Source organism: Arthrobacter rhizosphaerae (assembly GCF_023062595.1).
GTDB classification, from domain to species: Bacteria; Actinomycetota; Actinomycetes; order Actinomycetales; family Micrococcaceae; genus Arthrobacter; species Arthrobacter rhizosphaerae.
This window is the reverse complement of sequence record NZ_JALLAN010000001.1, coordinates 1-113,192: the sequence shown is the minus strand read 5'-3', so window position 1 is coordinate 113,192 and position 113,192 is coordinate 1. Positions and strand designations below refer to the sequence as shown.

At 62.3% G+C, this 113,192-nt stretch carries 111 protein-coding genes and 2 pseudogenes (1 of these 113 running past the window's edge); 50 read left to right on the top strand and 63 right to left on the bottom strand.

Annotated elements, in window-relative coordinates; genetic code table 11:
• The 3 genes in view from MU551_RS00560 to pyrR are tightly spaced (each overlapping or abutting the next) and all read right to left on the bottom strand, a layout consistent with a single transcriptional unit that may run on beyond the window.
• Window positions 1-208 carry the start of a dihydroorotase gene (locus tag MU551_RS00560; RefSeq protein WP_247040191.1) on the bottom strand. It extends 1,154 nt beyond the left edge of the window, so the window shows 208 of its 1,362 coding nt (coding positions 1-208); the start codon lies at window positions 206-208; its stop codon lies beyond the left edge, outside the window.
• Window positions 208-1,206 (bottom strand): aspartate carbamoyltransferase catalytic subunit, encoded by a 999-nt coding sequence (locus MU551_RS00555; RefSeq protein ID WP_247040190.1) that lies wholly within the window; start codon window positions 1,204-1,206, stop codon window positions 208-210. The genes MU551_RS00560 and MU551_RS00555 overlap by 1 nt, the downstream gene beginning before the upstream one ends.
• A complete protein-coding gene (gene pyrR, locus MU551_RS00550) occupies window positions 1,203-1,787 on the bottom strand; it encodes a bifunctional pyr operon transcriptional regulator/uracil phosphoribosyltransferase PyrR (protein ID WP_247040189.1) in 585 nt (194 codons plus the stop codon). The genes MU551_RS00555 and pyrR overlap by 4 nt, the downstream gene beginning before the upstream one ends.
• Before the next feature lie 210 nt (window positions 1,788-1,997).
• Here pyrR and MU551_RS00545 point away from each other — a divergent pair, with 210 nt between their 5' ends.
• On the top strand, window positions 1,998-3,263 hold the full coding sequence (locus MU551_RS00545; protein ID WP_247040188.1) for a PrsW family intramembrane metalloprotease: 1,266 nt from the start codon (window positions 1,998-2,000) through the stop codon (window positions 3,261-3,263).
• Window positions 3,264-3,296: 33 nt separating this feature from the next.
• On the opposite strand, the gene MU551_RS00540 is transcribed toward MU551_RS00545, so the two are convergent.
• Window positions 3,297-3,728, bottom strand: a complete 432-nt coding sequence (locus MU551_RS00540) for a protein-tyrosine phosphatase family protein (RefSeq protein ID WP_247040187.1) — start codon at window positions 3,726-3,728, stop codon at window positions 3,297-3,299.
• Between the two features lie 126 nt (window positions 3,729-3,854).
• Between MU551_RS00540 and MU551_RS00535 the strand changes: the two genes are divergently transcribed.
• On the top strand, window positions 3,855-4,445 hold the full coding sequence (locus MU551_RS00535) for an SDR family oxidoreductase (RefSeq protein WP_247040186.1): 591 nt from the start codon (window positions 3,855-3,857) through the stop codon (window positions 4,443-4,445).
• A gap of 295 nt (window positions 4,446-4,740) precedes the next feature.
• Here the strand turns inward: MU551_RS00535 and nusB are convergent, their stop codons facing one another.
• The 14 genes from nusB to MU551_RS00465 all read right to left on the bottom strand — a co-directional run bounded on the left by nusB (window position 4,741) and on the right by MU551_RS00465 (window position 18,408).
• The gene (nusB, locus tag MU551_RS00530) at window positions 4,741-5,151 is read right to left on the bottom strand and encodes a transcription antitermination factor NusB (protein WP_247040185.1); all 411 of its coding nucleotides are present in this window, start codon (window positions 5,149-5,151) and stop codon (window positions 4,741-4,743) included.
• Window positions 5,151-5,714 carry an elongation factor P gene (gene efp / locus MU551_RS00525; RefSeq protein WP_247040184.1) on the bottom strand — a complete coding sequence of 188 codons (564 nt, stop codon included), beginning with the start codon at window positions 5,712-5,714 and terminating at the stop codon, window positions 5,151-5,153. Before efp ends, nusB begins: the two co-directional genes overlap by 1 nt.
• A 145-nt stretch (window positions 5,715-5,859) precedes the next feature.
• A complete protein-coding gene (locus tag MU551_RS00520; RefSeq protein WP_247040183.1) occupies window positions 5,860-6,378 on the bottom strand; it encodes a tetratricopeptide repeat protein in 519 nt (172 codons plus the stop codon).
• Entirely contained in the window at window positions 6,378-7,469 is a 1,092-nt protein-coding gene (gene aroB, locus MU551_RS00515; protein WP_247040182.1) for a 3-dehydroquinate synthase, read from the bottom strand. The genes MU551_RS00520 and aroB overlap by 1 nt, the downstream gene beginning before the upstream one ends.
• Complete coding sequence (locus MU551_RS00510; protein ID WP_247040574.1) at window positions 7,466-8,035, bottom strand: shikimate kinase; 570 nt, start codon at window positions 8,033-8,035, stop codon at window positions 7,466-7,468. Before MU551_RS00510 ends, aroB begins: the two co-directional genes overlap by 4 nt.
• A 59-nt stretch (window positions 8,036-8,094) precedes the next feature.
• A complete protein-coding gene (aroC, locus tag MU551_RS00505) occupies window positions 8,095-9,294 on the bottom strand; it encodes a chorismate synthase (RefSeq protein WP_247040181.1) in 1,200 nt (399 codons plus the stop codon).
• A gap of 26 nt (window positions 9,295-9,320) precedes the next feature.
• Entirely contained in the window at window positions 9,321-10,181 is an 861-nt protein-coding gene (locus MU551_RS00500) for a shikimate dehydrogenase (RefSeq protein ID WP_247040180.1), read from the bottom strand.
• Window positions 10,178-11,938: an endolytic transglycosylase MltG gene (gene mltG / locus MU551_RS00495; protein WP_247040179.1), complete on the bottom strand. Its 1,761-nt coding sequence runs from the start codon at window positions 11,936-11,938 to the stop codon at window positions 10,178-10,180. The genes MU551_RS00500 and mltG overlap by 4 nt, the downstream gene beginning before the upstream one ends.
• Window positions 11,935-12,534 carry a Holliday junction resolvase RuvX gene (gene ruvX / locus MU551_RS00490; RefSeq protein ID WP_247040178.1) on the bottom strand — a complete coding sequence of 200 codons (600 nt, stop codon included), beginning with the start codon at window positions 12,532-12,534 and terminating at the stop codon, window positions 11,935-11,937. Before ruvX ends, mltG begins: the two co-directional genes overlap by 4 nt.
• Before the next feature lie 9 nt (window positions 12,535-12,543).
• Window positions 12,544-15,222 (bottom strand): alanine--tRNA ligase, encoded by a 2,679-nt coding sequence (gene alaS, locus MU551_RS00485; protein WP_247040177.1) that lies wholly within the window; start codon window positions 15,220-15,222, stop codon window positions 12,544-12,546.
• 133 nt (window positions 15,223-15,355) lie between these two features.
• Window positions 15,356-15,586 (bottom strand): DUF6167 family protein, encoded by a 231-nt coding sequence (locus MU551_RS00480; RefSeq protein ID WP_247040176.1) that lies wholly within the window; start codon window positions 15,584-15,586, stop codon window positions 15,356-15,358.
• A gap of 20 nt (window positions 15,587-15,606) precedes the next feature.
• Window positions 15,607-15,981 (bottom strand): DUF948 domain-containing protein, encoded by a 375-nt coding sequence (locus MU551_RS00475; protein WP_247040175.1) that lies wholly within the window; start codon window positions 15,979-15,981, stop codon window positions 15,607-15,609.
• 195 nt (window positions 15,982-16,176) lie between these two features.
• A complete protein-coding gene (gene rpsD, locus MU551_RS00470) occupies window positions 16,177-16,803 on the bottom strand; it encodes a 30S ribosomal protein S4 (protein ID WP_247040174.1) in 627 nt (208 codons plus the stop codon).
• A gap of 186 nt (window positions 16,804-16,989) precedes the next feature.
• The gene (locus tag MU551_RS00465) at window positions 16,990-18,408 is read right to left on the bottom strand and encodes a replication-associated recombination protein A (RefSeq protein ID WP_247040173.1); all 1,419 of its coding nucleotides are present in this window, start codon (window positions 18,406-18,408) and stop codon (window positions 16,990-16,992) included.
• 85 nt (window positions 18,409-18,493) lie between these two features.
• On the opposite strand from MU551_RS00465, the gene MU551_RS00460 reads away from it, so the two are divergent.
• Window positions 18,494-19,171: an acVLRF1 family peptidyl-tRNA hydrolase gene (locus MU551_RS00460; RefSeq protein WP_247040172.1), complete on the top strand. Its 678-nt coding sequence runs from the start codon at window positions 18,494-18,496 to the stop codon at window positions 19,169-19,171.
• Between the two features lie 38 nt (window positions 19,172-19,209).
• On the opposite strand, the gene MU551_RS00455 is transcribed toward MU551_RS00460, so the two are convergent.
• A complete protein-coding gene (locus MU551_RS00455) occupies window positions 19,210-20,013 on the bottom strand; it encodes a GNAT family N-acetyltransferase (protein WP_247040171.1) in 804 nt (267 codons plus the stop codon).
• Between the two features lie 98 nt (window positions 20,014-20,111).
• Window positions 20,112-21,890, bottom strand: coding sequence for an aspartate--tRNA ligase (gene aspS / locus MU551_RS00450; RefSeq protein WP_247040170.1), 1,779 nt, complete (start codon window positions 21,888-21,890; stop codon window positions 20,112-20,114).
• Between the two features lie 110 nt (window positions 21,891-22,000).
• Between aspS and MU551_RS00445 the strand changes: the two genes are divergently transcribed.
• Complete coding sequence (locus MU551_RS00445) at window positions 22,001-23,272, top strand: APC family permease (RefSeq protein ID WP_247040573.1); 1,272 nt, start codon at window positions 22,001-22,003, stop codon at window positions 23,270-23,272.
• A 10-nt stretch (window positions 23,273-23,282) separates the two neighbouring features.
• Here the strand turns inward: MU551_RS00445 and hisS are convergent, their stop codons facing one another.
• Complete coding sequence (hisS, locus tag MU551_RS00440; protein WP_247040169.1) at window positions 23,283-24,629, bottom strand: histidine--tRNA ligase; 1,347 nt, start codon at window positions 24,627-24,629, stop codon at window positions 23,283-23,285.
• A 246-nt stretch (window positions 24,630-24,875) separates the two neighbouring features.
• On the opposite strand from hisS, the gene MU551_RS00435 reads away from it, so the two are divergent.
• Both MU551_RS00435 and MU551_RS00430 read left to right on the top strand, forming a co-directional pair.
• Window positions 24,876-25,676 carry a peptidylprolyl isomerase gene (locus MU551_RS00435; RefSeq protein WP_247040168.1) on the top strand — a complete coding sequence of 267 codons (801 nt, stop codon included), beginning with the start codon at window positions 24,876-24,878 and terminating at the stop codon, window positions 25,674-25,676.
• Between the two features lie 67 nt (window positions 25,677-25,743).
• A complete protein-coding gene (locus tag MU551_RS00430) occupies window positions 25,744-27,546 on the top strand; it encodes a DUF349 domain-containing protein (protein WP_247040167.1) in 1,803 nt (600 codons plus the stop codon).
• Window positions 27,547-27,623: 77 nt separating this feature from the next.
• Here MU551_RS00430 and MU551_RS00425 read toward each other — a convergent pair whose 3' ends face one another.
• The gene (locus MU551_RS00425; protein WP_247040166.1) at window positions 27,624-28,115 is read right to left on the bottom strand and encodes an NUDIX domain-containing protein; all 492 of its coding nucleotides are present in this window, start codon (window positions 28,113-28,115) and stop codon (window positions 27,624-27,626) included.
• A gap of 11 nt (window positions 28,116-28,126) precedes the next feature.
• Here MU551_RS00425 and MU551_RS23735 point away from each other — a divergent pair.
• A pseudogene (locus tag MU551_RS23735) lies at window positions 28,127-28,717 on the top strand (hypothetical protein); the annotation flags it as partial.
• Window positions 28,718-28,909: 192 nt separating this feature from the next.
• On the opposite strand, the gene MU551_RS00415 reads toward MU551_RS23735, so the two are convergent.
• The 9 genes from MU551_RS00415 to pdxT all read right to left on the bottom strand — a co-directional run bounded on the left by MU551_RS00415 (window position 28,910) and on the right by pdxT (window position 38,826).
• A complete protein-coding gene (locus MU551_RS00415; protein ID WP_247040165.1) occupies window positions 28,910-31,303 on the bottom strand; it encodes a RelA/SpoT family protein in 2,394 nt (797 codons plus the stop codon).
• 131 nt (window positions 31,304-31,434) lie between these two features.
• The gene (gene secF, locus MU551_RS00410) at window positions 31,435-32,463 is read right to left on the bottom strand and encodes a protein translocase subunit SecF (RefSeq protein WP_247040164.1); all 1,029 of its coding nucleotides are present in this window, start codon (window positions 32,461-32,463) and stop codon (window positions 31,435-31,437) included.
• Entirely contained in the window at window positions 32,464-34,221 is a 1,758-nt protein-coding gene (secD, locus tag MU551_RS00405) for a protein translocase subunit SecD (protein WP_247040163.1), read from the bottom strand.
• Between the two features lie 118 nt (window positions 34,222-34,339).
• Complete coding sequence (gene yajC / locus MU551_RS00400) at window positions 34,340-34,735, bottom strand: preprotein translocase subunit YajC (RefSeq protein ID WP_247040572.1); 396 nt, start codon at window positions 34,733-34,735, stop codon at window positions 34,340-34,342.
• Between the two features lie 184 nt (window positions 34,736-34,919).
• Entirely contained in the window at window positions 34,920-36,008 is a 1,089-nt protein-coding gene (ruvB, locus tag MU551_RS00395) for a Holliday junction branch migration DNA helicase RuvB (RefSeq protein ID WP_247040162.1), read from the bottom strand.
• Entirely contained in the window at window positions 36,001-36,645 is a 645-nt protein-coding gene (gene ruvA, locus MU551_RS00390) for a Holliday junction branch migration protein RuvA (protein WP_247040161.1), read from the bottom strand. The genes ruvB and ruvA overlap by 8 nt, the downstream gene beginning before the upstream one ends.
• A gap of 78 nt (window positions 36,646-36,723) precedes the next feature.
• A complete protein-coding gene (ruvC, locus tag MU551_RS00385) occupies window positions 36,724-37,299 on the bottom strand; it encodes a crossover junction endodeoxyribonuclease RuvC (protein ID WP_247040160.1) in 576 nt (191 codons plus the stop codon).
• 9 nt (window positions 37,300-37,308) lie between these two features.
• Entirely contained in the window at window positions 37,309-38,064 is a 756-nt protein-coding gene (locus MU551_RS00380; RefSeq protein ID WP_247040159.1) for a YebC/PmpR family DNA-binding transcriptional regulator, read from the bottom strand.
• A 3-nt stretch (window positions 38,065-38,067) separates the two neighbouring features.
• Window positions 38,068-38,826, bottom strand: a complete 759-nt coding sequence (pdxT, locus tag MU551_RS00375; protein ID WP_247040158.1) for a pyridoxal 5'-phosphate synthase glutaminase subunit PdxT — start codon at window positions 38,824-38,826, stop codon at window positions 38,068-38,070.
• 91 nt (window positions 38,827-38,917) lie between these two features.
• Here pdxT and MU551_RS00370 point away from each other — a divergent pair, with 91 nt between their 5' ends.
• Window positions 38,918-40,222 (top strand): Mur ligase family protein, encoded by a 1,305-nt coding sequence (locus MU551_RS00370; protein WP_247040157.1) that lies wholly within the window; start codon window positions 38,918-38,920, stop codon window positions 40,220-40,222.
• Window positions 40,219-40,959 (top strand): type 1 glutamine amidotransferase, encoded by a 741-nt coding sequence (locus MU551_RS00365; protein WP_281506795.1) that lies wholly within the window; start codon window positions 40,219-40,221, stop codon window positions 40,957-40,959. The genes MU551_RS00370 and MU551_RS00365 overlap by 4 nt, the downstream gene beginning before the upstream one ends.
• A gap of 16 nt (window positions 40,960-40,975) precedes the next feature.
• On the opposite strand, the gene MU551_RS00360 is transcribed toward MU551_RS00365, so the two are convergent.
• Window positions 40,976-41,974 (bottom strand): CapA family protein, encoded by a 999-nt coding sequence (locus MU551_RS00360; protein ID WP_247040156.1) that lies wholly within the window; start codon window positions 41,972-41,974, stop codon window positions 40,976-40,978.
• Window positions 41,975-41,981: 7 nt separating this feature from the next.
• Between MU551_RS00360 and MU551_RS23425 the strand changes: the two genes are divergently transcribed.
• Both MU551_RS23425 and MU551_RS00350 read left to right on the top strand, forming a co-directional pair.
• Window positions 41,982-42,269 (top strand): hypothetical protein, encoded by a 288-nt coding sequence (locus MU551_RS23425; RefSeq protein WP_247040155.1) that lies wholly within the window; start codon window positions 41,982-41,984, stop codon window positions 42,267-42,269.
• A gap of 12 nt (window positions 42,270-42,281) precedes the next feature.
• Window positions 42,282-44,294 (top strand): M3 family metallopeptidase, encoded by a 2,013-nt coding sequence (locus MU551_RS00350; RefSeq protein ID WP_247040154.1) that lies wholly within the window; start codon window positions 42,282-42,284, stop codon window positions 44,292-44,294.
• Window positions 44,295-44,358: 64 nt separating this feature from the next.
• Here MU551_RS00350 and pdxS read toward each other — a convergent pair whose 3' ends face one another.
• The 6 genes from pdxS to MU551_RS00320 all read right to left on the bottom strand — a co-directional run bounded on the left by pdxS (window position 44,359) and on the right by MU551_RS00320 (window position 52,699).
• Window positions 44,359-45,285, bottom strand: coding sequence for a pyridoxal 5'-phosphate synthase lyase subunit PdxS (pdxS, locus tag MU551_RS00345; RefSeq protein WP_308198279.1), 927 nt, complete (start codon window positions 45,283-45,285; stop codon window positions 44,359-44,361).
• 198 nt (window positions 45,286-45,483) lie between these two features.
• The gene (gene pgsA / locus MU551_RS00340) at window positions 45,484-46,119 is read right to left on the bottom strand and encodes a phosphatidylinositol phosphate synthase (RefSeq protein ID WP_247040153.1); all 636 of its coding nucleotides are present in this window, start codon (window positions 46,117-46,119) and stop codon (window positions 45,484-45,486) included.
• Complete coding sequence (locus tag MU551_RS00335; RefSeq protein WP_247040152.1) at window positions 46,112-46,702, bottom strand: HIT family protein; 591 nt, start codon at window positions 46,700-46,702, stop codon at window positions 46,112-46,114. Before MU551_RS00335 ends, pgsA begins: the two co-directional genes overlap by 8 nt.
• A gap of 21 nt (window positions 46,703-46,723) precedes the next feature.
• Entirely contained in the window at window positions 46,724-48,733 is a 2,010-nt protein-coding gene (gene thrS, locus MU551_RS00330) for a threonine--tRNA ligase (RefSeq protein ID WP_247040151.1), read from the bottom strand.
• Between the two features lie 103 nt (window positions 48,734-48,836).
• On the bottom strand, window positions 48,837-52,358 hold the full coding sequence (locus MU551_RS00325; protein ID WP_247040150.1) for a DNA polymerase III subunit alpha: 3,522 nt from the start codon (window positions 52,356-52,358) through the stop codon (window positions 48,837-48,839).
• The gene (locus tag MU551_RS00320; RefSeq protein ID WP_247040149.1) at window positions 52,355-52,699 is read right to left on the bottom strand and encodes a DUF6504 family protein; all 345 of its coding nucleotides are present in this window, start codon (window positions 52,697-52,699) and stop codon (window positions 52,355-52,357) included. Before MU551_RS00320 ends, MU551_RS00325 begins: the two co-directional genes overlap by 4 nt.
• A gap of 133 nt (window positions 52,700-52,832) precedes the next feature.
• Between MU551_RS00320 and MU551_RS00315 the strand changes: the two genes are divergently transcribed.
• Window positions 52,833-53,219 carry a hypothetical protein gene (locus MU551_RS00315; protein ID WP_247040148.1) on the top strand — a complete coding sequence of 129 codons (387 nt, stop codon included), beginning with the start codon at window positions 52,833-52,835 and terminating at the stop codon, window positions 53,217-53,219.
• A gap of 7 nt (window positions 53,220-53,226) precedes the next feature.
• Here the strand turns inward: MU551_RS00315 and MU551_RS00310 are convergent, their stop codons facing one another.
• On the bottom strand, window positions 53,227-53,547 hold the full coding sequence (locus tag MU551_RS00310) for a chorismate mutase (RefSeq protein WP_247040147.1): 321 nt from the start codon (window positions 53,545-53,547) through the stop codon (window positions 53,227-53,229).
• A 143-nt stretch (window positions 53,548-53,690) separates the two neighbouring features.
• Here MU551_RS00310 and MU551_RS00305 point away from each other — a divergent pair, with 143 nt between their 5' ends.
• The gene (locus MU551_RS00305; RefSeq protein ID WP_247040146.1) at window positions 53,691-53,831 is read left to right on the top strand and encodes a hypothetical protein; all 141 of its coding nucleotides are present in this window, start codon (window positions 53,691-53,693) and stop codon (window positions 53,829-53,831) included.
• 145 nt (window positions 53,832-53,976) lie between these two features.
• Here the strand turns inward: MU551_RS00305 and MU551_RS00300 are convergent, their stop codons facing one another.
• Window positions 53,977-54,993, bottom strand: coding sequence for a LacI family DNA-binding transcriptional regulator (locus tag MU551_RS00300; RefSeq protein ID WP_308198278.1), 1,017 nt, complete (start codon window positions 54,991-54,993; stop codon window positions 53,977-53,979).
• Between the two features lie 232 nt (window positions 54,994-55,225).
• On the opposite strand from MU551_RS00300, the gene MU551_RS00295 reads away from it, so the two are divergent.
• The 5 genes from MU551_RS00295 (at window position 55,226) to MU551_RS00275 (ending at window position 61,803) form a co-directional block, all read left to right on the top strand.
• Window positions 55,226-56,581, top strand: a complete 1,356-nt coding sequence (locus MU551_RS00295; protein ID WP_247040144.1) for an extracellular solute-binding protein — start codon at window positions 55,226-55,228, stop codon at window positions 56,579-56,581.
• 78 nt (window positions 56,582-56,659) lie between these two features.
• Window positions 56,660-57,631, top strand: coding sequence for a carbohydrate ABC transporter permease (locus tag MU551_RS00290; RefSeq protein WP_247040143.1), 972 nt, complete (start codon window positions 56,660-56,662; stop codon window positions 57,629-57,631).
• The gene (locus MU551_RS00285; protein ID WP_247040142.1) at window positions 57,631-58,515 is read left to right on the top strand and encodes a carbohydrate ABC transporter permease; all 885 of its coding nucleotides are present in this window, start codon (window positions 57,631-57,633) and stop codon (window positions 58,513-58,515) included. The genes MU551_RS00290 and MU551_RS00285 overlap by 1 nt, the downstream gene beginning before the upstream one ends.
• 52 nt (window positions 58,516-58,567) lie before the next feature.
• A complete protein-coding gene (locus tag MU551_RS00280; protein ID WP_247040141.1) occupies window positions 58,568-59,533 on the top strand; it encodes a glycoside hydrolase family protein in 966 nt (321 codons plus the stop codon).
• 8 nt (window positions 59,534-59,541) lie between these two features.
• Entirely contained in the window at window positions 59,542-61,803 is a 2,262-nt protein-coding gene (locus MU551_RS00275; RefSeq protein ID WP_247040140.1) for an alpha-galactosidase, read from the top strand.
• Here the strand turns inward: MU551_RS00275 and MU551_RS00270 are convergent.
• Window positions 61,766-62,101, bottom strand: coding sequence for a hypothetical protein (locus tag MU551_RS00270; protein ID WP_247040139.1), 336 nt, complete (start codon window positions 62,099-62,101; stop codon window positions 61,766-61,768). The two genes, MU551_RS00275 and MU551_RS00270, sit on opposite strands and share 38 nt — an antisense overlap.
• 310 nt (window positions 62,102-62,411) lie before the next feature.
• Here MU551_RS00270 and MU551_RS00265 point away from each other — a divergent pair, with 310 nt between their 5' ends.
• A complete protein-coding gene (locus tag MU551_RS00265) occupies window positions 62,412-62,987 on the top strand; it encodes a TOPRIM nucleotidyl transferase/hydrolase domain-containing protein (protein ID WP_247040138.1) in 576 nt (191 codons plus the stop codon).
• On the opposite strand, the gene MU551_RS00260 is transcribed toward MU551_RS00265, so the two are convergent.
• Entirely contained in the window at window positions 62,984-63,463 is a 480-nt protein-coding gene (locus tag MU551_RS00260; RefSeq protein ID WP_247040137.1) for a hypothetical protein, read from the bottom strand. The genes MU551_RS00265 and MU551_RS00260 overlap by 4 nt on opposite strands.
• Before the next feature lie 94 nt (window positions 63,464-63,557).
• On the opposite strand from MU551_RS00260, the gene MU551_RS00255 reads away from it, so the two are divergent.
• The 4 genes from MU551_RS00255 (at window position 63,558) to MU551_RS00240 (ending at window position 66,981) form a co-directional block, all read left to right on the top strand.
• A complete protein-coding gene (locus MU551_RS00255; protein WP_247040136.1) occupies window positions 63,558-64,514 on the top strand; it encodes a phosphotransferase in 957 nt (318 codons plus the stop codon).
• A 30-nt stretch (window positions 64,515-64,544) separates the two neighbouring features.
• A complete protein-coding gene (locus MU551_RS00250; RefSeq protein ID WP_247040135.1) occupies window positions 64,545-64,925 on the top strand; it encodes a VOC family protein in 381 nt (126 codons plus the stop codon).
• Window positions 64,926-65,065: 140 nt separating this feature from the next.
• Window positions 65,066-65,938, top strand: coding sequence for a hypothetical protein (locus tag MU551_RS00245; protein ID WP_247040134.1), 873 nt, complete (start codon window positions 65,066-65,068; stop codon window positions 65,936-65,938).
• 17 nt (window positions 65,939-65,955) lie between these two features.
• Entirely contained in the window at window positions 65,956-66,981 is a 1,026-nt protein-coding gene (locus tag MU551_RS00240; protein ID WP_247040133.1) for an NAD-dependent epimerase/dehydratase family protein, read from the top strand.
• On the opposite strand, the gene MU551_RS00235 is transcribed toward MU551_RS00240, so the two are convergent.
• Window positions 66,971-68,134, bottom strand: a complete 1,164-nt coding sequence (locus MU551_RS00235; protein WP_308198277.1) for a LacI family DNA-binding transcriptional regulator — start codon at window positions 68,132-68,134, stop codon at window positions 66,971-66,973. The two genes, MU551_RS00240 and MU551_RS00235, sit on opposite strands and share 11 nt — an antisense overlap.
• A 108-nt stretch (window positions 68,135-68,242) precedes the next feature.
• Between MU551_RS00235 and MU551_RS00230 the strand changes: the two genes are divergently transcribed.
• From MU551_RS00230 to MU551_RS00220, 3 genes are all read left to right on the top strand, one after another.
• On the top strand, window positions 68,243-69,169 hold the full coding sequence (locus tag MU551_RS00230) for a carbohydrate ABC transporter permease (protein WP_372489761.1): 927 nt from the start codon (window positions 68,243-68,245) through the stop codon (window positions 69,167-69,169).
• A gap of 2 nt (window positions 69,170-69,171) precedes the next feature.
• On the top strand, window positions 69,172-70,113 hold the full coding sequence (locus tag MU551_RS00225) for a carbohydrate ABC transporter permease (RefSeq protein ID WP_247040132.1): 942 nt from the start codon (window positions 69,172-69,174) through the stop codon (window positions 70,111-70,113).
• 102 nt (window positions 70,114-70,215) lie between these two features.
• On the top strand, window positions 70,216-71,556 hold the full coding sequence (locus tag MU551_RS00220) for an ABC transporter substrate-binding protein (protein ID WP_247040131.1): 1,341 nt from the start codon (window positions 70,216-70,218) through the stop codon (window positions 71,554-71,556).
• Between the two features lie 43 nt (window positions 71,557-71,599).
• On the opposite strand, the gene MU551_RS00215 is transcribed toward MU551_RS00220, so the two are convergent.
• The 3 genes from MU551_RS00215 to MU551_RS00205 all read right to left on the bottom strand — a co-directional run bounded on the left by MU551_RS00215 (window position 71,600) and on the right by MU551_RS00205 (window position 74,774).
• Window positions 71,600-73,411, bottom strand: coding sequence for a glycoside hydrolase family 15 protein (locus MU551_RS00215; RefSeq protein WP_247040130.1), 1,812 nt, complete (start codon window positions 73,409-73,411; stop codon window positions 71,600-71,602).
• Window positions 73,408-73,905: a hypothetical protein gene (locus MU551_RS00210; RefSeq protein WP_247040129.1), complete on the bottom strand. Its 498-nt coding sequence runs from the start codon at window positions 73,903-73,905 to the stop codon at window positions 73,408-73,410. Before MU551_RS00210 ends, MU551_RS00215 begins: the two co-directional genes overlap by 4 nt.
• Window positions 73,906-73,985: 80 nt before the next feature.
• Window positions 73,986-74,774 carry an SOS response-associated peptidase gene (locus tag MU551_RS00205; RefSeq protein ID WP_247040567.1) on the bottom strand — a complete coding sequence of 263 codons (789 nt, stop codon included), beginning with the start codon at window positions 74,772-74,774 and terminating at the stop codon, window positions 73,986-73,988.
• Window positions 74,775-74,909: 135 nt separating this feature from the next.
• Here MU551_RS00205 and MU551_RS00200 point away from each other — a divergent pair, with 135 nt between their 5' ends.
• Window positions 74,910-75,179, top strand: coding sequence for a mycoredoxin (locus tag MU551_RS00200; protein ID WP_247040128.1), 270 nt, complete (start codon window positions 74,910-74,912; stop codon window positions 75,177-75,179).
• A 32-nt stretch (window positions 75,180-75,211) separates the two neighbouring features.
• Here MU551_RS00200 and MU551_RS00195 read toward each other — a convergent pair whose 3' ends face one another.
• Both MU551_RS00195 and MU551_RS00190 read right to left on the bottom strand, forming a co-directional pair.
• The gene (locus MU551_RS00195; protein ID WP_247040127.1) at window positions 75,212-75,955 is read right to left on the bottom strand and encodes a lipoate--protein ligase family protein; all 744 of its coding nucleotides are present in this window, start codon (window positions 75,953-75,955) and stop codon (window positions 75,212-75,214) included.
• Window positions 75,952-76,758: a thioesterase family protein gene (locus tag MU551_RS00190; RefSeq protein ID WP_247040126.1), complete on the bottom strand. Its 807-nt coding sequence runs from the start codon at window positions 76,756-76,758 to the stop codon at window positions 75,952-75,954. The genes MU551_RS00195 and MU551_RS00190 overlap by 4 nt, the downstream gene beginning before the upstream one ends.
• A 224-nt stretch (window positions 76,759-76,982) precedes the next feature.
• Between MU551_RS00190 and MU551_RS00185 the strand changes: the two genes are divergently transcribed.
• Window positions 76,983-77,687 carry an endonuclease/exonuclease/phosphatase family protein gene (locus MU551_RS00185; protein ID WP_247040566.1) on the top strand — a complete coding sequence of 235 codons (705 nt, stop codon included), beginning with the start codon at window positions 76,983-76,985 and terminating at the stop codon, window positions 77,685-77,687.
• Window positions 77,688-77,705: 18 nt separating this feature from the next.
• Here MU551_RS00185 and MU551_RS00180 read toward each other — a convergent pair whose 3' ends face one another.
• On the bottom strand, window positions 77,706-78,215 hold the full coding sequence (locus MU551_RS00180; protein ID WP_247040125.1) for an NUDIX domain-containing protein: 510 nt from the start codon (window positions 78,213-78,215) through the stop codon (window positions 77,706-77,708).
• Window positions 78,212-78,409 (bottom strand): DUF1918 domain-containing protein, encoded by a 198-nt coding sequence (locus tag MU551_RS00175; protein WP_247040124.1) that lies wholly within the window; start codon window positions 78,407-78,409, stop codon window positions 78,212-78,214. The genes MU551_RS00180 and MU551_RS00175 overlap by 4 nt, the downstream gene beginning before the upstream one ends.
• Before the next feature lie 92 nt (window positions 78,410-78,501).
• Between MU551_RS00175 and MU551_RS00170 the strand changes: the two genes are divergently transcribed.
• Complete coding sequence (locus MU551_RS00170) at window positions 78,502-79,008, top strand: metallophosphoesterase family protein (RefSeq protein ID WP_247040565.1); 507 nt, start codon at window positions 78,502-78,504, stop codon at window positions 79,006-79,008.
• A gap of 41 nt (window positions 79,009-79,049) precedes the next feature.
• Window positions 79,050-79,523, top strand: a complete 474-nt coding sequence (locus MU551_RS00165) for an SRPBCC family protein (protein ID WP_247040123.1) — start codon at window positions 79,050-79,052, stop codon at window positions 79,521-79,523.
• Here the strand turns inward: MU551_RS00165 and MU551_RS00160 are convergent.
• From MU551_RS00160 to MU551_RS00145, 4 genes are all read right to left on the bottom strand, one after another.
• The gene (locus MU551_RS00160; protein WP_308198276.1) at window positions 79,520-80,728 is read right to left on the bottom strand and encodes a type II toxin-antitoxin system HipA family toxin; all 1,209 of its coding nucleotides are present in this window, start codon (window positions 80,726-80,728) and stop codon (window positions 79,520-79,522) included. The two genes, MU551_RS00165 and MU551_RS00160, sit on opposite strands and share 4 nt — an antisense overlap.
• Window positions 80,725-80,922 carry a helix-turn-helix transcriptional regulator gene (locus MU551_RS00155; RefSeq protein ID WP_247040122.1) on the bottom strand — a complete coding sequence of 66 codons (198 nt, stop codon included), beginning with the start codon at window positions 80,920-80,922 and terminating at the stop codon, window positions 80,725-80,727. The genes MU551_RS00160 and MU551_RS00155 overlap by 4 nt, the downstream gene beginning before the upstream one ends.
• A gap of 180 nt (window positions 80,923-81,102) precedes the next feature.
• On the bottom strand, window positions 81,103-81,327 hold the full coding sequence (locus tag MU551_RS00150) for a hypothetical protein (RefSeq protein ID WP_247040121.1): 225 nt from the start codon (window positions 81,325-81,327) through the stop codon (window positions 81,103-81,105).
• An 88-nt stretch (window positions 81,328-81,415) separates the two neighbouring features.
• Window positions 81,416-82,069, bottom strand: a complete 654-nt coding sequence (locus tag MU551_RS00145) for a DNA alkylation repair protein (protein ID WP_247040120.1) — start codon at window positions 82,067-82,069, stop codon at window positions 81,416-81,418.
• Window positions 82,070-82,114: 45 nt separating this feature from the next.
• On the opposite strand from MU551_RS00145, the gene MU551_RS00140 reads away from it, so the two are divergent.
• Complete coding sequence (locus MU551_RS00140; protein ID WP_247040119.1) at window positions 82,115-83,011, top strand: ribonuclease Z; 897 nt, start codon at window positions 82,115-82,117, stop codon at window positions 83,009-83,011.
• 14 nt (window positions 83,012-83,025) lie between these two features.
• Here MU551_RS00140 and MU551_RS00135 read toward each other — a convergent pair whose 3' ends face one another.
• Entirely contained in the window at window positions 83,026-83,424 is a 399-nt protein-coding gene (locus tag MU551_RS00135; protein ID WP_247040118.1) for a GNAT family N-acetyltransferase, read from the bottom strand.
• A 142-nt stretch (window positions 83,425-83,566) separates the two neighbouring features.
• On the opposite strand from MU551_RS00135, the gene MU551_RS00130 reads away from it, so the two are divergent.
• Window positions 83,567-84,835, top strand: coding sequence for an MFS transporter (locus MU551_RS00130; protein WP_247040117.1), 1,269 nt, complete (start codon window positions 83,567-83,569; stop codon window positions 84,833-84,835).
• Window positions 84,836-84,865: 30 nt separating this feature from the next.
• On the opposite strand, the gene MU551_RS00125 is transcribed toward MU551_RS00130, so the two are convergent.
• Together MU551_RS00125 and MU551_RS00120 are read right to left on the bottom strand one after the other, a co-directional pair.
• The gene (locus tag MU551_RS00125; RefSeq protein ID WP_247040116.1) at window positions 84,866-86,329 is read right to left on the bottom strand and encodes a protein adenylyltransferase SelO; all 1,464 of its coding nucleotides are present in this window, start codon (window positions 86,327-86,329) and stop codon (window positions 84,866-84,868) included.
• A 9-nt stretch (window positions 86,330-86,338) separates the two neighbouring features.
• Window positions 86,339-87,109: an MBL fold metallo-hydrolase gene (locus tag MU551_RS00120; protein ID WP_247040115.1), complete on the bottom strand. Its 771-nt coding sequence runs from the start codon at window positions 87,107-87,109 to the stop codon at window positions 86,339-86,341.
• An 88-nt stretch (window positions 87,110-87,197) separates the two neighbouring features.
• On the opposite strand from MU551_RS00120, the pseudogene MU551_RS23560 reads away from it, so the two are divergent.
• The 4 genes and pseudogenes from MU551_RS23560 to MU551_RS00105 form a co-directional block, all read left to right on the top strand.
• Window positions 87,198-87,965: pseudogene (locus MU551_RS23560) on the top strand (DUF222 domain-containing protein); the annotation flags it as partial.
• A 182-nt stretch (window positions 87,966-88,147) separates the two neighbouring features.
• On the top strand, window positions 88,148-88,723 hold the full coding sequence (locus MU551_RS23555) for an HNH endonuclease (RefSeq protein ID WP_372489774.1): 576 nt from the start codon (window positions 88,148-88,150) through the stop codon (window positions 88,721-88,723).
• 144 nt (window positions 88,724-88,867) lie between these two features.
• Window positions 88,868-90,250: an ABC transporter permease gene (locus MU551_RS00110; protein WP_247040114.1), complete on the top strand. Its 1,383-nt coding sequence runs from the start codon at window positions 88,868-88,870 to the stop codon at window positions 90,248-90,250.
• A 2-nt stretch (window positions 90,251-90,252) separates the two neighbouring features.
• Window positions 90,253-90,996: an ABC transporter ATP-binding protein gene (locus MU551_RS00105; RefSeq protein ID WP_247040113.1), complete on the top strand. Its 744-nt coding sequence runs from the start codon at window positions 90,253-90,255 to the stop codon at window positions 90,994-90,996.
• A 105-nt stretch (window positions 90,997-91,101) separates the two neighbouring features.
• Here MU551_RS00105 and MU551_RS00100 read toward each other — a convergent pair whose 3' ends face one another.
• The 3 genes from MU551_RS00100 to MU551_RS00090 are packed head-to-tail and all read right to left on the bottom strand — an operon-like array spanning window position 91,102 to window position 94,214.
• Entirely contained in the window at window positions 91,102-92,283 is a 1,182-nt protein-coding gene (locus MU551_RS00100) for an ABC transporter permease (protein ID WP_247040112.1), read from the bottom strand.
• Window positions 92,280-92,987, bottom strand: coding sequence for an ABC transporter ATP-binding protein (locus MU551_RS00095; protein ID WP_247040111.1), 708 nt, complete (start codon window positions 92,985-92,987; stop codon window positions 92,280-92,282). The genes MU551_RS00100 and MU551_RS00095 overlap by 4 nt, the downstream gene beginning before the upstream one ends.
• A gap of 3 nt (window positions 92,988-92,990) precedes the next feature.
• The gene (locus MU551_RS00090; RefSeq protein WP_247040110.1) at window positions 92,991-94,214 is read right to left on the bottom strand and encodes an efflux RND transporter periplasmic adaptor subunit; all 1,224 of its coding nucleotides are present in this window, start codon (window positions 94,212-94,214) and stop codon (window positions 92,991-92,993) included.
• Window positions 94,215-94,353: 139 nt separating this feature from the next.
• Between MU551_RS00090 and MU551_RS00085 the strand changes: the two genes are divergently transcribed.
• The 6 genes from MU551_RS00085 (at window position 94,354) to MU551_RS00060 (ending at window position 100,639) form a co-directional block, all read left to right on the top strand.
• Complete coding sequence (locus MU551_RS00085) at window positions 94,354-95,424, top strand: Gfo/Idh/MocA family protein (protein WP_247040109.1); 1,071 nt, start codon at window positions 94,354-94,356, stop codon at window positions 95,422-95,424.
• A gap of 213 nt (window positions 95,425-95,637) precedes the next feature.
• On the top strand, window positions 95,638-96,558 hold the full coding sequence (locus MU551_RS00080; RefSeq protein ID WP_247040108.1) for a hypothetical protein: 921 nt from the start codon (window positions 95,638-95,640) through the stop codon (window positions 96,556-96,558).
• 86 nt (window positions 96,559-96,644) lie between these two features.
• Window positions 96,645-97,961, top strand: a complete 1,317-nt coding sequence (locus tag MU551_RS00075) for a hypothetical protein (RefSeq protein ID WP_247040107.1) — start codon at window positions 96,645-96,647, stop codon at window positions 97,959-97,961.
• A gap of 248 nt (window positions 97,962-98,209) precedes the next feature.
• Entirely contained in the window at window positions 98,210-99,421 is a 1,212-nt protein-coding gene (locus MU551_RS00070) for a serine/threonine-protein kinase (RefSeq protein ID WP_247040106.1), read from the top strand.
• Window positions 99,418-99,879 carry a mucin-associated surface protein gene (locus tag MU551_RS00065; RefSeq protein ID WP_247040105.1) on the top strand — a complete coding sequence of 154 codons (462 nt, stop codon included), beginning with the start codon at window positions 99,418-99,420 and terminating at the stop codon, window positions 99,877-99,879. The genes MU551_RS00070 and MU551_RS00065 overlap by 4 nt, the downstream gene beginning before the upstream one ends.
• A 148-nt stretch (window positions 99,880-100,027) precedes the next feature.
• The gene (locus MU551_RS00060; protein ID WP_247040104.1) at window positions 100,028-100,639 is read left to right on the top strand and encodes an SRPBCC family protein; all 612 of its coding nucleotides are present in this window, start codon (window positions 100,028-100,030) and stop codon (window positions 100,637-100,639) included.
• Window positions 100,640-100,712: 73 nt separating this feature from the next.
• Here the strand turns inward: MU551_RS00060 and MU551_RS00055 are convergent, their stop codons facing one another.
• Both MU551_RS00055 and MU551_RS00050 read right to left on the bottom strand, forming a co-directional pair.
• Entirely contained in the window at window positions 100,713-102,932 is a 2,220-nt protein-coding gene (locus MU551_RS00055; RefSeq protein WP_247040103.1) for an NADP-dependent isocitrate dehydrogenase, read from the bottom strand.
• A gap of 150 nt (window positions 102,933-103,082) precedes the next feature.
• A complete protein-coding gene (locus tag MU551_RS00050) occupies window positions 103,083-103,553 on the bottom strand; it encodes a MarR family winged helix-turn-helix transcriptional regulator (RefSeq protein ID WP_247040102.1) in 471 nt (156 codons plus the stop codon).
• Between the two features lie 160 nt (window positions 103,554-103,713).
• Between MU551_RS00050 and MU551_RS00045 the strand changes: the two genes are divergently transcribed.
• The 7 genes from MU551_RS00045 to MU551_RS00015 all read left to right on the top strand — a co-directional run bounded on the left by MU551_RS00045 (window position 103,714) and on the right by MU551_RS00015 (window position 109,863).
• Window positions 103,714-104,718, top strand: a complete 1,005-nt coding sequence (locus MU551_RS00045) for an ABC transporter substrate-binding protein (RefSeq protein ID WP_247040101.1) — start codon at window positions 103,714-103,716, stop codon at window positions 104,716-104,718.
• Window positions 104,715-105,533: an ABC transporter permease gene (locus tag MU551_RS00040; RefSeq protein WP_372489760.1), complete on the top strand. Its 819-nt coding sequence runs from the start codon at window positions 104,715-104,717 to the stop codon at window positions 105,531-105,533. Before MU551_RS00045 ends, MU551_RS00040 begins: the two co-directional genes overlap by 4 nt.
• Complete coding sequence (locus tag MU551_RS00035) at window positions 105,530-106,303, top strand: ABC transporter permease (protein WP_247040099.1); 774 nt, start codon at window positions 105,530-105,532, stop codon at window positions 106,301-106,303. The genes MU551_RS00040 and MU551_RS00035 overlap by 4 nt, the downstream gene beginning before the upstream one ends.
• Complete coding sequence (locus tag MU551_RS00030; RefSeq protein ID WP_247040098.1) at window positions 106,293-107,126, top strand: ABC transporter ATP-binding protein; 834 nt, start codon at window positions 106,293-106,295, stop codon at window positions 107,124-107,126. Before MU551_RS00035 ends, MU551_RS00030 begins: the two co-directional genes overlap by 11 nt.
• Window positions 107,127-107,184: 58 nt before the next feature.
• The gene (locus MU551_RS00025; protein ID WP_247040097.1) at window positions 107,185-108,546 is read left to right on the top strand and encodes an alpha/beta fold hydrolase; all 1,362 of its coding nucleotides are present in this window, start codon (window positions 107,185-107,187) and stop codon (window positions 108,544-108,546) included.
• A 146-nt stretch (window positions 108,547-108,692) separates the two neighbouring features.
• Window positions 108,693-109,670 carry a trypsin-like serine peptidase gene (locus MU551_RS00020; RefSeq protein ID WP_247040096.1) on the top strand — a complete coding sequence of 326 codons (978 nt, stop codon included), beginning with the start codon at window positions 108,693-108,695 and terminating at the stop codon, window positions 109,668-109,670.
• Entirely contained in the window at window positions 109,651-109,863 is a 213-nt protein-coding gene (locus tag MU551_RS00015; protein WP_247040095.1) for a hypothetical protein, read from the top strand. Before MU551_RS00020 ends, MU551_RS00015 begins: the two co-directional genes overlap by 20 nt.
• A gap of 94 nt (window positions 109,864-109,957) precedes the next feature.
• Here the strand turns inward: MU551_RS00015 and purH are convergent, their stop codons facing one another.
• Window positions 109,958-111,628, bottom strand: coding sequence for a bifunctional phosphoribosylaminoimidazolecarboxamide formyltransferase/IMP cyclohydrolase (purH, locus tag MU551_RS00010; RefSeq protein ID WP_247040094.1), 1,671 nt, complete (start codon window positions 111,626-111,628; stop codon window positions 109,958-109,960).
• A gap of 165 nt (window positions 111,629-111,793) precedes the next feature.
• Here purH and MU551_RS00005 point away from each other — a divergent pair, with 165 nt between their 5' ends.
• A complete protein-coding gene (locus MU551_RS00005; RefSeq protein WP_247040093.1) occupies window positions 111,794-113,146 on the top strand; it encodes an MFS transporter in 1,353 nt (450 codons plus the stop codon).
• The last annotated feature ends 46 nt before the right edge of the window (window positions 113,147-113,192 follow it).

Sequence of the window (113,192 nt, the reverse complement as noted above, 5' to 3'; positions counted from 1 at the left end):
CCTCGCGGCCCGGTTCCCGCAGGTGCGTGTGAACATCCACCATGCCCGGCAGTGCCACCAGGCCATCGCCCTCAATGACAGTGGCGCCATCTGCGTTGATGTTGACACCCCGGTCCACGATGAAGCCGTCCCGGATGAGGAGGTCTTCCTTGGCACCATCGAGAATTGCGGCACCCCGGATGAGATATGCGCCGTTGTTGCTGACCATCAGTTGCTCTCCTTGCTCAAATTGGCGGCTGGTTCGCGGGTTTCCCCGGAGAGCAGCAAGTACAGGGCAGCCATCCGGACGGACACACCGTTGCGCACCTGTGAAAGTACGGTGGAACGGTGCGAATCGGCAGCGGCTGCGGAAATTTCGAGTCCCCGGTTCATGGGACCCGGGTGCATGATGATGGTGTCCTTGAGCCCTATACGGTCAAGCGTACGGAGCCTGTTGTCGTCGAATCCCCACCGGCGGGAGTATTCCCGGGTTGAAGGGAAGAATGAGGCATTCATCCGCTCGCCCTGGACACGCAGCATCATGACCGCGTCGACGCCTTTCTCAAGGGTCTCATCGAGGTCATAGCTCACGCTGCAGGGCCATTGCTCGACGCCGATGGGCAGCAGGGTGGGGGGCGCCACGAGGGTGACCTGCGCTCCCAGCGTGCGGAGGAGCCATACATTCGACCGCGCGACTCTGGAGTGCAGGACATCGCCGGCAATGGCGACGCGCATGCCCTTCAGGTCAGCCCCCGTTGAAGGGAGTCCGCCGAGTTTGGCCCAGTGCCGGCGCATGGTGAACGCGTCCAGGAGTGCTTGGGTGGGGTGCTCGTGGGTACCGTCGCCCGCGTTGATCACCGCGGCGTCAATCCAGTCCGTCGCGGCCAGGCGGTGCGGTGCGCCGGAGGCCCAGTGACGGATGACGACGGCGTCGGCCCCCATTGCAGCCAGGGTCTGCGCCGTGTCCTTCAGTGACTCGCCCTTGGACACCGATGATCCCTTGGCTGCGAAGTTGATGACGTCCGCGGAGAGCCTCTTGGCTGCGGCCTCAAAGGAAATCCGGGTACGTGTGGAGTCTTCGAAGAACAGATTCACCACGGTGCGGCCACGGAGCGCCGGGAGCTTTTTTACTTCCCGCTCTCCTACGGCGGCCATCTCTTCGGCAGTGTCCAGAATGCGTTTTGCGTTATGCAGGCTGAGATCCTCAGTGGACAGGAGATGCCTCATGCGCCTGCCTCAATAACGACCTCGTTGATGGGTTCGCCATCCCGGGAATCAGTTTCTTCGAGCCGGACGCGGACTTTCTCGGCAGACGAGGTGGGCAGATTCTTGCCCACGTGATCGGCCCGGATGGGCAGTTCCCGGTGTCCGCGGTCGATGAGGACCGCAAGCCGGACAATCCTGGGGCGGCCAAGATCGATGATGGCGTCCAGGGCTGCACGGATGGTGCGTCCTGAGTAGAGGACGTCATCTATGAGCACAACAACCTTGTTGTCGATTCCCGTGAGCGGAAGCTGAGTGGGATATGGCGGCCGGGTGGGCTGATGCGAAAGATCGTCCCGGAACATAGTGACGTCAAGTTGGCCAACGATGGCGGCAGGATCGACGTCGGGATCTGCGGCGGCAATTTTCTGCGCCAGCCGGACCGCGAGTGGATAACCCCGCCGCGGGATGCCAAGAAGCACCAGATCCCGGGAGCCTTTGTTGGACTCGAGGATCTCATGGGCGATACGAGTGAGTGCACGGTCAATGTCCGCCTGGTTGAGTACAACCCTGGCGGGCACGGGTGCCTGTGTGACAGAAGCCAACGCTCGTCTCCCCTTTCCCCGCCTCACGGGACGGAATTAAAAAAGGAACATTTGCCCTCCAAAATTACCACACCGGCTGCCGGCACCTTGCCCGTCAGGCAGTGTCCCTCCCCACAGCCCAAGCGCCTTCCGGGTCATTCGACGCCTGCAGTTACCGTCTCTGCGACTGGCTGTCTGCGCATCGTCCCTGGAGCCCCTAGGCTTTTAGGCATGACCAGCAATCAGCCGTGGCAGGATCCCTCCGGCCAAAATCCCCATGCGCAGCAGGTTCCCTTCAGGGCAGAAACGAACCCGACGTGGATGGGAAGGGTCCAGCCGCAGAACTATCGGCAGGCCCCGGCCAACCCTGCTGGAGCCTTCAGCCCGGTCATTCCGCCAGCGTTGCCGGTGGAGTCCCGGCGCCGTGCCTCTGCCGGGGTCCTGGGAGTCGTGCTGGCGTGTGCGGCTGTGGCCTTCATGGGCCTGTTCCTGGTCCTCCCCTTCCTGGTGGGCAACACCGGAATTGCAGGTTTTGTGATTGGGCTTGTGGCTTCGCTGATTCCCTTGGGCGCCGTCCTGCTGGCAGTCGCTGTCATAGACCGCTGGGAACCTGAGCCCAAGCGGCTGCTTATTTTCGCGTTTATGTGGGGCGCGATTGGCTCAATTTCCGTCACCCTGCTCATCCAGCCCTATTTCCCGCTGATTGCGCCTCCACCCGCGGGAATGGACTTTCTGACATTCGCGACGACAGTCAGGGCCCCTGTGGTGGAGGAGTTTGCGAAATCCCTCGGGCTGCTCCTGCTCCTCTTGCTGGCCCGGAAGCATTTTGATGGTCCCGTGGACGGCATCGTGTTCGCCTTCACCATTGCCGGCGGCTTCGCTTTCACTGAAAACATCCTCTACTTTGGCCGGGCCATTGCTGAGTCCAGCGACCCCGGCAGCGACCTCGCCCGCGTATTCTTCCTCCGCGGCGTGATGTCTCCCTTTGCCCACGCGATTTTCACGGGTGCTACCGGCCTCATCATGGGACTCGCTGCCCGCCGCTGGCACCATGGACTGTCCGTCCTGGGCTTCGTCGTTGGGCTCATCCCGGCGATGATCCTGCACAGTCAGTGGAACAGCATGGGGCAGAACTTCCTCGCGCAGTACGTCTTCGTACAAGTGCCCATCTTCGTGTTGGCCATCGTCGTCGTGATCCTGCTGAGGGTTGCCGAGAACCGACTGACGCGGCAGCGCCTGCTGGAGTATGCGGCCGCTGGATGGTTCACGCCCCCTGAGGTGGCCATGCTGGCGACGGCAAGCGGACGCCGGTCAGCCATCCGCTGGGCGAAGAGTTTTGGTCGTGGGCACCAGATGAAGGCCTTCCTCCGGGCTGCCACGCAATTGGCATTCACGCGCCAGCGGATCCTCAGCGGGCGTGACGTCCAGGGTCACCAGCATGATGAGCAACGTCAGTTGCGCGACATCGTCGCCTTGCGGGCTGCAGCCGCGGGCTGAGTTTCCGCATCAGTCGATGCATCAAGCGGGCAACTACTGCATGAAGCGTGCCACGTACCACCGCTGCCACGGCGTCTCGACGGCTCGGTGATCGTAGTGCCTCCGCACGTAAGCGACCGCGTCTTCCGGCTGCACCCCGTCCAGGACTGCGAGGCAGGCAAGGGCGGTCCCGGTTCTTCCCCGCCCTCCCGGGCAGCCGATCTCAACGCGGATCGTGGCTGCCTCGGCCCAGACGTCCTCAAGGGAGCGGCGGGCGGCGCGCTTATCAGCGGGCAACCCGAAATCCCGCCATCGCAGCCATCGAGTGGTCCAAGGCATCGGCGCTGGTTCCTTACCCATGAGGTAGAGGCCCAGCTGGGGAAGCTGTCCGTCCGGCAACTGCGCCCGTAGGGAACGGCCCCTGATGGAGCGTCCGCTCGGCAGCGTCAGGACGCCTGGGGCTTGCGGGTCCCATGGCTCGAACATCACTCCATCGTAGAACAGCGCCGAGGCCTGATCAGATTGAAAAGAGCTGACGGGAATCCTTGTGCCCACATACCGTGGACCTACATTTGAAGGAGGGGATCACTCGCAAGGGGAAGGGTACGGGTCATGGAGGACGTTCTTGTTACCGGCGGTTCCGGCCATCTGGGCTCGGAGGTTGTACGGCTGCTCCTGGAACGGGGCGATAAAGTGCGGGTATTGTCCCGAAGCCAGCGGACCAACCCGGACGTGATGAACATCCGGGGCGACCTCGCCACCGGTCAGGGTATACGGGAGGCAGTCTCAGGGGTGCGCACGATCGTTCATGCCGCAACCATGTCGCCGGCAGCACAAAGGGGCCGTTTCCTGCCGATCGACTTCGTGCGGAGTCCCGGGGACGTAGACGTGGAGGGGACACGCCGCCTCCTCCATGAGGCAAAGAGCGCCGGTGTTGAACACTTCCTGCTCATCTCGATCGTCGGCGTCCAGGAGTCCAGGATTCCCTATCTCCGGAGGAAAGCGCAGGCCGAGAACCTGGTTAAGAGCTCGCCCCCTCCCCTGGTCGATCCTTGCAGCGACCCCGTTCTACTGGCTCCTGGAGCGGCTCCACGACCAGATGGCGAAAAAGCGCCACGTGGGGAAGAAACGCCTCTGGCCGGTCGCCTCTGGCCTGACCATGCAGCCCGGGGATTCAGCCGAGTTCGCTCGCTACGTCGTTGAGACTGTGGCGGCGGGGCCCAGTCAAGATTGGCCGTGCTTCGCCGGGCCGGAGGTACTGACCCAAGGGGAAATTGCCCGCCAATATCAGGCCGCGCGCAATATCGAGTGCAGGACCGTTGAGTTTCCGCTACCCGCCATGGCTGTCCGGGCGGGCGGACCCCAGACCTGTCCCCAAGGCCGTCTCGGCTCCACGACCTGGGCGGAGTGGCTCGCCCGGCATTAGAGACAGAAAAGCCCCGGCCAGGGTTTGAACTTCTCAGTTACCTGGTCGGGGCTATCCGGGATGTGCAGCGGGCTAAGCCAGGAGAGAAGGCTTTAGCTGCTGCAGCCGGCCCAGAAGGCCGTTAATAAACGACGGCGATTCGTCCGTCGAAAGCGTCTTAGCCAACGCCACCGCTTCGCTTACAGCAACGCCGTCGGGGACGTCGTCGTTGTAGAGCAGCTCCCACGTGCCGATCCGCAGAATGATCCGGTCCACCGAGGGCATCCGCTCGAGGGTCCAGCCCTGGGAATAAGTTTCCAGGAACTCATCGATGGCGCTCTGGTGTGAAACCACACCCTCAACGATTTCCAGCGTGTAGGGATTGATGATCTGGTCAGTCTTTTCGCGTCGTGACCTCAGGACGTCAAACGCTGAAACGGAACGCTGCTCCGCCTCGAAAAGTACATCAAGAGCCCTGTTCCGGGCTTTACCGCGTGCACTCACTAGTCGTTGACCCGGCCAAGGTAGCTACCGTCACGGGTGTCGACCTTGACCTTGGTGTTGTTCTCCACGAAGAGCGGAACCTGGATCTCGTAGCCGGTCTCCAGGGTGGCCGGCTTGGTTCCGGCTGAGGAGCGGTCGCCCTGCAGGCCCGGCTCCGTGTAGGTGATTTCAAGAACAACGCTCGGGGGAAGCTCAATGTAGAGCGGGGTGCCTTCGTGGATGGCGATGTTCACCATCTGGTTTTCCAGCATGAAGTTGGTGGCGTCCCCCACGGTGGCACCCGTTACGGTGATCTGGTCGTAGTCCTGTGTGTCCATGAACACAAAGTCAGCGCCGTCCTGGTACAGGTACTGGTAGTCCCTACGGTCCACTGTGGCTGTTTCGATCTTAAGCCCGGCGTTGAAGGTCTTGTCCACAACCTTGCCGGACATAACGTTCCGCATCTTGGTGCGGACGAACGCGCCGCCCTTGCCGGGCTTTACGTGCTGGAACTCGATGATGTTCCAGAGCTGGCCCTCCAGCTTCAGGACGGTACCGTTCTTGATGTCGTTAGTGGTTGCCACTGATTTCCTCTGGTTTCTCTGTGACTGGTTCTGGCTGCCAGCCGCTTATGCCAGGCAGGCACGCCAAAACGGCCCGCCAGCGCGTATTTATCAAAAATCCAAAGACCATTCTACCGGTACAGCGGACCCGCCGGGTTCTGGCGCCTTAACAGGCCATATCCAGGACGTCCCGTGCCCGCTGCAACGCCACTGTGGAGCTGTAGATCAGCGCAGCGTCCGCCGCTTCCGCGACGCGAAGGTCCAAGGCCTTGGCGAAGGCGTCCACGGCCGATGCGGTGTTACCCGCTGCGTAATAGGCGCGCCCCAGATGCTGCAGCAGGACGGCTTCCCGCGGGGTGCCTTGCACCTCCGCCAGCAACTGCTTATACAGCTGAATGGATCGGTCGAACCGGTTTGAAACGCGTAGTACCTCGGCCTCGAAAGTCCGCAGGCGGAAGGATTCCGGATCCTTGTAGCGTGCTTCGGCCAGTAACTCGGCAGCATCAGCGGGGTGGCCCTGCGCGAGCAGCACGAAGATCCTGTCGGAAGGGTCCGTGGATGCAGCCAATGCTGTTTGGCAAAGTTCCTCGTCGACGATGTGGGGAGTCAGGGTGTCCGGGTTGATTTTGATCCCGGGAAAACCTGCATCGGGCCACTCGCTGGTTCCTCCAGTTACCGAATACATCAGGAGGCAATCTCCTGGTAGGCGGCAAAGAGCAGGGAGGTGTCAGGGACCTCAAGTATTCCTGGACGCCCGACGCCGTCGAGCACCACAAAGCGCAAGAGGTCACCGCGGGATTTCTTGTCCCGGCGCATGCCGTCCAGAAGCCCTTGCCACCGGTCCCGGCGGTACGTCACAGGCAGGCCAAGCGTCTCAAGGATGCTGCGGTGCCTGTCGGCATCCGCGTCGCTGAGCCGCCCGACGCTGCGGGACAGTTCGGCGGCGAACATCATTCCCACAGATACGGCCGCGCCGTGCCGCCAGGAGTACCTCTCCACGAGTTCAATGGCGTGGCCGAGGGTGTGTCCGTAATTGAGGAACTCCCTGGACCCGGATTCCTTGAGGTCCTCTGACACGACTTTCGCTTTGACTGTGATTGCCCGCTCGATGAGTTCACGGAGCACTGCCGACTCCGGATCAGTGACCGCCTCCGGGTCCTTCTCCACCAGGTCAAGGATGGTTGGGTCTGCAATGAACCCGCACTTGATGACCTCGGCCATCCCGGAAATCATCTCGTTCCGGGGAAGGGTGCTCAGCGTATCAAGGTCCACCAGGACGGCGGCTGGCGGATGGAAGGCTCCCACCAGGTTCTTTCCCTCAGCGGTGTTGATGCCCGTCTTACCACCCACAGAGGCATCCACCATGCCGAGGAGGCTTGTGGGCATGTGTACAACCTTCACGCCGCGCAGCCAGGTTGCTGCAACGAATCCGGCAAGATCGGTCACGGCTCCCCCACCAACGGCAACGATGGCATCGGAACGGGTGAAATCGTTCTGTCCCAGGACCTGCCAGCAGAAAGCGGCAACCTGGATGTGCTTGCCTTCTTCGGCATCCGGAATTTCAGCGGTGAGAGAGGTAAATCCGGCAGCAGCCAGCTCATCACGCACGGTGTCGCCAGTCAGCCTAAGAGCGCGCGGATGGATCACAAGGACCCTCTTCACCCGCTCCCCCAGCACCGCGGGGAGTTGACCCAGCAGGCCACGGCCCACAACGACGTCGTAATTCTCCCCGGCGGACTGGCCGGTGACTTTGATGACGGTTGATTCGTTACTCACTGCTCAACTTCCTCTTTCAAGGCTACGTTTTCGGGTACAGCGGGTGCCGCGGCCGTTTCCTTCGCGATTGCTGCCGCCCCTTCGGGCAACTCGCGCAATGCTTCCTCCAGCTGCCGCCCCAGCTCTGAAACAGAACCGTGCCGCACGTCAAAGACCAGATCAGCGAGACGTTCGTACACCGGGCGCCGGGTAGTAAAAAGGTCCATCCAACGGCTCATCGGGTCGCCGGCCAGAAGCGGGCGGCCGGAGTTCCTGGCGATACGTTCCGAAACCGTTTCCGGATCACATTCCAGGTACACCACCGTGCAACGGGCCAACAGCTGCTGGGTGCCGGAATCCAGCACCGCTCCCCCGCCCAGTGAGATAACAGTGGGGGTCGCGATGGCATCCTCGATCACCCTGGCTACCGTTCGGGCTTCAATCTCCCGAAAGGCGTGCTCGCCGCGGCCAGCGAAAATATCCGCGATGGAGCCATGATTTTCAACAATCAGGGCGTCCGTGTCGACGAACGGCGCACGCAGCTGCTTGGCGAGCTGTTGGCCGATGGCTGTCTTGCCAACAGCCATCGGTCCGATCAACGCAATGGGCCCGGGAATACTCAACCGGGCTCCCTTACCGACCGGCACTACTGGCCGATCGTGTCCAGGGCCGCCGGGATGCTGTCCAGGTAACCCTTGATGTTGCGTGCAGTTTCAGCCACTGAGTCTCCGCCGAACTTTTCCGCGACGGCCTCCGCGAGCACCAGGGCCACCATGGCTTCAGCGACCACCCCGGCAGCCGGAACAGCGCAGACGTCAGAACGCTGGTGGTGGGCCTTCGCCGCCTCGCCGGTGCTGACGTCAATTGTCTTGAGGGCACGCGGCACAGTGGCAATCGGTTTCATTGCGGCACGGACCCGGAGCACATCGCCGATGCTCATGCCGCCCTCGATCCCGCCTGCGCGATTGCTTGTGCGGATGATTTTTCCGTTGGTGTCCCGGACAATTTCATCGTGGGCGGCCGAACCCCGGCGCGCCGCGGTCAGGAAACCGTCTCCAACTTCTACGCCCTTAATTGCCTGGATGCCCATGAGAGCCGCCGCGAGGCGGGAATCAAGGCGACGGTCCCAGTGGACGTAGCTGCCCAGTCCCGGCGGCAGCCCGTAGGCGAGAACTTCGACGACGCCCCCGAGGGTTTCGCCTTCCTTGTGGGCAGCATCCACTTCGGCCACCATGGCGTCGGAGGTTTCGCGGTCAAAGCAGCGAAGAGGGTCCGCATCGAGTGCAACAACATTAGCCGGAAGCGGCAAAGGCCTGCCTTCGGGAACTGAGACGCTGGCGATGGCAACAGTGTGGCTGACAAGTTCAATGCCGAGTTGCTTGAGGTATTGCGAGGCGACAGTGCCGAGGGCAACACGAGTTGCTGTTTCGCGGGCGCTGGCGCGCTCCAGAACCGGGCGGGCCTCATCGAAGCCGTACTTCTGCATGCCGGTAAAGTCGGCGTGGCCAGGGCGCGGCCTGGTCAACGGGGCATTGCGGGCCTGGTCAGCCAGCAGTTCGGCGTCGACGGGATCAGCCGACATGATCTGTTCCCACTTGGGCCACTCGGTGTTTCCGACCTGGACGGCGACGGGCCCTCCCTGGGTCAGACCGTGCCGGACTCCACCGAGGATCGTCACCGCATCCTGCTCGAACTTCATCCGGGCACCCCGGCCATAACCGAGGCGGCGGCGTGCCAAGGAGTCGGCGATCTGACCGCTTGTGAGTTCAACACCTGCGGGAACGCCTTCGATAATTCCGACCAAGGCCGGACCATGGGATTCACCGGCAGTCAACCAACGCAACATATCTTCCATCCTGCCACGTATGGCGGTTACAACACCCGTCGGGGTGCCCCGACTGAGTCACACATCACATCTATGACTTTCTCATTGACATCGGCGCCGCGACCGGTGAAGAGCCGCACTTGTTCGGCCGCCTGATAGATCAACATCTCAAGTCCAGGGACCACCCGGCCCCCCGCGTTCTGCCACGCTGCGGCAATCCGGCTCGGCCACGGATCGTACGCGGCGTCCAGCAGGACGCCGTCGGCCGAGAGCCCGCCTGCGCTTAGCTCATCAGCCAAAGCATCGGCGCCACGGGGCGGCAAAGTAGAAATCACGACGTCGGCCGCGGCCACAGCGGACCCGGCCTCCGAAAAGGGAAGCACCCGGATCTCCAGGCCAACGCCCGCTGAGGCTGCCTTGACCTCAGCCCCACGGTTCACGTCACGGATAAAGACATCAGCTGAGGCAGCACCGAGGTCTTTCAAAGCCGCGACGGCGGCGGCAGCTGTCCCGCCCCCGCCCAGGATCACTGCAGACGGCGCCGGGGGGCTGCCGGCATGACGGACCGCATTGACGATGCCGGCGACGTCTGTGTTGTAGCCGATTCTGCGGACAACTGGCCCGTCAGCTTCGAACACCACGGTGTTCACCACCCTGAGGATCTGCGCGATTCCACGAACCTCATCCACTTCGTGCAGCATGGCTGATTTCAGCGGCATGGTCACGGAAAGACCCCGCCAGTCCGGTTCGGAACGAAGGGCGGACATGAACGCTGGAAGTGCATCTTCGGTGACATCAATAGCTGAATACGAGATGTCCTCGCCCAGCAGGGCGTACGCCGCGCGGTGGAGCGCCGGGGACTTGGAGTGCGAAATCGGGTGTCCCAGTACTGCAGCCAGGTGGCTCATACGCAGCGGCCCGCATTGGCAGCACACCATTCGTTGTACTCCTCGACGTAGACACTGTGCTCGGCCAGGGTCTTCGAGAACTTGGTTTCCTTGGTGTCCAGATTAATGGTCACCCAGTACAGATAGTCGTTCGTCTTGGGTTTGGCAGCAGCGTCAATGGCGGTTTTTCCGGGTGAACCGATTGGCCCCACCGGCAATCCGACGTTGGCGTAAGTGTTGTAAAGATTCGACTTGTCAGCCTTCTGCTCTTCACTGATGTGGAAGCTTTTGATGCCCAGTCCGTAGGTGACAGTCGCGTCGGACTGAATCAGCCCGTTGGTCTCTGTATTGTTCGGCTTCAGACGGTTGTAGATAGCACCTGCGACGTCTCCATACTCGGCCTGCCCGCCTTCAGCCTGGACAATGCTCGCTACGGTTACGACGTCGTACTGCTTGTCGGGATCCGTGACGCCCTGCGCCTTCAGCTCGTCGGTTGTAGTGGAGACAAGCTTCTGCACTATGTCCTTGGCGGCCGTGCCAAGCGGGAAGCGGTATTCGCCGGGGGCAAGGAAGCCTTCAAGATTCTTTGCCTTGGCGCTGACGCCGAATTGGGCGGGGGAATCGCTAAGTGCCTTCAGTTCAGGCTCAGGTATTCCGGATCCCTTGGCAATGGCGGAAAGTGATTCATTAACCCGAAGTCCGGCACTCAGGGCGAAGTACATCACCTTGCCTTGTTCCTTGCCCACCAGGATAGCCACCGCATCGGTGTTCTTCATTTGCTGGCGGAAGACGAAGTCGCCCGGGCTGAGGGTCCCGCCGTCGGCCTCAAAGGCTGACGCGAAAGTGTCTGCGTTGGCAACGACTTTCTCGCTTTCGAGCCTCGTGGCTACGGACCGTACACCCTCTCCAGGCTGCACCGTGACGCTTACCTGGCCGGTACCCGGCCCGGGGTAGTCCGCTACCTTGTCCATTCCCAGCAACGGTTTCAGGAACTGAGCGCCGACCACTAACGCGGTAACGAAGACGGCAAGCGTGAGCAGCAAGGCGAGAAAGCGACGGCGTCTGCGGACTTTCTTTGACGGGCCCTTCTTCACGATCGGGGCGTCAGCGAACAGCGGGTGACCATGCCCGTCCAAGTGATGGGCATGCTCATGCTCGTCCAGCACGTGACTGTGCTGGTCCAGATGGTGGACCACGTCATCCACGTGATGCCCGTGCCCATCCAATCCCTCGCTGTGGACATGGTGTGTATCGGCCTCAAGATGGTCGTCGAACTCGTGATATCCGTGATCACCATGATCAGCCAAGGGCTCCGGCAAGTGCGTGGAGTGAGATCCATTGTGTGTTGCCGGCAACTCTCCCACGGTCACCAGCTCATGCCGCTCCTCGTGGGGAAGGGGCTCCTGGTACACCGGCTCCTGGAAGACAGGCTCCTCGTGGTGCACCGGCTCGTGGTGCACCGGAACCTGGAAGACGGGCTCCTCGTGGTGCACCGGCACCGGCTCCGGGAACACGGGTTCCGGGTGGTAGGTGGGCTCGTCCTGGACGGATGGCGGCTCAGGTGGCGCTGCGGGAACCTGCGGACTCTCTACAGGAGGAGCCGGCACTTCGGGTAAGGGTCTGCTGGGAGGATCTTCAACGTACGCCTGAGGCGGCACGGCGTCCTGGCTCTGTGTTGCCAGCAGCTTCTCGCGGGCTCGCAGTTCCTTGCGGGTCAGGGGGCGTCCGAGGTCACTGAAAGCATCACCTGAGGACTCGTCACGATCGACCGGGCTCACTGTAGCCTTCCATGTTCTGAAGCTTGCTCGTTTTCTCCAGGAACTGTCCTCGCAGCGTCCCCCGCTGTGGTGTCCCCGGATTGCCCCGCACGGGAAACCGCATAAACGCGGCTTCCAACGTCCGTTCCCCTGGCCTTTTGCATATCAATTGCGTGCTGCAGAATACCTGCCGCCGCAACCTGATCAACCACTTTACGGTGGTTACGGCTGCTCATGCCAGCCGCGTGAAGGTTGCGGTGTGCCGTCACCGTGCTGAGTCGCTCGTCAATAAGGCGCACCGGGACCTCGAATCCGGCGTGTTCCAGAGCCTCCACCAGGAGTCCTGCATAGTCCTCTGCCATACGCGCAGAGGCATGTTCCTCCCCCTTGAGCGTCCGGGGCAAGCCAACGAAAATCTCCACTGCCCCCAATTCTGCAGCGAGACCGGCGAGGATCCTCACGTCGATGTTCTTCTTGGCATTCCGTTCCAGTGTCCTTAGCGGTGTAGCCAGGATCCCGTCGCGGTCGCAGACAGCGACGCCGACACGAACCGTGCCGACGTCCACCCCCAGCTTGATGCCCCGGGGGTAATCGCCGCCTGCTGCTTCCTGATTCATTGGCAGCTGCTACCGCCTTGAAATGGCGTCCACGACGGCGGTCAGTGCGGCCTGGACCTTACCGGCGTCAGTGCCGCCGCCCTGGGCTACGTCGTCCTTGCCGCCACCGCCGCCGCCGAGGATTCCTGCAGCGAGGCGTACCAGGGCTCCAGCCTTGATTCCGGCCTCGCGGGCTGCCTCATTGGTGGCGATCAGAATGATGGGGCGCTCGTTGCTGACGCCGGCAACTGCGACAGCCGAAGCTGCAGAACCGAGGCGGGTGCGCAGGTCGAGTGCCAGGCCCCGGAGATCGTCGGCGCCACTGACCTGGCCGGCGTCGTGGGCGATAACGTTGATTCCTGCCGCATCCTGGGCCGTTCCGACGAGCTGTGCAGCCGCCGCCGTCAATTGCCCCTTGCGGAGCTTCTCAAGCTCTTTCTCAGCGGCCTTAAGCTTGGCCAGCGTGCTCGCGATACGGTCCGTCAGCAACCCGGACGGGACCTTGAGCATTTCGGTCAGCTCGGTCACGAGGGCGCGCTCCGCGGCGAGGTGCCGGAAAGCTTCCATGCCGACAAAGGCTTCAACGCGCCGGTTTCCTGAACCCACCGACTGCTCGCCCAGCAATGACAGGCTGCCGATGAGAGAGGTGTTGGGAACATGGGTTCCGCCACAAAGCTCACGGGACCAGGCGCCGTCGATCTCCACAACACGGACTTCACTGCCGTAGTTCTCGCCGAAGAGCGCCATGGCGCCCAATGCTTTGGCCTCTGCCAGCGGCATGACCTTTGTCTCCACCTGGAAGTTGTTCCGGATGGCGATGTTTGAGACTTCCTCGATCTCGGAGCGCGTGGCTGTGCTGAGGCCTTCGCCCCAGGCAAAGTCAAAGCGGAGGTAGCCAGCCTTGTTGTAGGAACCACGCTGGACGGCTTGCGGGCCGAGAATCTGGTGCAGTGCTGCATGGACAATGTGCGTTCCGGTGTGAGCCTGCTCCGCCGCATGGCGCCGCTCCCGGTCCACAGCCGCACGGACGAGGGCGTCTGAGCTGATTTCCCCTTCACGCACGATGGCCTTGTGCACGCTGAGCCCCTTGAGGGGACGCTGGACATCCAGCACCTCGACGACGAATCCGTCACCCGTGATAAGTCCGGTATCGGCAGCCTGGCCGCCGGCCTCAGCATAGAAGGGCGTCTCGCCCAGCACGAGTTCGATCTCGTCGCCGGTAGAGGCCTGCGAAACCTTGGCACCGTTGGAGAGGATGCCCCGGACCCGGGACTCCCCGTCGAGTTCGGTGTAACCGGTGAAGACGGTCTCGCCTTGCGCCAGCAACTCCTGGAAGGCGCTGAGGTCGGCGTGGCCGCCCTTCTTGCCCTTGGCGTCGGCCTGGGCCCGCTGGCGCTGCTCGAGCATGAGCTTGCGGAACTCCGGCTCATCAACCTTCAGGCCGGCCTCTTCTGCCATCTCAAGGGTGAGGTCGATCGGGAAACCGTACGTGTCGTGGAGGGCGAAGGCATCGGCCCCGGACAACGGACGTCCCGCGGCCTTGGAATCCTTGACAGCGTCCTCCAGTCGGGCCGTGCCGGAGGCGATGGTACGCAGGAACGCCTTCTCTTCGGCGTAGGCAATCCGGCTGATCCGGTCGAAGTCTGTCTCCACGATCGGGTAGACGCCCTTCATGGCGTCACGCGATTCCGGCAGCAGGTCAGGCAGGCAGGCTTTTTCGACACCGAGCAGCCTCATGGAGCGGACGGCACGGCGGATCAGGCGGCGCAGAACGTAGCCCCGCCCCTCGTTGGAAGGGGTGACGCCGTCGGCAATCAGCATCAGGGCCGACCTGATGTGGTCGCCCACTACCCGCATCCGGACGTCATCGGTGTGGTGAGGATCCTCCGGCGTCTCCGCGGAGGTGTATTCCTTACCGGAGAGTTGGGCGGCCTTGTCGATGACCGGACGGACCTGATCCGTCTCGTACATGTTCTCGACACCCTGCAGGATCATGGCGAGGCGTTCCATGCCGAGGCCGGTATCTATGTTCTTCTTGGGAAGTTCGCCCACGATGTCGAAGTCGTCCTTGGAGCGGACATTGTCGATCTGGTACTGCATGAACACAAGGTTCCAGATTTCCACATAGCGGTTTTCGTCGGCGATGGGTCCGCCTTCGACGCCATAGGCAGGCCCGCGGTCGTAGTAGATCTCCGAGCAGGGACCGGCGGGGCCGGGCTGGCCCGTGTGCCAGTAGTTGTCAGCCTTGCCCATCCGCTGGATGCGGCTGGCCGGGACTCCGGTGTTCTTCAGCCACAGGTCCTTAGCCTCATCGTCCTCTTCGTAGACCGTCACCCACAGCAGTTCCGGGGGAAGTCCATACCCGCCGTCGTCCAGGCTTGTGGTCAGCAGTTCCCAGGCGAACTTGATGGCGTCTTCCTTGAAGTAGTCGCCGAAGGAGAAGTTACCGCACATCTGGAAGAACGTCCCGTGGCGGGCGGTCTTGCCCACTTCCTCTATGTCGCCAGTACGGATGCATTTCTGCACACTCGTGGCACGGGCGAAGGGGGCTTCTTCTCGCGCTGTCAGATAGGGAATGAACGGCACCATGCCTGCGACTGTAAACAGCAGGGAGGGGTCGCTGGAGACCAGGGATGCGGAGGGAACTGCTGTGTGGCCTTTGCTGACAAAAAAGTCCACCCAGCGCTTTGTGATCTCCTGCGACTTCATGAGTTTTCTACGTACCCTTCTTGCTTCACTGCATTTTGGTTCGCGTGACCGCTTGATCCGCGCAGCTGCCCCATAACGGGACGGCCGATATCTGGTTTTTGGGCTGGCACCGGCCAGCGCCATCCGGCGCTGCCTAGCGCCGGACGATGTCTTCCACTTCGATTCCCAGCGCTGAACGGAGCTCGGATTCGCGTTCCTGCATTCCGCCACGGACGGCGTCCGCAAAGTCGTACAGCCCGTCGGTGAGACGGCCCACCGCCCGGTTGAGCCCTTCGGGCCCCAGGGCGGACTGTGCTTCCGTCACCTTACGGAATGCGATGACACCGATGGCAACTCCAATGCCCATCCAGATAATTCTCTTCATTTTATGTTCTCCGGCTGGATTCAGCGGCTGCGACGGCCGGTTGCGGGCTTCTTGCGGGCAGACAGGGCCGTGCGAACGCCGTAGCTGAACGCAGCAACCTTAATGAGCGGAGATCCGACCGTGGCGGCCACGAGGGAGGAAAGCGCGGAGATGTTCGCCGAGGCGTCGGAGACGTTGGACGAGATACCGTCCACCTTCTTCAGCTGCTGGTTGGTGGTGGAGACGGTCGCAGTGACTTCGTCCATCAGCGGAGTGGCGCCATCGCTGATGGAACGGATGGACGTGCGGACTTCATCGAGCACCCGGCCAAGCTTGAAAATGGGCACAGCGAGCAACAGCACCAGGACTGCAAACACTCCGGCCGCGATCAGGCCGGCAATATCGCCACCAGACATAGACGTTCATCTCCTTCAATACTGTGAATGCTGCGGTACTTCCGAGGCATTGCTGCCGCACTTCCCACGATCTCCTGAGGAGCTCAGGACCTGTGGAACGAAGCTGGCCGCAACCGCGGAACTCCCTCAAGTACCTTACATACAAAGAAGCCCGCGGCGCTTGCCACGGGCTTCTTTGGGTACGCTGCCGAAAATTTAGCGTGCGTAGAATTCGACGACGAGCTGCTCTTCGCAGGTTACGGGAACCTCAGAGCGCTTCGGGCGGCGAACCAGGCGTGCCTGGAGTGCGTCCAGCTTGACGTCCAGGTAAGCCGGGACGATGGGCAGGACGTCGCGGTGGGCGCCGGCTGCTGCAACCTGGAACGGAGGCATGGTCTCGCTGCGGCTGTGAACGTGGACCAGCTGGCCCTCGGCGACGCGGAAAGACGGGCGGTCAACGCGGATTCCGTCAACCAGGATGTGACGGTGGACAACCAGCTGGCGGGCCTGGGCGATGGTGCGGGCAAAGCCAGCACGCAGCACGACGGCATCCAGGCGCATTTCGAGCAGTTCGATGAGGTTTTCACCGGTCAGGCCCTTGGTGCGGCGTGCTTCTTCGAAGGCACGGGTCATCTGTGCTTCACGGATGCCGTACTGGGCGCGCAGACGCTGCTTTTCGCGCAGCCGTACGGCGTAGTCGGAGTCCTGCTTCTTGCGGGCACGGCCATGCTCACCGGGGCCGTACGGGCGGCGCTCCATGTACTTGGCGGCCTTGGGGGTCAGAGCGATGCCGAGTGCACGCGAGAGGCGTGCGGTACGGCGAGCACGAGTGTTGTTAGCCACTTGTGTCCTTCCAATATCTGCGGTGTGTCAGTGTTACTGGCCTCCACGATGGAGAGCATCGGCCAACCGCTGCCTTTTGCTACTGGGCGCAGAGCACACCCCAAATCACACAGCTGAAAGCTGAATCAGGTGGATTGTGCGTCCGTGCCTTGCCAGACAACGAACTATCCTACCACGGGACCGCTGTCACTCGCCGCGGATGATCTTCCTCAAGCGCTCCAGCCGAACGGCGATGTCCCGCTCGGAGCCGTTCGCCGTTGGTTCGTAGTAGTTTCGCCCTACCAGGTCATCCGGAGGGTATTGCTGGGCGGCCACCGAGTGCGGCGCGTCATGAGCATATTTGTAGCCTTGGCCGTGCCCGAGTTGCTTGGACCCCGGATAGTGGGCGTCCCTCAAATGCGCCGGTATTCCATTGCCAAGCCCGGCCCGGACATCGGCGATTGCCTTGTTGATACCCATGTAGGCGGCATTGGATTTGGGGGCAGTCGCCAGGTGAACCACAGCCTCCGCCAGGATGATCCGTCCCTCCGGCATCCCGATGAGCTGCACGGCCTGGGCAGCGGCCACCGCCGTTTGAAGGGCCGTGGGATCCGCCATGCCGACGTCCTCCGCGGCCGAGATAACGATTCGGCGGGCCACAAAGCGGGGGTCCTCCCCTGCCTCCAGCATCCGCGCCAGGTAGTGGAGGGCGGCGTCCACGTCTGAACCCCGGATTGATTTGATGAAGGCGCTGGCGACGTCGTAGTGCTGGTCCCCGGCGCGGTCGTAGCGAACAGCTGCAACATCCAGGGCCCGCTCGGTGTGGCGCAATTCAACAGTGATGACGGAGTCGGCTGCAGGATCGGCGTCGTCGGCATCGCCGAAGGCCACGCCGGCTGCTGCCTCGAGCGCAGTCAACGCCCGCCGGGCGTCGCCCCCGGAAAGCCTCACAAGGTGTGCCCGGGCTTCGTCGCTCAGTTCCACCTTTCCATTCAGGCCTCGAACATCCGTGACGGCCCTGAGCAGCAGCCCCTCAATATCGGCATCGGTGAGCGGCCTGAGAGTGAGCAGCAATGATCGGGACAGGAGCGGGGAAACCACCGAAAATGAAGGGTTCTCTGTGGTGGCGGCAACCAGCACCACCCAGCGGTTTTCGACACCTGGGAGCAGCGCATCCTGCTGCGCCTTGTTGAAACGGTGGATCTCGTCGAGAAACAGCACGGTGGTGGTCTTGTAGAGATCCCTGGCTGTCAGGGCCTCGTCCATCACCCGGCGGACGTCCTTGACGCCTGCAGTGATGGCCGAAAGCTCGACAAATTTCCGGCCGGGGCCCCGGGCGATGACGTGGGCAAGAGTGGTTTTGCCCGTTCCTGGGGGGCCCCAGAGGATCAGCGAACTTGGCCCGGCCGGCCCTGCGGCATTGGTGCCTGCCGCGAGCTGGCGTAACGGCGAGCCCTGGCCGAGCAGATGCTGCTGCCCGACTACCTCATCCAGTGTCCGGGGTCTCATCCGGACTGCTAGAGGGCTGCGTTGCGACGGTGTCTGGCCTCCCGCCCGGGAATCGGGAGTGGCGGAGTCCGCGTCGTCGTCGTCGCGGTCTTGCCCTTGCCCAAAAAGATCATCCACATAGATAGGCTACTCATAGTTTCACCGGACGGGTTCCGGCAAGTGAGCCGTGAAGAAGCCGGGTAATGGACAAGGGGACGCAGCAATGATCGAGAACGGTCCGGCAACCGGACGTCCGGGCGTTGCCATGCGCACCGCCTTCGTTGCAGGCCAACGGCTGGCCGGTTGGGTGGAACGGTTCGAGGCCAGCCACGGTGCTGTTCACATGGCGGAGCTCGACGCCGGCCTGCAGCTCTCCGCGTCCGACGGCGCCGCCGCCCTGTTACAGCCCCCTTGGCCGGCAGATGGACGTCCAGGCAAAGGCGCCGATCCGGTTGCCAGGATGGCCGCGCTTGCCGCACAGTCCCGCAGCCTGGGACTTGTGCTGATCCGCCGCGGAGGCTATGCGGTTGCCGCGGTCCGGGAGGGACGCGTAGTTGTGTCAAAAACCGGGACGCGGCATGTGCAGTCACGGACCGCTGCCGGAGGGTGGTCACAGCAAAGGTTTGCCCGGCGCCGCGCGAACCAGGCTGACGCCCTCGTGGAAGCGGTGGCGGGGCATGCTTCAAGGATTTTCCAGGGACAGGCCATCGAGTACATTGCCCCGGGCGGCGACAGGACCCTGACGGACCTGGTGCTGGGAGAGCCGGTCCTCAAGGAGTATGGACAGCTCCCGCGCCTGGCTTTTATGGACGTTCCGGATCCCCGTGCCGATGTGCTGAAGAAAGCAGCGGCCGATTTTTGTGCCATCAGAGTAGTGGTGTCGGATCCTCCTGGAAGCTAGCTGCGTGTCCGGGGCGGGCCAGCATCAGCGATGTGGCGTCAGCACCCCGTCAGATGCCGTTTGGGCCGCTCCTGGCGGTACACATAGCGGCCGGCTTCGGTAAAGCCTGCCTGCCGGTAGAGCTGCTGGCCCGCAGAATTCGACGCCGTAACCATGAGCCAGTAGCCTGACACGCCATGGGTGCGCCCTTCACAGAGAAGGGCGTTGATGATCCTGCGGGCGTAACCCAGACGACGGGCGTCGGGGCGGGTGGCCATGCAGTACAACCCGCCGTAACCGCCCGCTAAGGCAAGGCGTCCGACGGCGGCCGGGACGCCGTCGTCGTCCCTCACCAGCGCGTAGAGGGCCGGGCAGCCGGTGAGGATCCTGCCCGCAACAGCCAGTTCCTCGTACCCGCCGCGGCCATCGACACTCCACCACAGCTGCAGCCATTCCTCTGACGGTTCCGGAAGTACTTCGACGCCGGCATCTGGTGCTGACCGGACTGACGCACAATCGAGGTGCATGACGAGTGTTTCAGATTGCCGCGTAAAGCCTTCGGCATCGAGCAACGCGTTCAGAGACTCATACCGCTGATTCCGGCGGTCACGTGCCTCTTCTGTCAGCTGGTAAATGACGGGGAGCCTGTTCCGGCGGTACCACTGGACGGCGTCGCGCATCGCTGCTGGCTCATCGGCCGCGGTGTCCCGGACCCAGACCGAGTTGGCTCGTTGGGTGACACCGGACGCAGCGCGGAACACCCAATGTCCTGTGTCATGCCGTTCAGTGGCGGGCCAGGCGGCGTCCATGAGGGCCTCGAATTCAGGCATGGCGAGATTTGCCGTGGATGGACCGGTTGCCATTGGTCTCCTTCAGAGCGGTTTGGGGAAACACCAAAGGCCCCCGTTTCAGGGGGCCTTTGGTCAGGATGTCACGGGGCAGCGAGGGGGCGGTTCCCCGGCTACTTCGCCTCGGGCTTCTTGGCCTCGGGCTTGAAGTCGACTCCGGCTTCCTTGCGCTGCTGCGGCGTGATGGGAGCAGGAGCTGCTGTCAGGGGATCGTAGCCGTTGCCGGTCTTCGGGAAGGCGATGACGTCGCGAATGGAGTCAACGCCGGCGAGCAAGGAGACCACGCGGTCCCAGCCAAAGGCGATGCCGCCGTGCGGGGGTGCCCCGTACTTGAAGCCTTCAAGGAGGAAGCCGAACTTCTCCTGTGCGTCCTCATGGGAGAGTCCCATGACTTCAAAGACGCGCTCCTGGATGTCGCTCTGGTGGATACGGATGGAACCGCCACCGATTTCGTTGCCGTTGCAGACGATGTCGTAGGCGTAGGCCAGGGCAGACTCGGGATCGGTGTCAAAGCTGTCCATGTACTCGGGCTTCGGCGAGGTGAACGCATGGTGCACGGCCGTCCAGTTGCCTGCGCCCACTGCAACATCGCCTGATGCCACGGCGGCAGCAGCCGGCTCGAACATGGGCGCGTCCACCACCCAGGCGAAGGCCCAGTCCTTGGGGTTGATGAGGCCGGTACGGTGCCCGATTTCGACCCGTGCCGCACCCAGCAGGGTGCGGGCCGATGACTTCTCGCCTGCGGCGAAGAAGATGCAGTCCCCGGGCTTGGCGCCCGCGGCGTCAGCCAGCCCGGCGCGTTCGGCTTCTGTCAGGTTCTTGGCCACGGGACCGGCCAGCTCACCGTCCTCCTTGAACAGGACGTAGGCAAGGCCCTTGTGCCCGCGCTGCTTGGCGAACTCCTGCCAGCCATCCAGGGTGCGGCGCGGCTGGGAGGCACCACCGGGCATAACGACGGCGCCGACGTAAGGAGCCTTGAAAACGCCGAAGTTGGTGTCCTTAAAGAATTCGGTGAGCTCAGTGAGCTCCACTCCGAAACGCAGGTCCGGCTTGTCAGATCCATAACGCGCCATGGCGTCGTTGTAGGTGATCCGCTGGATCGGGGTCGGGATCTCGACGTCGATCAGGCGCCACAGAGCCTTCACGATGCTTTCGCCGAGCGCGATGATGTCGTCCTGCTCCACGAAGCTCGCTTCAATGTCCAGCTGGGTGAATTCCGGCTGGCGGTCCGCGCGGAAGTCCTCATCGCGGTAGCAACGGGCGATTTGGTAGTACTTCTCGAAACCGCCCACCTGCAGCAGCTGCTTGAAGAGCTGGGGAGACTGCGGCAGTGCGTACCAGGATCCCGGGGCCAGGCGTGCGGGAACAACGAAGTCCCGGGCGCCTTCCGGCGTCGAACGTGTCAGCGTGGGGGTTTCGATCTCGACGTAACCGTCCTGGTGAAGGAGTTCGCGTGCAACGCGGTTGGCCTCTGAACGCAGGCGGAGGTTCCGGCTGGGGCCAGGGCGGCGCAGATCCAGGTAACGGTGCTTGAGGCGTGCTTCCTCGCCGACTTCCACGTGCTCATCGATCTGGAACGGCAACGGGTCAGAGGTGTTGAGGATCACCACCTTCTCTGCCATCACCTCGATTTCACCGGTAGCAAGAGCGGGGTTTTCGTTGCCCTCCGGGCGCATGGAGACCGTTCCGATGACCTGAAGCACGTATTCGTTGCGCAGTCCGTGGAACACCTCTTCTTCACGGACCACCACCTGGGCAACGCCGGAGGCGTCACGCAGATCGACGAAGGCGACACCACCGTGATCACGTCGGCGGCCTACCCAGCCGGCCAGGGTAACGGTCTGTCCAATGTGCTCGGAACGAAGGGATCCGAGGTCATGTGTGCGCAGCACAGCACGCCTTTCTAAAGGAGAACGGAAGCAAAAACAGAATCAAGTTGACTAGGATCATTGCGGGAATGATCCCGTCCGAGTTTACCCGTTGGAAAGGCCTCCCCACCTCCATGCAGAGCCACCGCCAGTTACAACGCAGGTTGGGCGTGTTCGACGCCACGTCCATTGGCCTCGGCTCCATGCTGGGGGCGGGAGTTTTTGTCGTATTTTCTCCTGCCGCCTCCTTGGCCGGTGAACTGCTCATCTTTTCGGTGGTCCTTGCCGGGGCGATCGCATATTGCAATGCAGTGGCCTCGGCGCAGCTCGCCTCGATTTATCCGGCAAGCGGCGGTACATATCTGTATGGGCGGAAGCAGTTGGGCGAATGGCCGGGATTTATCGCCGGCTGGGGCTTCGTGACAGGCAAGACGGCGTCATGCGCCGCAATGGCCCTGACGTTCGGGCATTATGTGGCACCGGATTATGCGATTCCCGTAGCCATTGCTGGGGTGGTGGTGCTTACTGGAGTCAATCTGCTGGGCATCACGCGGACAGCGCTTCTCACCCGGGTTCTGCTCGCCATCGTCCTGGCCACGCTGGTGTTCGTGGCTGTGGCCAGCATCATGGGCCCTCACCCTGTTGCTGTCGGCTCCGGCGAAGGTCCAGTGGGCAGCCCCTGGGGGATCCTTCCCGCCGCCGGCCTGATGTTCTTCGCTTTTGCCGGGTATGCCAGGATCGCCACCCTGGGCGAGGAGGTCAAGGATCCCGAGAAGACTATCCCTCAGGCCATTCTTGCGGCCCTTGCCGGCGCCTTTGCCATCTATCTGGTGCTTGCACTCTTGCTGATGGCCCACCTTTCCATTGGGAGGCTGGCTGGATCTGCTTCGCCACTGCTCGAGGCGGTCACTGATTCGGGATTGAGCGCCGGTGCGCCGTTAGTGCAGGCAGGAGCGGCGGCGGCCAGCCTAGGCGCCCTGCTGGCCCTCATCACTGGGGTGGGCAGAACAGCCCTGGCGATGGCCCGGGAGCGGGACCTCCCCCGACCGCTGGCCCGTATTGGCGGAACCCATACAGTCCCTTACGTGGCCGAACTTGCCGTCGCCGCCGCTGTTATTTTGCTGCTGCTGACCACCAATGTGCTCACGGTGGTTGGCTTCTCAAGTTTCGGGGTGTTGATTTACTACGCCGTCACTAATGCATCCGCTTTCACGATGGCCAACCGTCCGGCGTATGGACCCAAATGGCTTAACGCAGTGGGCTTCGCCGGCTGCCTCATCCTTGCTGTGACGCTCCCGCCGGCCTCAGTGCTGGTCATGGTTGTGGTCCTTGCACTTGGCCTTCTTGGCCGCTATGGGGTGCTCAGACTCCGCAAACGCAGAGCCTTAAGCAACCCCGGCAGCTAGGCCCTTCCCGCTATGTGCGGTCTACCTGGACCTGGAGATCCTCTTCCGGGGGTGTCCAGGTCTCGGGCGCGGCACTGACCTGTTCACCTGTGCGGATGTCCTTGACCTGGTGCTTGCCGTCGTCGTCCGTGAACCAGACAAACGGGATTCCACGACGATCCGCAAACTTGATCTGTTTGCCGAACTTTTCCGCTTTTGCCGCAACTTCGGTGGAGATGCCGCGGCTGCGCAGCAATGCGGCAACATCCTGGGCGGCGTCCCAACTCTCATCGTTGTTCAGCGTCACAAGCACAGCCGTCGGGACCGACCGGGATGCCTTCGCCAGATCCTGGCTCAGGATGCGGGAAACCAGGCGCGTCACACCGATGGAAAGTCCGACGCCGGGAAACTTCCGGTTGCCTTTGCTCGCCAAGGCGTCGTAACGGCCGCCAGAGCAAATGGAACCAAGCTGCTCGTGGCCCACCAGTACCGTTTCCACCACGGTCCCTGTGTAGTAATCGAGTCCGCGGGCAATGCTGAGATCCGCCACTACCTTCCCCGGGGCGCGCTGGACGGCGGCGTCTAAGACCTGCTCGAGCTCGCTGAGGCCTTCCTCGAGCATCTCATTTGTAACGCCCAACGCCCGGACCTGTTCCACAAACGATGTGTCCTCCGTGCAGATACCGGCCAGCTTCAGGGCTGCTTCGGCCTGCTCCCTGGAGGCACCAAGCTCGCTTTGGAGCAACTCTGATACCCGGTCCGGCCCGATCTTCTCCAGCTTGTCGATGCTGCGCAGTACCCCGGCGGTATCCGTCAGCCCGATACCGCGGTAGAAGCCCTCCGCCAGCTTGCGGTTGTTGATACGCAAGCGGAAGTCGGGAATGGGAAGGGCGTTCAGTGCCTCTGCAATGACCAGCGCTATCTCGACGTCGTAGCGGAAGGGCAGCTCGCCGTCGCCCACTACATCGATATCCGCCTGGGTGAACTCGCGGGCGCGCCCCTCCTGGGGGCGCTCACCGCGCCACACTTTTTGGATCTGATAGCGGCGGAAAGGGAAGGCAAGGTATCCGGCGTTCTCCACCACGTAGCGGGCAAAGGGAACCGTCAGGTCAAAGTGGAGTGCCAAGGCATGCGGATCAGCTTTGCCCGCTTTTGCCTCGTCGCTTTCTTCTTCCTGGAGCCTGCTGAGCCCGTAAACTTCCTTGTCGATTTCTCCCTTGCGCAGCAGCTGGCCGACGGTCTCTACGGCCCGGGTCTCAATCGAGGAGAAGCCATGGAGCTCGAAGACGCGCCGCAGGGTATCCAGCACATGCATCTCGACCAGCCGCTCCTCGGGAAGCCACTCGGGGAATCCGGACAGGGAGGCGGTGCGTGCCATGGTGGATTTTCTCCTCAGGTAAACAGGCCGCCGGTGCCCTCGGCGCACTATTCCGCCCGAAACGGGCGGGAAAGGGCGGGAGTCCGGCTAGACATGCATAAACTATGTGCGGCAGTCAGTTTATGCTTTCGGCGCCTGCAACTCTAATGCGGCAGGTGCCCGCTATCCGGCTGGCCACTCTGCACCTGGTCTAGGGACGCTTGCCGTCGGCACGCCCTGACGCCAGCACGACACCCAGGAGGACTTTTGGCGGCCAGTTCACGCAGTGCCCGCGAAACCAAGCGACGCATCCAGCAGATGGAAGCTAAGCGAGAGTTGCGCCGGGAGCAGGAAAAACGCCGCAAACGGGACAATATCCTTGCGGCAGGCGCCGGTACCGCGGTGCTGATTCTCGCCGTCGTCCTCCAGCTGACGGTCTTCTCAAGCAATCCCACGGAAGAGGAATACGCCGCGGCCCAGGCCGGCCTGACGAGCCCGTCGGCCACTCCTTCCGCAGCTCCCACCAATGCCGAGAACATCCCCAAGCCCGAGACGGCTGCCGGCAAGGTCTTTACGGGAGAGCTCGTGCTTAACCGGGGCACGCTGGGTGTCGAATTCGACGGCACGAAGGCGCCCCAGGCGGCAGCCGTGTTCAAGTCCATGGCCGACGAGAACTACTTTGCCAGAACAAGCTGCCACCGGGTCACCACAGCGGAGAACTTCGGCGTCCTGCAGTGCGGCTCCACCACCGGCGACGGCCAGGCGGATCCCGATTTCAAGTGGGGTCCGCTTGAAAACACTCCGGCCGACAACAAGTATCCGGCCGGAACTATTGCTGTAGCCAGAGGCGGGGATGACGCGTACAGCAACGGACGCCAGTTCTTCATCGTCTATAAGGACACCGAGATTCCGGCAGACTCGGCCGGTGGCTACACCGTGGTTGGCAAGGTTACGTCCGGGTTGGACGTAGTGTCGAACATTGCTGCCGCCGGGCTTAAGGCCGGGGGCAACCCAACCGACGGCTCACCTGTGGAACCAGTCACGATAGACTCGTTTTCTCTGAAGTAACCAACTTCGGCCAGTGGCCGGGGCAGCATTACCTGAGCAGTTCCCTCCAAGCGAAAGACTTTTAGCGGTGACAGACAGTCAGAAATCCGACGAAACATCAGCTGCCGACGCAAGCGAATCCGCGGTTCCCGTAACCAGCGATGCCGTCAGCGACGCAGCCGACACCACAGCAGCCGACACTGCCTCAATTGAGGAGGCTCCTGTGGAACCTGCCTCTGCTGAGGAGGCTCCGACCGAGGAGGCTCCGGCCGAAGAGGCTGCTGCTGAGGAGGCTCCTGTAGAACCCGCCTCTGCCGAGGAGGCTCCGGCCGAGGAAGCACCGGCCGAAGAGGCTCCGGCCGAGGAGGCTCCTGTAGAACCCGCCTCTTCTGAGGAGGCTCCGGCCGAGGAGGCTGCTGCTGAGGCTGAGACGCAGGTTGAAGATGCTCCGACAACAGACGCTGAAACCGAAGCCGTTCCGACGACGGACTCTGCTCCTACGGCTGCGGTACCGACACCAAGTCCCACACCGCGTCCTGCACCCCGCCCTGCACCCTCGCCGGCCGCGTTTGCTGCCCGGCCCAAAGCGGCTCCTTCTGCCGCTGCGGCTGCCCCCGCACCTGCTCCTCCAGCGACGTCGCTGGCCGAGGCTGCCCGGTGGGGTCGGGTGGAAGGCGACGGACAGGTTTTCCTGACCCTCGACGGCGTCGAGCACCCCGTGGGGCAGTTTCCCGGAGCCACCGATGACGCAGCACTGGCCTACTTCGCCAAAAAGTACGACGACATCGTGGCGCAGATTGTCCTATTGGAACAGCGGGTGAGCTCGAAGGCTCCTACCGCGGATATGCAGAAAACCGTCTCGCATCTGCGCGAGCTTCTTGCAGAGCGCAACATGGTGGGCGACATCAGGTCAGCCGAGAAGCGGCTGGACGCCCTGTCCGAGCAGATTACTGCTCTGGAGAAGGCCGAAAAGGCGGAGCACGACGCCGTCCGCGCTGCTGAACTGGCGGCACGGGAGGCCATCGTTGCAGAGGCTGAGGAAATCGCAGGACACGATCCTTCCCAGATCCAGTGGAAGACGTCCAGTGCCCGGATGAACGAGCTGTTTGAAAGCTGGAAGGCCGCTCAGAAGAGCGGTGTCCGGCTTGGCCGCAGCAACGAGGATGCTCTCTGGAAGAGGTTCCGTGCAGCACGCACGGTCTTTGACCGTCACCGCCGCGCCTACTTCTCGCAGCTGGACAGCAACAATTCGGCTGCGAAGTCGGTCAAGGAAAAACTCATTGCCGAGGCTGAGGCTCTGTCCTCCTCCACCGACTGGGGCTTCGCCGCCGGAGAATACCGCCGCCTGATGGATGAGTGGAAAGCTTCGCCCCGGGCCAGCCGTAAAGACGATGACGCTCTGTGGGCACGCTTCCGTGCCGCCCAGGATGTCTTCTTCTCGTCACGTCAGGCCGCAAATGATGAGATCGACCAGGAATACAGCGCCAACCTCACCGTGAAGGAAGGCCTCCTGGCGGAAGCCAACGCCTTGCTCCCCATCACGGACCTGGCCGCTGCCAAGAAGGCGCTGCAGTCCATCCGTGACCGCTGGGAGGAAGCCGGTAAGGTTCCCCGCGGCGACATGGGACGGATCGAGGCCGGGCTCCGGAAGGTGGAGGACGCCGTCCGCCACGCCGAAGACGAGAACTGGAAGCGGTCCAACCCGGAGACAAAGGCACGCACCAACAGCGCCCTGTCACAGCTGGAGTCCGCGATCGCTTCCCTCAAGGATGACCTCGCCAAGGCCGAGAAGGCCGGTGACCAGCGGAAGATCAAGCAGGCCAAGGAAGCCCTTGAGGCGCGCCAGGCCTGGTTGGACCAGCTCGAGCGTTCGGCCAACGAACTCGCCTAATCTTCACAGGCTCGGAAAGCCCCGTTCAGACTTCTGAACGGGGCTTTCCTGTCTTCTGCCCCGCCCGCGGACTACGTTCAAGATTGGCCGAGGCCCCAAGCCTGCGCCAGATGTAATGCAACCGGCAAAAGGTCTCCATGGCCGGCAACAAGTTCGTCCCGGTGGGACGTTCTTGTCCAGGAGAACTCCGCCACGATGTCCGCCTCCACGCTCTGGCGTTCAATGTGGGTCCACGGTTCCCACGGGAACTCCTCTGGGGTGGCTACTCCGAAGAACCAGCTACGCAGGTGAATCTCAGGCTTGTATTGGCGCATGTCGTAGATGCTGTCAGCGAAATGGAATAGAGACATCCCGCCGCCCCTCCCTGTCTCTTCCTGCAGCTCTCTCGCTGCTGCCTGAGGGGGCGTTTGTCCTGCTTCGATGGTCCCGGCCGGTACCTGCCTGCCTGCTTCGGCATGACGTGGCTGGATGAACGTGATGTAGTGAGCAAGCTTCGGATCGAAAATGTAGATCGCAACCTTGCCCTTGGTGGGCAGCCCGGCTGCAGGGGGCATGCTAAATCCGGTCATTGACACAGGATATGCGTCTTGGGAAGTACCCTCAGGGGCTCCAGTCGGGTTATCCACATAGCGGAATGTGGGACTGTACCGGTTCACTCCGGGCAAGCGAAGATTGCTCAATGGCCACAACCTCCCGTCTTTCCCTCCTGGCAGGGTCCCTTTCAGGGAACCCGGCTCAGCCAAGAAACACAGCTCCGCCGCCCTACGGGGATGCTGCCACACCCGTATCTGCAGAGCTTCTTTTTCCCGGCAGGCTGTTCTCCTGGCCTGAGCTGCAGGCGATGGCGTCCGACGGCGTGCTGACGCAGCTTTTCCAGCGCGGTTACCTTTTGCCGGGGACACCTGAGACCCCGCAGTTGAGGGCACGGGCCGCAGCGTTCGCCGTGCCTCAGTCGATCAGGCAACGGGTGGTTGCAGGACGCATGACTGCAGCCTGGATCTACGGATGCGCTCCCGAACCGGATCGGCTGGCTCTGTTGGTGGATGCAAAACGGCGCGTATCGAGCCTTCGATCCACTCGGGGATGCACCCTGCACGAAGTCCGGTTGGGCCCATGTGATGTCGTTAGTCTGGGCGGACTAATGGTCTCCACTCCCCTGCGGACGGCCTTGGATATTGCACTGCACGTGGAACCGGTTCGGGCAATACCGGCCCTCCAGGAACTGCTGGATCGTCCCGAACTGGACGTCCGGCTGCGTCTGCTGGTCCTGGCCGTTGAGGCCACACCCAGGGTGCCTCACAAGAAGGCGGCGCTGGAGAAGCTCAGCCAGCTTGCAGGCAGGTCCGCATCTGGCAGGCCCGGGCTAGTTGCGACGCCTGTTGCCCGTAGTCCGGTAAACATCGAAGACGCCGTCGATGCGCCGCACGGCACTCAGGACGTGGCTGAGGTACTTGGGGTCACCCATTTCGAAGGCGAACTTGGAAATGGCCACCCTGTCAGTTGACGTATGCACGCTGGCCGCCAGGATGTTTACGTGATTTTCCGAGAGGACGCGGGTGACGTCCGAAAGCAACGACTTCCGGTCCAGGGCTTCCACCTGGATTTCCACGAGGAAAACGCTGGACTGCGTCGGAGCCCAATCCACTTCCACAATACGGTCGGGCTGGTCCTTCAAATCAGAGACATTGGTGCAGTCGGTCCGGTGAACCGATACACCTGAACCCCGGGTCACAAAACCAAGGATGGGATCAGGCGGAACAGGCGTACAACAGCGCGCCAGCTTCACCCAGACATCCCCAACGCCGCGCACAATGACGCCTGAATCCGAGAAGCGGGCCTTCGTGACCTGGGTGGGAATGCTGACTTCAGCGAGGTCATCATCAGGGCTTTCTTTCCCGCCCAGGCTCTCAACCAGCTTCTCCATCACTGACTGGGCCGATGTATGGCCATCTCCCACCCCGGCGTAAAGCCCGGAAATGTCGACATACTTCAAGTCCTCAGCGACGGCAGCCAGGGCGTCATGGGTCATGAGCCGCTGCAGGGGAAGGTTCTGCTTCCGCATTGCCTTGGTGAGTAGGTCCTTGCCGCGGTCGATGGCTTCTTCCCGGCGTTCCTTACTGAACCATTGGCGAATCTTGTTCCGTGCCCGCGCGCTCTTGACGAAATGCTGCCAGTCCTGGCTTGGACCGGCGCCCTCAGCCTTGGAGGTGAAGATCTCCACCCAGTCGCCATGATTCAGTTCGCTGTTGAGCGGCACCAACTTGCCGTTGACCCGGGCCCCGATGGTGCGATGGCCCACTTCAGTGTGCACGGCGTAGGCGAAGTCCACGGGTGTTGAGCCGGCTGGCAGCGCCATGACCTCACCCTTGGGAGTGAAAACGAACACTTCACGGGCGTTGATCTCAAACCGCAGGGAATCGAGGAACTCGCCCGGGTCAGACGTTTCCTGCTGCCAGTCAACCAGGGAACGAAGCCAGCCCATGTCGCCGTCGCGCGGACTACCCGGCCCCGCTGCTGTCCGGTTCGGCTGGTCCTTGTACTTCCAGTGCGCGGCCACGCCGTATTCGGCCCGGCGATGCATCTCGTGAGTGCGGATCTGGATTTCGACCGGCTTCCCGCCGGGACCGATCACCGTAGTGTGCAGAGACTGGTACATGTTGAACTTCGGCATGGCTATGTAGTCTTTGAACCTGCCGGGCAGTGGATTCCACCGGGAATGCAAGGTACCTAGCGCCGCATAACAGTCTCGGACAGAGTCCACCAGCACCCGGACTCCCATGAGGTCATTGATGTCGTCGAAATCCTTGTCGCGGACAATCATCTTCTGGTAGATCGAGTAGTAATGCTTGGGCCGGCCAGTAATGGTGGCCTTGATCTTGGCCGTCCGCAGATCCTCGGTGATCTGGTTTCGGATGACGCTCAGACTCTTTTCACGCTCGGGGGTCCTGTCCCCCACCATGCGAACAATTTCCTCATACACCTTGGGGTAGAGGGCAGCGAAGGAAAGGTCCTCCAGTTCCCACTTGATGGTGTTCATGCCCAGCCGGTGCGCAAGCGGCGCGAAAATCTCCAGGGTTTCCCGGGCTTTACGGGCTGATGATTCGGCCGAAACGAAGCGCCAGGTGCGGGCGTTATGCAACCGGTCGGCCAGCTTGATCATCAGGACCCTGATGTCCTTCGCCATGGCGACAACCATCTTGCGGACTGTCTCCGACTGGGCGGCCTCGCCGAAGCTGACCTTGTCGAGTTTGGTGACGCCGTCAACGAGCATCGCCACTTCCGGGCCGAAATCCGCCTTGAGGTCAGCCAGGGTGTAGGGCGTGTCTTCCACAGTGTCGTGGAGCAGGGCAGCGGCGAGGGTGGCACCGCTAAGGCCAAGCTCGGCCAGAATGGTTGCCACGGCCACGGGGTGGGTGATGTAGGGATCCCCGCTTTTGCGTTTTTGGCCGCGGTGACTGCGCTCTGCCACGATGAACGCCCGTTGGATCAGGTCGAAGTCTTCTTTGGGATTGTTCACCCGCACGGTTCGCAGCAGCGGCTCGAGGATGGGCGAATACGTGATGGTGCCCCTTCCCGTCAGCCGGGCGAGGCGGGAACGCGTACGCTCCCGTCGTCCCGGGAACGTCTGGCGCAGGCCGGGGTTGTCGACGGGTACGCCTGGTCCGGGGCGCACTGAGGCCACCACGCCAGTCTGTGGAGCCTGGCCCGGATCTTCATTTCCGTCTGCCATTGCTGCCGACGTCGAACGTTCTTCCAATGAAGCACCCCTCACGACCCGTTAATTATCCCAGTCTATTCCGGAGCAGGAGACTTCGATAACCGGAGACAAACGCCGATGGGCCGGACCGCGTCATTGTGACGCAGCCCGGCCCATCCGAAAAACAACAATCAGGCGGAAGCTGTTTCCGAGGATGCTGCAACCGCAGCTCTGGCAGCGGCATCGTGGCGGCGGTGTTCCACACGCTTGGCCTGGCTGACGAGCTGCGGCTCCCTCTCCCGAAGCCACGCATACAGGGGCGCGGCGATGAAGATGGTGGCCGCGGTGCCAATGAGGATCCCGACAAACAGTGCCAAGGAAAGGTCGCGCAAAGTTCCGGCCCCAAGCAAACCAGCGCCGATGAAGAGGATGGCGCCGACAGGGAGGATAGCCACCATCATGGTGTTGATGGATCGGACCAGAGTCTGGTTGACGGCAAGGTTGACTTCCTCAGCGAAGGTCCGGCGGGTGGAGGCGTCAAGGTCGGCGGTGTTCTCGCGGATCTTGTCGAAGACCACCACGGTGTCATACAGCGAGTAGCTGAGGACGGTGAGGAACCCGATGATAGCCGAAGGGGTCACTTCAAAGTCACTGAGGGAGTACACGCCGGCCGTGATGAACATCGTCACCAACATGCCAGCAATGGCTGACAGTGACATCTTCCATGTACGGAAGTACAACGCCATCAGGACCGCTGCGAAGGCGACAAACACAAGGAGGCCAACTAATGCCTGCCGCGTGACGTCGGCGCCCCAGGTGGGTCCAACGAATGTCGAGGTAACTTCGTTGTCCGTGACGCCGTAGGCGGTGGTCAACCCTTCCTTGATGGCGAGCGTCTCTTCATCAGTCAGTTTGTCGGTCTGAATGCGCATGGTGGTTCCCGCGACGTTGGCCACACGGGGAACGCTTCCCTCGACGACGTCCTGGACGGCTTTGGTGCCCAGCGTCGTGTCGGTGTTCTGCACGTTCGATACCGTGAACTCGGAACCCCCGCGGAACTCGATACCGAGGTTGAAGCCGCCCTTGACCGCTGGAAGCAGGATCGAGAGGGCAACCGCAACAGCAGCTACAAGGAACCAGATCTTCTTGGAACCGACAAAGTTGTACGAGCGCTTGCCCGTGTAGAGCTCATTGCCGAAATTCGCGAAACTATTGGACATTTACTTGCCCTCCTTGGCCGAGCTCTTGGAGGAACCGGCGAGCTGCTCCTGCTTTTCCGCGTGGCGGCGTTCTGCAATGGTCATTCTGCGCTCTGCTTCCGCTGCAGCACCGGCGTTCTTGGCACGAACAGTTGCAGGCTTGTCCTCAGGGTTGCGCACCCGTCCGGCACCGCGATACAGGGGCACCGCGCCAAGCCGCTCGGGGTCAAGACCCGAGAATCTGTGGCCATCGCCAAAGAACTTGGTCCGCGCGAGGAGCCGCAGGGTGGGGTGCGTGAACATGAAGACCACAATGAGGTCAGCGATGGCAGTCAGGCCGAGCGTGAAGGCGAATCCGCGGACGTTGCCCACGGCCACGAAGTAGAGCACCAGCGCCGCCAGCAGGTTCACAGCCTTTGAGGCAAGAACTGTCCGCTTGGCACGCTTCCATCCGTTCTCCACGGCTGAGACCAGTCCCCGGCCTTCACGGAGCTCGTCACGGATACGTTCAAAGTAGACGATGAAGGAGTCGGCCGTTTGACCGATGGCCACGATGATACCCGCGACGCCTGCAAGGGACAGACGGTAGTTTTCCGTCCAGCCCAGGATGGCAATGGCCAGATACGTCAGAGCACCCGCCACAACCAATGAGGCGATGGTCACCAGGCCCAGTGCCCTGTATTGGAAGAGAGAGTAGACCACCACCAGCAGCAGCCCGATAACACCGGCCAAGAGGCCCATCCGAAGCTGCTCACCGCCCAGGGTCGCGGAAATCTGCTGTTCACTCTGGATCTCGAAGCTGATCGGCAATGCACCGAAACGGAGCTGGTCGGAGAGGGCTTTTGCCGTCTGTTCCGTGAACCCACCGGTGATCTGGGGGCGGCCATCAGTGATAACAGCCAGCGATCGGGGCGCAGAGATGACCTGGTCATCCAGGACAATGGCGAACTGGGACTTCGGGTCTGAGCCGGTATCGCCGCCCGCGGCCGTATAGAACTGGAAGAGGCGCTCGGTGACTTCCTTGAACTTCGCAGTGCCTTCGGAGTCGAACTGAATGTTGACGGCCCACTCGTTGGTGACGGCACCCTGGGCACCCTGCTGGAGCTGGAAGGAGGAGGACACAATGTTAGAGCCCTTCACCTCGACCGGACCAAGGATGTACTTGATGGCAGGCTGGGCGGCCGTGGCAGGCTCGCACGTTACCAAGGGCTTTGCGGGATCGGAACGCTCCTGCTTGTCCTGTGCGGGATTGTCGCAGTTAAGCGCCTCGAACTGCTTGTAAATCTCGGGGGTTACCCAGTTGATGTCACTGCCGTTGGTGGGCTCGGCGGTGGGCTTCGGGAGCTGATCCTCGGGGGTCTGCGATTCGGCAGGAACCGGAGCACCCGGGCCGGCCTGCAGCACCGGACGGAAGTTCATGTCCGCGGAAGCCTGGATCAGTGCTCGGGTCTGGGAGGAGGGTGTTCCCGGAAGGCTGACCACAACGTTCCGGCCCGACTGGGTGCTGATTTCCGCTTCCGCGACTCCGGAGCCGTCCACGCGTTGGCGAATGATTGCTACAGCCTGGTTCAGCTGCTCTTCATTGATATCCGAACCGCCCTCAACCTTGGGCGCCAGGATCATCTGGGTGCCGCCCTCCAGGTCCAGTGCAAGTTTTGGAGCCCAGCTCGCTTGGCCGGCCATGGTGCCGCCAGCCAGGACAGCCGTGAGGACTGCCAGGATAACGCCAAGCCAGACCAGCACCCGGAGTGCTGAGTTTTTGGGGCCAGTTCGTGCCATTGTGGATCTTTCTATTAATTACGGAGGAGCCGCCGGCAGGTGCTTACAGCACACATACCGGCGGCGGCCCGCAGCCGTAGGATCGTTACTTTGCGGGAGCCGGGAGGGCAGTCAGGGACTAGATGTCTTTCTTGCCCTCGTCGTTGAGGCGCTTCCCGACCTCGTCTGGAGTGTCAACGACCACATCGGGAGCGGCATCCGTTTCCTGGGACGTGATGGAGGAGGCGTCGTCGGGAACAACTGTGGGCTCTTCATCCGCAACGGCCGGCTCAACGATCTTGGTCACGGCCTGACGGTGGACCGTTGCCAGATTTCCGGGTGAGAGCTCCAGTACGACCTTGTTTTCCTCATCGTCCATGGAGACGATCCTGCCGAAGAGACCGAAGCTCGTCATGACCTCAACTCCAGGAGCGAACTGGGACTGAAGGGTTGCTTGCTGCTCCTTGGTCTTCTTGTTCCGGCGGAACATCATGAAGATAAAGAGTCCTAGCATGGCGAACAAGACGATGTTCATTGCATCCACAGGGAAGATTCCGTTCTGTACTGACATATAGGGTGTAGGGCAACGTCCGCTTCACTTCCATCTGCCCGGCAGGAGACCATGCCGGCGGGCGACCCATTGGAGTCGGCGCACAGAAATAAAGACCCGAACGTGCCGAGCGTCATACCAGTCTAAAGGGAAACACGCGGCAGCGGTGCTATTGACCGTTCCGAATCCACTCATCGGCTGGATCCTGGCCAACCTGGGCGCCGTCGAAGAGATCCAGTGGCTCCTGGCCGAAGGCCCCGGCAGGGATGGCGAACCCCAAATGGGTCCACGCCGGCCCCATGGCGATGCGCCCGCGGGGTGTACGTCCGAGCAGCCCTTCGCGCACGAGGAAAGGTTCGGCGACTGTTTCCACGGTCTCGGGTTCCTCCCCCACGGCGATGGCCAGCGTTGAGAGCCCCACAGGTCCCCCGCCGAATTTGGTTATGAGTGCTTCCAGGACGGCGCGGTCCAGCCTGTCCAGGCCTCGCGTGTCCACTTCATACATGTCCAGTGCGGCCGATGCTGCCCGCGCATCGATCTGTTCGATGCCATGCACGAGCGCCCAGTCACGCACACGGCGCAGGAGCCTGTTGGCTATGCGCGGTGTGCCCCGTGAACGGCCCGCGATTTCGCTGAAACCCGCTGAATTTACCTTCAGGTCCAGCAGCCCTGCCGAGCGTCGGAGCACGAGTTCCAATTCTTCCACCGAGTAAAACTCGAGGTGGCCGGTGAAGCCGAACCGGTCCCGGAGGGGACCAGGGAGGAGACCCGCGCGAGTCGTGGCTCCCACCAGCGTGAACGGAGGCAGCTCGAGTGGTATGGCTGTGGCACCGGCCCCCTTGCCCACCACGATGTCCACCCGGAAGTCTTCCATGGCCATGTAGAGCATTTCCTCGGCAGGCCTGGACATGCGGTGGATTTCATCAAGGAACAAAACTTCCCCCTCTGACAGGGAGGACAGTATTGCGGCGAGGTCGCCGGCGTGTTGAATGGCCGGGCCGCTGCTGATGCGCAGCGGAGCGTTCATTTCGGACGCGACGATCATGGCGAGGGTGGTCTTACCGAGTCCGGGCGGCCCGGAAAAGAGTACATGGTCGGCGCTGCGCCCTCGCATCCGCGATGCTTCAAGGACCAGCGACAGCTGCTTGCGGACACGGTGCTGCCCCACGAAATCGTGAAGGTTCTTCGGGCGGAGGGCCGCCTCAATGACCCGCTCTTCCGGCTCTTCGCCCCCGGTGACCAGGGAGGGCTCAGCCACGGCTGCCTACCCTGTTGCCAGCCCGGGCGCCGTCCTGGCCCAGCCAGCGCAACGTGGTTCGCAGAATTTCCGCCACGTTGCCCTTTTCGGCGATTTCCGGCGAATCGGCCAGTGCTTTTTCGATGCTGGCGGTGGCGTCTTTTTCGGACCATCCCAAGCTGGTCATAGCCGCGACCACCTGGCCTTTCCAGGCAGTGACTGTAACGGCCGCGGGGGTGGATCCGCCGGGTGTCCCATGCGGGACGAGTTTTCCGGCCAGCTCCAGCACGATCCTGCCGGCCACCTTCGGACCGATGCCCGGCACCTTGGTGAAAGCCTTGCCGTCCCCGGAGTGTGCCGCTACGCGGACGGCTTCGGGGTCGTGGACAGCCAGGACCGCCAGCGCCAGCCGGGGACCAACACCGCTGACGCTCAGCAGAACGTCGAAAACTTCGCGTTCGTCATCAGTCGAGAAACCGAAGAGAGTCAGTGAGTCCTCACGCACGATGAGCGATGTGAACAGCTTTCCTTCTTCGCCCTGGCGCAGCCTGCTGAGTGTCTGGGGTGTCGCGTTGACGCTCATGCCGGCGCCGTTGAGGTCGATAACAGCGCTGGAAAGCCCGACGTGAGCTACGGTTCCGCGGAGAAAACTGATCAAGGCCGGGCTCCTGAAATACCACCGGCTGAACCGGTTATCCGAACATACTTACGAATACCCTAGCAACCCGCCAAGCATTCACCGTGCACGGCGCGCCTTGGCTTCCGCTTCAGCCCATGCACGCTGTGCGGGGGTGAGCGACAGGCTTCCCGGACCGGTCGTGGCAACGGCAGCCCCGCTGCCCGCCCGCCAGGCGTGGGTTATTGCCAGGGCCAGCGCGTCTGCTGCATCGGCAGGACGGGGCGGAGCGTCAAGCCGCAGGATCTTGGTGACCAATTTGGTGACGGCCTCCTTGTTTGAGGTGCCGCTGCCGGTCACTGCTGCCTTAACCTCCGACGGCGTGTGGAGGGCTACCGGGATTCCCCGCCTGGCGGCGGCGGCGATCACCACTCCGGATGCCTGGGCCACACCCATGACGGTGCTGACATTCAGTTGCGAAAAAACCCGTTCAACCGCCAGGACATCGGGTTCGTACCGGTCAAGCCAGTCATCGATCGACGTCGCGATGAGCAGCAGCCGCTGGTCCAGCGTTTCGCTGGGTGAAGTACCCACAACACCGACGGCCACCATGGTTGCGCGGCGGTTCTTTTCCACATCAACGACGCCGATTCCGCATCGCGTCAGCCCCGGATCAACCCCCAGTACGCGGAGCAAGGCCCTAGATCACTCGGCTTCCAGTGCGGCCTGCACTTCGTCACTGAGGTCAGCGTTGCTGTAGACGTTCTGAACGTCGTCGAGTTCTTCAAGCGCGTCCACGAGCTTCATGAACTTCTTCGCCGCGTCGAGTTCCAGCGGAACCTGCATGGACGGCACGAACTCCGCTTCGTCGGTGTCGTACTCGATTCCGGCCTCGGTGAGCGCATCCCGTATGGCCTGCAGATCCGTGGGCTCTGAGTGGACCTCGAACGTGTCCCCATTGTCCTTGACTTCCTCAGCACCGGCATCCAGCACAGCCATCAGGACATCGTCCTCGCTGAGGCCATTTTTAGGCAGGGACACAACACCCTTGCGGGAAAAGAGGTAACTGACCGAACCGGGATCGGCAATGGTGCCGCCGTTACGGGAAATGGCAAGCCTGACTTCCGAGGCGGCGCGGTTCTTGTTGTCCGTGAGGCACTCGATCAGCAGGGCGGAGCCTTGGGGGCCACGGGCCTCGTACATGATCTCGGTGTAGTCAACTGTTTCACCGGTGAGCCCTGCGCCGCGCTTGATGGCCCGGTCAATGTTGTCAGCGGGGACCGAGGTCTTCTTTGCCTTGGTAACGGCGAGTTCCAGGCTGGGATTTCCGGCAAGATCCGGCCCGCCCATGCGCGCGGCGACTTCGATGTTCTTGATCAGCTTGGCAAACGACTTGGCCCGCCGGCTGTCGAGGATAGCCTTCTTGTGCTTGGTCGTCGCCCATTTGGAGTGGCCTGACATGCTTTACGCTTCTCCTCTGATCATTCGAATAAACAGTTCGTGCACGCGCTTCTCCCCCGTCACTTCCGGGTGGAATGAGGTGGCCAGCAGGTGACCTGAACGCACTGCAACAATTCTAGCCTTCCCGTGCAGGGCCTCAGAGTGGGCGGCGTTGGCCGGTTCCACCTGTGCCAGCACCTCCACGGTCGGGCCCACACGCTCAACCCAGGGACCCCGGATGAACACGGCATGCACTGGAGCAACACCGGAACCGGTGGCACTGAACTCGAGTCCCTTGAACTCGAGGTCCGTCTCAAACGATTCGCGCTGGCGTCCAAAGGCATTGCGGCGGACGGTCATGTCCAGCCCGCCGAAGGTCTGCTGGGGATTCCCGGACAAGTCCTTTGCTGCATCGGCAATCTCGTCTGCCAACAGGATCATTCCGGCGCAGGACCCATACACGGGAAGGCCTGTGGCTATCTTTTCCCGCAGCGGCTCAGTCAGCTCGAAAATCCTGGCAAGTTTGTCAATGGTGGTGGACTCGCCGCCTGGAATGATCAGACCATCCAGGTCGTCCAGTTCCTTCGGCCGCCGAACAGCAACTCCCGTCGCACCGGCGTCTTCGGCTGCGTGGAGGTGCTCCCGGAAGTCGCCCTGCAGCGCCAGGACACCGATGCGAAGGCCGGCGCCCGCTCTCGAAGATTGCTCTGCCGACCATGACGTGGATAGCAGAGAACCCCGCGCAGAATCCAGCGAAAAGTCCTGGGAAGTGGGATTGGTCATCCATCCAGCATAATCTCCCGCAGACGGTTCCGGACGCAGCTGAGACAGGGCCCGGCAAGAGTGCATGCCGCTGCTGGGATATATTCGGAGCATGTTTTTCTTCAGCGTCCCCCTTGGAAAGCTCGTGCGCCGGGTCACCCGGCTAAGGGGAGGCGGCTCGGCTTTTCCCGGCCTGGTGGTCGAAAAAATCGACCCCGGTTTTATGGCGCGGACGCTGACCACACTCCCGCACGGCGTGGCCGTCGTCAGCGGCACGAACGGCAAGACCACCACCACCAAAATGGTGGTGGAACTGCTGGAAAGCCAGGGACTGAAAGTATTCACGAACCGCACCGGCAGCAACTTCACCCGTGGTGTTGCCGCTGCCTTGCTGGGCGAAGTGGACTGGCGCGGCCGCCTTCATGCCGATATAGCCGTGCTGGAGCTCGACGAAGCCCATGCAGTTCATTTTGTGAACAGGGTTCCACCGCGCTACAGCCTGCTCCTGAACGTCCTGCGCGACCAGCTTGACCGGTTCGGAGAGATCGACAAGACAGCTGAACTCCTGCAGCACGTTGCGTCGAAGACCACGGGGACTGTGGTGCTCAACCGCGAGGACCCGAGGGTCGCCAGGATCGCCGGCGCGCTGGACCAGCCGGAGTCCGGCGGCGCCGAGGTCCGTTATTTCGGCCTTGATGACTCACTACTGAGCACATTTCCCAATGACGATGACATGCGTGCCGGTCCCGGCAGCCCGATGCCGGTTGTACCGGAAAGGCCGGATGCCGACGTCGTGCTTCGCCGCGTGGGTGTGGATGACGCGGATTTTGAGTACGACGGCGCAATCGTCACCACGCACATGAAGCTTCGCGGCGTGTACAACATCTTCAATGCGGCCGCTGCACTCACGCTCGCCCGCTGCATTGCCGGGCAGGGGTCCGGTCCCATGGATCACAAATCTCTGCTGTCTGCGCTTTCCAACGTGGCCCCTGCTTTTGGCAGGGGGGAGAGCCTCATAGTGGACGGACTCCCCCTTGACCTTGTCCTGGTCAAGAATCCCAGCGGCTTCCGGCTGGGACTCAAGTCCTTCCCCGCCGGTGGTTACGCCACCATGATCGCCATCAACGACAACTACGCGGACGGCCGCGACATGTCCTGGCTCTGGGACGTCGAGTTCGATTCGTTGCGTAATGGGGGCGTGGACCAATTGAGCGGCTCCCGCGCCTACGACATGGCGCTCCGGCTTCAGTACGACGAAGTCCCTGTCGGCGGGGTCGACACTGACATCACGTCCGCGCTGGCAGCCTTCATTCGGGACGCCAAAGGCCAGCCCAAACGGATATTCTGCACATATACAGCGATGCTGGCCATCCGCCGGGAGCTGTCCAAGATCACGACCGTGGAGGTGGTCTCTTGACGCAGGAGGCTTCGGAGAATAAAGGCACCATCCGTGTTGTGCAGCTGTATCCGCGGGACATGAACATCTATGGCGACTGGGGTAACGCCCTGGTCCTGAAGCGGCGCATTGCCTGGCACGGCTACACCCCGGAACTGCTCGAGTACAACGTTGGCGACGACTTCCCGGAAGACGTGGACGTCATCGTTGGCGGCGGGGGCCAGGACAGCGGGCAACTTGTTATTCAGGCCGATCTCCTGAGCCGGGGGTCAACGCTGCAGGAACTCGCCGAGGATGGCACACCGATGTTGCTGATTTGCGGCATGTACCAGCTCTTTGGCCGCTTCTTCAAGACGCGCACGGGTTCAGTCATTCCCGGCATCGGTGTCCTTGATGTGGAAACCCATGGCACTGACGAGCGGCTCATCGGAAACGTGAAGGTCGAGTCCGAGGAGTTCGGGGAAATCCTGGGCTATGAGAACCACAGTGGCCAAACCACTCTTGGTCCTGGCATCCGCGCTCTGGGGACCACGGCCAAGGGCACCGGAAACAACAGCAGTGACGGACAGGAAGGTGCCCGCTATAAAAACATCGTGGCCAGCTACCTTCACGGCTCACTCCTGCCCAAGAACCCGGCTATCGCAGATTTCCTGATCTCTACCGCCGTCGAACGTAAATACGGAAGCTTCACAGCTGGTGCACCGGATGACCGTTTCGCCGTCCTGGCGAGGGAACACGCTGGCCGCAGGCCGCGCTAGCTCAACACCTGATTGCTCAGGGCTCCTTGCTGACGAGGAGCTCGTGGGCGCCCGCGGCAGCGGCTCCCATCGACTCCACGACAGTCTTGGTCCGCTGGTGCGTTGCGGCGTCCTCGGCTGGTGTTGCACACGGGCCTTGAGGCGCGTCAGAGGCGACGGAACACCACCTGTAAGGGTCACGGACAATGACCGAGGGGGCCCAGGCAAGATTTGCCGCGGTCCATTTTCCGGCCGCGTCCTGGCTGAACTGGGCCCGGACCAGCAACCCCTCGTTGTTGACCTGGAACCACGGCGACAACTCCGTAACGCCGTTGCCCAGTCCGTAAACAATCCATGTTCCTTTGTACTGCTCGATCGGCAGGACCGAATGGGTGTGGTGCCCGTAGATCATGGTGAATTCTCCGCTGTCCACCAGCGCGTGGGCGGTTTCCTGCTGCTGGGCGTTAGCCTCACTGGCGTACTCATCGCCGGCGTGCATGACTCCGAGCACGATGTCGGCACCGAGGGTTTTTGCCTTCTTGGCCTTGGCGATCATGGTGGCTGTGTCGAGCATGTCCACCTGCCAGTCCTGTTCGGGAATCTGGCCGTTGAGTCCGTACGTGCCGATGACGATGGCAATCTTCGCCGCCGGGGTAGGGACGATGAGAATTCCCTGCGCCTCGGCCTCCGTCCGATACGAGCCCGTGTGCTTCAACCCGGCAGCGTCAAGGGCATCCAGGGTGCGGACCAGACCTTCCGTGCCGCGGTCAATGGTGTGGTTGCTGGCCGTGGTGCACGCCTGATAGCCCACCGCTTTGGACGCGGTGATGATCTGTGGGGGCACGTTGAACGACGGGTAGGCCGAGAAGGGGCCATCGGGGCCGGCGACTGGTGTCTCCTGATGGCAGATTGCGAGGTCGCTCCGCTGGATATACGCCCGCTGTCCTTCCAAGAGCGGAACGAAGTCCAGCCCTGGCTTTCCGGCTGCGGCCGCATCCTGCTGGGCTTGCTGCCACAATTGCGTGTGCACCAGCATGTCGCCTGTGACCAGAATTGAGGTACAGCGCAGGGTTGGGCACTCCGGACCCTTGCCGGGAGTGGGCGTGGGAGTCGGAGTAGGGGAAGGTGAGGGGGTCGCCGGGGCCGGCGCTGCCGACGTCGTCGCCCCGCGGTCCTGGTCGGCGATCAGTCCGCATGCCACCATCGAAACCATGAGCGCTGCTGCAGCAGAAGCCGCGGCGAGGAGTTGGGAAAGTTTTCTGGGATTGCTCGACATGTTCGACATCCTACGGCGAACACCGCCGATGCTGGTCAACCATGCCGCCGCGTGAAATTGTTGCTTCATGACTAACCCCCTACTGACACCCAGCCCTCTGCCATTCGGGTTGCCGCCCTTCGCCGATATCTCGGAAACCCATTACGGGGAAGCAATCCGGGCAGGGCTGGCTGAGCAACTGGAGGAGATCGGGGAAATCGCCGCTAACCCGGAGCCACCAACCTTCGAGAATACGGCTCTGGCCATGGAGCGCAGCGGTGCCCTCCTTCAGCGTGCGGCGGCCTCCTTCTTCACGCTTGTTTCTGCAGACGCCTCGGATGGCATCCGCTCCCTGGAGACCGAACTGTCACCGTTATTCGCTGCACACCAGGATGCCATTTACATGAACAGAGAACTGTTCGAACGCTTCAATGCGCTAACCACCGACGGGCTCGACGACGAATCGGCGCGTCTGGTCCAGGAGTACCTCAAGGAGTTCCGGGAGTCGGGGATCCAGCTGGACGACGCCGGGCAGGAACGGCTCAGGGCAGTCAACGCTGAGCTCTCCCGCCTGGGCACTGAATACGGACAACGTGTGAAGGAGGGTATGAAGCAGTCGGCTTTGCTGCTGGAAGATGAAGGTGAGCTGGCAGGGCTGCCCGCCGACGACATTGCCAATGCCGGCGAAGCCGCGCGCCAGGCCGGCCACGAGGGCAAGTTCCTGCTCACGTTGATCCTGCCGAGCAACCAGCCTGCCATGTCAGCCTTGGAAAACCGGGCTGTTCGCCGCCGGCTCTACGAGGCCTCCGTGAGCCGCGGGTGCAGCGGCGGAAGCCTTGACGTGCTGGACCTCGTTAGGGACCTGGTGCGGCTGCGTTCCGAAAAGGCGGCCCTGCTGGGCTTCGGAAACTATGCAGAACTGACTGTGGACCGCCAGACGGCCCCGGACTTCGAAGCCGTGCAGTCCATGATGAGCAGGCTCGCCCCGGCGGCGGTGCGGAACGCTGACGTGGAGGCTGCTGCCCTGGCGGAGATCGCAGGTCACCGGCTGGAGGCGTGGGACTGGGCATACTATTCGGCGCAAGTGAAAAAGGACCGGTATTCAGTTGATGACCAGCAACTGCGCCCCTACTTTGAACTGGACCGGGTGCTGGCAGACGGTGTGTTTTTTGCAGCGACAACCCTGTACGGCATCACATTCCACGAACGGACTGACCTTGCGGGATATCACCGGGACGTCAGGGTGTGGGAGGTCCGGAACGAGGACGGTTCTGAACTTGGCCTGTTCCTTGGCGACTACTACACCCGTGAGTCCAAGCGCGGCGGAGCGTGGATGAACTCGTTGGTTGAACAATCGGCCCTGCTCGGGACCAAGCCCGTGGTCATCAACAACCTCAACATCTCCAAGCCCCCAGAGGGCGAGCCCACTCTCCTGACCCTCGACGAGCTGCGCACCGCTTTCCACGAGTTTGGCCACGCCCTCCACGGTCTGTTCTCCAACGTTACCTATCCTCGGTTCTCAGGCACGTCGGTGCCGCGGGACTTTGTGGAATACCCCTCACAGGTCAACGAGATGTGGATCATGTGGCCCGAAGTCCTGGCCAATTATGCCCGGCACTATGAGACGGGCGAGCCCCTTCCCCGGGACGTGGTTGAGCGGCTAAAGGACGCCGAACTCTGGGGTGAAGGTTTCGGGACCACGGAATACCTGAGCGCGGCCCTGCTTGATCTCGCCTGGCATGTCCTCGACACCACCGACGTTCCCGCCGACCCTTTGGAATTCGAGGCGAAGGCCCTGGCTTCAGCCGGCGTGGCCCACACGCTGATTCCACCCCGATACCGGACCGGCTATTTCCAGCACATCTTTGCCGGAGACGGCTACGCGGCCGGCTACTACTCGTACATCTGGAGTGAAGTGCTCGACGCCGACACGGTCGAATGGTTCAAGGAAAATGGTGGGCTCAACCGCTTGAACGGTGAGTTCTTCCGGACTGAGCTGCTTGCCCGGGGAAACAGCCGGGATCCCCTCGAGTCCTTCCGCGCCTTCCGTGGCCGGGATGCCGAACTGGAACCGCTCCTCAAGCGACGAGGCCTCGAGTAACCCGACGACGGCGGCCGGTCACCAAAAAGGTGACCGGCCGCCGTCGTACTTCTGCTGAAGGCTGCTACCAGCCGCGCTCGGCGAGGCGGTGCGGCTGCGGGATTTCGTCGACGTTGATGCCGACCATTGCCTCGCCCAGGCCGCGCGAGGCCTTGGCGATGACGTCCGGGTCATCGAAGAAGGTAGTGGCCTTCACGACGGCGGCGGCGCGCTGGGCCGGGTTGCCGGACTTGAAGATGCCTGAACCGACGAACACGCCGTCGGCGCCGAGCTGCATCATCATGGCAGCGTCAGCGGGGGTGGCGATGCCGCCTGCGGTGAACAGGACCACGGGAAGCTTGCCCGAAAGCGCTACTTCCTTGACCAGTTCGTACGGGGCCTGCAGTTCCTTGGCGGCCACGTACAGCTCGTCCTCGGGCAGCGAGGAGAGCCGGCGGAGCTCGGCACGGATCTGGCGCATGTGGGTGGTGGCGTTGGAGACATCGCCGGTGCCGGCTTCGCCCTTGGACCGGATCATCGCCGCGCCCTCGTTGATGCGGCGCAATGCCTCACCGAGGTTGGTGGCACCGCAGACGAAAGGAACGGTGAATTCCCATTTGTCGATGTGGTTGGTGTAATCGGCCGGGGTCAGGACCTCGGACTCGTCAATGTAGTCCACTCCGAGGGACTGCAGGACCTGCGCCTCGACAAAGTGGCCGATTCGGGCCTTGGCCATGACCGGCACCGAGACTGCTTCGATGATCTTGTCGATCATGTCAGGATCGGACATGCGCGACACGCCGCCCTGGGCACGGATATCAGCCGGAACGCGTTCGAGCGCCATAACTGCAACGGCACCGGCGTCCTCGGCGATGCGGGCCTGCTCGACGTTAACGACGTCCATAATGACGCCGCCCTTGAGCATCTCAGCCATACCGCGCTTGACGCGCTTGCTGCCCGTGACGCCGTTCGCCGACGAGCCGGCTTCGCTGCTTACATCAGGTGTAGACACAAAAACCCCTATGGGTAGATAGATGTTACTTTGATCCGGAGTCCCGATCGGTGCTGACGGCACGCAAAATCAGCATCGCCACACCGGATTACCGGATCCATTGATTCAGGTATTCCTAATACTAGTCCCCCATTGCTGAGGGACTTAATTCCTATGACGGACAGCGGCAAAGCGCAGGTTCAGCCTGAGCTGTGTTCCTTAAGCGGGTTGTTCGAAAGCTGTACCAGCCTCGTCCAGGGACTGCCGCCGGACGGTGACTATGCGCTGCACAATGGTGACAAAACTTGCGGCGGCGAGCACAGCCAGGGTCGCCAGCAACACAGCCTGCGGAAGGCCGAGCCCGGTAAATCCGGTCACAACCAGTACTGACACCAGCCGCTCGGCACGTTCTGCAATCCCAACATTGGCGGTGAAACCCAAGGATTCAGCTTTTGCCCGCACATAGGAAACCACCATTCCGAGAACAAGGCAGATCAGGGCGCCAATGCCTATTGCCGTATTGGCCCCGCCCATAAAGAACCAGATGGCAAGTCCGGCGAACAGCGCGCCGTCGGCTATCCGGTCCAGGGTGGAGTCAAGGAAGTTTCCCCACCGGCCGCCCTTGTCCGCAATCCGGGCCATGATGCCGTCAACCACATCGGAGAAGATGAAGGCTGTGATGAAGATCGTCCCCCACCACAGCTGGCCGATGGGATAGAAAACGAGGGCTCCCACCACTACGCCGGCTGTGCCGAAGATGGTGACCGCGTCCGGCGATACTCCATGCTTCAGTAGCCAACGCGCCAGCGGGGTGAAAAGCCTGGTAAAGAAACTACGGGCGTGTCTGTTAAGCACCTTGGTCCTCCGGCCATGCCTCGGCAACCTGTTGGCGCACCTCGTCCAGCGTCTGCGTGATGGCTTTGGTCTGGGCGATGATCGGGAAGAAATTTCCGTCCCCGCCCCAGCGTGGGACTACATGCTGATGCAGGTGACCAGCGATGCCGGCACCGCCCACTACGCCTTGGTTCATGCCAAGGTTAAATCCTCCGGGGTTTGCCACTTTCCGCAGAACCCGCATGGCCGTTTGGGTCAGGGCGGAGAACTCGGCGGTTTCCTCTTCAGTCAGGTCTGTGTAGTCGGGCACATGCCTGTAGGGGCAAATCAGCAGGTGTCCGGGATTGTAGGGAAACAAGTTCAGGACCACATAGTTGCGCTTTCCCCGATACACGATCAGGGATTCCTCATCACTGCGCTTTGGTGCAACACAGAAGGGGCAGTCGTCCTGATTTTTGAACTGGTGCTGGCCGCCCTTGATGTAAGCCATCCGGTGCGGAGTCCAGAGGCGCTGGAACGCGTCCGGAACTCCGACCAGGCCGAAGTCGTCAGTCACCCCGGCGTCGCCGGAATAGTCCGCCTCCGCGCCTGTATTCTCCTGCACCCTCTACCCTTCCGGTTTCCGCTATCTGGTCCGGTCGCGGACGGCGTCGACAATGCGGCGGACGGCCTCAGCAACCGGCACCCCGTTATCCTGGCTGCCATCCCTGAACCGGAAGGATACGGCTCCGGCTTCAGCGTCTTCGCCGCCGGCAATCAGGACGAACGGGATCTTGTCCTTGCTTGCTGTGCGGATTTTCTTGGGGAACCGGTCTGAAGAGATGTCCACTTCGGCACGGATGCCAGCCGCCTTAAGCTGACCCACGACGTCGAACATGTAGTCATTGAACGCCTCCGCCACCGGGATGCCGACCACCTGCACGGGCGCCAGCCATGCCGGGAACGCTCCGGCGTAGTGCTCGGTCAAAACGCCCATGAAACGTTCAACCGAACCGAACAGGGCACGGTGGATCATCACGGGGCGCTGGCGTGTGCCGTCAGCGGCCTGGAACTCAAGTTCGAAGCGTTCGGGCAGGTTGAAGTCCAGCTGGATGGTGGACATCTGCCAGGTCCGGCCGAGGGCGTCCTTAGCCTGTACTGAGATCTTGGGGCCGTAGAACGCGGCTCCGCCCGGATCCGGAATAAGTTCCAGGCCCGAGGCCTCAGCTACTTCCGCCAGGGTCCGTGTGGCTTCTTCCCAAGCGGCGTCCTCTCCGACGAACTTGTCTTCGTTCTTTGTGGACAGCTCCAGGTAAAAGTCATCCAGGCCGTAATCCTTGAGGAGACCAAGCACGAAATTAAGCGTGGTGGTGAGCTCGTCTTTCATCTGCTCGCGGGTGCAGTAGATGTGGGCGTCGTCCTGTGTCATACCCCGCACACGGGTCAACCCGTGCACCACACCGGACTTTTCGTACCGATAGACCGAGCCGAATTCGAAGAGTCGCAGCGGCAGCTCGCGGTAGGATCGTCCGCGGGAACGGAAGATCAGGTTGTGCATCGGACAGTTCATCGGCTTCAGGTAATAGTCCTGGCCGGGCTTGCGCACGGTGCCGTCCTCGTTGAGTTCCGCGTCAATGTGCATCGCCGGGAACATGCCCTCCTTATACCAGTCCAGGTGGCCTGAGACTTCGTAGAGGTGCCCCTTGGTGATGTGCGGGGTGTAGACGAACTCGTAGCCGGCATCCACGTGGCGCTGGCGGGAGTAGTCCTCCATGGCCTTGCGGATGATGCCGCCCTTGGGGTGGAACACGGGCAGGCCTGAACCCAGCTCGTCGGGGAAGGAAAACAGGTCAAGCTCGGCGCCCAGCTTGCGGTGGTCGCGGCGCTCGGCCTCGGCGATGCGCTCCTGGTAGGCCTTAAGGGCATCCTTGGTTGGCCACGCCGTGCCGTAGATCCGCTGCAGCTGTTGGTTGTTCTGGTTGCCCAGCCAGTAGGCGGCCGATGACCGGGTCAGGGCGAAGGCGTTGGAGATGAGCTTGCTGTTTGGCAGGTGGGGACCGCGGCACAGGTCGCACCAGACGCTGTCACCGCTTTTGCGGTCAACGTTGTCGTAGATGGTGATGTCGCCGGCGCCGACCTCGACGCTAACGCCCTCGCCCGCGTCGGCGGCAGTGTTCTTCTTGCCCAGCAGTTCGAGCTTGTAAGGCTCATCCTTCATGGCTTCACGGGCCTCGTCCTCACTGACGACCCGCCGCACGAACTTCTGGTTCTGGTTGACGATCTTAAGCATCATTTTTTCAAGCTGACGCAGATCTTCGGGGGTAAAGGGCTCCTCGACGTCGAAGTCGAAGTAGAAACCGTCCGTGATGTAAGGGCCGATTCCGAGCTTGGCGTCCGGGCGAAGCTGCTGTACGGCCTGGGCCATGACGTGGGCTGTCGAGTGCCGGAGGACGTTTAGTCCGTCAGGAGAGTCAATTGTGACGCCTTCAACGACGGCGCCTTCCGGCAGGGCCTGATCCAGGTCCTTGAGTTCGCCGTCCACACGGGCTACAACGACGTCGCGGCGCTCAAAAAAGAGTTCCGCGCCGGTGGTCCCGGTAGTCACCTTGGTCTCTTCGCCATCGACGATGAGGGTGATCTGCTGGGCATCTGACACGGGTGTCTCCTATTCAATGTTAAGGCTTCGTAGCTTGTGGCGTACGGGGACCACAGCCAGCCTCGTCCATCGTATCGGTTTCTGGGCAGCCCCCGGCGCAGCCTCAGCTACCGAGCCCGGTGATGGCCAGGTTGCGGCCGATCCCGTCCAGAGGCCCGGCCTGGCCAAAGGTCATCTGATCCTCGTCGATGCTTGAAGAGGTGCTGTCCTGGTTCTGGTCCGGCGGTGGGAAGGGGAGGGTTTCGATCCTGCTGAGATCCCACGCCATACTGGCACTTAAACTGATCCCCCTGGGTCCTGTCCGGCGGGTGGTTCCCCGGATCAGGAGCAGGCGTGTTCCAAAGAGCAAAGGACCGGCCAATTCCTGTGCCTCGTGGAAAAAGACAGAATCCACGCAACCGGTGCCGTCGTCGATACTGATGAAAACGACACGACGCCCTCCCCTCATGGGTGGGGTTTGGGTGGCGATCCGGACTCCGGCCACCAGCACCTCAGTGCCGTTACGAAGGCCCAGCAGCTTGTCGGCGGTTGTCACTCCCAGCCGGTTCAGGAGTGGCCGATGGCTCTCCATCAGGTGCTCACTGACATCCACGGCCATCAGGTCAAGTTCTGCACGGACGTTCTCCACCATGGTGGGAGCCGGTTGCCCCCGCTGGAGATTGTTCAGTTCCACATCCCCTAAAGGCAGCGCCAGTTGCCCTTCAATGATGTCAACGCCCTTCTTGGTGGGACGGCTCTGAAGGTTTTGCAGATGAAGGACCAGGTCAGCACGGTTCGCATCGTTTCCGGATTCACGGTGAAGGGAATCAAAAGCACCAAGTTGGGCCAGCCGCTTGATGCCGGGCTTGGATAGGCGAGAGCGTGCCCGCAAATCCGCGAGGGAATCGTACGGTTGTCCGGCAACGATCCTCTTAAGCTCTGAGGCTGACAATCCGAAGATGCCCTTGAGGCTTAGCCGGATCCCCAGCTTTCCGGCATGCTCCCCCGACTCAACCCGTTCTACCCGGTATTCTGCTTTGCTCCTGTTGATGTCCAGGGGAAGGATCGGGATTCCCAACCGCCTGGCTTCTGCAACAAGAAGCCGCTTTGGGTACATGCCAGGATCATGTTCCCAGAGCCCGGCAAGGAATGCTTCCGGATGATGCGCTTTCAACCAGGCCGACTGGTAGGTGGGAACAGCAAAGGCAGCCCCGTGAGCCTTGCAGAAACCAAAGCTGGCAAAAGACTTCAGGGTTCCCCAGACCTTGTCGACCACTTCAGGGGAATAGCCTTTTGCTTTGGCCTCGCGACGGAAGAACTCCTCTACCTTGAATTCCAGGGCCTCATTCCCCAGTACACGGCGGAATTCGTCAGCCTTGGCAAGCCCGCACCCTGTCATCACGTCAAAAGTCTTCAGGATCTGCTCATGGAAAACAGTGACTCCGTGGGTTTCCTGTAGGACTGGCTTCAGATCCGGATGGGGGTAGACCTCCGGTGCGAACCCGTGGCGATGCTCCAGGAATGGCCTGACCATGTCAGATTTCATTGGTCCAGGGCGGAAAAGTGAGATGTCGATAATGAGGTCATTGAAATCCCGGGGGGCCATTTTGCCTACCAGTTCCCGCTGCCCCGGAGATTCGATCTGGAAGCAACCCAGCGTGTGGGTGCTGCGTATCAGTTCATAGGTTGGCTCATCGTCCAGGGGCACTGCGTTGAGGTCGATACGCCCGTCTTCGGAGATGTAGTCAGGACCTTCCCCGTCGTTGCCTGAAGGATGCGAACCCGCTGAAGTTACCTCTGCCTTGGAAGGATGAATCCGGATCACTTCCCGTACCGCAAAGGCCATAGCGCTTTGCATTCTGACGCCCAGGACATCAAGCTTCAACATCCCCATGGGATCCATGTCGTGTTTATCGAATTGGCTCATGGGCAATCCAAGTCCGCTGGGCTGGACAGGGGTCCGGTCCAAAAGGGTGGAATCCCCCAGGATCACTCCGCAGGGGTGCATGGAGATATGGCGCGGCAACCGGTCCAGGCGTTCGGTGAGGTCAACCAAAAGATCAAGCTGCTGGTTTTCAGAGAAATCCCGTTCAACACGGCCGGCGAACTCCCGCAGTTCCGGCTTCTCAGCAAGGGCTTCGCGGAATTTACGCGCGGAAAAGCGCCACAGCTGTTTCGCGATTTCGCCTATTTCACCGTCGTCCATTCCAAGTGCCATGCCTGCATCGCGGACGGCACCGCGAGCGCGGTATCCGTTTTGCATGCTCATCAGGGTGACCCGTTCAGCACCGAACCGCTCGAAAATCTTCCGGTAGACATTGTGCCTTTCGGCGCTTTCAACGTCGATGTCAATGTCGGGCAAGGTTGCCCTGTCGCCGGAAAGAAACCGTTCAAATACGAGGTCGTGCTGGAGGGGGTTCACCTGGCTGATATCAATGAGGAAGTTGACCAGGCTTGAAGCTCCGGAGCCCCTTGCTGCCGCCCTAACATTCATGTCCAGGATCATGCGGGAAACTTCGGCAACAGTGAGGAAGTAGGAGGCAAAGCCGAGGTTTCCGATGATCCTCAGCTCGTGCTCTAACCGGGAGCGCATTTCAGCTTCCTGCTTACCGGAGATCCCCGGGAAGCGGCGGCCTATTCCGGCCTCACAGCGTTGGGTCAGTTCAGCTAAGGGATCACCGGCAATGCCGATAACGGTAGTTTCAGGAACCACCGGTTGCTTCCAGCCCATGTCTGAGGAGGGATCCATCCGGCAGCGGTCCGCGAGCGCCTCCGTCTGGGCAAGCAGTCTTTTCAGGTCCGCTGTGCCGTATCCCGCTGACTGGATGATTTCTTTTGCCAGCTCCACCATTTGCTTCTCAGACTTGAGCCATCCCTGCCCTGTTGGTTGCAGAAGGGGGGCTGAGGATAGCTCTGGGAGAGATTTCAGCGTGCGGGCCGAATCAAGGACATCAGCTGTGGCAGCGCCGTCCTCTTCGCAGTACCTGACGGCGTTGGTCAAGACAGCCGGAACATGGTGTTCAGCGGCAAGTTTAAGCATGCGTACAGCATGTGCAGTGCTTAGTGGGGCTCCAGGGGCGCTTAGCTGTGACACCACTTCAGCAACGACAGTTCCTTGGGGCATAGCTTCCAGCCAACGCTTGAACAAGGTACGGGGAAGTAGGTATTTCCGTCCTCCCATTGACCGGCCGACGTCGGAATCAGGTCCGATGAGAACGGTCAGTACTGGTTTCAAGGTGTTTGGATCCAGTGTTCTGGAGGCCAACTCTTCCCGGGTCACGGCGACAGGGACCACTCCCCCTGCCTTGCCTGTTGTCCTGGCATGGGCGTCGGAGATGAGCCGGCAGAGGGCACGATATCCCGCTCCGTTATTGTGACCGTGGGCGAGGACCACAACCCGGCCGGATAGCTGGGTGCGGTGATCGCCGTCGTCGTCAAATACCGCGAGATCAACCCCCACTACCGGATCGAGGTTCGCAGCCATGCATGCCTTGAGGTGTTTGACTGTTCCATACAGCCCGTCCCTGTCGGTGCACGCCAACGCTGTTGCCCCGTCAGCCGCTGCAGCACCGGTAAGTTCTTCCGGCCAGGAGACTCCGTAATGGGCACTGAAGGCAGTGGAAACGTGAAGGTGGGTAAGGCTCATGCTGTTTTTGGTGCTGTCTTTGGCTGGAGGGCATCATGGATGCGCAGCAGCCTCCAGCGCCCGCTGCCAATATCCCGCGACAGGTCCAGTGTTAACGGTTCCTGCGAAGCACCCGGAACACGCTCATCTTCAGCTTTGACCTGAACACGCCAAATTTCATGGTCAACCAGCCCCTTGCCTGCGCCCAAGGGTGCCCTTTTTTCCTCGGCCCACCATTGGCGCCGTTCAAACCAGCGCACAGGTTCTGCACACACGGTGTACCGGCGGCCAGCCCAGAGAAGGTTTAAGGGCTGGCCTCCAGGGGCACATTCCACCTCTACGCCCTCACTGAATATCCCCACGGGTGCCTCCGAGCAACTTCCTTGCAACTGCCTTCTTCGAATATATCTTCGAATAATCTCAGTCTACGCCCGGGGCATGACAAAACATAGGTCGGGGGTGGACGGAAGGGGAAGCAGAGAGCAGGATGGAGCCATGAGTTCCAATGAAGCACTCCTGAGAAACGCCAGCATCGCCGCCAAAAATTCACATTTGGTGGCGACTTTCGATATTGACGGCAATATTCCGTCCTCGGGCGCCTACGTCGTGGGGCTTGTGGCGTCCACTCCTGACTTTTCACATCAACGAAGGCTTGGCATCGAGTTCATGAACGGCGAGGCCGTTTCGTTCTATGCCTTCAACCATGACGGCACCGAAGAGAACTTCGACCTCGAGGGCGTGGAGCATTCAGGCAGCACCATTACCGGGCATTTTCCGCTGAGCACCATATTGGGTCTCGGCAAGGGGCACTTGATATCAGCCTTCAGCGAAGCCGACGGGCGGGATTTCCAGGCAGGCGTTCAGGTCCAGGAATCACTCTGAAGCTGAATCAGTCGTTGTCCTTCTGGACTTTGAGTTCCAGTTCGATGAATTCGGAGATCATGGTCCGATAGGTCGTTTCCACCAGGCCGGGATCTATGCCCTTCTTTTCGGCTGCGGACCGGACGTGCTCGATGATGCGCTCCACCCGGCCCGGGGCGCGTACTTCTGCGCTGTCCCCCTTGAGCGTCCCGGCTATGCGGATCAGCCGCTCGCGGCGGGCGATGAGGCTGACGATCTGCTCGTCCACTTCGTCAACGGCCACACGCACCGCGGCGAGCTGTTCCTTGTCGGCCTGGGCGTTCTTGTCGAGTCCGTGATCTGTGGGCATGTGACTGACAGTATCTAACCTTGCAACCCGAGTCGACTTCATCTCCCTTGGCGTTCGCAGAGTAGGGGTTTACGACAGACTGGCAAGGACTGATCCGCGTGTCTTGGGATTCAGGACCATCAGGACACACATAGGGTCGATACATGGACAAGGAACCTACCGGCGAGCTGGAAGGGCAGACGTCTATCAACGAGCTGCTCGACGAACCGGTCGGCCTTACCCATATCCAGTTGGCACTGCCCCTTCACGTCCAATTTTCGGCGGGGAAATTCGTACGCCTTTAAGGAGGAGCAGGTGTGGAGCGCTACAGAAGACACTCTGTGAGGAAAGGCTCGGGTAACTCTCGCTCAAGTCACTGCCTGCGATGCAGCCGGTCGTGTTTTCCTCGTCCTTTGAACCCGGCAGTCGGCTGGCTGCCATGCGGCTCTTTCAGCAGCCGCAGGACCGGCGGATTATGAGCTCTGTGGCCAGGAGCTGGGCCTTGCCTTCTGAATCGTCGGAAGAGAGGGCCGCCCGGACGGCAGCTTCGGCGATCAGGTTGATGGATTGCCTGACTGTGGTGAGCGGAGGCCAGCTGAATTCAGATTCGGAGGTTCCATCGAACGAGACGACGGCGATGTCGTCCGGTATGGACAGGTCGGCCTCGTGGAGGGCGAGCAATGCGCCAACCGCCAGCAGGTCGGAGCTCGCAAAGATTGCCGTGGGCCGCTTGGGTCGTTCCAGCAGCCGGCGGGTGGCCTCGTAGCCGCCTTGCCGGGTGAAGTCAGTGAATTCCACTGGCCCCTCGGTTAGGCCTGCGTCCCGGAGCGCCGTCTTCCAGCCGTTGTGTCGCGGATCCACGCGGGAGGGGTCAATGTCCCTGCCCACCAAAATGGCGATGTCCCGGTGTCCGTGGCCGATGAGGTGCTGCACACCTGCGACAGCTCCTTGTTCAAAATCAGTACTGACCGTGGGTACGCCGTGTACAGTGCTCGATTGGTCAATCAGCACCCGGGGAATCCCCTGGACCGGCATGGCCGCGACTTCGCTAGGGCTGAGCACTGTGGCGAGGATGATCGCGTCCACCTGCCGCGACACGAGGCTGAGAGTGTTTTGCCGCTCGGTTTCGGCGTCCGTGCGGGAGTTGGCTGCCAGGAGTGCGTAACCACGGGCGGCAGCTACCTGCGCAATAGCGTCAGTGAGCTCCGCGAAGTAAGGGTTGGTGCTGTCGGGAACAATCATGCCCAGCAGCCGTGCAGAACCCATAGTCAAGGCCCGGGCCGTTGCATTGGGCTGGTACTGGAGTACTTTGATGGCTTCACGTACCCGCGCCGCGGTTGCTGCAGCCACCGGCTTTGGGCCACCGTTGATGACGTAGCTGACAACTGCCGTACTCACCCCCGCGTAGCGGGCCACGTCGGTTCGCGTTACTTTTCCGGATCCGGGCTGAACCTGCAGACCTGCCACGAAGACCACCTTCCACTTCCTTGTAACAACATTCTACCCGGGTTGATTTCGGAATTGCGACACCATTCCTCGTGTCTCAAGGCCAGTTAATGATGCTTGCGTGATCAGTTCTACCCGCGTAGACTCAGATTTGAGCCAACGAGTAGTGATCCTCCTCACGTTCCCCGCCTGACGATATCCAGGCATTCTCAACGCTTCCAGAAAAATTTCTCATCCTCCTAAGGAATCAATGATGATGACCAATCCAAAGCCTCACAGCGGGGCGCGGATCCTCACCGCGGTTGCCGCTGTCTCCATCGCCACGCTGACGCTCACCGGCTGCGGCGGCTCCGGAGCGGGCAGCACCGGTTCCGCCGTCGAGGCGGGCTCCGGCGAGGGCACGATCAATGTCTGGGCTGTCGACGGTCAGGCGGCCGAGAACGACGCGCTGAAAAAGATCATCTCGAACTTCGAGAGTTCGCAGGGCAAGATCAAAGTCAATCTCAAGCTCTTCCCCTCCGACCAATACACAAAGGCCGTGAATTCTGCTGCGCCGGGTGATTTGCCTGATGTTCTGGACTTCGACGGGCCAACGTTGGCCAGCTTCGTCTACAACGGCAAGATGGCCCCGTTGAAGGGCTCTGTCTCCGAAGCGACGCTCTCGAACCAGACCGACTCCATCAAGGGGCAGAACACGGTCGATGATGCTGTGTACGGCGTTGGCATGATGAACGCCGGCCTTGCCCTCTGGGGCAACAAGAAACTCCTTGACACCGCAGGTGTTGCCTACCCGACCACGCCGGAAAAGGCTTGGACGGCTGAGGAGTTCACAGGCGTCCTGGACAAACTCGCCGCTGTGGTCCCGGGGGGGAAACCGCTGGACCTTTCAGAGCAGTACGGATTTGCCGGTGAATGGGGAACCTGCTGCTCGGCCGGGCCAGTCATCTGGTCCGGCGGCGGCACCATGCTTAAGGACAACAAGGCATCCGGAGCGCTGGATTCAGACGCCAACGTCAAATCCCTGACAACGTTCGCCAGCTGGAAGAAGTACACCGATCCCAACGCTGACGGACTGGCATTCACCAGCGGACGCGTCGCATTGAGCTGGGTCGGGCACTGGACCTACCCGACATACAAGGCGCTGGGCAGCGACCTGATCTCCATTCCCTTGCCTGACTTTGGCACGGGCACCAAGACGGCCTCCGGCACCTTCGCCTGGGGTCTGGGAGCAGGTTCGAAGAACGGTGCAGCGGCCGGAAAATTCCTGGACTTTCTGATGATGGATGAAAGCGTACAAACCTACACCGAGGCCAATGGTGCCCCTCCCGCAACGAAGACAGCACTGGCCGCATCCAGCCTCTACGGCCCCGGCAAGCAACTGCAGCTCCTGGGGGATCAGCTGAGTAAGGCCTGCGGCACGGAGGAGCAGATCAACGACACCTGCGTCAGCGTCACCAGGCCGGTGAGTGCGGGCTACCCGATCATCACCGATCAGGTCGGCAAAGCTGAAGCAGCCATTTACGCAGGCAAAGACGCGAAAGAGGCCCTGAGCGCTGCCGCCCGTGCCATAGACCAGAACTTCGCCGACAACGACGGATACAAGAAGTAAAGCCCAATCAGGAGACCGGACGCCGGCCAGAACCGGCGTCGGGATGCCCCCGGACTTGACCCGAGCGAAAGCCTCATCATGACGACGCAAACACAAACTCAGCGGCCCCCAACCAGCACTTTGCCTGCCCGGCGGCGATCGTCCACCGGCCTTGGCGGGCATCGGTTCGCGGGCCCGATCTTCGCCAGCCCCGCCCTGCTCGGACTCGCTATCTTCCTGGTTGCACCCTTCGTGCTCGCACTCGTACTGTCCTTCTACCGGGTGCAGCTGAACAGCCCTCGTCCCGCACGTTTCGTCGGATTCGAACAGTACACGCGCTTGTTCACCGACCCTGACCTTGCTGCAGCCTTTGGGCACGCGCTCTTGAACAACTTCACTTTTGCCCTCATCGTCGTACCCGTCCAGACCGTACTCGCCCTGGCCCTGGCCGTGCTCGTCAACCGCAAGCTGCGCGGCATGGTGATCTTCCGGACCTTCATCTTCATGCCTCTGGTGTTCCCGCTGGCCCTGACAGCGGTGGTCTGGCGCCTCATCTACTCTCGGGGTGACCAGGGACTCCTCAACGCCATTCTCGGGTTCTTGAGCGGAGGCACCTTGACCAGCCACGACTGGCTCGGTGATCCTGCCACGGCGATGGGGTCCATCATTGTTATGTCGATCTGGCAAAGCGTGAGCTTCCAGATGATCATCGTTCTGGCTGCGCTGCAGAGCGTACCGACCGAACTCTACGAGGCCGCGTCGCTGGACAGGGCGAGCAAATGGGATCAATTCCTGAACGTCACAGTCCCCGGCATCAGAAACACGCTGATCTTCGTTGCACTCATCACCACAATCTTCTCCTTCCGGCTCTTCGACCAGGTGTATCTCCTGAGCCGATCCGGGAGCGTGGACCGCGGGTCGACCGAGACCGTAATGACCCAAATCATTAACACTGGGTTCGACAACAACAACGTGGGTCAGGCAGCTGCCATGACGGTCATATTCATGCTGATCATCACCCTGATCGCAATCATTCAACGCGCCGCGGCGCGACAGCGAGGAGGCGTCTGATGACGATGTCCAGGACCCTGAACTCAGCACGACGGGGCGGAAGCATGAAACGCACACGCCGTTGGCAGACCGCACTCCACTACCTGATATTGACTGTGGTTTCGCTGTTCTTCTTCCTGCCCGTCTACTACCTCATCGTGGGAAGCTTCCGCCCGTCCGAGGAGGTCCTCAGCGGCCTCAGCGGGTTCATTCCTACAAACATGTCCTTCGACAACTACACAGGCGTATTCGACCACCTCGGTTCAGAGGCCACCGGATACTTCGGGCAGTTCGCGGCCGTCTCTGTCATCGTCACCACCGCGGTCGTCGCCGGCAGCCTCCTGGTGAATTCCATGGCGGCCTACTCCTTCGCCCGAATGCAATGGCGGGGTAAGAAGATCGTCTTCCTCCTGGTGATTGTTCTGACGATCATCCCATTCGAAGCGGTCGCCCTGCCCCTGTACTTCATGTTCTCCGGTCAGCGGGACACCATCTACATCCAGGCGATTCCGTTCATTGCCAACGCATTCTCGATCTTCCTGTTCTACACCTTCTTCCTCGACGTTCCGGGCGAGATCGAGGAGGCTGCCCGTCTTGACGGTGCCGGACCATTCCGGACGTTCTTTCAGGTCGTGGTGCCCATCACCAAGCCTGCATTCGCCACGGTCGCCATTCTTACCTTCCTTGCCCAGTGGGGCTCCTACCTGTGGCCGGTCCTCATGGTCTCCGATCCCACCGTCCGGCCGCTCCCGCTGGCGATCAGCATCTTCCAAAACCAGCAGCCACCGGAGTGGGGCCAGGTACTGGCCTTCGGAACCATGTTCATCGTCCCGGTCCTGGCCGTCTTCCTGATCTTCCAGCGCTGGTTCGTCGCCAGCATCAGCAGCTCCGCAGTCAAGGGCTGACACCACCACGGCTACCGAGAGCGCAGCCACCAACAGAAAAGGCATATTCACATTGGTTTTCAGTCTCAAGGACTCATGGGTGTGGGACTTCTGGCTTGCCGACGACGGCTCCACCTTCCACATGTACTATCTCCACGCTCCCAAAAGTCTGGGCGACCCGGCGCTCCGGCACCGCAACGCCCGCATCGGGCACGCCATCTCCCAGGATCTGATCACTTGGGTCTCGTACGGCGTCGTCCTTCAGCCCGATAGCCCAGACGCCTTTGATGCAACCGCCACCTGGACCGGAAGCGTCCTCAAAGGCCCCGACGGCATCTGGCGGATGTTCTATACCGGTGCCCGGTTCTACGAAACGCACAACATCGAATCCATCGGTGTCGCAACCTCCCCCGACCTCCACACCTGGACCAAGCAACCGGCCGTCGTAATCGAACCAGACGCACGCTGGTACGAAAAATACGGCGATTCAACCTGGCCGGAAGAAGCCTGGCGGGACCCTTGGGTGTTCGCTGACCCGGCAGGTGACGGATGGCACATGCTGATCACCGCGCGGGCAAACAACGGCGACGTCGACGACCGCGGAGTCATTGGGCACGCCGTATCGCCGGACCTGGAGAAGTGGGAGGTCAGGCCTCCGCTGAGCCGGCCCGGTGCCGGCTTCGGACATCTGGAAGTCCCCCAGATCACCATTATGGGAGACCGAGCCGTGCTGTTGTTCTCCTGCGGCGTGGACACGCTCGCGGCCAAGAAGGCAGAAGGATTCGACGGCGGCGGAATCTGGAGCCTGGAAACGGACCATACGAACGGACCCTTCAACGTCGCGTCAGCGGCCATAGTCACCACTGCACCGCTCTATAGCGGCCGCCTCATCCAAAACCGGGCTGGCCAATGGGTGATGATGGCCTGCCACGACGCCAGCGACGGCTCCTTCGATGGGATCGTGTCCGATCCCCTACCGGTCCGCTGGGACTCGGAACGCGGTGGCCTGACCACCGTGACAATACAAACCAAAGCATGAGGAGTTCCATGCCAACCGATAGCCAGGGCGCCATCCTGCAGCTGACCGCTGCCGGAGTGACGGTGCTGATAGACGCCACCGACGGCCAACTGCCGGCCATCATCCACTGGGGACCCGCACTTCCGGCTTTGACAGCAGGGGAGGCCGACACCCTGGCTGATGCCAGCATCCCCGTGAACGGTTCCGGCACCCTGGACCTGCCGCCCCGGCCGGGCTTGCTGCCCGGGCAACACAGCGGCTGGACCGGACGCCCCGGATTGCGGGGCTCCTTCGACGGCACCGGGTGGTCCCCCAGGTTCCGCACCCACTCACTGACCCTGAACGGTGCACCTGTTGAGGGATTCACCTCCTCCGGCGCCGGTCTTCTCCAAGTCACAGCCCTCGAGGACGCCGGGCGGCTGCGCCTGGACCTGACGCTGGAACTGCTGCCGAGCGGTCTCCTGCGGAGCCGCGCCCAACTGACCAACCTGTGCGAGACGACGTATTCCCTCGAGGATTTCGCCCTGTCCTTTCCGATTCCAGCGGAGGCCTCGGAGTTGCTGGACTTCGCCGGCAGCCACAACTCCGAACGGATTCCCCAGCGCGGTACGCTACGGACCGGCACGCACCTCCGCGAAAACCGCAAAGGCCGTACAGGGGCCGACAGCGCCTACATCCTGCATGCGGGAACCCCCGGATTCGGATTCGGGAACGGAGAGGTCTGGGCAGTCCATACTGCCTGGAGCGGAAACCATCAGCACTACGCTGAACGCGTCTTCACCGGCGAGCAGCTGCTTGGCGCTGGTGAACTGCTGCTGCCCGGCGAAATCCGTCTGAGCCGGGATGAAAACTATGCAAGTCCCTGGATCTACGCCTCCTACGGGACGGGTCTCGACGAGGTGGCACGCCGCTTCCACACGCACGTGCGCAGCCGCACGCCGCAGGTTTCTGCCCAGCGGCCGGTTACTCTCAATGTGTGGGAAGCCGTCTACTTCGGGCACGACGAGAACAAGCTCATTGACCTCGCCCAGCGAGCGGCCGCCCTCGGAGTCGAACGGTACGTGCTCGACGACGGCTGGTTCGGTTCGCGCCGCGACGACACCTCAGGGTTGGGTGACTGGGTGGTATCCCCGGATGTGTGGCCGACCGGACTGCACCCCTTGGTGGACTCCGTGCACGCTCTTGGCATGCAGTTCGGCCTGTGGTTCGAACCCGAGATGGTCAACCCCGACAGCGACGTAGCCCGTGCACATCCGGAATGGATCATGGCCGCCCGCGCCGAATGGCCCGTGGAATCACGCAACCAGCAGGTCCTCAACCTCGGCATCCCCGAGGCCTACGAACACGTCAAAAAGCAGATCCTGGCGATCCTCGCCGAATACCCGATCGACTACATTAAGTGGGACCACAACCGCGACCTGATCGAGGCGGGCAACCAGCTCGAAGCAGGACGCCCCGGCGTTCACGCGCAGACCCTGGCGTTTTACGCCCTGCTGGAGGAAATCCGGTCTGTGCACCCGGGCCTGGAGATCGAATCATGCTCATCGGGCGGCGCCCGTGCTGACCTGGGCGTCCTGGAACACACGGACCGGGTCTGGGTATCGGACAATAACGACCCCCACGACCGGCAGAACATGCTGTGCTGGACCACGCAACTGTTGCCGCCGGAGTACATGGGCTCCCACATCGCTTCGGGGCGCTCGCACACCACAGGGCGTCAGCATGACCTGGCCTTCCGGGCGGGCACAGCGATCTTCGGGCACCTCGGCGTCGAGTGGGACCTTGCCATGGCTACTGCCGAGGAGATTTCAGCCCTCCGCCGATGGATCGCGTTCTATAAGCAGGAACGCGGCCTCCTGCTGACAGGGGATGTCGTCCGGATGGACGGCCCTGATTCGAACGTTCTGGTTCACGGCGTCGTCAGCAGGGACCGTTCGCGAGCGATCTTCGCCGTCGCGGCGCTCGACAGCCTGTACCCGGATCCGGCTGGTCGCCTGAAGCTCCGCGGACTCGACGCGGACGCAGCGTACCGGGTGGAACCGGTCTTTCCCGGGACCACACCCTCCGGGTTGCTGCCGCCCGGATGGTGGGGCCAGCCAACAGTCGGCGGCAAGGCGATTGAACCCATCTCCCTCCGCAGAACTGCCCAGGATGATGTGATCTTCCCCGGAGCGAAATTCCCAGGCAGCGTCCTGGCGAGGGTCGGCGTCGCGTCTCCCAGAGTGCATCCCGACCAAGTGGTCCTCTACCGCATCACCAAGGTTCGAGCACTACCTGCTGTACGAGGATGAAAAACGCCCGGGGATTCAGAATGGGACCAAAGGGCATCTCAACGTTGCGGAGAACCGGTGCGAAATCGTAATCGGGCAGCGCCAGGCAAGCTTCCAGAGCTTCCTTCGCCATGTTCATGGAGGACGCGTCCCACGAATCGTATTCGGGCCTAACAACATCACCAATCGCCTGTGACAGCTGCACGTTATCTGACACGTCAATGTCCATTAGCGCATCCCATTCGGCCTCGCTCAAGATCGAATAATCGAAACTTTTGACCAGCGAAACAAGGTAACTTTCGTAGTTTTTATTTTTCATGAGTGGTCAGAACTCTATCGCCCAGGTTGGAGGCCCCGCATAAACTTGGGATTGTTCACGTAGCGATCGCGGTTTGCGGGGCATGCGTGCGTCAGAACGGAGAGCGCCATGCTCAAGATGCTCATGTGCAAACTCAATTTGCGCCACGCCTGGCACATAGAATCTTCAGAGGATGGCAGCGGCCGCTATAGGCGGTGCACTCGTTGCGGTAAGTACGACCGCGACAGCGATGGTAGTGGCTTTATGCACTGAGCCAGACGTCGACGGCGGCGCGAGAGATCTCCCGGCTGGCATTCGCCATACTGGTTCTATGCACGCAACGACGACGGTGTTGGTTGAGGGCGAGAGTGACCGGGTGGCTGTAGAGACTCTTGCGCTACGCCTTGGCCATGACCTGACGGCCGAGCGGGTGACCGTCGTGCCGATGGGAGGCGCCACCAGCATCGTCCACTTCCTCGACCGCCACCCGGACGCCCCAGGGAACCGGTTGCTTGGTCTGTGTGATGCCGGGGAGGCTCGTGGCGTCGCCCGCGCGCTCGAACGGGCACGTATTGGTTCCGGTTCGCTGGCCGAGCTTGGGTTCCAGGTCTGTGATGTTGATCTGGAGGACGAACTCATCCGCTGCCTCGGGATCGACGCCGTACTCAACGTCATCGAGGCTCAAGGTGAGCTCGCATCGTTCCGGATCCTCCAACGCCAGCCTTCACAGCGCGAGCGTCCCGTAACGGCGCAGCTGCGCCGGTTCTTTGGAGGACGCAGCGGCAACAAGGCCCGATACGCGCGACTGCTCGTCGACGCACTGCCAGCTGGACAAGCACCCCCGCCGCTCGCCCGCCTCGTCGCATCGTTCTCCCCTGCCGCGCCTCCGCAGGGACATCACACTTAGTCGAGCACGAGGATGACCTTCCCGCCCTCGTAAAAGCCCTCTCCATCGGCCTGGGTCATTGCACCGTTGTTCTCAACCAAGTAGGTCAGGACATGCCCCAAGGCCGCGTAGCCATCGTCGTCAATGTCGAAGACCGGCAGCCGTGCCGAAACGATGAACCGGGTCTTCCGGAGATGTTTCTCCACCCTTCTTCGATTCCAACCCTTGGGCACATCCTCGAGCAACTCTATGAACTCGACGATTTCTTCGCGCATGAGAGACTCGTCCCCCTCGTCACGATTGACTTCGAACAGGATCGACGCCTTGTTCTCTTTGTAGACGACGCCAACCTGCTCCCAGTCGCCGTCGTCGACGTCCGGATTGCTGATCTCGGGATCGAGCGTGAGACTGGCTCCACGTTCCGCGGAGTATGCGAGGACCGGCCCCAGCGGAGGAGGGTCGCCATGGGTACAAAACGCTCTGACGTAGTAGCTCACGGTCACGACGTTACCGCCCGGTCAAGCGAGATGACATCATCCCTTCGGACCCAATATCAAAGACAATCAACTCCGCAGTATTAGACTTCTGAAGATGTTTCCAACCGGGTTATCGATGCTGTGGGAATCGACCGAACCGCAGAGCGCGCTAAAGAACAGGTTTGGCCTCGGCAGCTTCGACGAAGCGGCCGGCTGGCTTACCAAGGTCCTTGCCAACGCCTGGGCCATTGAGGTCCACACGTGCGAGCGAATTATCATCAGCGGCCACAACGCCATCGCATGGATCAGCACAGACCGCGGAGCCTTGGTTGCAAAGTGGTCCCGGGACCAGGATCAATTCGTCAAATTTGCCGGAACGGCGGATTTGCTTAATGTGCTGCACAAAGAAGGGCTGCCAGTGGCGCCCCCGCTGGCGGCCACTGATGGCAGGCACCGGGTGATCATCGATTCCTCGTCCGTCGCGGTGCAACCTCATATAAACGGCGAACTGCTTGACACCACTGCTGACACAGCGGTTCGAACGGCTGGGGCATGTCTGGCCCGCTTGCATGGCGCTTTGGCAAAGCAGAGAGACAGCCGGCTGACCAAGTTAGGCCGACACACAGGTGGATCCCTGGATTTACGTCAGCGCCTAGAGGCCTGGCTACAGCATCAGGACACCGGGAGGGCGCCGGCAGCGTCCGCAAGACTACGTGACCGGATAGCGTCGCTCCCGAAGATCGATCGAGAGCCGCAGCTGATCCACAACGACTACCGGGCCTCCAACGTGCTCACCTCTGGTACTGAGATCATCGCAGTTCTCGACTTCGACGAGGTCGCCCTGGACTACTGCGTCAGCGACCTCGCGAACGCTTCCATCTACCTCGGAACCCGGTTCACCAACTGGCAACCAACACCAGCCAGCGTCCGCGAGGCCTTTCTGCACGGATACGAATCAGTGCGGCCACTTACTCGGCTTGAACGGCAATGGCTGCACGCACTTACGCTGTGGCAGGGAATCAATGCCATCCCGCCCGGCGACGATCCTGCCGGGTGGGCAAGGGCTGTGTAATGTCCCCGCCACGGTGGGTATCGTGGTGCCATGCCGAGCCAATTAGCTGTCATTGCCATCGACGCGATCCAGCCACAGGTGGTGGCCGATTTCTGGTGCGCCGTCCTTGGGTGGCACGTTGTCGATGAGGATACGGACATCATCAGCATTGGACCGCACGATTCGAGCTGGCCTTCCATTGATGTCATCGCAGTGCCCGAGGGCAAGACCGTCAAGAACCGGCTGCATTTCGACCTGCGGGCTGACGGCGTGTCCACCAGCGAGGAGCTCCAGCGGCTGCTCGCCCTCGGTGCGCGGCGCACAGACGTGGGCCAGGGACGGGACGTCAGTTGGGTGGTCCTAAGCGATCCCGAGGGAAACGAGTTCTGTCTGCTATCCCGATCCGTCCAGGACGTCGAAGACGAAAAATGAGTCTCAATCACCCCCGCTGCGGCAACGTCACGGTCTGAATACAAAAAACTCCTACAGCCCCGGAAGTTCTATGCCGGCACAGCGATCAGCCCTAATCTTGAATTCATAAGCATGCTTTCGATTATTTAGGGGTGGTTCAAGTGAAGAACTTGTCCGTGCTCAGTATTGCTGCGGCGGCCGCCGTCGCCCTGTCCTCCTGCACCGGAGGTGGCGGGTCAGGCACCACCAGCCCCGGCAGTCCCACCCCCACAGAGGCGCAAAGCAAGGTCTACAGCGAGGAAGAGCTCCGGGATCTGGTGTCAGGAGTAAAGGACGACGACGGGAACGAGCTCCGGCTCTACTCCCCGGACCAGGTTGACCAGGGTGAGCGGATTGCGCGGCTCCTGATGGGAACAGCAACCGTGAATCCCGGCGGCTGCAGGTCCATTGCCACTGCCGGGTTGCTCGAGAGCGTGGAAAATGGCGAAGTAGCCGTGGCTATTTCCGAGAGTGAGGAACCCCGCACCTTGTCAGCACAGTCCGGCCCGGACGGAGCCGACGCCGAGTCACTGGTCAGGGATATCCGGGGAAAGATGGGCGAATGCGCCCAGTTCACTGTCGACGTCGCAGGCCAACGGCTCGATGTTAAAAGTGAAGAACTCCAGGCCGAAACTGACGCGGACGAAACGTTCGCCACGCTCAGCACCCGTGGCGAAGGCACATCGGACATGCTGATGCAGGTTTCCGCCGGGAAGGACAGGCTGCTCGTCGTGGCTACGAAGAGCGGAGCCGCCCTCGGCGACGATGACCAGAAGGAACTGGAGAAACTCATCAACGAAGTCCTGGACAAGGCCGACGACGCTTCCTCACCGACAACCACAAGCTCACCCACCAGCACAGCAAGCGTCTCCCCGTCCCCGACAGGGACCGGGCCCGGCAACACATCCGAGCCGTCGCCGTCGGGCACGGAACTTGAGGAAGCTACCGAGGGCCCGACGTCTACGGCCACGGGAGGGGCGGGAGGCAGCAGCTGAGCCGATAGAGTCGGGGGATGTCTAAAGCTGTAATTTTGGGAGGAACCGGGGTTATCGGGCAGGCTGCGGCGCGCAGACTGCTGGCCGCTGGCTGGCAGGTCGATGTGTGCAGCCGGAACCCTGGACGGATGCCCGCGGATCTGGAAGCCAAGGGTGCCAGGCACCAGATCCTGGACCGGATGGATGCATCGTCACTCCGGTCAGCCCTGAACGATGGCGCCGATCTGCTGGTTGATTGCCTTGCCTTCACTGCCGCCGACGCCCGGCTCGTGATCCCGTTCCTGGGGTCCATCGGGTCAACCGTCATGATCTCAAGCAAGGCCGTGTACATCGACAACGATGGCCGGCACGTCAACTCTGAGGTTCGCCCGCAATTCCATGGCCCCATCTCTGAGACGAATCCGACCATACCTCCAGGAAGTGGCGACTACAGGACGGCCGAAGGCTACGGACCCAACAAGGTCGCCGCAGAACAAGCCTTCCTGGACAGCGGGAATCCGGTCACTGTCATCAGGGCCTCAAAAGTTCATGGCCAAGGTGCAGCTCCCGCTCGCGAATGGTTCTTCGTGAAGCGGATCCTGGACCGTCGCTCCGCAATTTTCCTCCGGAACGGAGGGAAGTCAATCGATCACACCAGCGCCGCCGTAAACGTCGCAGCACTGATCGAAACTGTCGCAGGGCTGCCCGGAGCCCGTGTGCTCAACGGAGCAGATCCTGATGCGCCGACTGTCCTGGAGATTGCGCGCGCCGCAGCGCGGCATTTCCGGTACTCCTGGAGGGAAGTGCTATTGGAAGAGGACCCCACGTCCGACGTCGGACGGACGCCTTGGGACAGCGCCTCGCCGATGGTGCTGGACATGAGCGCCGCTTCCGAACTCGGCTATGTTCCAGTGGGAACGTACGCGCAGACCGCGGCCGAAACCCTCGATTGGCTAGCTGGCACCTTCCAGAGAGACGGCGCAGGAGCCCAGAATCTGCCCTTCTTCGAGGGACGCTTCGACTACGCGGCCGAAGATGAGCACCTGAAAGTACTCACGCACTGACGTCGATGTCCCGCGGCGCCGCCGTGCTCTGGCGCACCACAAGGTTCGTGGGTACGAGAGTCATACCGGGCTCGGTGGAATTGCTCCGGATCTGGCGGAGGACATCGTCCACGCAGCGGTGCCCTACCTGCGCAAAGTCCTGGTGAACTGTCGTCAGGGGCGGGCTGTAGGACGACGCTTCCGGCACGTCGTCGAATCCCACCAGACTGATGTCCTCGGGGACTGCCTTGCCCTTCTCCCGGAATGCGCGGAGGACGCCGAGTGCCATGTGATCGTTGGCCGTGAAAACTGCCGTGCAGCCCTCCTGCCCGGCGAGCCAGAGTCCGGCTTCGTAGCCCGACTCGGCTGACCAGTCTCCACGCACCACCGGCGGCACTTCCTTACCGTGGGCGAGCAGGGTTTCACGCCAGGCCTGCTGGCGCCGCCCGCTCGCAAACGATTCCTCCGGTCCGGCCACATGCCAGACAGTCTGATGGCCCAGTTCAAGAAGGTGTTCCACGGCCTTATGCGCGCCGTCGGCCTGATCCGTATCGACCACGCTGTACGTCTCACCGGCATTGGAATCCACGACGACGACCTTGACTCCCGGCGGAACCGAGACTGTCGCAGCATCCAGGAGATGGATCTCCATGATGGCGATAACGCCGTCGACGGCCAGCTCGCCCATGCGGGAGAACGCCCCCTGAACTTCGGCCTGGGTCGGTGCTGTCACCGGGATGAGCGTGATGGCGAAATCCTTTGTGGCGGCATGCAGGGCAATGGCCTCCAAAGTCCTGACATTGCCGATCGAGGAGAGGGAGAAGAGGATAACGCCGATGGTGCGGAAGCTGCCCCGCTTCAGCGCCCTTGCAGCACTGTTGGGCCGGTATCCGAGCTCATTCATGGCGGAGATGACCTGCTGGCGGGTCACCTCAATGACGTCCGGGCTGCCATTGGATACCCTGGAGACCGTCTGTGAGGACACGCCAGCCAGCTTTGCCACATCAGCCATGGACACGCGCCGCTTCCGGTCCCTGGGGGCAGACCCTGGCCGGGCTTCCCCGGCAGCAGGGCGTCCTTCGGAGTCGTCATCCTGGCCCTGTGACCCGTCCGGATTTGTGACACTGTGACCGGGGCCGCTGTGACCGCGAGGTTGACCAGACTTTGTGAGCATGCCAACATCGTACCCAATCATGTTTACGTAAACACTTATTACGGGCCGAACTATGTTTACGTAACCAAAGCCCTGCTTCCACTCACCTGAGAACGCAAAGGACCTTTCATGACAATGGCGTCCCCTACGCTGGCCGCGCCCGCGGCTTCCGATGCAGTCACGCGGAGACCCCGCCGGCGAGCCTGGACAGGATGGTGGTTCATCGGACCTTTTATGGCGGTGTTTGCCCTGGTATTCCTCGCGCCAATCACGTACTCGATCTACCTGAGCGTCTTCCGGAACCAACTCATCGGCGGGACCAGCTTCGTTGGCCTGGACAATTACGTCCGCGCCCTGACTGATCCGCAGTTCTGGTCTGCCCTGGGCCGGGTCTCACTATTCCTTACCGTCCAGGTACCGGTGATGCTCTTTATCGCGCTGCTTGTGGCCCTGGCGCTGGACAGCGGCCGCTTGTACGGGAAGTCCTTCTTCCGCATTTCGATCTTCCTGCCCTATGCAGTACCCGCTGTGGTGGCTGCCCTTATGTGGGGATTCATGTACGGAACACGCTTCGGCTTGGTCGGGAACATTAATCAGGCGTTCGGGCTGTCACTGCCGAGCCCGCTGTCCGCCGAACTCGTCCTTCTCTCGATCGGGAACATCGTGACGTGGGAGTTCATCGGCTACAACATGCTGATCTTCTTCTCCGCGCTTACGGTGATTCCGAAGTCGCTCTATGAGGCAGCCGAAATCGACGGGGCGGGGCAGCTCAGGGTCATTACAGCCATCAAACTGCCGGCCATCCGAGGCGCCATTGTGGTTGCGACGATTTTCTCCGTCATCGGAAGCTTCCAGCTCTTCAACGAACCGAGCATCCTCAAGAGCCTGTCACCAAACACCATTTCCACATTCTTCACCCCCAATCTGTACGCCTACTCCCTCTCCTTCTCAGGCCAGCAGTACAACTACTCCGCCACAGTTGCCATCATCATGGGCCTGCTCACGATGGCAATCGCCTTCGCCGTCCAGGTTCGCGGCATGCGAAAGGAACGCTGACCATGAGCACCCCCACGGCCACCCGCCCCGGCACCATCCCGCCGGCCGGACGAACCGCTTCCCCCGTGCGGCTCCGGTCCCCTCGAGCTGCCCCGAAACGCCGATCACGGCGAAGCATTGGGCTGACCCTCGCCATGGGGTTGGTCCTCCTTTACAGTCTTGCGCCGCTGTTCTGGCTGCTCGTCAACTCCACCAAAACCCAGGAAGGACTTTTCAGCTCCTTCGGCCTCTGGTTCGACAACGACTTCGCCCTGTGGGACAACATCGTCCGAACTGCCACTTATGATGGCGGCATATTCCTCCGTTGGCTCGCCAACACTGTCCTGTACGTAGTTCTCGGCGCCGGGGGCGCCACCTTCCTTGCCGTGCTTGGCGGCTATGCGCTCGCGAAGTTCGATTTCCCAGGCAAGAAAGGTGTCTTTGCCGTCGTTATCGGCGCCGTCGCCGTACCGGGTACAGCATTGGCTGTTCCGACCTTCCTCATGTTCAGCCAAATGGGTCTGACGAACACTCCCTGGGCCGTAATCATCCCCTCGCTGATCTCCCCGTTCGGCCTTTACCTCATGTGGACGTTCGCTTCCGAAGCGATCCCCACCGAGATCCTCGAGTCCGCCCGCATCGATGGAGCCAGCGAAGCCCGGACGTTCTTCCAAGTGTGCCTTCCCCTGCTGACGCCCGGCATTGTCACTGTGTTGCTGTTCACGATGGTCGCGACGTGGAACAACTACTTCCTCCCGCTGATCATGCTGAAGAACCCGGACTGGTACCCGCTCACGCTTGGGCTGAACGCCTGGAACGCCCAGGCCGCCACCGCCGGAGGCGAAGCAATCTTCAACCTCGTCATTACTGGATCGCTGCTCACCATCCTGCCCCTCATCGCCGCCTTCCTGCTCCTGCAGCGCTACTGGCAGTCAGGCCTCTCGGCCGGAAGCGTCAAAGAATAACGTCCTCCTCCCACCATGGGTCCGTCGTAGCGGGCTCTCCAGAACGCACTCGGTACCACCGCACTCCGCACATGCACCACTAACGCAAGTAGAAGGAAGACCATGAACAAAACACTGACCCGTCGCGGCCTGTTGCAAGGTTCGGCAGTCGCAGCGGCACTGGCATTGGGCCTGACCGGCTGCGGCGGAACCGCTCCGGCTGGCCAGCAGGCCGTCAGCAGCAACGCCGTCGAAGAAGCTCTTCAAAAGGGCGGCAAGCTCACAGTATGGGCCTGGGAGCCCACACTGAAGAAGGTGGTGGAAGGCTTCGAAGCCAAGTACCCGAACGTCGATGTGGAACTCGTCAACGCCGGCACGGGCAATGACCAGTACACAGCCCTTCAGAACGCCATCTCAGCCGGATCCGGCGTCCCTGACGTTGCGCAGATCGAGTACTACGCACTCCCCCAGTTTTCGCTTGCCAAGTCCGTGACAGATCTCTCCCAGTTCGGCGCCGCGGAACTCAAAGACACCTTCACCCCCGGCCCCTGGTCTTCAGTGCAGGCCGCAGGCGGGGTTTACGGGTTGCCGATGGACTCAGGCCCCATGGCACTGTTCTACAACAAAGAGGTGTTCGACAAACACGGGATAGCCGTGCCCAAGACCTGGGACGAATTCCTCGAAGCCGGGCGTGCCTTGAAGAAGGCGGATCCGAACGCCTACATCGCCAATGACACCGGAGACGCGGGCTTTACGACGAGCATGATCTGGCAGGCCGGCGGAAAGCCATACAAGGTGGACGGCAGCAACGTCACCGTCAACTTCTCCGAGGGAGGCTCCAAAAAGTTCGCCGAAACCTGGCAGAAGCTCATCGACGAGAAGCTCCTGGCTCCCGTCGGTTCCTGGAGCGATGAGTGGTACAAGGGCCTTGGCAGCGGAACCATCGCCACTCTTCCCATCGGTGCCTGGATGCCCGGCAACCTGTCCTCCGGAGTGGCCGAAGGGGAAGGCAAATGGCGTGTGGCACCCCTTCCCCAGTGGGAGGAAGGCGCCAAGAGCAGCTCCGAAAACGGCGGCAGTTCGCTGGCCATGCCGGCCGCCGGCAGCCGCGCTGCCCTTGCGTATGGCTTCCTCAAGTACTCAAACGTGGACGACGGCGTGAAGACCCGCATCGACGGCGGCTCCTTCCCCGCCACCGCAAAGGAAATCTCTTCCCCCGAATTCCTCAACGCGGAATTCAAGTACTTCGGCGGCCAGCAGGCAAACAAGGTCTTTGCCGAGTCCGCTCAAAACGTGGTCCAGGGTTGGTCCTACCTGCCGTTCCAGGTGTACGCCAACAGCATTTTCAATGACACCGTCGGCCAGGCCTACGTCTCTGATACGAAACTCACGGAGGGGTTGGACGCCTGGCAAAAGGCCACGGTCAAGTACGGCACCGAGCAGGGCTTCACGGTAAAGGAGTAGATGAATCACAATGGGGGCGCGGGCATAAGGTCCGCGACCCCATTCACGCGTCGCGAAGTGCCAGGGCTGCCTGGACAAGCGCGGCATGGGTGAGGGCCTGGGGAAAGTTCCCGAGCATGGCTCCGGTAGCAGGATCGATTTCTTCGCTGTAGAGGCCCAGCGGGTTGGCCACACCCAAAAGCGCTTCGAAGAGTTCGTTGGCTTCGGAGCGCCTGCCGGTAAATGCCAGGGCTTGAACGAGCCAGAATGAACAGGGCAAAAAGGCGCCCTCCGTTCCCGGAAGACCATCCCGTCCGGGCGGGTAGCGGTAGAGGAACGGGTAACCTGCGGACAGTTCCTTCCGAACGGCGTCGACTGTTCCTTTGACGCGGGGCGAGTCTCTTTCCTCGAGGCCGATGACCGGAAGGACCAGCAGCGCTGCGTCCAGGTCAGAGGATCCGAAGGTACGGGTGTAGGAGTTCAGGATGGGGTCGAAACCCTTGCTCTTGATCTCTTCGGCGACATCGTCCCTGGCCTTTTCCCATTGCCGTCGCTGTGACGGGCGAAGATGATGGGTTTCAGCGATCCGGAGGGCGCGGTCCAGCGTCAGCCATCCCATCATCTTGGAGTGCACATGGTGGGATGCGTCCGCCCGGATTTCCCAGATCCCGGCATCCGGATCCCTCCAGTGCCTGGCCACAAGGTCGGCGAATCCCCGCATGGCCCTCCAGGTTTCCGAATAAAGCCGCTGGCCGCTTGCCACGAATAGCCAGGCAGCATCCAGGACCCAGCCATAGCCGTCCAGTTGGTGTTGGCCAGCGGCCGCATTCCCGGTGCGGACCGGCGTGCTGCCCCCATAACCGGGCCAGTCCGCGAGAGTGCGTTCCTGAGGAGCACGGCCACCAGCCAAAGTCAGAAGGGCAGGCAGACGAGGCCGCTGGAGCCGGCTGGCATGCAATAGCCATCCGAGGAAGTGCACTGCTTCGGCTGACTTTCCTACGCCCAGGAAGGAGCCGATTCCTATGCTTGCGTCGCGTGGCCACGCATATCTGTAATCCCAGTTGCGTACTCCGCCCACAGCTTCAGGAAGTGACGTGGTGGGGGCCGCAACAGGCGCACCGGAAGGAGAATACGTCAGCAGGCGAAGCGTGAGCAGACTCCTGAGGACCGCGTCGCGGAAGGGAACTGTGTGGCCGCTATCGATCCCGTCCATCCAGTCGCGCCAACGCAGTTCATCGGCTTCGACCAGATCCCAGGCTGTGGCCGGGTCGACGTAAATTAGTGGTTCGCCGTAGGCCACGGCCATGACGAGTGTCACCGGCTGGCCAGGGGTGACGGTCAGGAAAACGGGCTTGCCCGGCTCCAGCTGAAGCTCCTGGCTGCATCCAAGGGACAGGGCCAAGGGCCCCCATTCGCAGACGAGATGCCGCCCGTGCCGTACGCGCGGACGCCGGTGCGTTTCGCCAAGCCGGGGGTCAAAATCGATGATCGCAGGCATGGGCGAGCCCTCTGCCCGAAGTCGCCTGATCAGAATAGTCGTGGGAAGCAATTGGCCGGACACCTCGGCCACCATTGCCTCGGTGAGAATAAGCCTGCTTTCTCCACGACTCCACACTGTTTCCAAGGTTGCGCTGTGGTGGCCGTATTGGCGCGCCACCCGCCGTGCAGGCAGGACGGGTCCTGCCAGAAAGGTTCCTGCCTCGGCTCCGCCGAGGAGTGCCCCGAAGACAGGTTCGCCGTCGAATGAGGGGGCGCAAAACCAATCTATGGCGCCGTCTGCCGAGACAAGGGCCGCCGTGCGCGTGTCACCCAGCAGCCCGTAATCTCCGATGGGCGGGTAATCCAGCCCTTCTGGATCCCTGTTGGCTGCCTTCACGATGCCCTCAGCAGGAGTCCTAGGACGGCGCCGTAGATCACGTGGGCGACTATGGCGACGGCCGGAGTCTGAATGCCGTAGTTCAAGCCAAGCAAGCCTGGTGGTTCCAGCACCGCCGTACTGGAAGGGCCCGCCCTCGTCGAGGCCATGCGGGGGTGGACTGCCGGCAGTATGGGCAGGATTACCGTCAAGGCCACGGCTACGTGGAGAAGTCCAAGCACTGCTCCGAGCCACCAGCTCGCCTGGCCGAGGAGGGTGAAAACTGCGGCGTATCCCAAGGCGAACACCTGGCCCGCTGCGAGGTGGATGAAGAAGCCCACGATCCGCGCTCGATCCGGATCAGGAGTGAGGAGGGAGCCCAGCACCAACGGCAGGTCAAGCCGCGTCCAACCGGCCATTTGCGCAAGGATCATGACAGCCGTCAGCACGGTGGTCGCGAGCAGCCCGAACAGCGCCCAGCCTTGCCAGTCCATCTCAGTTTCCTCCACTGACATCGACTCTTCTAAAACTAGTCACTTTGACTTTAGAACCAGCCGGTCCTGCAGTCAATCATTCACGGGGGTAAGGACAGCGGCTAGAACAGAGCCTCCGCCGGCATAACCGGTTCCACCCGCTGGATAAGTTGTGCGGAATCGTTGCGCACACTCCCCACCGCAGTGCCCACCGGGTCGATTCTCCAGCCCTCCGCCACATGGTAAGCCTCGGAACGAACCAAGTCGACCAGGGCCGCGGCATCCACAGCTCCAGGGTTCAGCCAGTCATCCATGGTCGCGGCGCTCATGGCCAGGGGAACCCGGTCGTGGAGTGCTGCCAGCTCCCGAAGGACCGACCCTTCGGATCCGTTCCGCGGCGATCTTTTCATCGGCGCGCCCTCCGGCGAGCCTTCCGTCTGCGAAGACGCGGTCAGGATTGAGGTCGAGAGGATCCAGCGGCCCGGATCACCCACCGCCTTGGAAAGGTCCCTCCACCATTCGTACACACCGGCGAAGACCATTCCGCCCTCATCCGCCGCGCGGACATAATAGGGCTGCGTGGCTTTGCCCGAGCCTTTCCATTCGTAGTAGCCGTCAGCCGGCACAGCGCAGCGCCTTGAGGAAACAGCTTCGCGGAAGGCGGGTTTCTCAAGGATTGTTTCGCTGCGTGCGTTGATCATCTTGGCGCCAATGCCGGGATCTTTGGCCCACGAGGGAACCAACCCCCAGCGCGCCAGATGCAGCTTCCGGGTCACCCCGCCGTCGATCAGCCTTTCCAGCACAACGGGAACGTCAGTGGTGGGAGCAATGTTCCATGAGGGCTGCACCGCGATTTCCTGGTCCAACTCAGCGTCAAATTTGGCAAGCAGGTCTCCCACGGCCCGGGCCATCACGTAGCGTCCACACATCCGATCAGCATGCCACCACTCCCCGTACGGTGTCATGTAGGGCACTCAAGAACAATGGAATACCGGCCTGCGGGTTACCGTTGAGACAAAGGAACCCCCTGAACCAAGGAGAAACCCGTGGACTTTACCCCCGAAGACGGCACCATCACCATGTTTTCGACCACCTGGTGCGGTTACTGCAACCGGCTGAAGAAGCAGCTTGATGGCCAAGGCATCGGCTACACCGAAATCAACATCGAGGAAGTCGCCGGCACCGCCGAACTCGTGGAGCAACTCAACGGCGGCAATCAGACGGTCCCCACCGTCCTGTTCCCCGACGGCACTGCGGCCACCAACCCTTCGCTCGCAGAGGTCAAGAGCCGCCTCGGAGCCTTGGCCACACTCTAGGAAAGTGTCCGCCTGAACGCCAAGGCGGACCCTTAGGGATGCACGCTTGCGAAGGCCCCGTGGCTGAGGCTTGCGTAGCCGGCATAGGTGGTGATGACTGCTGCTTCGATGGCCGATACATCGAGGCGGGGTACCAGATCGTTGACCGCTCCTGCCGTCCGCGGATCCCAGTCAAGTCCCAGGGCAGCGTAAGTGGCGGTGAGGACCTGGCGGATCGGTTCGGAATTCTCCACAACAATCACCGAGCTGAACAGCCACCCCCCGGACACAACACGCTGTGCCGTGCCGATCAGCTTGACCTGGTGGCCAGGATCGTCAGCTGCCTGTCCGTGGACACTGAACTCACCCGGGCAGTACTCCCCGGGTATTTCTCCCACGGCGGCCTGCACGCCGACGCTGCGTAGAGCCTCGGCCAGAAGCTCTCCGAAGAACGCAAACCTTCCTTTTGCCCCGGCAATGGCGTCACGGTTCGGTTCGACATGATCGATAACCAGGGTGCCCTCGTGGTAGGCAGCAGCCCTGCCCCCGGCCCTCCGCACCAAGGGTTCGAATCCCAGCTCCCGGCATGCTTCAGCAGCGGCCTCGAAGCCGGGAAGATTGGCATCCCGTTGGCCGAAGGCAACTGTGGGTGCGGGACGGTAGAGCCTGAGGCTGGGGCCAATCTCCCCGGCCTTGACCTTGCCAAGGAGCTCGATGCCGAACTCCAGATCCCGCGCCGCTCCAAGTGATTCCTCCTGCCGGATCACTGTAAGCGTCGGCGGCGTCCCGGTTGTCATGGGGTTTTGCGCAGGGTCAGGATCTGTTCTGCCCGGCCGAAGGGACCCTGGAGATCGTGCAAAACCGTTGAGGTCAGCCCAATGCCGTCAGCACCGAACGAGACGGCGTTATCCAGACCCAGCCATTCACCGGACGGCTCGCGGTACATATGGATCTGCAGGTCCACATTGGGAAAGGCATAACTGCCGGCGCCCGGAGGCACCCGCGCCGCAATGCCGTTGGCCGTGTCAACCAGGCCAATGAGCCGTGCCACGTCGCTGCTGTCCGATGCGTTTGTCAGGGGATGCGAAGTGCGAAGCCATACCTTGCCGGAGCCGGGACGATGCCCTTCAGCCACCCGCATTTCCAGGGAAGCGATAAAACCGCCAGGCCAGACGCTGGCGCCGTCGTACGGCTTGCAGTCCTCCAGCGCCGGGATCGGGATTTCCTCGACGGCGGCGACGGCGGAGGTATCGCTCGTCATCATCCGCCATGCCGAAGCCCGGATGGCGACCCGGCCGCCAGCTACAAGTTCCGCCTGAACGAGCTCGATAGTGCGTCCCGGGCGCAAGGTTGTTGTTACGATGCTGAATTCGCCGCCCGGAATCAGTCCAAGGATCTCGTAGCTGACGCGGGCCATCCTCAATCCGGTGCGCGGCTCGTGACGTTCCAGGCACTCAGCCATCAGCCCCGACGCCGGAGCCATGTGCTGTTCATGCTCATTCCAGGCGCCCTGGGCGTGAATGGTGGAGCGGAAACGTCCGCCGCCTAAGGCCTGGTAGTAGAAGTCGCCTTCGGCAAGTTCCGGGAGAGCAGCAGTCAACGGTGACCCTTTCGCCTCGCTGTTGCAGATTCCAGAACACACTATCTCTTTCCGGGGCGTCCTTCCGCCGTCGGCGGCCGACGGATTGGGCCGACAGCATTGGGACGGTGCACCCTTGGCCGTGCGGACGCGCTGAAGACATTTCCGGCACGCACGCTTTCGACTGGGTAGACTCGGTGACTGGTTTCCTATCCAACTTTCCCTCCGAAGAGGTGCTCACCCTGATACGAGTCATCAGCTACAACCTCCGGAAGCACAAGGCCAGCGGTGAACTGCTCAACCTGACCCAGGACTTCGAGATCGACATCCTCTGCCTGCAGGAGTGCGACACGACAGACCTGCCCGAAACCCTGGGACCGCTACATCTTGCCGATGCAACCAAGGGCAACCGTCTGGGCCTTGCCATCTATTACAGGATGGACCGTTTCGCTTCGCATGAAACGAAGACGTTTGCGCTGAAGAAGTCCCTTCACGACCTGGTCCTCGCGCCCGCCCACGAACGGCTGATCGGCATCCGCGTCACGGACAAGGAGACCGACCACGAACTGGTGATCGCTTCGTTCCACGCTGCTCCCCTGACGGCGTCAAACTCCTTGCGGCGCAACCAGATTCACGCCGCCCACGCCGAACTGCTCGGTATGGGGGCAGGCCTGATGACCCTGATGGTGGGCGATTTCAACTATCCGTTCTTCACCAAAAACCTCACCGAACACATGAAGAACTCCGGATATGAGTTGTCCCTCAGTGACCGCAGAACCTACACCCGGTACAAGGTTTTCAAGGGTCACTTCGACTTTGCGACGTCGCTGGGGCTCAACATCGAAAGTGTTGAAACCCTGCCCAGGGGCGCCTCGGATCACCTGCCCATCCTCGTCACCGCGCAGTACGGCGAAGACTACGGACCCATCCAGGGGATAACTGAGTCGTGACGGAGTACAGCTGAAGGATTAGTGCCCATCCTCCAGCAACCTCGTTCGAAGTTCGGGCCAGGATGAAGCGAAGCCGGGGTGAAGCTCCTTTTGGTGGACAGTGTCGAGTGGAACCCATTCCAAGGCAATGCTCTCGGGGTCATTGATGGCGGGCTCGAAGGGCTCCAGCGCGCGGGCCACCACAGTGGTGTAGGACCAGTAGCCGACATCGAGCACTGACGTGAACAGGACCTTCACACTCTCAGGCGGGACGGCGGCCTCTTCGAAGGCCTCCCGGAGCGCACCCTCGACGGCGTCCTCACCCTGATGCAGCGCTCCCCCGGGCAGGCCCCAGGTTCCGCCGCGGTCGCTCCATACCGCTCTGTGCTGCAGCAGGATGCCGCGCCCGATGTCATGGACCAGGACGCCGGCGGCTCCGAAGCGGCCCCAGTACCGGCCGCGCTCCCCCTCCACCCAGGCGTCACCGGGGTCACGGGGACCAAGGCGCGGGGGCGGACCTTCTGATGGCTGGCGGATGGTTCCGCTCATTCAGCAGGTGGCTGTTTACGGTCGACGACGAAATCACCGCCGGGAAAGACGATGGTCTCATGACCGTCGTCGAACCTGACCTGGTAAGGCGGAGCGCCGTCTTCGCCTCGGACTTCAATGATTTGACCGTGCCGATCGGATGACTCGACCGTCTTGCCGCGAATGGTGATGCGGTCACCCTGGGTTGCTTTCATGGCATTTACCTCCCAGCCATAGAGTACTTCGCGCCCACGTGCCGGGGGAACAGGGTGCTGGCAGGGAATCGAAACCCATGAAACCATGCCGTATGACCCTCCGGCTTTTGTTGGTTTCAGACACGCATGTCCCTGTCCGCGCACGGAGGCTTCCCGACCAGGTGTGGGCCGCCGTCGCCAGTGCCGATGTGGTTTTTCATGCCGGCGATTGGGTGTCTGCCGAGCTGCTGGACCAGTTCGAGCAGCGCAGCCCCCGGCTTGTGGGCGTCTACGGGAACAACGACGGCCACGACCTCCGGCTAAGGCTGCCGGAAACAGTGGAAGTCACCCTTGAAGGCGTCCGCTTCTCCATGATTCATGAAACCGGACAGGCGGCGGGTCGTGAGCAGCGGTGTGAAGCCCTGTTTCCGGAAGCCGATGTCCTCGTTTTCGGACACAGCCACATTCCTTGGGACACGACGTCGCGACGTGGCCTGCGCCTGCTGAATCCGGGGTCGCCGACAGACCGCCGCCGCCAACCCGTGTGCACTTACATGACGGCAACTGTAGCTGACGGGGAGCTCTTGAACCTGGAACTCGTGGAAGTGCAGCGGCCCTGATCCCCCCTTTTTTGGGTCGTGCTCTGAGCCTAAGATGACGCATGGAAAAGCTGCAGTTTTCAACCAAGATCAATGCGCCCGTCCAGACTGTCTGGAGCACCATGCTCGACGATGCGACTTACCGAGAATGGACCAGCGCGTTCTACGAGGGTTCCTACTACGAGGGCGATTGGAACCAGGGCAGTGAAATACGCTTCCTTGGTCCCGACGAAAACGGTTCGCTGGGAGGAATGCTGGCCACTGTGGAGGAGCGTCGGCCCCACGAGTTCGTTTCCCTCCGCTACCTCGGCCAGATTGTGGACGGTGTAAACGACACGACCAGTGACGAAGCCAGGAGTATCGCCGGAACTCATGAGAACTACACCTTCAGGCAGGCCGGCAGCATGACCGAGCTTGACGTTGAGATCGACCTCGCCGCAGGCAGCGATGACGAGTTCGTTCAAATGTTCAACGACTTGTGGCCAAAGGCGTTGGACAAGCTGAAGGAAATCTGTGAACGGGAAGCCTCCCGCTAGTCCTGCAGCTGGCTGCGGCGGAAGCGCAGTTCGCGCTGGGCGCCGCGAAGCGGGGACCCGGAAAAGGGCAAGGAGTCCAAATTGATGGCGCTTGCCGCCGTCATCGCCAGACGGTTAGCTGACGCTGCTGCTCTGGCAGGCAAGCCGATGGCTGCTGCCAACTCTGCCCAATGCTTGGCCTTCAGGTTCTTGGTCTTCCCTGAGACCGGAAGGGCCAGGCTGTCATCCCCATAAACCAAAGTGCAGGGGATGTCATAGATGGGGGCCATCACAAAGCCCCTGCTTCCGCCAAGGATCGCGACGTTCTTGGCGTGAAGGTCCCCGTTTCCAGTGAGCCAGGCGAAGACGAACTGCAAATAGAGGTTCCGGCCCGCCACTATCGGTGCCTGGCAGATCCGCATAAGCGCCAGGGCCACGTCTTCGGAGTTGACCGCGTACTTGGAAGCCGGCGGCATGCCTAGGACCTGGGTTCCGTCCTCAAAGGGCAACCGGACCCAGCTGCCGTCCGGGCTCCTAATCCGGTCGAAACGCTGCACGAGCAAACCCGGAAGGCCGTTCCTGTCCGAGATCACTGAGGCCGCCGCCGCCGGAATCTTCAGTGCCCTCGCGGCCGAGAGATGAACTGCCTCATTCACCACCAAATGCGGATGTTCCGGCGGATCAAGCTTGAGCAGATACCGCTGACCCCTTAAGGCCAGCGGCGTGGTGAGCATGGAGGCACTGGTCTTCCGCTGGACCCCCGGGAGTCCGTGAAGATCCACAACGTCCGCCAGGGCGGAGAAATCGAGCTCTTCGGGCCGGGTGGTGTCGGCCAGGGGCGGGGGTTCTTCCGGCGGTGCACCGGAAGGAACCACCTGTACATCGCCGGGGACATCTGCCCCTACGGCAAGCAGGAGGGTCAGTTCGTCGTCGAAACTGGTCTTGGCTGCGTTCTTCAGTACGGTCAGCCGGTGCCCTTCGGGCAGCAGGCCAGCGAAGAAGGGCGGCAGGGCGCCGGCAGGCGTTTCTACAGCCGTTTCGGACAGCGGCAGTGAAACGGCGATTGGCTGTCCCCGTTCGTCCAGGTAGTTTCGCTCGTATCCGAATCTCACGCCGCCGTGTTCAGTCCTTGCGAGTTGACCGGCAAGAACGCCGTTCTTGTAGACATCGGCGGTCCTGACGAACTTGAGCTGCTGCAGGTCATGCGGCATCAGCGGCGCCGTCATTCTGCCGCCAGATGGAGCCCAAGCACATTGGCGATCGCTACGACGGCCCGCAAGGACGGGTTTCCCGTAGCCGTTTCCAGGCCACGCACCGTCCGTTCGGACGATCCTGCCAGCTGCGCGAGGTCCTCTTGTGTGAGGCCGGCTTCTTTGCGCGCGGTCCGAATACTTGCCGCGATGGACTGAACGTCCTCCATAGCTTCACTCCTTCAAGGCCCTTCACAGGGGCAGGATCCTGCCGGTTATGGCATCTTCTGCTCCCATGGTTCCCTAAAGTGGGCATTTCGGCAACATTTTGCCGAATCACCGGCTGGTGCACTCCCGCGGTGCGCCCGGCAGTAGCGATCGGCAGGATTCTACCGATTCACTGTTACTTCTCAGCTTGAAGCATCCTTCTCGATCTCCTCTGCGAGATCATCAACGTCTTCGGGGCGCATCTCTATGCCGGCCTCGTCCAGACGCTCTTCAAGAACATGGCTGACGTCATCCTGGACGTGACCCAGCCTCACGTCGTCGCGAATGTCATCCGCGATTCTTTCCACAGTTTTGGCGCTGTCTTCAGGAGTAGGCGTGGCCGGATTCTCGGCTGCAGAATCACTCATACCCCATCGTGGCCGGACGCCGGACAGGGGTCAAGACGCGAATTCAGTCAAGACGCGAATCCACTCAAGTCGGGAACGGCTCAGTGGATCAACCGTCGCCGAAAGGGAAGTCCAGTCCTGGCCGGTCTTTGGCAGTTTCCCGAACCACACGCGAGATCGCCTCCCTGACTGCAGGCCCGCCGTCGGACGCCTCAGTGTTGTCCAGCGCCAGGTTCGCCCTCCGAACAAAGGTGGTCCAATTGTCCGCACTGGACCGAAGCTCGCGAAGTTGGGAGAGGACGGATGCCCGCCTCAGCCACTCGTCGGGGTCCCGTGCCCAGCGGTCCAGGACGCTGTCCGCCCGCACGCGGCCCAGCACATCCAGGGCTGCCACCAACGGGCCAACCACGTCGATGGCTAGCGGATCCACCAGGTCCGGCAGGCGCGAGTCCCGCACAAAGCCCTCAATCCGCGTCAGATCTGTATTTTTCAGCTGACGGACATGGGATTGCAGGAGGACGATCGCAGCCAGCCGGCGCTCGAAGACCGGGACCTCCCACAGTTCGGAACTCAGCGCAGTGACGTCGTCATGGGTCAGATCGCGGTAGCGGCGGGAAGCATCGCGGATGGCGCCTCGGACAGCTCCAACAGAGGCCCCATAGAAGCGCAGCTCACTACCCAAGCGGTTCTGTGCGTCCTGCGCCCGGTACCACGAGCCCTCCCGCTGCAGGGCGGCGTCCACGAATTCGCCTGGATCAGTCACCGATCCATTCTCGCTTGTTGGCGGAGCCGTGGCACACTCAGTTCCATGCGTGAATTCGTGGTCCTCGGCACCGCCTCCCAGGTCCCCACCCGGACCCGCAACCATAACGGCTATCTGCTGCTGTGGGACGGCGAGGGCCTGCTCTTCGACCCCGGCGAGGGCACGCAGCGCCAGATGATGCTCGCTGGGGTTTCGGCCACCCAAATCACCCGCATCTGCCTCACCCACGTCCATGGTGACCACTGCTACGGTCTGCCGGGAGTGCTTTCCCGGATGGTTCTGGACGGCGTTCAACACCCGGTCCACCTGCATTTCCCGGCTTCCGGCGAGGACGTGGTCCGGGCGCTTGTTTCCCTGGCCTCCCCCGGCCTTGATCTTCTGCTGCACCCCCACGGGAACGGCGGAATGGTAGCCCCAGGCTTGGAGGTGCGGCCGCTGAACCACAGGATCGAGACATACGGCTACCGGCTGGTGGAACCAGACGGCCGCACGCTTCTGCCTGCGCGGCTGACCGCTGCCGGGATTTCCGGACCCGACGTCAGCCGGCTCCAACGGGAAGGAAGCCTGGCTGGTGTGCGTCTGGAGGACGTCAGCGTTCCGCGGCCCGGGCAGCGCTTTGCTTTTGTGATGGACACGGCGGCGTGCACTGGGGCGGAGGAGCTTGCCGACGGCGTCGACCTGCTGGTGGCGGAGTCCACGTTCAGTGACGACGACGCCGCGCTCGCTGAGCAGTACCGTCACCTCACAGCCGGTCAGGCGGGTGACTTGGCGGCCAACGGGGACGTCGGCACACTCATTTTGACCCACTTCTCAGCCCGCTATGAGGACGTTGCACTGCTGGCAGGGCAAGCCAAGGCTCGAGCGGGCCGGACCGCCGTGCTCGCCGCGAACGACCTCGACCGGATCCCGTTCCCCAAGAGGCAGCGGGGTATTGAAGGCTAGCGGAGCATTCCCAACTACCGGAGCTGAATCAGGCCGGCATTGGTAGGCCGAAAACCGCAGGCCTCGAAGTAGAAACTCTTGAGATGGTCGTCAAAGTCAACGTGAAGCCATTCGCAGCCGGCGGCCCTCGATTGCTCCGTTGCCACGGAAACGAGTTGTTTGCCAATGCCTTGGCGGCGAGCTCGATCCGCTACCAATGTGTCTTCAATGAAAGCGTGCACCTGGCCATCCCAGATCACGTTGACGAAACCCACCAGACCTTGCTCGTCTCGTGCTGTAACCCAACCCAGGCTGAACCGTGAAAGCATGCCAGTCCAATCGTCGTCGCCAGGTTCATGGTTGAAGCCCTCTGCGTGCAATTGGTTGATCTCTTCGTTCTGAAACGCGCCGCGCCATTCCAAGGTGGTGGTCATGTTGACCAGCATTGCAGATTGATGCTTGCTCGCGTACCGTTGCACCAAGTTCGTGAACGTTCACGTTGCGCCTCACGGCGGGATTAAGAAGCACCCGATCCCAACTGCCACTGAACCGCCAGCCGAAAAAGAATCGAACCCTATGTCACTTGCTCCGCTTCTGGATCAACTCCCCACTAAGGCCCTGCGTCATGCGCGCCTTGGGGTCAACGTACTGTTCTTCACCAACGGCGCCATCTTCGCCAGCCTTCTGCCGAGGTACCCGGAGATCAAAGCCGATCTCGGGCTGACGAACGCTGCCTTCGGCTTCGCCATTGCTGCCTTTCCGGTGGGCGCGGTCCTGGCTGGCCTGAGTGCCGGCCCGCTGGTTCGCCGCTTTCGTTCCTCCAGAGTGGCAATCGTCGCAACAGTGTTGTCCTCGCTGGGGATCCTCCTGGCGGGAAACGCTCCAGCCTGGGTGGCCCTTGCAGTCGGTCTTTTCATCGCCGGCGCGATGGACGCCATCACTGATGTTGCGCAGAACTCCCACGGCCTTCGAGTCCAGAGGCTCTACGGAAGATCGATTCTTAACTCCTTCCACGCGGTCTGGAGCGTGGGGGCTGTAATGGGAGGCCTCCTGGGTGCCGCTGCAGCAGGGATGGCCCTGCCCCGCCCCCTTCACCTCAGCCTGGCCGCCGTGATTTTCAGCCTCATGGCTGTCCTTTCCTACCGGCTGTTGCTTCCCGGGCAGGAACCGGCCGAGCCCGCTGGCGAAGGGGAAGCCGGCCCAGGAGATGTCCACGAAGGGGATGCAGGCGAAGGCCGACCCGGCGGGGAAAGGCGACCGGGTAATGCGTCAGGTCAAGCCCTAGCCAAGTACGGAGTGCTTCTTGCGCTGGTGATGATCGCCTCAGCCGGAGCGCTCGTGGAGGATTCGGGCAGTACCTGGTCCGCCATTTACCTCGCAGGTTCCCTTGAGGCCTCTGCCTTTATGGCAGGCGCTGGTTTTGTGGCCTTGCAGGGAATGCAGTTTGTGGGCAGGATACTGGGCGACCGGATGGTGGACCGCTTCGGCCAGCGCGCCGTTGCACGCACCGGGGGTTGCATCGTCCTGCTGGGAATGGGCTGTTCACTCATGTTCCCCACAATTATTGGGAGCATCATAGGATTCGGCCTCGCGGGTTTCGGTGTTGCCACGCTAATCCCGGCGGCCATGCACGCTGCCGACGAACTGCCTGGGTTTCGTCCGGGCGCCGGACTCACCATCGTCAGCTGGTTGCTCCGCCTCGGTTTCCTCTTTGCGCCTCCCCTCGTCGGTGCCATTGCAGATGCCTCTTCCCTGCGCCTCGGCCTGGTTGTTGTCCCGGTCGCCGGCCTGCTGGTCCTGGTGTTCGCCCGAGTCCTTGCACCAAAGGCCACACCTCTGGTTTAGCCAAGGAAGGGCCGCGACTCTCAGGCTGAGTCAGGTTCCGCAGAAGGTCCGGTAGGCACCGAAGTCCTCCGGGGCGGGGGCTGCGTAGCGCTCCAGACCGGGCCGCTCATCGTACGGACTGGTCACAGCAACCAGGAGCTTTTCGAGCGGACCCAGGTCCCCGAGTGTCGCGGCGGACAGCGCCTCCTCAACGAGATGGTTGCGGGGAATATAGACAGGATTCACCCTGTCCATCGCGTCAGCGTCCGGGTCCAAGGCACGCCAGCGCTTCACCCAGGCATCGAAGGCCGCCAGGTCCAGGACCATGCCCCGGGCAGGCTCAGCCTGGCCACGCGCGCTCTTGCTGAGGTTCCGGAAAAACGATGTGTAGTCGACGTTCCCCTCCTGAAGGAGAGCCAGGAGCTCATCCACCAGAGGCGACGTCACGCCGTCGTCGACCTCGTTGAGCAGGCCTAACTTGGCCTTCATCCTCGCCAACCAGGCAGCACTGTACTGTGAGCGGAACTCACCAAGTGATTCGACCGCGAGGGCGACTGCCTGCTCCTGATCGTCGTGCAAGAGGGGCAGAAGGGCCTCGGCGAGCCGGGCAAGGTTCCACTCTGCCACCAGCGGCTGGTTCCCGTAGGCATAGCGACCGGCTTCGTCGATGGAACTGTAAACCGTGGCGGGGTCGAACCCCTCCATAAAGGCGCAGGGGCCATAGTCGATGGTCTCGCCGGAGATTGTCATGTTGTCGGTGTTCATCACTCCATGGATGAAACCCACCAGCATCCACTGGGCGACGAGGGACGCCTGTGCCGCTGTCACGGCCTGGAACAATGCGAGGTACGGGTTCTCGGCTTTTGTTGCACCGGGATAGTGACGGGCGATGGCATGATCGGCCACGCGGCGGAGCAGGTCAAGGTCGTCGCTTGCACGTGCATACTGGAAGCTGCCCACGCGCAGGTGGCTGCTCGCTACCCGTGTGAGCACAGCCCCTGGCAGCAGTGTTTCGCGCTGCACCGGCCGCCCCGTCGCCACCACGGCGAGGGAGCGGGTGGTGGGGATGCCAAGGGCGTTCATTGCCTCGCTGACAACGTATTCGCGCAGCATCGGACCGACTACCGCCAATCCGTCACCGCCGCGGGCGAACGGTGTGCGGCCCGAGCCCTTAAGGTGGAGGTCGCGAAGGAGGCCGTCGACGTCGACCACCTCACCGAGCAGGAGTGCCCGTCCGTCGCCGAGACGAGGGCTGTACCCGCCGAACTGGTGGCCTGCATAGGCCTGCGCCACCGGAGTCGCCCCATCGGGCACACTGTTGCCGATCAGCAGAAGCAAACCCTCCGAAGTCCGCAGGGAGATCGGATCCAGGCCCAGCTCGATAGCCAGCGGCTCGTTGAGCACGAGCAACCGCGGGTCTGGAGCCTCATCCGCCTGCCAGGGAATGGCCATTTCAGCCAGCTCTCGGGCGAAGCGACCGTCAAAAGCGACGTGGATCTGGGCTGGAGAACTCATTTATCAAGACTACCTTCGGCGTCCTGAGATCTTGACGACGGCGTCCGCCAGAGGCATCCGCAACGCCGGCCCGTGCCCCGGCAAAATCAAGGAGGCATCGACGTCGGACAGGCGCCTTAGCGCCTCCCGAACGTCGTCGGGCCGGCTATGGAACATGGGATGCAGCATCTGGACCACCCCCGTTTCCTTACTCACCGGATGGCCCGTCACCAGGGCATCACCTGTAGCCACGGCCTGGGCATTCGGGAGGAAGAATACTGTGTTGCCCGGTGTGTGCCCAGGAACAAGTACGGCCCGCGGCGAGCCCGGAAGCGCCTGAAGCTCATCGGTGGCCCAGGCTCGTGCCTTGGTCGCGGGCTCTGCTGACAAGGCGCCGGCCCTGATAACGTGCAGCATCCAGCGGAAGACCCGGGGCCGCCATGCGTGTCGCAGGACCTGGCCCACGGTCACCTGGTGCTTTTCCTGACCGCCAACATGCGCCTCCTCCTCCGGACTGCAGAGGATCCTTGTGCCGTACTCCCTGGAGAAATGGGCAGCCGAACCTGTGTGGTCAACATGGCCGTGAGTGATCAGCATCGCCTTGGCGTGCCCCGGCTCGAGACCGACGTATCTGATCGAGGTGAGGACGTGCTCGACATCACGAGGGTAGCCGCCGTCGATGAGGATGAAGTCAGCCCCCTCCCGAACAATGATCCAATTCGACGCCGGACCCTCGACGAAGAACACGCCCTCCGCTGGCTCCGTGGTCCTCTGATCGGGGAGCCACTTACGTTGACGCATGACGTACTCCTTGGAGTTTTAGGTGACCAAGCGCTGTTAGTGCTCACGGGACACCTTTAATGTCGGTGCCTCCTGGAAGACTCTATCCATGGGGGAAATTCAGGGGTCGACGGCGGGACTCGCTTTAGCGGGCAGCCGCGGAGCCGCCGTGGGCGGCGTCTCTGTGGGGGACGTGTCAGTGGGTGATCTGCTGATGGCACTGGCGGCGGTCCGTCCCTGCAGTGATGGCGCCGGACTGATCGGGCAGTTGCGTGAGCTGGAGGACCTGAAGTCAGCCGCCGCAGCACTGCAGGCCCGCATCGCCGTCGCGTTCGACGCCGACCAACGCCGCACCCAGCGGAACGCCGGGATCCCCGCGGCCGAGCTCGGGAAAGGCGTGGGCGCGCAGATCGCCCTGGCCCGGCGCGAGTCCCCCGCCCGCGGCTCCCGGCTCCTCGGACTGGCCAAAGCCCTCGCCACCGAAATGCCCCACACCCTCACCGCCCTGCAGACCGGGCAACTCAACGAATGGCGCGCCACCCTCCTGGTCAGGGAAACAGCCTGCCTCACAGCCGCCGACAGGTGCACAGTCGATGAACAACTCGCAGCAGACACCGGCACCCTCTCCGGCCTCGGGGACCGCGCCCTCATCGCCGCCGCCCGGACCGCCGCCTACCGGATCGATCCCCGCTCCCTGATCACCCGCGCAGCCAACGCCACGGCGGACCGGCACGTCAGCCTCCGCCCCGCCCCCGACACCATGACCTACCTCACCGCCCTGCTCCCCGTCGCCGCAGGAGTCGCCGTCCACGCAGCCCTCACCCAACACGCCAACAGCCTCACCACCACCGGCACCGGCACCGGCACCGGCGAGGAAATCCGTGTCGCGGACACCCGGTCCCGCGGGCAGATCATGGCCGACACCCTCGTCGAACGGATCACCGGCACCCCCGGCGGGATCACCGGCATCGAAATCCAACTCGTCATGACCGACCGCACCCTCCTCCACGGCCACAACGAACCCGCACGCCTGCCCGGCTACGGCATCATCCCCGCACCCTGGGCCCGCAACACCATCAACCTCACGAACAGTGCACTTACACCCACCAACCCCGGACAGGTTCCGGAGGCCACTCCCCCGGACACCGACCCCGACGCAAACAAGCCCCTGAACGTGCGGGTACGCCGGCTCTACACCGCCCCCGGCACTGGCGACCTCATCGCGATGGACTCCCGCGCCCGGCTCTTCCCACCCGGGCTGCGCCGCTTCATCCAGGCCCGGACCACACCTGCCGCACCCCCTACTGCGACGCCCCCATCCGCCACCTGGACCACATCACCCCCTGGCACCACAACGGCACCACCACCACAACCAACGGCCAAGGCCTCTGCGAAGCCTGCAACCACACCAAAGAAACCCCCGGCTGGACCACCCACACCCGGCCCGGCCCACGACACACCACCGAACTCCACACCCCCACCGGCCACACCTACCACTCCACCGCCCCACCCCTCCCCGGCGGAACATCACCCGAGTCCTCCTACACCCATGCCTTCCACTACCAACGCCGCGCACTCCTCCACAGCGCCAAAACGCTGAAACGCGCCCGCTACAAAGAACCGGCAGCCGCATAGGGCAATCGGGCAACCACCTGCCCAGCTGACCGGATCCCTCCTCACAGGCAATCCATAGCTTCTCCCGGTGCCGCACACAGCCCTTCGGAGAAGTCTTGAACCAGTTGCCAGGCCATCGGCCGGCCCAAATTTTCGAGGAGTACTGTGAGCGTCCTTGCCCGGAGTGTAGGCAATGCCTTCCGAAACAAAATCAGGACAACCGCCGTCGTGGCTGTCCTTGCCGTGGCGATCGGGCTGGCTCTTGCCATGCTCGTGGCAAACCAGGCCGTTACCGCCAAAGTGACGGAATTGAATGCGTCCGTCGGTACCACTCTTACCGTCAACCCGGCGGGAGGCCAGGGATTTGAAGGCGGCGGGGAACCGTTGACAGTCCAACAAGCAGCCACAGCCGCCCAAGTTCCCAATGTGACTGAAGTTGTGGGTACAAAGGCCCTCCGGCTTCGGAACGCTACGGAGATGGCAGCCCAGGGAGCAGGCGGCGCCGGGGGTTTCGGCGGTCAAGCCACAACAACAATGACCACCAGCCTCACCCCGGCGGTGGACGCGGGGACGCTCGGGAACCGAAACCAGGAGACCGGAACCACGGGAAGCCAACCGGCCCGCACCTTTTCCCTGCCTATTACTGCGACGGGGACCGGGGCCGAGGTGGACAGCACCGGCAAGGCATTGGACATCACGGAGGGTTCAGGTCTGGGCGATTACACGGCGGCATCAAAGAGTGCGCTGCTGGGGACCACTCTGGCGGAGAAGAACAGCCTGAAGGTGGGCTCCACCTTTACCATCAACGATCAAACCTTCACCGTGGCGGGACTCTTCGATGCAGGCACGGCGTTCGGTAACAACGCCGTTTACCTCACCCTCACGGAGGCCCAGACCCTCGCCGCGCTCCCAGGCGAGCTCTCCACCATGATCGTGACGGTAAACAGCATGGAAAACGTGGACGCCGCCAAGACCGCTCTCCAAACCGCACTCGGCACGGACAAGGCAGACGTCACCCAAGGACAGCGGAACCTGGAGACAGCAGTCAGCTCGCTGGACAGCGTCAAGAACATTTCGCTTATAGCCTTCGTCGCAGCCCTCGGTACCGCCGGCCTGATCATCCTGCTGATCATGGTCATGCTGGTCCGTGAACGCCGCAAGGAAATCGGAGTACTCAAAGCCATCGGCGCGCCGAACAGGACCATCGGGCTGCAGTTTGTCCTCGAGGCGCTGGTGTTGGTGACCTTGGGCAGCGCGGTGGGCGCCGCCGTCGCCTCCTTTGCCAGCGGGAGCATTGCCACCGCCCTCATCGGCTCAAGCACCACCACAACAGCGGCACCCGGAGTGCGTCGCGCCACAGGCGGATTCCCTGGCGGGGATCCGCTCGGTGGTGCCAATCAACTGCTGACCTCCGTCACTGCAAGCGCCTCGCCCGGGGTCATAGCTGCCGGCATTGCCGCTGTCTTCGGTGTGGCCATCATCGGGGCGTTGGTCCCGGCCTTGCTCACCGCCCGCATCCGTCCCATCGAAGTCCTCCGAGGAGAGTAGCCATGATCGAAGTCAAGAACCTGGTCCGCATGTTCCAGAGCGGCGAACGCACCATCAAACCCGTCAACAATGTCAGCTTTGAACTCGCCCAAGGAACGTTCGCGTCCATCGTGGGCAAGAGCGGAAGCGGCAAGAGCACCCTGTTGTCCCTGCTCGGGGCGCTCGACAAACCCACCAGCGGAGACGTCGTGGTAGATGGCGTCAGCCTGGCTGGCATGCCCGACGGCAAACTGACGGAATACCGACGGCGGGACATCGGCTTTGTGTTCCAGCAGTTCAACCTGATCCCCAACCTCACCGCCTTGGACAATGTGATGCTGCCGATGGAGTTCGCGGGAGTCCGGCGTTCCATCCGCACGCAACGGGCCAAAGAGTTGTTGGAGCAGGTGCAATTGGACGTTGACAGGCACGATCGCCGGATCAACAGGCTCTCCGGCGGGGAACAACAGCGCGTGGCCATCGCCCGGGCTTTGGCCAACGAGCCGAAACTGATTCTCGCGGATGAGCCCACCGGCAACCTCGACGAGCAGACCGGCGGTCACATCATCGAGCTCCTGAACTCGCTGAGAAGGGAGCACAACACCACAATCCTGGTGGTCACCCATGACCGTTCCCTGGCCAACAAGACCGACAGGCGTTTCCGGCTTCAGCAGGGTCGGCTGACGGAGGAAACGGCACCCAAACAGACTCAGGGCACGGCTGCCGCCGGCACAGCTGCCGTGGCGGCTGCGGCAACCGTGGGCTAAAGGCCCCGCTTCCGGGGCTCGAGGAACGAGCGCGGCGGCAAAAGAGATCGGCAGCAAAAAGGCGGCGGCCCGGGTTCTGCCCGGACCGCCGCCCTGTCGTTGGCGTTAGAAGCGGATGGCGTCGATGACCTTGACCTTTACCGCAACCGTTGCCGGTATGGCACCCGCGAGCGCCCCGACCAGCACGGCCGCACCCAGACCGAGCATTGCCGCCTCAATGGGGAAGGGAGGATATTCGGTGAGGCCGGGGGCAACCATGGACTCGATCCAGGGGTTCTTCACAATGGCCACCCCGAGCATCACTCCGATCACGCCCGCGACAGCCGTGGCCACTACCGATTCCATCATGACGCCGAGGAAGATCCGCCGGGACGTGGCACCGAAGCTGCGCCGGATGCCGATTTCCCGCACACGGTAGCGCACAGTGACCATCGAGATGTTCAGCATGCCGACGGCGCCCAACAGCAGCACAAGGCCAGCCACCCCGCCAATGGCAAGTTGTGCCACGGCGAAAGGATCTCCATAGCTGGCGTAGTCCATACGCTCAACCTGAATCTGCATGCCAGGAAACTGCTGCTGGAGATCTGAAGCGATGGCAGCCTTGAGGGGTCCGGCCTGGGCGTCCTGCACCCAGAACTTGAACTGTCCGCCTTCGCTTGCGATTCCCGCCCGCTCTGCGGCACCCACCAGCATAAAAGCCTGAGGCGGAGCCTGGGGATGCTGGTCCGGGACAACGCCGATCATGACGGCCGTGGTTTTCGGGTCCCCGGTAAGGGTCACCTTGGGGTGGGTAACCAGGCTGGGCCTGCCAGCCGCGTTATAGAACGCCTCGGACACCACTACCGCCGGTGCCAATCGCTCTTCGTCGTTGGCGGCAAACCATGATCCTGTAGTCACATCTACGCGGTGTATCACTCCGTACCCAGGATCCACCAGCTGCATGAATACCTGCTGCACTCCATACGGAAACTGGAACCCGTGCTGGGTTTGGCCGACGTGGGTGTAGTACTCCACGCCATACCGCTGAATGATGCCCTTGTACGCCTCCTCGAGTTTATCCGGATCGGGCATCGTTGGTCCGTACACACCCAGGCCCAGGGTGGCGGACCGGCCGCCGTTGCGCTCGGAGCTTGCCTTGAACCCCTCACGTGCCAGATCGCCTACGCCCACCACCGAGGTGAGCGCCCCTACGGAGAGGGCCACGCCAATGAGTGCGAGCAGAATCCGGGTTTTGTTGATGCGCAACTCCTGCCACGCCTCAACGAGTGCGGATACAACCCCGGTCATGCGGACACTCCCACAGGGATCTCGGCCGGCGTCAACACACCGGAGTCGAGGCGGTAGCTGGCACGCGCAAGGGCCGCCACATTGACGTCATGCGTGATGGTCACCAGGGCAGCTCCCGATTCGGTGGCCACTGTATCGAGAAGGGCCATGACTGCCTGGCCGGTGTCGACGTCGAGCGCTCCGGTGGGTTCGTCGGCGAGGATCAGCCGTGGTCCCCGGACGAGTGCGCGTGCGATCGCCACGCGCTGCTGTTCTCCGCCGGAGAGCATGTTGGGAAAAGTCTCTGCCCGGCCGGCCACGCCAACCCTGTCCAGCATGTCCATTGCCAGTGCCCGCCGTTTCCAGAAGTGGGAGCGGCCCGCATAGAGGAGTGGTGTGATCACATTGTCCAGGGCACTGCGCCCCGGCAGCAGATTGAACTGCTGGAAGACGAAGCCTACTGACGAGCCGCGAAGCCTCGCCCTTGCGCTGCCGCGGATCTCCTCAACTGGCGTCCCCTGAAACCGAAGTTCCCCGCTCGTCGGCGTATCCAGCAGTCCCAAAAGGTTCAGCAGCGTGGACTTTCCGCACCCGGAACGCCCGACGACGGCGGTGTGGTCGCCGCTGTTCACGGTCAGGTCCACACCGCGCAAAATGTGAAGCTCCTGGTCGTCCGGCAGGAGAACTGTCCGCGTTACTCCTCGCAGGGAGACGAGTTCCTCCACAGCTCAGCCTCCCATCGGGCCGGGACCGAATTGCGCTCCAGGCTGCTCCTGGGCCGGGGCTCCTGGAACAAACTCCAGCACGGACTCCCCTTCGGCCAGTCCAGAAACTATCTCCACCACAGTGCCGTCGTTGAGGCCGAGCTGCACCTTCCGCTGTTCCGGCGGCGCTGCATTGGCAGGTGCTTCCGCGGGCGGGCCAGCCGCCGAACCTGCGGCTCCTGGTCCGGCCGGACCTCCATCGCCACCTGCGGCGGGGACGCTTCCCGCTGGTGCGAGCCAAACGATTCCATCCTTGACACTGCCCTGCACCGCGGTAAGCGGTACGGTCACGACATTCGCGGACTCCCCCGCCGTCACAGTCATAGTGGCGCCCAAACCTGCAAACACTTCGACGCCGGACGGGATGGCGCAGCTAAGTGTCCCGGTAGGCGTGTTGTCCTGCTCTGGCGCTGACCCTCCTCCAGCAGGGCCGCCGGCTTGGGCGTAAGGCACTGAACGCCCAACGCTTCCCCCGCCTGCACTGGCGAGGCCACCGCCGCCACCTGTCGCCGGGGTGTCACTGGAAGCGTTGTTTTTCAATATAACGGTGGGACAGGTGAAAGGTGCCGGTCCACCAACCACGGAGACGAGAGCCGAACCCGGCTTGGCAAGCAGCCGGTACTGCTGGGCGGCGTTGACGGAACCGGAAACAGTGAAGGTCCCGGGATTTACTGTGCCGGTCACTTCGCCCACGCCCACCTGCTGCTTCAGCAAGACGGTCATCGTTTCCAGGGTTCCTGACACAGGAGCCAGCACATCGGTATAGGTATAGAGCGGAACGCGCGCCACCTGCCGGGGAGGTGAAGCGCCTGGCTCGCCGGCCGTCGTCGTACTCTGTTCCGTTTCCTCGATGGGTTCCGGCGGAAGCTCCGTGCGGACCTGGTAAAGACGTTCTCCCAGCGCAACCTTGGCTCCGGCTTCCAGGAAGATGTGCGACACCACACCGGCGGCTGCGCTTCGGACGCCGACAGGAGCGTCGCTCTGGACCGTCGCCTTGATTTCCACCGAATTAGTGACAGTGGCCCGTGCCGCCTGGACCACCGGAATGGCGACCTGCGCGCTGGGTCCGGCCACTGCGTCGTCGGGCTTCAGGCCGTCTACAAAGGCGATTTTGACCAGTGTCACGGCGATAACGGCAAACACCGCCAACCAGGCCACGGGCAAAATGACGCGCCTGAATACTCTCATCTCTTCTCCATTCGGTGACTCCCCACAGAACCTCTCTGCGAGAGATGCCCTCACAGCCTAACCCTCGCCGCGTATAGCCATTGGACGCGGGGTCCCACCACGCCCAAGCATTCCTCGAGGCAGTGAGAAGATGGGCACCATGACTGCCCCCATCGCGAAGCCATGGCTCTTCAGCCAACCCGATCAGGACCCCCGCACCGCCACCGGCCGTACATTGCGCTGGGGCATCGTCGCCACGGGCGGGATCGCGAATTCGGTGTCCACGGACCTGGCGCTGCTGACCGACGCCGAAATTCATGCCGTCAGCTCGCGCACCCAAGGCGCCGCGGACGCGTTCGCAGCCCAGTTCGGAATTCCCCACGCGTTCGGGGACGACGACGGCGCCACCGGCTACCAGCGGTTGCTCGCCCTGGACTCAGTGGACGTGGTCTATGTGGCCACTCCGCACGCCAATCATTTCGAGATCGCCCTGGCCGCATTGAACGCCGGAAAGCACGTCCTTGTGGAGAAGGCCCTGACCATTAACGCCAGGGAGGCAGCCGAACTCATCGCCCTGGCAAGGTCCCGGAACCTGTTCCTGATGGAAGCAGTCTGGAGCCGTTTCCTTCCAAGCATGCAACGCGCCTTCGAGATTGCCGCGTCGGGAGAGCTCGGGCAGATCCAGTGGGTGACCGCCGATCTCGGCTTCCCGGCTGAATACACTCCCACTGCCCGCCTCTGGGCTTTGAAGGATGGGGGCGGCGCCCTTCTCGATCTCAGCGTTTACCCCCTGCTCTGGGCATTGGGCACCTTGGGCTTTCCGCAAACCGTCAGTGCCACCGGTTCAGTGAACGACGACGGCGTGGACGCCCAAAACGCGCTGACGCTCGGCTACCACCATGGTGCCCAGGCCCAGCTCACCTCATCGCTTTTGGCTCACGGACCGCGCGCCGCCACGGTCGCGGGCAGCCTGGGCTACCTTCACACCATCGGATCCATCAACAATCCACGGGAGCTCACCGTGAAGATCGGCTTCGAGGCGCCCCGGATGGAACACTTCGATGTCATCGGGCGGGGATATTCATACGAACTTCGCGAGGTCACCCGGTGCATCCAGCAAGGAGTGACGGAAAGCCCCGTGATGCCGCTCGATGATTCTCTGAACGTTATGAGGCTTTTTGACGGTGTTCGGGCGCAGCTGGGTGTCACCTACCCTAACGACGCCCATTGATCGGGATGTGCTGATCTCACGTCGCTTTGCTACGCAGATTCTTCCATTCGCCAGATTTGTTCATGTGCGGCTATGGACTCTGGCGGGCGTACCGGCTTACGCTGTTGCCAGTCGTCATATTTGGGAGGGGGGCGACCATCTATGGGTATTTTCGGGCCTTCATGGCGCCCGCCCCTTTCCCTGCGTTCGCTGCTCCTGGGAGGAGCAGCCGCCGTGGCTTGGCTCGCGCTTTCTTCGTCTGCGGCCAGCGCCGACGCCGGCGGCTCTCATTCAGACTCATTTTTCGCCGGACTCACTTCGTCTGTTTCCTCAGTGACCTCAGCTTCCGGTGACGCCTTATCAGCCGTTTCCTCGCATTCGCGTGCACCGGATCAAGCCCCTGCCCCTTCTCCTGCACCTGGCTCGAACGGATTGCTGCAGCCGGTGGTGGGCAGCCTGACCGGTTCCGTTGATAATCTCGCGGGCAGTCTTCCGGTTATCAGCCAAGTGGTTCCTGCTGAGAAAGTTACAAACGTTATTACGCCGGTGAGCGCGGCCGTAGACGATACGGCCGGCAGTCTTGCTGAGGCCGTCATCCCGCCGGCGAGCGAAACAATTCCGGCTCTGCAACCCGTCCTGGATCCGATCGCGGACGTCATTTCCGATGGCGACGTGACCTTACCGGAGCCTGTGGCAGATCTCGTAACGGAGCTGGTAGGCGACCCCCCGGTACCCGGACCAAATCTCCTTGATCTTTCTGGTGCAGAACACGATTCGGCATCGGCTTTGCGGGAGACCGCTGACGCTGTTTCTTCCGCCGGAACCTCAACTGCCACTACAGCCTTCGCCTCTGGAGTCGGTGGCATGTTGTGGCCGCCATCCATGCCGCTGGGAGATACTTCCGGCGTGGCTGGCGTTTCCGGCGAGACGGGTCCAAACGGCGGTGGCAATGGGCCCCCCGGGCCAGACGCGATTCCACCAGCACCAGGATCGGGATCTAGCAGCGGCCAATCATCCGGTGCATCGTCCGGCGGTGCTGCTTGCCTGACTGATTTCTCCCTCAATCTTCCGCAGCCGGGAAGCACTCCCGCCAGCAAACCCCTTCAGCATGCTCCTGCTCCGGTGTCGTTCGACCCCGGTTCATCTCCTGACTAGTTGGTTCCCTCCTGCCTTTTTTCGGGCAGAAACGGCCATCAGGGCAGCCATGGGCTCCCTACACCAACTCTTCAGGAGAACTTGTTATGCATGCACATCTTCGTAGAGGGCTGCTAAGCACCCTCTTTGCCGGCGGGCTACTTGCCCTCGGCGCCACCGCTGCCAATGCGGCGGACACCAGCGCAGGGGATGAATCCCTTACCGCTTCGGTCTCAGCGGCTGTAGCCGCAAACACGACGTCGTTGGGTCTGCTGGGTGACTCAACGCCGTCAACCTCCTCAGGGCTGACCGCCACCGTGGATCTCGCACTGGGCGCCGCAGCTCCTGTAACCACCGGTTCCACAGCCCTCGTCGCTGACGTGGCAGCCGACGTAAACCTCGGCACCGGAACAGGAACCGGCATCCTTGACGACACCACCGTCGCCGCTGACGCCGCAGTCAACCTTGGTTTGGGCGCCGGAACCGGAACCCCCGTCGCCGACAACACAGCCCTCGTCGCTGACGTCGCCGCGGATGTGAACCTGGGCCTCGGAACAGGAACCGGCATCCTTGACGACACCACCGTCGCCGCTGACGCCGCCGTCAACCTGGGCCTGGGCACAGGAACCCCCGTCGCCGACAACACAGCCCTCGTCGCTGACGTGGCAGCCGACGTAAACCTCGGCACCGGAACCGGAACAGGAACCGGCATCCTTGACGACACCACCGTCGCCGCTGACGCCGCCGTCGATCTCGGTTTGGGCGCCGGCACCGGTAACACGGGCGTAGGCACCGATGCCGCTCTGGATGTGTGCCTGCGTCTTGGCCTCGGCTCCGCTGCGGACTGCGGCGGTACCGATCCCGGCACCGATCCTGGCACCGGAACAGGAACGGGCATCCTTGACGACACCACTGTCGCCGCTGATGCCGTCGTCGACCTCGGTTTGGGCGCCACCACCGGTAACACGGGCGTAGGCACCGATGCCGCTCTGGATGTGTGCCTGCGTCTTGGCCTCGGCTCCGCTGCTGATTGCGGCAGCGCCGCTCCAGGCACTGACCCCGGCACCGACCCTGGCACTGATCCAGGAACTGACCCCGGAACCGATGACGGCACAACCGGCGGAACCGGCACCACACCAGGTGGCAACACCGGCACCACGCCCGGCGGCAACACCGGCACCACCGGAACCACCGGAACCACCGGAACCACCGCGGGTACTGTTCCCGCTGGCTCGGGTTCGGGGCTGGTCGTGAACACTGCAGGTCTGGTCAAGGCTCCTGCAGCCGCCGCTGCTAGTGCCGGCACGGCTGCAACAAGCCAGCAGACCCTGGCCAAGACCGGCGTTGATGCAACGCTGGTTCCGGTGGCACTCCTTCTCTTGGTGGCCGGCCTCCTGATGATCCTTCGGCGCAAGAAGGCCTAACGGAGCTGTTCACTCATATCTCTTAAAAGGGAAACCAAGGCAGGAAAGGGGGCGCCTAGAAGTCAGAACACACCTACGTCCTTGTTGCGTCGGCGGTTCGATCGTGAAGGGTCCAGGACTCTTCACGATCGGACCATCGGCATGTCCGCTTTGTGTCACAGAATGATCTAGAGGACCCTTCGGCAATGGGCTGAGAGCCGTCACCGTATTATTCTTAAAGCACGGCGCGATATTGTGCCCAGTAGGAGATGGGGACGACGGTGGTGGATTCGCCAAGCGACACCAAGAGCGAGGTTGTCGGCGGACGCTACAGACTGGGAGACGTGATCGGGCGCGGCGGAATGGCCTCCGTCTACAACGCCCGGGACGAGAATCTAGGCCGTGATGTGGCCCTCAAACTGTTCGCCCCGCAGGCTCCGGACGCCGAAGAGCTCAAGCGTCAGGAAGCGGAGATTACGCTGCTGGCCACCCTGAATCACCCCGGTCTGGTCACCTTGTTCGACGCCGGTATTGATAACCGGATACCCGACGAACCAAGGCCGTTCCTCACCATGGAGCTCATCGAGGGTGAAGACCTCAGGACAAGGATCAGACGCGGCCCGGTAGCGCTGGACGAACTGGCTGTTATCGGCGCAGGCATTGCTGATGCCCTTGCGTACGTTCATGGCCTCGGCATCATCCACCGCGATATTAAGCCGGGAAACATACTCCTGATTCCAGGTCGTCCGGGCGAGTCCGTGCGCCCGAAGCTCACCGATTTCGGCATTGCCCGCATCGTCGACGGCACACGTTTGACTGCCACCGGGACCATGGTGGGTACCGCGGCATACCTAAGTCCCGAGCAAGCCAAGGGTGCTGAGATGGGCCCCGCCAGCGATATTTACTCCTTGGGTCTGGTGCTCCTGGAATCCATCAAAGGCACCGTGGAATACCCCGGCAGCGCCGTGGAGTCCGCTGTAGCGCGCCTTCACCGTGCACCGGAAATCCCGCCGGATGTACCCCGGGAATGGGCTGACCTGCTGACGGCCATGACGGCGCTTGATCCCTTGGAACGGCCCACTGCCGCCGATATCGAAGTCGCCTTGCGGCAGGCCCTCTTCTCGCCGGAGTCCGTTCCGGGGCAGCTGGTGGAAGAACACACGCGTATGCTCCCCGCCATCCCGTCCCACGCGCCGCTGTCCTTGCAGGCGGATACGCAGGACTACGTTTCAAATATTTCACCGTCCCCCGCTCCTGCAGGGACCAGCGAGGACCATGAAGCTGGTAAGTCCTGGATCCGGAAATTGGGAAAACGGGGGCGGATTGCCCTGGTCTTGATCCTCCTGGCAATCATCGCTGCTGCGTCCGCCGTCGGACTTTCCATCGCAGCCCCAAAGGCGCCCGACGTCGTCCCCTACCCGACCGTCACTGGAACCTTGGGCGAACACCTCGAACAGCTGCAGAAGAGTGTGGAACCTTGAGCCGCACTGCATTTCGGCGCGTGTGCGCCGCCGTCACAGGTAGCTTGCTGGTGTTCTCGCTCGCGGCCTGCGGACCCGCAGAGCCGGAGTTGGGACACGACGCCGCCAAAAGGCTCCAGTCCCGGGTCCTTACCGTGACCGACCTGGCCGCAGCTAACGATCCCGCTGGTGCCCTTGTCGCGCTGTTTGAGCTGGAAGAGCAACTCGAGGCTGCCGGGGCAAACGGTGAAGTGTCCTTCAAAAGGCATCAAAGCATTATGACCGCCATTGAGGCTGTCCGGACTGATCTGCTCGCCGCCCAGTCAGCCGCTCAAGCCAAGGCTGCCGCTGAAGCAGCTGCAGCATCCGCCTCCCCCACCCCGACCGCTCCACAGGAGGGGAAGGTTGAGGAGCCTAAGAAGGACGAAAGCGGAAAAGACAATAAAGGCGGCGACGACGGTAAGGGCAAGGACGACTAGCCTTTCCTTCCGGCGACCTCCAGGGCGCTTTTGCTCAGCTAGCTTACTATTTTTTCTCATTCCGGTTACGTTGGTTAAGCAGGCCCACGAAGCCTGCTGAATCAGAACCGCGGACCGCAGGTCCGCCAGCTGAAGGAGTGAACTACGTATGGCAACAGTTCAGGAATCCATCAACGTCAACGTCCCGCTCAGCCAGGCCTACAACCAATGGACGCAGTTTGAGGACTTCCCGCATTTCATGAGCGGCGTCGATTCTGTCACACAGATTGACGACACCACCGTCCACTTCAAGACCAGCATTGCCGGCGTCAAGCGGGAATACGATGCCGCAATCATGCTCCAGGAACCAGACAACCGCATCACCTGGGAGAGCCTGGACCAGCCAAGGAACGCCGGAACCGTCTGGTTTGAGGCCCTGGCGCCCACCGAAACCCAGGTCACCGTTGAGCTCGTCTGGGAACCTGATTCAGCCGCCGAGAACATAGGCGCAGCCATCGGCCTGGATTCACGGCAGGTAGCTGCCGACCTCAAGCGGTTCAAGAAGTTCATTGAGGAACGGGAAGTGGAAACCGGCGCCTGGCGTGAAAGTGTGCGTGGTGGCGAGGTGAGCGGCTCTGCCTCATCAGCATCCGGCATGACAGGCACCACCGTGCCCATGGAGGAAGAGATGGGCTACGCCGCCGAGCCAACAGAGCGCCCCGTGAACACCGATCCGGATATGGCTCCGGACGCTCCGTACGGACGGCCAACCGACCGCTAAAGGAACTAAAACAACAAGAACGCCTCGCTGCTCCCAGGAGCAGCGAGGCGTTCTTGTTATTAACCCGGCCGGGCTACTTCAGCGCGGCCAGGACTTCGTTGAACTTCGCAGACGGACGCATTACAGCGGCAACCTTGTCAACATCGGGACGGTAGTAGCCCCCAACGTCCACGGGTGAACCCTGCACAGCCAGCAGCTCGCCCACGATGGCGTCTTCGTTGGACGTCAGCGCGTCAGCGATGACAGCGAAGGACTCGGCCAGCGCGGCGTCCTCGGTCTGCGTGGAAAGCTCCTTTGCCCAGTACTGGGCCAGGAAGAAGTGGCTGCCCCGGTTGTCGATTTCGCCGACCCGACGGCTCGGGGACTTGTTTTCCAGCAGGAAGGTACCGGTGGCGCGGTCCAGGGTATCGGCCAGCACCTGGGCACGGGCATTGCCTGTGCTCGTGGCAAGGTGCTCGAAGCTGACGGCCAGGGCCAGGAACTCGCCAAGGCTGTCCCACCGCAGGTGGTTTTCCTTCAGGAGCTGCTGAACGTGCTTGGGGGCAGAACCGCCGGCCCCGGTCTCGAAGAGACCACCGCCGTTGATCAGGGGAACGATGGACAGCATCTTGGCGCTGGTACCCAGTTCGAGAATCGGGAACAGGTCCGTGAGGTAGTCGCGGAGGACGTTTCCGGTGACGGAGATGGTGTCCTCGCCCTTCCGGATGCGCTCCAGAGTGAAGGCGGTGGCCTTCTCCGGAGACATGATTTCGATCTGCAGGCCTGCGGTATCGAAGTCCTTCAGGTATTCCCGGACCTTGGCGATCAGGTTCGCATCGTGGGCGCGGGTTTCGTCCAGCCAGAACACTGCGGGCGTCTGTGAGGCACGGGCCCGTGTGACGGCCAGCTTGACCCAGTCACGGATCGGCACGTCCTTGGTCTGGCAGGCACGCCAGATGTCGCCGGGGAATACCTGGTGTTCGAGTAGGACGTTGCCTTCGCCGTCCACGAGCTGCATGGTTCCGGCAGCCTGGACTTCGAAGGTCTTGTCGTGGCTGCCGTATTCCTCCGCAGCCTGGGCCATGAGGCCCACGTTGGGAACGGTGCCCATGGTTGTGGGATCGAAGGCGCCGTGTGCACGGCAGTCGTCCAGGACCACCTGGTAGATGCCTGCGTAGGAGCTGTCCGGCAGGACCGCCAGGGTGTCGGCTTCCTTGCCGTCCGGGCCCCACATGTGGCCGGAGGAGCGGATCATGGCAGGCATGGAGGCGTCCACGATGATGTCGCTGGGAACGTGGAGGCTGGTGATGCCCTTGTCGGAGTCGACCATGGCCAGAGCGGGGCCTTCTTCCAGGCCCTTCTTGATGGCCGCCTGAACGCCGTCACGGACGTCCTCGGGGAGATTTTCGAGCCCGTTCAGGATAGCCGCCAGGCCGTTGTTGGGGTTGATACCGGCGGCGGTCAGCTGCTTGCCGTATGTGTCGAACAGTTCGGAGAAGTAGGCCTTCACTACGTGGCCGAAGATGATGGGGTCGGAGACCTTCATCATGGTGGCCTTCAGGTGGGCGGAGAAGAGCACTCCCTCTTCCTTGGCCCGGGCCACCTGGGCAGCCAGGAACTCGTCAAGGGCCGCGGCACGCATAACGGTACCGTCAATGACCTCGCCGGCGAGGACGGGGAAGGCCTTCTTGAGTACCTTGACAGTGCCGTCTTCGCGGACTTGCTGGATCTGGATGGTGCCGTCCGCAGGAATAACCACGGACTTCTCGTTGGAGCGGAAATCATCCGCTTCCATGTGAGCGACGTTGGTCTTCGAGTCGGGGCTCCAGGCACCCATAGAGTGCGGGTTCTGGCGGGCGTAGTTCTTTACCGAGAGCGGGGCCCGGCGGTCTGAGTTGCCTTCGCGCAGGACCGGGTTCACCGCTGAACCCTTGATCTTGTCGTAGCGGGACCGGATGTCCGTCTCTTCGTCCGAGGTGGGGTTGTCCGGGTAATCGGGGAGCTGGTAGCCCTTGCCCTGCAGCTCCGCGATGGCGGCCTTCAGCTGTGGCAGCGACGCGCTGATGTTGGGGAGCTTGATGATGTTGGCTTCGGGGGTCTTGGCCAGCGCGCCGAGTTCGGCGAGATCATCATTGATGCGCTGCTCGTCAGCGAGGAAGTCCCCGAATGCTGCGATGATACGACCAGAGAGCGAGATGTCCCGGGTCTCCACTTCCACACCGGCAGTCGAAGCGAACGCTTCAATTACAGGCAAGAACGAATAGGTGGCCAGCATGGGCGCTTCGTCAGTGTGGGTATAGATAATCTTGGCCATTCAGGTGTCTCCCTGGTGTATGCGTATAGCTGGAGTCGTGTGTTATTTCAACAGGTCTAACTTACCCGAGGACGCGAGGTTGGCGCCCACGGCTGTGTCCAAAAGCACTTGCGTTACCTCACTTGGGCGCCTGGAGCAGGAACGCCTGGCCTAGAAAGCAATTCGCCGCAACAGGTCCCTGAGTTGGGCACGTTCGGTTGCAGTGAGATTCCCCATGGCCTGGTCTTCGGCCTGCTGCGTGGCCGCCGCTGCCTGCGCAAGCAGCCGCCGCCCCTTGGCTGTGCCTTTGATGACCTTGGAACGGCGGTCCTGAGGATCCGTTTCGCGTTTGACCAGCCCCCGCTGTTCCAGCCCATCCACCAGGGCCACGATCTGGCTGGGATCCAGTAGCAGAAATTCTGCAAGTTCGCGTTGCGACGGCGCTGCGCCGCTGCAGGCTAGCGAGAGCACGGCGTAGGACCTGATCTTGAGGTCCAGAGGAGCCAGCAGGGCGTTCGCCCTGGCACTTCCCAGGGCCCGTGCACGCGCCGTCAGGAATTCGATCTCGGCTACCAGGGGGCTTCCCAGCAGCCGCTCGAGGCCTTCGGGCGGCGGGATCTCCGTGGTGCTGGGCTGGGTCATTGCTCAATCCTATAGTTGATAGCCGCCACGATCACGCAGTTACCGGAAAAATAAAACTATTGACATCTTCAACTATTAAGGCTGACATAGATATGTCCACTGTGGTGCAGCTCACTCGGATATCAAGCCAGTCATGGAACTCAAGGAAGAGTCAAAGAAAATGAAAAGGCACCTCGCTAAACTGCTCGCCGCCAGCGCCCTCACCGCCCTGGCCCTCACGGGCTGCGGTTCGGGCTCGCTCTCAAGTCCAGCCGGCACGGCAGATACTGCCCCGAGCGCAGCGGCCGCCGGAGGCGGGGACCTCAAGAAAGTCACCGTCGGCGTCCTGTCCATCGCCCCCTCCGTAGCCCTCCAGTACGGCATCGACGAAGGCATCTTCGCTGACCATGGCCTCGCCGTCGAGCTCCAGACGGGACAGGGCGGAGCAGCCATGCTGCCGGCTGTCTCCACCGGCACCATGAACTTCTCGGTCGGAAATCCGCTCTCGGTGATGCTCGCCGTGAACAAGGGCCTGGACATGAAGATCGTTACAGGCTTCAGCAATTCCAAGGCCGATGGCGAGGACATCAACGGCGTGGTCGCGGCCAAGGCTTCCGGCATTGCCTCCTTCGCAGATCTGGAGGGCAAGACCGTCGCCGTCAACACGCTGAAGACCCAAGGCGACCTGACCATCATGGAAAGTGCGGCTAAGGCAGGTGCGGATCCCGCCAAGATCAAGTTTGTTGAAATGCCGTTCCCGGACATGCAGGCCCAGCTCGACCGCGGTTCTGTGGACGCGGCCTGGCTGCCCCAGCCGTTCCTTGGCAAGGCACTCGCGGATACCAAGAACGCACTGGTCGGCTACCCCAACCAGACGGCCCTTCCCGGACTGCCCACGATGGTCAGCTTCACCAGCGGAAACTTCGCCCAGCAGAATGCCGACACCGTGAAGTCCTTCAAGGAAGCCATGGAGGAGACCCTGGCCAAGGCTGATCAGAATCCGGACCAGGTCCGTGCGCTCCTGCCGAAGTTCATGAACATGGACGCGGCCGTCGCCCAGAAGCTGAAGATGGAAAAGTTCGACGGCGAAGTTCCCGCCGCTGTGCTGTCAGACCTCGGTTCCCTGATGGTGAAGTACAACTACGTGGACAAGGAACCCGACGTCGCCGCGATGACCGTCAAATGACGGCTCAAGTGACGGCTCAAGTGAGTCCTCAGTCAAGGCGCGCATGGCCGGTCCAGCAGTTCCTCGGCCTCGCAGGCATCCTGGGGTTCCTGCTGACGTGGGAGCTGATCCCGCGGGCAGGAATCATTGAACCGAGGTTCCTGCCGCCTGCGAGTGAGGTGATGGCCGCGCTTATCCGGGCCTTCGGACTGAGCGCCTTTTGGGTAAGCGTCGGGGAAACGATGATTGCCTGGTTCCTCGGCTTGCTGATAGCCGTTATTGCAGCCGTTGTCCTTGGTTTTCTGATCGGGTCATCCGCTTTCCTGGCGAAGGCGACGAGCTCCAGCGTCGAGTTCCTGCGCCCCATCCCGTCGGTGGCGCTGATCCCGCTGGCAGTGCTGATGTTCGGCGTGAAAATCGAGTCGTCGCTCATGCTGATCGTCTATGCGTCCTTCTGGCAGGTCTTCATCCAGGTCCTCTACGGAGTGGCGGACATAGACATGGTGGCCAACAACACGGCCAAGTCCTATGGGCTCGGGCGAATAGCGAGGATCCGCTACGTGGTGTTTCCCACCGCACTGCCGTACCTGATGACGGGCGTCCGCCTGGCTGCCTCCGTCGCGCTGATCTTGGCGATCACGGCGGAGCTCGTCATCGGATCCCCGGGACTGGGCCGGGAAATCGCCTTGGCCCAGTCCGGCGGTGCAATTTCCGGCATGTACGCCCTGGTGCTGGCAACAGGGCTGATCGGCGTCCTTATCAACATGTTGATGCGGTTCATCGAAAAGAAGACGTTGTCCTGGCATTCATCGGTCCGTTCGGAGGTGGTCGTATGACTTGGCTGAAGTCACTGGCTTATCTGGTGGGGCTGCCGCTCCTGCTGATGCTCATCTGGTGGGCCGCTACCCTGGGCCGGCCAAACTTTTTCTTCCCCGCACCCGGAATCCTCATGGACACGTTCGGTGAGGTCTGGTTCGGAGAACGCATCCTCTCCGATGTCCTCCCCAGCCTGGGACGGCTCCTCACCGGAGTTGCAGCAGCGATCGGGATCGGGATAGCCGCAGGACTGCTGATCGGATCGATCAAGTGGCTCCGTGCATTGCTGGAACCAACTCTCGAATTCTTCCGGGCCGTCCCTCCGCCGGTGCTGGTTCCAGTGCTGATGCTGCTGATGGGAATCACGGACTCGATGAAGGTGGTGGTGATCATCTCCGGCTGCATCTGGCCCGTGCTCCTGAACACCATTGAAGGAGTCCGGGCTGTTGACGGGGTGCTATCGGATTCTGCACGGACGTACGGTGTCGCCGGCTGGGCGAGGGTGAGGTACCTAGTGCTTCCGTCGGCCAGTCCCCAGATCATGGCAGGCATCCGCCAGTGCCTGTCCATCGGGCTGATCCTGATGGTCATCTCGGAAATGTTCGCCTCGTCCTCGGGGCTGGGCTTCACGATTGTCCAGTTCCAGCGTTCCTTCGCCATCCCTGAAATGTGGTCCGGCATCATCGTCCTGGGCCTGATCGGTGTGGCCATGTCATTCATCTTCCAGTGGACTGAAAGGCGTGTTCTGCGCTGGTACCACGGTCAGAAAGAGGTAGAAAATGCTGGTTAACGAGAAACCTGCTGTGATGGAACAGCCGATGCTGTCCGTCCGGGGTCTGAAGAAGGTCTACAAGACCGACGGCGGCGACGTCGAGGCCGTCCGGAACCTCACCTTCGACCTCCGGCCAGGCGAGCTCGCCTGCCTGGTGGGCCCCTCCGGTTCCGGTAAAACCACACTCCTCAAATGCATTTCCGGACTCATGACCCCCACCGAAGGCGAAGTCCTCCTGGACGGCACCCGAGTGGTTGGCCCGCCGAAGAAAATGGCGGTGGTGTTCCAGGAATACGGCCGCTCGCTCTTCCCCTGGATGCGCGTCCGCCAGAACGTCGAGTTGCCGCTGAAAAACCAGGGCGTCCCCAAAGCCGAACGTGACCGCCTTGTTGACGAAGCCCTCGAAGCAGTCGGTTTGGCCCACGTCCCCCACTCCTACCCCTGGCAGCTCTCCGGCGGGATGCAGCAACGCGTAGCGATCGCCCGCGCCGTCGCCTACCAACCCGAAGTGCTCCTCATGGACGAACCTTTCGCCGCCGTCGACGCGCAAACCCGGGCAGACCTCGAAGACCTCATCCGCACCGTCTGGAAGAAACTCCGCGTGACCGTCCTCTTTGTCACGCACGACATTGACGAATCCGTCTACCTCGGCGAGCGCGTCATCATCCTCTCCAGCTCCCCCACCGTCATCCAGGAAGACATCATCATCGACCTCCCTGAAGACCGCGACCAGCTCAACACCCGTGCTCTGCCCCGCTTCACCGAACTCCGCCATCACGTCTACGAACAAATCCAACTCGCCAAGAAGGGCCATCGCCCCGCTGCCGCCGTCGTCTCCTGACGAAGCCAAACCTCCCGAAACGAAGACCCTGCAACGACGCAGGAATGGAAGGAACTACATGTTTGCATTGAAGTCCTTGGGCATTGCGACCACCCTGGCCATCGCTGCCGCTCCGGCCGGGGCAGCTGCGGCACAGCTCCCTGCCGCGACGGTAAACGAAGAAACCGTCACAGGAGGGACACTGGCCAGCGGAGCCCAATGGGCTGCGGAGATACCTGCCGACTGGAACGGCGCACTGGTGCTGTACAGCCATGGCTTCCGTCCGGGTCCAGCCAATCCTGCCTGGGACGCCGGGTTTGAACCAACGGCCGATGCTCTCAAGGACCGGGGATACGCTGTTGCGTCATCGTCCTATGCCACCGCGGGCTGGGCCCTGGAAACCGCCGTCGATGATCAACTGGGAACCCTGGAGGCTTTCTCGAGGGAGGTGGGGACACCGAGGCGAACGATGGCTTTCGGAACCTCAATGGGCGGCCTGGTCAGCAGCCTCATTGCAGAGGTTCCGGATTCCGGCGTCGACGGCGTGGTGAGCACTTGCGGGCTTCTCGGCGGCGGGGTGAACCTGAACAACTATCAGCTCGACGGATTGCATGCCCTGGCCCAACTGCTGCTTCCCGGCCAAGGGGTCCAGCTGACCGGTTTCCGCAGCGGCGCGGAGTCGGCGGTCACCATCGACAAGCTCACCGCCGCCGTTCAACAGGCGCAGCAGACGCCGGAGGGACGGGCGCGGATTGCCCTCGGCGCCGCATTTATGAACACTCCCACCTGGTTCAGCGGCACTGACGCCCCGGGAAGCAAGGACTACCAGGCCCAGCAGGCTGCCCAGTACAACTGGCTGCTGGGCACCATTCCGTTCGTCGTCGGAGCGCGGTCTTTCATTGTCAATGCGGCCGACGGGGACAGCGGTTGGAACGCAGGAGTGGATTACGCCGGGCTGCTGCAGCACTCGGCGATGAAGGCACAGGTCAGTTCCCTCTACCGCGAAGCTGCGCTGGATCTTTCGGCGGATCTTTCCCTCCTGACCCAAACCGCCGACATTGAACCTGACCGTGAGTCGCTGGAATGGATGCAACGCACGTCCTCCCCTCACGGCGATCTGCAGGTTCCGGTGCTCACCATGCACACCCTGGCCGACATCCTGGCTCCTGTTGAGTACATGGAGGAGTACGCGGAGACGGTTCGCGATGCCCAGGCCACCCCGCTGCTCCGGCAGACCTATGTGCAGCGGACCGGACACTGTTCCTTCACTGTCGCGGAGACGGTGGCAGCCGTGGAAACAATGAATGAACGGCTCGACGTCGGGCACTGGGGCAATCTCGCGGAGGCCGCCGTCATTGATCAACGCGGCGAATCCCTGGGCCTCGGCGTCGCGGACTTCATTCAGTACCGGCCCAACGACTTCATCAACGACCGCAGGTAGTTCTGGTGCCGCAGATACTATGCGGCCGGATCCCACAAGTCCCGTATTTTTCATTTACAAAAGTGTCATATCTGGATAGGTTCATCCTCACCACATGGGAGCGGCCCTCAATTGGGGGCCGCTCTTCCCAACGGATTAGGAACATCATGAAAACATCCAGGTCTCTCGCCACGAGTCTGCTCAGCCTTTCGGCTGCAGCGCTCCTCGTCATGTCGGCCGGAGGCGTGGCTGCGGCCGCGCCAGCCACGCCGGACGAAGGCGGTTCGCGCGGCGTAACAAGCAAGGCCGTGAATGCAACAGGCGCCGCTGACTACTGGACGGCTGAGCGGATGCGTAATGCCATCCCTGGCGACGTTCTGGCGAACAAGGCCCTGGCCCGAGGCAACAAGTCCAGTGCGGACAGCGTGGAGAGGGGCTCAAGCACCAAAATCTCCGGTCAGGGAGCGCCGAGCCAGTCCAGCCTGCACACCGATGAAGCCCCGGTGTCCCACATCGGGAAGGTCTTCTTCACCCTTCCTACCGGGAACTACGTCTGCTCAGGCAACTCCGTGGCCTCCGCAAACGAAAGCACTGTGTCCACTGCCGGCCACTGCCTCAACGAAGGCCCCGGCGCCTTCGCCACCAACTTCGTCTTCGTTCCCGCCTATCTGAACGGGGCGGCTCCCTACGGCAAGTTCGCCGCCACGTCGCTGCACACGCCCACCCAGTGGAGTTCTGCAGGCGACATGCAATACGACACAGGGTTCGCCGTCGTCGCCCCTGTTAATGGCAAGACCCTGGCGGATACCGTTGGCGCGTCGGGTGTCCAGTTCAACGCCGCCCGCGGCCTGAGCTACAAGTCCTACGGCTACCCCGCCGCCAGGCCCTTCGATGGCACCTCCCTGGTGAGCTGCGCCGGAACCGCCAGCAATGACCCCTTCAACCCGCAGTTCAACTCCCAGGGCATCTCATGCGACATGACCGGCGGATCCTCAGGCGGCCCCTGGTTCATCGGCACAGGATCCGGCGGCGTCCAAAACTCCATCAACAGCTACGGCTACGGCAAGAAGTACCCCATCATGTACGGCCCGTACTGGGGATCAGTCATCCAGCAGGCGTACTCGGATGCCTCATCAGCCCGATGAGTCCAACGACTCACGCCATCCCCAGGTGACTTCGCATCAAGTAGAGGAATCACCTGAGGAGATCGTGGAGTACTGGACTCCGGAACGGATGGCTAAAGCCAGCCCGGCAGAGCGGACTCTTGAGGTGCCCGGTCCTGCAGAGGGTCCCGCTGAGGATCAGCTTCCGGAAAAGGACCTGTCGGAATCCGACTGAACACAAATAACTAAAGACACGACGACGGCGACTGTCCCCGCGATGGGGCAGACGCCGTCGTCGTGCTGTTCCCGGATGGTGCCCGGGGGCTGTCTTAGTGGAAGAAGTGGCGGGCGCCGGTGAAGTACATGGTGATGCCGGCGGCGTTGGCTGCGGCGATGACTTCCTCGTCCCGGACAGAACCGCCGGGCTGGACCACTGCACGGACGCCGGCGTCGATCAGGATCTGGAGGCCGTCAGCAAAGGGGAAGAACGCGTCCGAGGCAGCCACGGCGCCGCGGGCACGTTCCGGTGCTCCCGTTGCGTCGGCGTTTGACGCGCCGCCAGCCCCGTCAACGTCGGACTCCACGGAAACACCCAGCGTGTTTGCCCGCTCGACGGCGAGGCGGCAGGAATCCAGCCGGTTGACCTGGCCCATGCCGATGCCGACCGCGGCACCGTCGGCGGCGATCAGGATGGCGTTGGACTTGGCTGCGCGGCAGGCCGTCCAGGCGAACGCGAGGTCTGCCAGGGTCTTCTCGTTGGCGGCTTCACCGGCAGCAAGGGTCCAGTTGGCGGGGTTGTCGCCGTCGGCATCCACCTTGTCGGTGACCTGGACGAGGACGCCGCCGGAGACCTGGCGGATTTCGCTCGGGTAGCGTCCGTAGCCGTCAGGGAGCGCGAGCAGGCGGATGTTCTTCTTCTTGGAGAGGATTTCCACGGCTTCGGGTTCGAAGCCCGGGGCGATCACAACTTCGGTGAAGATACCTGCGACGGTCTTGGCCATGCCTGCGGTCACGGGGCGGTTGGCGGCGATCACGCCACCGAACGCGGACACGGGATCGCAGGCGTGGGCCTTGGCGTGGGCGTCGGCAAGCGGGTCAGTCGAATCAGCGGAACCCACGGCGACGCCGCACGGGTTGGCGTGCTTGATGATGGCGACGGCAGGCTCGGCGAAATCGTAGGCGGCGCGGAGGGCGGCATCGGCGTCGACGAAGTTGTTGTAGCTCATGGCCTTGCCGTGCAGCTGGTCAGCCTGGGCGATGCCGGCGGGAGCTGCTTTGTCCACGTAGAGCGCGGCCTGCTGGTGCGGGTTTTCGCCGTAACGCAGCACCTCTGAGCGCTCCAAGGAAAGGCCGGCGTAGGCAGGCCAGTCGATGACGCCGTCGCCGTCTTCATCCAGGAACTGGCTGGCGGTCCAGGTGGCAACCGCGTTGTCGTAAGACGCGGTGTGCGCGAAGGCCTTGGCGGCCAGCCGGCGTCGGGTCTTCAGGTCGAAACCGCCGTCGGCTGCAGCGGCCACCACCTCGGCGTAGAACTTGGGGTCAACCACAATGGCGACGGCGGCGTGGTTCTTCGCGGCCGAGCGCACCATCGCGGGGCCGCCGATGTCGATCTGCTCCACGACGTCGTCCGGTGCCGCGCCGGACTTGACGGTCTCCACGAAGGGGTAGAGGTTCACGACGACGAGGTCGAAGGTTTCAATCTCCATGCCCTTGAGGGTTTCCATGTGGGCCGGGACCCGTCGGTCGGCCAGGATGCCGCCGTGCACGCGGGGGTGCAGGGTCTTGACGCGGCCGTCCAGCATTTCGGGGGAACCGGTGACTTCTTCAACTTCCTGCACCGGGATGCCTGCGGCGGCGATCTTCTTGGCGGTGGAGCCCGTGGATACGAGGGTGACGCCTGCTGCGTGCAGGCCCTGTGCGAGCTCCTCCAGACCGGTTTTGTCGTAGACCGAGATAAGGGCTCGGCGGATGGGAACACGGTCAAGCTGCGTGAAGCTCACAAAAGTCTCCGTCGTATGTGGGTGGGATGAAGCCAGTTTATCGTGTTGCGGGCGCTGCGCTGCGTGCCCGCCGGAGTGTGAACAAACGCACTTCCGGCCACTCAGCGCGATGGCTCATGGCAGCCTGCACCGCAACGTAAAGTTCTCCTTGGAGGAGGCCGAGAGATGAATACTTACACCACTGTGCCCAGCGGCGAACAGGTGGTCCAGGAACTGCCGTGGCGTTGGAAAGTGCAGGGACGGATCTTCCTGATTGGCGGCCTGGGCTTTATGTTCGACGCCTGGGATGTGACCCTCAACGGAATCCTCATCCCGCTCCTCTCCACCCACTGGGCACTCGCTCCCGGTGAAGCCGCGTGGATCGGTACCGCAAACCTCATCGGCATGGCCTTGGGCGCTTTCGCCTGGGGCACCATCGCGGACACGATCGGCCGCAAGAAGGCGTTCACCGCCACCCTCCTTATCTTCTCCCTCTTCACCGTCCTGGGCGCCTTCTCCCCTGACTTCGTGTGGTTCTGCGTCTTCCGGTTTATGGCCGGCTTTGGCCTGGGCGGCTGCATCCCGGTGGACTACGCCCTGGTGGGTGAGTTCACACCACGGAAGCAGCGCGGCAAGGTCCTCACCGCCATGGACGGCTGGTGGCCTATCGGTGCCGCGCTGTGCGGCTTTGTTTCGGCCGGCCTGATCGCCGTCTTCGCCGACTGGCGCCTCACCATGCTTGTGATGGTCCTGCCGGCGCTCCTCGTGTTCTGGGTCCGCCGCAGCGTCCCCGAGTCCCCGCTGTTCCTGATCCGCAAGGGCAGACGTGAGGAAGCCGCAAAGGTCATCGACGATCTCGTGCTGGCAACCGGTGCTGAACAGCGCGCCTACAGCCTTCCGGATGCCCAGGCAGCTCCACGGCTTTCCGCCGGCAGCGCCTGGCAGCAGTTGCGCCTCGTCTGGCAGTTCAACTGGAAAATCACGACGGCGGCCTGGGCTTTGTTCTTCAGCATCCTCCTTGTGTACTACCTGTCGCTGACGTGGATGCCCCGGATCCTGATCGGTGCCGGTTTCGAGGAGTACAAGGCGTTCCTGACGACGGCGGGAATGGCCGCCGTCGGACTCCTTGGTGTGGTGGTGGCGGCTGTGCTCGTTGAGCAGGTGGGCCGCAAATGGATCCTGGCCATCACCGGGCCGCTGTCAGCACTGATCCTGGTGATTGTGGCCTTTGTGGTGGACATTCCGTCGGCGGCGGTGTTCTGGCTGCTGGCTTTCGGGTTTGTGGTGCAGGTGGCCATCCCCGTCCTGTACGCCTACGTGTCCGAGCTCTACCCCACGGAGCTGCGCGGGAGCGGCTTCGGCTGGGCATCCACGTTCTCTCGCGTGGGTGCAGGCCTTGGTCCGTTGATCTTCGCGAGCTACTTCTGGCCGGAGCTGGGGCTGGCTTCATCGTTCGCCCTGGCCGGCGGACTCGTGGTGCTGGCCGTGCTGTGGATGGTGTTCTTCTCCCCCGAGACGAAGCAGCGCCGGCTCGAGTAGGCCCCTGCGCCTCCCTCCCCCCCCTCGCTCCCCTCCCCCCTCCCTC

Bases quoted from the DNA above. Each gene is read 5' to 3' on its own strand.
- MU551_RS00555 (WP_247040190.1), bottom strand. From the start codon at position 1,206: ATGAGGCATCTCCTGTCCACTGAGGATCTCAGCCTGCATAACGCAAAA.
- MU551_RS00545 (WP_247040188.1), top strand. From the start codon at position 1,998: ATGACCAGCAATCAGCCGTGGCAGGATCCCTCCGGCCAAAATCCCCAT.
- MU551_RS00540 (WP_247040187.1), bottom strand. From the start codon at position 3,728: ATGTTCGAGCCATGGGACCCGCAAGCCCCAGGCGTCCTGACGCTGCCG.
- MU551_RS00535 (WP_247040186.1), top strand. From the start codon at position 3,855: ATGGAGGACGTTCTTGTTACCGGCGGTTCCGGCCATCTGGGCTCGGAG.
- MU551_RS00520 (WP_247040183.1), bottom strand. From the start codon at position 6,378: ATGTATTCGGTAACTGGAGGAACCAGCGAGTGGCCCGATGCAGGTTTT.
- MU551_RS00510 (WP_247040574.1), bottom strand. From the start codon at position 8,035: ATGGCTGTTGGCAAGACAGCCATCGGCCAACAGCTCGCCAAGCAGCTG.
- aroC (WP_247040181.1), bottom strand. From the start codon at position 9,294: ATGTTGCGTTGGTTGACTGCCGGTGAATCCCATGGTCCGGCCTTGGTC.
- MU551_RS00500 (WP_247040180.1), bottom strand. From the start codon at position 10,181: ATGAGCCACCTGGCTGCAGTACTGGGACACCCGATTTCGCACTCCAAG.
- ruvX (WP_247040178.1), bottom strand. From the start codon at position 12,534: ATGAATCAGGAAGCAGCAGGCGGCGATTACCCCCGGGGCATCAAGCTG.
- alaS (WP_247040177.1), bottom strand. From the start codon at position 15,222: ATGAAGTCGCAGGAGATCACAAAGCGCTGGGTGGACTTTTTTGTCAGC.
- MU551_RS00480 (WP_247040176.1), bottom strand. From the start codon at position 15,586: ATGAAGAGAATTATCTGGATGGGCATTGGAGTTGCCATCGGTGTCATC.
- MU551_RS00475 (WP_247040175.1), bottom strand. From the start codon at position 15,981: ATGTCTGGTGGCGATATTGCCGGCCTGATCGCGGCCGGAGTGTTTGCA.
- MU551_RS00460 (WP_247040172.1), top strand. From the start codon at position 18,494: ATGATCGAGAACGGTCCGGCAACCGGACGTCCGGGCGTTGCCATGCGC.
- MU551_RS00455 (WP_247040171.1), bottom strand. From the start codon at position 20,013: ATGGCAACCGGTCCATCCACGGCAAATCTCGCCATGCCTGAATTCGAG.
- MU551_RS00445 (WP_247040573.1), top strand. From the start codon at position 22,001: ATGCAGAGCCACCGCCAGTTACAACGCAGGTTGGGCGTGTTCGACGCC.
- hisS (WP_247040169.1), bottom strand. From the start codon at position 24,629: ATGGCACGCACCGCCTCCCTGTCCGGATTCCCCGAGTGGCTTCCCGAG.
- MU551_RS00425 (WP_247040166.1), bottom strand. From the start codon at position 28,115: ATGACCGGATTTAGCATGCCCCCTGCAGCCGGGCTGCCCACCAAGGGC.
- secF (WP_247040164.1), bottom strand. From the start codon at position 32,463: ATGTCCAATAGTTTCGCGAATTTCGGCAATGAGCTCTACACGGGCAAG.
- secD (WP_247040163.1), bottom strand. From the start codon at position 34,221: ATGGCACGAACTGGCCCCAAAAACTCAGCACTCCGGGTGCTGGTCTGG.
- yajC (WP_247040572.1), bottom strand. From the start codon at position 34,735: ATGAACATCGTCTTGTTCGCCATGCTAGGACTCTTTATCTTCATGATG.
- MU551_RS00380 (WP_247040159.1), bottom strand. From the start codon at position 38,064: ATGTCAGGCCACTCCAAATGGGCGACGACCAAGCACAAGAAGGCTATC.
- pdxT (WP_247040158.1), bottom strand. From the start codon at position 38,826: ATGACCAATCCCACTTCCCAGGACTTTTCGCTGGATTCTGCGCGGGGT.
- MU551_RS00370 (WP_247040157.1), top strand. From the start codon at position 38,918: ATGTTTTTCTTCAGCGTCCCCCTTGGAAAGCTCGTGCGCCGGGTCACC.
- MU551_RS00360 (WP_247040156.1), bottom strand. From the start codon at position 41,974: ATGCTGGTGCACACGCAATTGTGGCAGCAAGCCCAGCAGGATGCGGCC.
- MU551_RS00350 (WP_247040154.1), top strand. From the start codon at position 42,282: ATGACTAACCCCCTACTGACACCCAGCCCTCTGCCATTCGGGTTGCCG.
- MU551_RS00325 (WP_247040150.1), bottom strand. From the start codon at position 52,358: ATGAGCCTTACCCACCTTCACGTTTCCACTGCCTTCAGTGCCCATTAC.
- MU551_RS00315 (WP_247040148.1), top strand. From the start codon at position 52,833: ATGAGTTCCAATGAAGCACTCCTGAGAAACGCCAGCATCGCCGCCAAA.
- MU551_RS00310 (WP_247040147.1), bottom strand. From the start codon at position 53,547: ATGCCCACAGATCACGGACTCGACAAGAACGCCCAGGCCGACAAGGAA.
- MU551_RS00305 (WP_247040146.1), top strand. From the start codon at position 53,691: ATGGACAAGGAACCTACCGGCGAGCTGGAAGGGCAGACGTCTATCAAC.
- MU551_RS00295 (WP_247040144.1), top strand. From the start codon at position 55,226: ATGATGACCAATCCAAAGCCTCACAGCGGGGCGCGGATCCTCACCGCG.
- MU551_RS00290 (WP_247040143.1), top strand. From the start codon at position 56,660: ATGACGACGCAAACACAAACTCAGCGGCCCCCAACCAGCACTTTGCCT.
- MU551_RS00285 (WP_247040142.1), top strand. From the start codon at position 57,631: ATGACGATGTCCAGGACCCTGAACTCAGCACGACGGGGCGGAAGCATG.
- MU551_RS00275 (WP_247040140.1), top strand. From the start codon at position 59,542: ATGCCAACCGATAGCCAGGGCGCCATCCTGCAGCTGACCGCTGCCGGA.
- MU551_RS00270 (WP_247040139.1), bottom strand. From the start codon at position 62,101: ATGAAAAATAAAAACTACGAAAGTTACCTTGTTTCGCTGGTCAAAAGT.
- MU551_RS00265 (WP_247040138.1), top strand. From the start codon at position 62,412: ATGCACGCAACGACGACGGTGTTGGTTGAGGGCGAGAGTGACCGGGTG.
- MU551_RS00255 (WP_247040136.1), top strand. From the start codon at position 63,558: ATGTTTCCAACCGGGTTATCGATGCTGTGGGAATCGACCGAACCGCAG.
- MU551_RS00250 (WP_247040135.1), top strand. From the start codon at position 64,545: ATGCCGAGCCAATTAGCTGTCATTGCCATCGACGCGATCCAGCCACAG.
- MU551_RS00240 (WP_247040133.1), top strand. From the start codon at position 65,956: ATGTCTAAAGCTGTAATTTTGGGAGGAACCGGGGTTATCGGGCAGGCT.
- MU551_RS00235 (WP_308198277.1), bottom strand. From the start codon at position 68,134: ATGCTCACAAAGTCTGGTCAACCTCGCGGTCACAGCGGCCCCGGTCAC.
- MU551_RS00230 (WP_372489761.1), top strand. From the start codon at position 68,243: ATGACAATGGCGTCCCCTACGCTGGCCGCGCCCGCGGCTTCCGATGCA.
- MU551_RS00225 (WP_247040132.1), top strand. From the start codon at position 69,172: ATGAGCACCCCCACGGCCACCCGCCCCGGCACCATCCCGCCGGCCGGA.
- MU551_RS00220 (WP_247040131.1), top strand. From the start codon at position 70,216: ATGAACAAAACACTGACCCGTCGCGGCCTGTTGCAAGGTTCGGCAGTC.
- MU551_RS00210 (WP_247040129.1), bottom strand. From the start codon at position 73,905: ATGTCAGTGGAGGAAACTGAGATGGACTGGCAAGGCTGGGCGCTGTTC.
- MU551_RS00205 (WP_247040567.1), bottom strand. From the start codon at position 74,774: ATGGCCCGGGCCGTGGGAGACCTGCTTGCCAAATTTGACGCTGAGTTG.
- MU551_RS00195 (WP_247040127.1), bottom strand. From the start codon at position 75,955: ATGACAACCGGGACGCCGCCGACGCTTACAGTGATCCGGCAGGAGGAA.
- MU551_RS00180 (WP_247040125.1), bottom strand. From the start codon at position 78,215: ATGAGCGGAACCATCCGCCAGCCATCAGAAGGTCCGCCCCCGCGCCTT.
- MU551_RS00175 (WP_247040124.1), bottom strand. From the start codon at position 78,409: ATGAAAGCAACCCAGGGTGACCGCATCACCATTCGCGGCAAGACGGTC.
- MU551_RS00170 (WP_247040565.1), top strand. From the start codon at position 78,502: ATGACCCTCCGGCTTTTGTTGGTTTCAGACACGCATGTCCCTGTCCGC.
- MU551_RS00165 (WP_247040123.1), top strand. From the start codon at position 79,050: ATGGAAAAGCTGCAGTTTTCAACCAAGATCAATGCGCCCGTCCAGACT.
- MU551_RS00160 (WP_308198276.1), bottom strand. From the start codon at position 80,728: ATGACGGCGCCGCTGATGCCGCATGACCTGCAGCAGCTCAAGTTCGTC.
- MU551_RS00155 (WP_247040122.1), bottom strand. From the start codon at position 80,922: ATGGAGGACGTTCAGTCCATCGCGGCAAGTATTCGGACCGCGCGCAAA.
- MU551_RS00150 (WP_247040121.1), bottom strand. From the start codon at position 81,327: ATGAGTGATTCTGCAGCCGAGAATCCGGCCACGCCTACTCCTGAAGAC.
- MU551_RS00140 (WP_247040119.1), top strand. From the start codon at position 82,115: ATGCGTGAATTCGTGGTCCTCGGCACCGCCTCCCAGGTCCCCACCCGG.
- MU551_RS00135 (WP_247040118.1), bottom strand. From the start codon at position 83,424: ATGACCACCACCTTGGAATGGCGCGGCGCGTTTCAGAACGAAGAGATC.
- MU551_RS00130 (WP_247040117.1), top strand. From the start codon at position 83,567: ATGTCACTTGCTCCGCTTCTGGATCAACTCCCCACTAAGGCCCTGCGT.
- MU551_RS00125 (WP_247040116.1), bottom strand. From the start codon at position 86,329: ATGAGTTCTCCAGCCCAGATCCACGTCGCTTTTGACGGTCGCTTCGCC.
- MU551_RS00120 (WP_247040115.1), bottom strand. From the start codon at position 87,109: ATGCGTCAACGTAAGTGGCTCCCCGATCAGAGGACCACGGAGCCAGCG.
- MU551_RS00105 (WP_247040113.1), top strand. From the start codon at position 90,253: ATGATCGAAGTCAAGAACCTGGTCCGCATGTTCCAGAGCGGCGAACGC.
- MU551_RS00100 (WP_247040112.1), bottom strand. From the start codon at position 92,283: ATGACCGGGGTTGTATCCGCACTCGTTGAGGCGTGGCAGGAGTTGCGC.
- MU551_RS00090 (WP_247040110.1), bottom strand. From the start codon at position 94,214: ATGAGAGTATTCAGGCGCGTCATTTTGCCCGTGGCCTGGTTGGCGGTG.
- MU551_RS00085 (WP_247040109.1), top strand. From the start codon at position 94,354: ATGACTGCCCCCATCGCGAAGCCATGGCTCTTCAGCCAACCCGATCAG.
- MU551_RS00075 (WP_247040107.1), top strand. From the start codon at position 96,645: ATGCATGCACATCTTCGTAGAGGGCTGCTAAGCACCCTCTTTGCCGGC.
- MU551_RS00070 (WP_247040106.1), top strand. From the start codon at position 98,210: ATGGGGACGACGGTGGTGGATTCGCCAAGCGACACCAAGAGCGAGGTT.
- MU551_RS00060 (WP_247040104.1), top strand. From the start codon at position 100,028: ATGGCAACAGTTCAGGAATCCATCAACGTCAACGTCCCGCTCAGCCAG.
- MU551_RS00055 (WP_247040103.1), bottom strand. From the start codon at position 102,932: ATGGCCAAGATTATCTATACCCACACTGACGAAGCGCCCATGCTGGCC.
- MU551_RS00050 (WP_247040102.1), bottom strand. From the start codon at position 103,553: ATGACCCAGCCCAGCACCACGGAGATCCCGCCGCCCGAAGGCCTCGAG.
- MU551_RS00045 (WP_247040101.1), top strand. From the start codon at position 103,714: ATGAAAAGGCACCTCGCTAAACTGCTCGCCGCCAGCGCCCTCACCGCC.
- MU551_RS00040 (WP_372489760.1), top strand. From the start codon at position 104,715: ATGACGGCTCAAGTGACGGCTCAAGTGAGTCCTCAGTCAAGGCGCGCA.
- MU551_RS00035 (WP_247040099.1), top strand. From the start codon at position 105,530: ATGACTTGGCTGAAGTCACTGGCTTATCTGGTGGGGCTGCCGCTCCTG.
- MU551_RS00030 (WP_247040098.1), top strand. From the start codon at position 106,293: ATGCTGGTTAACGAGAAACCTGCTGTGATGGAACAGCCGATGCTGTCC.
- MU551_RS00025 (WP_247040097.1), top strand. From the start codon at position 107,185: ATGTTTGCATTGAAGTCCTTGGGCATTGCGACCACCCTGGCCATCGCT.
- MU551_RS00020 (WP_247040096.1), top strand. From the start codon at position 108,693: ATGAAAACATCCAGGTCTCTCGCCACGAGTCTGCTCAGCCTTTCGGCT.
- MU551_RS00015 (WP_247040095.1), top strand. From the start codon at position 109,651: ATGCCTCATCAGCCCGATGAGTCCAACGACTCACGCCATCCCCAGGTG.
- MU551_RS00005 (WP_247040093.1), top strand. From the start codon at position 111,794: ATGAATACTTACACCACTGTGCCCAGCGGCGAACAGGTGGTCCAGGAA.